The organism is Nonomuraea sp. NPDC049750 (assembly GCF_040659625.1).
Classification (GTDB): domain Bacteria; phylum Actinomycetota; class Actinomycetes; order Streptosporangiales; family Streptosporangiaceae; genus Nonomuraea.
On record NZ_JBFANB010000008.1, the window covers coordinates 56,816 to 172,158 of the forward strand.

Consider the following 115,343-nt stretch of genomic DNA (forward strand, 5'->3'; position numbering starts at 1 on the left):
GCAACCCGATCACCATCCTGGGCAGCGTCACCGAGCTGCCGCCCGAGCCGTTCGGCGCGATGGCGGGCCGGCAGACCGCGTTCATCGCGCTGCTCGTGCCGTTCATCCTGATCTTCGTCGCCGACGGGCGGCGCGGCCTGCGCCAGGCGTGGCCCGCCGCGCTCGTCGCCGGGCTCAGCTTCGGCGTCACGCAGATCCTGATGTCCCAGGTCAACTACCTGCTCACCGACATCGCGGCGGCCCTGGTCTCGGCGATCGTGCTGGTCGCGTTCGGCAAGATCTGGAAGCCGGCCGAGACGGTCGGGTTCACGCCGAGCCCGACGCCGATCGCGGGCGGCTCCGTGGACGACCCGGCGTTCGTCCGCACCCACGGCCGCCCCGGCGGCGACACCACCGGCGACAAGATCGCGGCCTTCGCTCCGTACGCGATCATCATCGCGCTGTTCTCCATCGCGCAGATCCCCGCGATCAAGACCTACCTCGCCGGCTTCACCGTCAAGCCCGCCTGGCCCGGGTTCGACATGGTGAACCCGGCGGGCAAGGCCGTGCCCGTGGTCTACGAGCTGCCGTGGGCCGCGCACCCGGGGACGCTGCTGTTCGTCTCCGGGCTGCTCACGCTCCTCGTGCTGCGGATCAGCCCGGCCTCGGCGCTGGCCACCTACGGGGCCACGATCCGGCAGTTCGGCTGGGCCATCGTCACCATCCTGTCGGTCTTCGCCCTGGCCTTCGTCATGCAGTTCTCGGGGCAGATCCAGACGCTCGGGCTGTTCCTGGCGGGCGCGGGCGCGTTCTTCGCCTTCCTGTCACCGCTCGTCGGCTGGTTCGGCGTCGCGATCACCGGCACGGACGCGGGCGCCAACGCCCTGTTCGCCAAGCTCCAGACCACCGCGGCGGGCCAGCTGAACATCCCGCCGGAGCTCTTCGGCGCGGCCAACAGCGCCGGCGGCGTCATGGGCAAGATGATCTCGCCCCAGAACCTGGCCATCGGCACGGCCGCGGTCGGCCTGGTGGGGGAGGAGGGCAACCTGTTCCGCCGGGTGATCGGCTGGAGCGCCGTGCTGCTGCTCATCCTCTGCGTGCTGGTGGTCCTGCAGTCGACGCCGGTGCTGGGGTGGATGGTGCCCTGACACCGGATGGGTCGGCTACGGCCTCGCCGGTACGTCCGGTTGCCCTTGCCCGTACGTCCGCTTGCCCGGCCGGTATGTCTACGGTCCGGCTGGTACGTCCGGTTGCTCCGTCGGCGCGGTCGGCTGACCGTCCGGGCCGACGGGGCTGTCGGGGTCGCTGGGCCCGCTGGGGCCGCTGGTTCGTCTGGACAGCAGCCAGACCGCCAGCCCGGCCACCACCAGCGCGGCGAGTCCGCCCCAGAGCCAGCCCGGGATGCCCCCGCCCTGCGCCGCAGCGGCAGGTCGGGTGCCCTCCGCCGAAGTGGCGGGTGCGGCCGAGGCGGCTTCGGTGGCGGACGCCGTCGCGCCGGCGGCGGCGCCTTTCACGGTGAAGGGGATCTCGCCCTCGATCGGGTGGCCGTCGGACGAGACCACCCGCCAGGCGATGACGTATGAGCCGCCCGCCAGCTGGGTGGGCACGGCGGTCCGCACCTTGGGGCCGTCGGCCTGCGGCTCGCCGAGCTGGATCGTCTTGCCGTCGGCGGTGCGCAGCACCACCAGCGGGAAGCGGACGCGTGACGAGTACTCCAGCTCGATCGTCTGGACACCGGAGACGGTGGCGTTCTTGGCCGGTGAGCTGCTCTTGAGGCTGTCGTGGGCGAGGGCGGCGGGCGCGGTGGCGGCGAGGAACAGCCCGCAGCCGATCACCGCCACCAGGGTTCTGCGAAGGAGCGTTGGGCGAAGGAGCGTTGGGCGAAGGAGCGTTGGGCGAAGAAGCGTTGGGCGGAAAAGCGTTGGGCGAAAAAGGAAAGGCAAGGTGGACTCCATGACGAGGGAAGTGTTGGCGATGCGGTGACTCCCCTCGTGGGAGGTCCTCTGCGTGGCTCCGCGGTCGCGATCTGGACCGTGATCGACGACCTCAGCGGCGCCCGCGCCGGCGCCCGGCGTAGCGGAGCGAGGGCGAGAACCGGGCGAAGCGGGCGCGGCACGGCGAGCCGGGGACGGCCCGCCAGGCGCAGCATGAGCCAGAACGCGCTCTCACCCCGATGCAGCCACCAGCCCGTGAGCACGGCGATCGTCAGGTGCGCCAGCGGCATGCCCACGGTCAGATGCGCGTGCCCGTCGCTGGGCGCGGTCACCCCGAACAGCTGATGCAGCACTGCCTGCGTGCCCACAGTGGCGCCGAACACCACCTCGGGTCCGCGCTCGTGCCCGCCCAGGCCGTACGCCAGGCCGAGCGCGCCCAGCCCGCCCAGGACCATGACGCCGGGCGCGACCGCCGCGCCGCCCGCGAAGGCATGCCCGGCCGCCGTCACGGCGGCACACACCACCGCGAAGACCAGAGCCCGGGCGAAGCGCATGCGCCCATCCTCGCAGCCTTCAGCCACCCACAACCTACTTGCCGGATATATGTACGGCCGGAGGGGCGGTATTTACTGTGAAGGCATGTGCGATCTGAATCAGCAGGAAAGTCGGGACCTAAGCGACACCCTGAGCAAGATCAACAGCCTGGCGGGGCAGGTGGAGACACACCGATCGAGCATCGAGCAGACCGCGTACATGGACCACGAGAACCTGGCCGCCCTCCTCTCTGACCTGGAGCGCCAGGTGGGCTCCGCCCGGGCCTGGGTGGTGGCCAAGCCCCAGGAGCACGCCGGACACTGACGCTCAGGGCGTGCCAGTGGGGGGAATGCGGATGATGCGGTCGTCCTGGGCCACCGGGGCGCCGCGCCCGTCGCGGTTGCTGGTCGTCACCCACAGCCATCCGTCCGGTCCCACCGCGGCCGCGCGCAGCCGCCCGTAGGTGCCCCGCAGCTCGGCGACCGGGGTTCCGGCCCCGCCGGCGCTCGTCAGAGGGACGGTCCACAGCCGGGTCCCGCCCAAGGCGGCGGCGAACAGCGTGCCGTTGGCGTACGCGAGCCCGCTCGGCGACGCCTCGGCCGTCGACCACGTGACGATCGGGTCGCGGAAGGACGGGTTACCACAGACGCCCTCGCAGGTGGGCCAGCCGTAGTTGCCGCCCGCGACGATCCGGTTGATCTCGTCCCGGGTGTTCTGGCCGAACTCGCTGGCGTACATCCTGCCCTGCGCGTCCCAGGCCAGGCCCTGCACGTTGCGGTGGCCGTAGCTGTAGACCCGGGAGCCGCCGAAGGGATTGTCCGCCGGGACGCCGCCGCTCGGCGTCATGCGCAGGATCTTGCCCGCCGGGGTGTTCAGGTTCTGTGCGTTGGCGGTGTTGCCGGCGTCGCCGGTGGACAGGTACAGCTGGCCGTCGGGGCCGAAGGCGATGCGGCCACCGTTGTGGATGGAGGCCCGCGGCACGCCGGAGAACAGGACGTTCTGGGTCTGCGGCGCGTTCAGCCGGAACCGGACCAGCCGGTTGTCGTTGCTCGTGGAGAAATAGGCGTAGACCCACTGGTCCTGGGCGTACGTCGGCGACACGGCGATGCCGAGCAGCCCGCCCTCGCCGGAGGCGGCGACCCCGTTGACGGTCGCCACCCGAACCGGGGTCTGTCCCGGGCGTACCTGGAGAATTCTGGCGGTGCCGCGCTCGGAGACCAGCGCGCTGCCGTCGGGCAGGAAGGCCAGCCCCCACGGCACCTGCAGGCCGGTGGCGGACACCTGCGCCCGGGAGTAGTCGAAGCCGCCGATCGCCTGCGCGGCGTTGGGGCTCGTTACCACGAGCCCCACGGCGGCCAAGAGAATCATGATCAGGGACGGGGTCGTTCGCACGCGCATGGCGGGCTCCTTGACCGATCTGTCGAGATCATCGTCAATGACGGGGACTCGTACGCTACGCAGTTTTCGACGCGTCAACAATGATCTGATCCGTCGCCTGTCGCGGCGCCGGCCCCGCGAGCTGCGCGTTCGGCCGCCTCCTACGATGTAATTTTCAACGCGCAGGCGTAGTCGGATGGCAGGTGGGTGTCGCCGGCCGGGCGACTGGCCTGGAAGCCGAAGGACGTGCTCGCGCCGGGCGCCAGCGTCCCGTTGTGCGCGGCGTTGCCCGCCGTGACGGCCTGGCCGCTCACCGTCAGGGCGGCGTTCCACGACCCGGTGATCTGATGGCCGGACGGCAAGGTGAAGGTGACGCCCCAGCCGTTCGCGGCGCTCGTGCCGGTGTTGGTCACCGCCGCCTGGATGACGTACCCGGTGCTCCACTGGCTCTGCGTCGTCGCGGTGACCGTGCAGCCGCCCGTCCCGCCGTCGGCGCGCGTGGTCACGGTGACCGTCCCCGAGCGCGGCGAGCGGTTGCCGGCGGCGTCCTTGGCGTAGACGGCGAAGGTGTGGGATGTGCTCGCGGCCAGGCCGGTGACGGTGGCCGTGGTGGTCGTGGCCGTGGCCACCGTCGTCTCGCCCGTCGGCTGCACCCGGACCACGTCGTAGCCGGCCACGCCCACGTTGTCGGACGAGGCGGACCACGACAGGCGCGTGGACGAGGAGGTGATCTCGGAGGCGACCGGCGTGCCGGGCGCGGTGGGCGGGCTGGTGTCGTCCTGCGCCTGCCCGTACGTCAGGCCGAAGCCGTACGCGAACAGCGGCGTCTTGCCGTCGCCCGTGTTGATCGGCTGCTGGGAGGCGCTGCTCATCCAGGTCACGGGCAGCTTGCCGGTGGGCTGCACCGCGCCGAACAGCACGTCGGCCACGCCCTGGCCCTCGGTGCCCGGCAGCCAGGCGGCCACGAGGGCATTCCAGTTGGGCAGCTGAGCCGCGATGTCGAGGGGGCGTCCCGAGACCAGCACGACCACGACGGGCACCCCGGCCGCGCGCAGGGTGGCGAGGGTGTTCAGGTCGGTGGTGTCCAGGCCCAGGCCGCCCGGGCGGTCGCCCTGGCCCTCGGCGTACGGCGTTTCGCCGACCACGGCGATCGCCACGCGATAGGAGCCGTCGATGCCGCTGCCGTCGCGGCTGTAGGTGACGGTCGTGGCCGAGCCCGCGCTGTTCCTGATGCCCTGCAAGATGGTGGTGCCGGGGGTGATGGCGCCGGACGAGCCCTGCCAGGAGACCGTCCAGCCGCCGCTCTGGTTGCCGATGTCGTCCGCGCTCTTGCCCGCCACGAAGATCTTGCCGCCCCGGGCGAGCGGCAGGATGTTCCCGCCGTTCTTCAGCACGACCTGCGACTTGGCCACCGCCTCGCGGGCCAGGGCACGGTGCGCCGAGTTGCCGACGGTCGCGGTGTAGGACCGGTCGGTCAGCGGTTTCTCGAACAGGCCGAGCTCGAACTTCTTCGTCAGAATGCGCCGGACCGCGTCGTCGACCCGGGCCGTGGTCACCCGGCCCGCCTGCACCTCGGCCCGCAGCAGGTCGATGAACCGCCGCCAGGCCGTGGGAACCATCACCATGTCGATGCCGGCGTTCACGGCCGTGCGCACGTCGAGCGCGGAGGTGCCGGCGGCGCCGTCGATCTGGTCGATGCCGTCCCAGTCGGAGACCACGAAGCCGGAGAAGCCCAGCTCACCCTTGAGCACGGTGGTGATCAGGTACTGGTGCCCGTGCAGCTTGGCGCCGTTCCAGCTGCTGAAGGAGATCATCACCGAGCCCACCCCGCGCTCCACCGCGGCCTTGAACGGCGGCAGGTGGATCGCCCGCAGGTCGGCCTCGGACAGCTGGGTGTCGCCCTGGTCCACGCCGCCCGTGGTGCCGCCGTCGCCGAGATAGTGCTTGGCCGTGGCCAGCACGGAGGCGGGGCCGTTCAGCGCGGTGCCCTGCAGGCCGGTCACGATCGTGGCCATCGACGAGGGCAACTCGGGCGTCTCGCCGAAGGACTCGTACGTGCGGCCCCATCGGTCGTTGCGGGCCACGCACAGGCAGGGCGCGAAATCCCAGTCCACGCCGGTGCCGGAGACCTCCTCGGCCACGGCCCGGCCGACCCGCTGCGCCAGCGCGGGGTCGCGGGTCGCGCCGAGCCCGATGTTGTGCGGGAAGATCGTGGCGCCGACGACGTTGTTGTGGCCGTGCACGGCGTCGACGCCGTACAGGATGGGGATGCCCAGCGGCGTGGCCAGGGCGGCGTTCTGGAAATTGTCGTACATGTCCGCCCAAGACGCGGCCGTGTTCGGGGACGGCCCGGAGCCGCCGCCCGACAGCACCGAGCCGAGCCGGTACGTCGTGACGTCGGCGGCGCTGACCGAGCCGCGCTCGCCCTGCGTCATCTGGCCGAGCTTCTCATCCAGCGACATCCGGCCCATCAGGTCGGCCACCCGGGTGGGCACGGGCAGGCTCGGATCCTGGTACGGGTACGCGGCCGACGCGAAAACGGCCTGCCCGGCGGCTGTGCCGGGACCCCCGGGAACGCCCAGCGCAGCGACGACCAGCACGGCGGCGACCAGCAGCGTCACGGCCGCCCGCGCCGTCCATTTCATGCTCGCGTTTCTCATGGCCCGCCATTCTTGGTCGGTGCGTCGCTTGGCCGGTGCGTCGAGGTCGATATTGGGAGCGCTCCCAATATCGACTCTAGGCCACCGCTCCGCCATTCCCTTGGCAGTCCACAGCCCCCACCCGCGCCCGCCCGCGACACCAGCGGAAACAGCCGGGATCGGGTGAAACTTTCACGTGGCACTCCCGGCGACCCGATGCGCGCTCACCTGGGTGTGCCCGCCAGGGTGCGAGGGTGTTCTGGCCTTTCAGGTTTGTCGGCAGCTCACTTTTACTCATGCGGGTTGTTTCTGCTGCTCGATGTGCTGCTTGAGCGCGGTGAGCGGCGCCCCGCCGACCGATCCGGTGTGAAAGAGGAATCAGACCAGAAATGTCCGCCCCAGAGGTAGTTGCGGATGTGTGCGCTGTATTCCTTGCGAAGCATCCGGGCCGAGACCCCCTTCAGCGAATTGACGAATTTGGGCAGGGCGACCTTGGGCGGATAGCGGGCCAGCAGGTGGACGTGGTCGTGCTCGCCGTTGAACTCGCGCAGTTCGGCCTCGAAGTCGGCGCATACCTCGCGCATGAGTTCCTCGCAGCGGATCAGCATCTCGTCGGTGAACACCCCACGCCGATCCTTTGTCACAAACGCTAAATTTGTCACGAAAACCAAATGGACCTGAAGATTATAGACGACATGTTGTCCCCTTCTCACATCGGGATTCGGATTCCATCGCGGTGACATTAACCAAACGATACGATCAGTGCGTGGAGCAGGTGGAGCGGACTCGTGCGCATGTGGCGCGCTTGGCGTTGGACAAGCGGCAGGCAGCCGTCTTGGACGCTCAGGCGCACACCGCGCGTGCCGTGTGGAACCTGCTGCATGAGTTCGCGACCTTCCGTCAGGGCCGCCTTGCGTCGCTGAAGGAGTGCGACGCGGCGATTCGGCAGGCCCGCCACGAGATCGCGTGGATGGGTAGTTGCCCGCTCAGGCCGCGCAGGCCGTGCTGAAGATCTACCGGCAGGCGTGGGCGAACTTCTTCAACCCCGATCACCCGGCCGAGCAGCCGACGTTCAAGGGCCGGTTCGGGTGCCGGATGGCGGTGGACGTCCCCCCAAGCCCGTGACTTGCAGATCACCAGGATCAATCGCAGGTGGGGCGCGGTGAACGTGCCCAAACTCGGGCGGGTGAGGTTCCGGTGGACCAAAGACCTGCCCGGCCTCACCAAGGGCGGGCCAGCAGGGAGAATCACCGGGGCTCGCCTGGTGAAAGACGCTCACGGGTGGAGCATCGCCTTCCGTACCGTACTGCTCGTCTCCGCTCCGGTGCCGCACGCCGGGCCGAAGGTGGGCATGGATCGGGGTATCGCGGTGCCGCTGGCTTTGTCCACCGGGGAGCATCTTCGGCACGGTCCGTGGCTGTCTGGCGGGCAGCGTGAGCGGCTGTTGCGGTTGGAGCGCAAGAGCGCCCGTCAGCGTGCCGCACGCGGCAAAGGCGATCCGGTCTCCAATCGGGAGCGCCGCACCTATGACCAGATCGCCCGGCTTCGCGCGACAGCCAAGCGCCGAGCCGTCGACTGGCAGCAGCAGCGCACGACCGACCTCGCGCGGCGGTTCAGCGCGATCGTGGTGGAAGACCTGAACATCCCCGCCATGATGGCCTCGGCGTCTGGGACGGTGCAGGAGCCGGGGCGGGGCGTCGCTCAGAAGTGGGGCTTGAACCGGTCGATCGCGGGTCAGGCGTGGGGCCGGACGGTGGAGTTGCTGACCTACAAGGCGGCCGACCGTGGCGGCCTGGTCGCCAGGGTCGACCCGTGCGGCACCAGCCAGGAGTGTCACCGCTGCCACACCACCACGAAAGGGTCACGCGAGAGGCAGTCGCGGTTCGCGTGCAAGGACCCGGCGTGCGGATGGATCGGCAACGCTGATACCAACGCCGCCCGAAACCTGCTTCATCGGTACAACTCTGCCGCCGCATGGGCGGTCACAGGACGTGGAGACTCCGCGATGGCGGGGCCGGTGAAGCGTCAAGCATCCTGTCCCACAGTCTCGCCCGCACCCGCGCTGCGAGCTGCTGCGTAAGCAGCACAGGAACCCTCCACAATTTATGTGGAGGAGCACATCAAACGATCTGGAAAGCCTCCCACAACAGCCTGTGGCCTCCCGGTTCATCCGCTTCTAGGAGCCCGAGTTGACGTAGTGGCGAACGAGCGGCGCCAGGTAGTCCACGCACGTGCCCTTCAGGCCTGCCACCTCGGTCGGGGATTGGACGAAAGCGATCTTCTCCAGTTCCGGATCGCGTCCCTGTGCCGTCTCGGCGGACGTCAGAGCGGCGAACCGCTCGCGCAACAGCGACGCCGGCCGATGCGGGGCCAGGAACACCACGCCCACGCTCCCGTTCTCGCCGCGCGTGACCAGCCACAGGGACAGCTCACTCGGCGCTGTGTCGAGGCCGGTCTCCTCGGCCAGTTCCCGAGCGGCGTGCCAGCGTAGGGCGGCCGTATCGAGGCCCACACCCTCGGCGGGCGGTTCGACCGCTCCACCAGGTAGCTGCCAGCGACCAGGAGTGGCCGTCGACGCCGACATCCGCCCCACCAGCAGCCTCCCATCATCAGTCGCCGGTTGCGCGACGGCGACGAAAAGGGACGGCAGCCACGAGGTGGCCCCCGGAACCCGCCCCAGAGCGCGGTGCCGGTAGGTCGTCCTCGCCCAGGTGAGCACCAAGCTGTGCGGCCCATCCCGATCCAGCTGCGCGCACGCTACCACCGGCCCATCGAAGAGACAGGGGTTGGCCTGGACCGCCTCCTCCCACAGGCGATCCATGGCCACTCGCTCAGCGGGCGGCACCCGCGGCGCGGCGTCCTCGATCAAGCGGAGCCGGCCGACTTCCAGAAGGCTGACCTCGCGAGGCTCCGGCAATGGCTCGTTCACCGACTCATGCTGGCACATCACGGCCGACAGCCGTGTTTGGCTACGCGGCTGGCGCGGCGGATTCTGTCGGTGGCGCGTGGGAGGCTCGCGGGGACACAGAAGGAGGGCTTACGTGGAAGCCCGCGCAGACGGTCCGATTGGCTGGATGGCCGAGCAGACCGAGGGAGGTCGGCGGCGGCCGCCTTTCGGGGCGGTCCAGAGACGTGTGGAGTTGCCCGTGGTCGTCGTCGAGCCGACGGGGGCCGCCGGATGACGGCCGACCGCAAGCACGGTCGGTCAGCGCCCCCGACCACCACGACGGTCCGCTCGGCCGACTGGGACGGTCGCGAGCTGACCCAGGAGACCTACCATCAGGTCTTGTTCGTCGACGTGGACATGACGGAGCTGACCAGCACCGGGTGCGTTTTCGAGGAGTGCACGTTCAGCGACGTCCGTTTCAACGTGTCCGTGCACGAGGACGCGATGTTCCTCAACTGCACGTTCTCGCGGTGCTCGTTCTTCGACACGACGTTCAAGGGTTGCAAGCTGACGGGCAGCATGTTCGACGGCTGCTCCTACGGGCTGTTGAAGGTCGAGGGCGGTGACTGGTCCTTCACCGGCCTGCCCGGCGCCGACCTGCGGGGGAGTGCCTTTCATGGGGTGCGGCTGCGTGAGGCCGACCTGTCGGGCGCCCGGCTGGAGAAGGCCGAGGTGTTACGGAGTGATCTTTCCGGGGCTTGGCTCAACGGGGCGGACCTGACGGGCTGCGATCTGCGGGGCAGCGACCTGTCCGACCTGGACCCGTCGACGGTCACACTGAAGAAGGCGATCATCGACGCCTTCCAGGCGACCGTCGTGGCCACCGCGCTGGGCTTCGACGTCCGCGCTTGACGCGCTCCTGGGATGCGTCCTGAGGTTTCTCGCCCCTGCCGCAGGGACTGCCTCGCGCACTGTCACCGACGCGGCGCTGCGCCGCGCCCACGGGCTGCTCACCAACCGCGACGACCTGCGCGAGGGATCGCATCCTGATCAACGCCACCCTCGCCGTGTGCGACACCGGGTGGTGTGGCCGGGCATGACATGGAATGTCGCTCAGGTTAAGCGGCAGTTGTCCCCGGACAGGTCCCCGTTCCACGAGAAGACGCTGGGGCAGGAGTAGGTGCCCTGGGCTTCGCCGAACCTGATGAGGACGGTGACCTGGTAGAAGCCGGAGCCGCTGCACACCCAGCCGCTCAACTTGTAGGAGTCGCCGTTCGAAGTCCGGGCGCCGGAAAAGCACTCGTGTGATCCGTCCGCGCGGGCCGGGGCAGCGAACAGGCCCACGACCAGCAGGGCGGCGCTGGCTGTGGCGGCAAGGCGTTTGAAGGGCATGCTCCGAACGTAGAAGCCACCTGCGCAGGTGGCCTAGATGCGGTTTGCCATCGTGAGGCGTGGATTCTTCACAGCGCGAGCCGTGCGGTCGCCCGACTGCTCGACCGCCGCGTTCCGGCCGTCGCACGACTGCTCGACCGCCGGAATACGGCGGTCGAGCACGGCGGCCGGACCTCGCCCAAGAGCTTCGTCGGCTGGCGCGAGCGCCGTACGCATCCTGACGACCGGCGGCCTCTCCGATTTGACGGGTGAGTGGGCGTTCACTCACTATGAGCGGGAGCTGAGGAGGCCCCATGAAGCTGACGATCTTCGGAGCTACCGGAGGTACGGGAACCGAACTGCTTCGCCAGGCGCTCGCCGCCGGGCATGAGGTGACCGCGGTGGTCCGCGATCCTCGGCGGCTGCCGGCCGATCTGCCGTCCGGCCTCGACATCGTCCAGGCCGACCTGATGAACCCGGACGCCATCGCGCCCGCCGTCAGGGATCGCGACGCCGTACTGTCCGCGATGGGTGCCGGCAGTCGGGGGCCCACCACGGTGTGCTCCGACAGCATCAGCGCCATCGCCACGGCCATGGCGCGAGGCCGTACACGGCGCGTGCTCATGACCAGCGCCAGCGGCCTGGTGGCCGACGCGGGCGACGGGGTGTTCACCCGCTATGTGCTCAAGCCGCTCCTCGTGCAGCGGCTCCTGAAGCACGCCTACGCCGACCTTCGGGAGGCCGAGCGGCGGCTACGTGCGACGGACCTCGACTGGACCATCGTGCGGCCGAGCCGCCTGACCGATCGCGGGCTGACGGGCCGTTACCGCACGGCGTGGGACACCAACATCAAGGGCGGCCTCAGTACGACCCGCGCCGACACGGCCCACTGCCTGCTCGCGCTGGCCGCGGATCCCATGTCCGTGCGCCACGCCGTTTCGGTAGCCTCTTGACGACGCATACTCTTGATGAAATCAAGAGTTGTTGGTACAAAGAGTAGAGGTAATCGCTCTTCCAGCGGGGACGGGGGCGCCGACAGCAGAGAGATCGCGTGTGGAGACTCCCGAAGACAGGTTCTTCCGCGAGCTGGGCGGTGCCTGCGGTGAGACGCGTCAGGCGTTCGCGCGGCATGTGGGCATGAGCTCATCCAGACTTCAGCTGCTGATGCGGCTGTGGAGGAACGGAGAGACCAGCCACAGCGACCTGCGTCAGGGCCTGTCCCTCGACGGGGCGAGCGTCACCCGGCTGATCAAGGAGTTCGAGGCCGAGGGACTGGTCAGCCGTCGCATCGATCCGGCGGACAACCGCTACACCCTGGCCAGCCTGACATCCACCGGCGAACGAGCGGCCGCCGACCTTGAGCGGTCTCATCAGGCATACCAGGTGCGGCTGCTCGACGGGATCAGCACGCAGGAGCGGGAGATCGTGCTGCGCGCTCTGGAGCGCCTGCGCGCCAATATGGCACGCATCGATCCGGTCGGCTGACGGCCCGTGATATCCCCAGACACCCGTGATAGCCCAGGAAAGAGCAGACAGATGACCGATGACGTGCGAGCTGTCGGGCAGCGCATGTACGAGGCGTTCAACGCCCATGACTTCGGGGCAGCCGAGACGATCTTCGCTCCGGATTTCGTCAGCCACCCGTTGGGCACGACTGGAGCCGAGAGCGTCATCTGGGCGTGGACGCGGTTCCACGAGAGGTTCCCCGATGTTCGGGTGATCATCGAGGACATGCTCGTCGACGGGGACAAGGTCGCCGTCCGCACGACCCTGCACGGGCTCCCGGCCGATGTCGTCGAGCAGCAGTCGCCGCCGACGATGCTGGAGATCTTCCGGGTGCGGGACGGCCGCATCGCCGAACTGTGGGGTCTGTCCGCGCTGAGGTGATCCCCCGCACGACGGGATACCCGCATGAGCGGGCGGTGTCGGGGCAGCAGGATGAGGTGAACCCCGCACGGTACGACCCCGCCAACCTGGAACATCTCATCCGTCAAGAGTTAACCAACGCGGGGTTCACCGTCGAACCCCCGAAGCCGCCCAGGTCGAACGGGCCGTACGGGCCATCCGGGTCGTCGGGTGAAGGTGGTCTCAGCCTCCGGCGCGAGCCCGGCCGCGGTGTGGTCGTCTCGTGGGAGGCATCTCCCGACCTCGCCAAGGCCGACATGGTGAAGTACGAGACCATCCGCACCGCCGTACAGCTCGCCCTGCGCACGATCCTGGCGCAGGCCGGATTCCAGGTGGTCGGCGACTTCGGCGACAACGAGATGCTCGTCATCGCCGACCCACTCGGTACGACGCCCGAGGACCACTGGCCGCCCGGACCGGTACCCGAGCGAAACCGGCCGAGCAAGCCGGTGCCGGGACAGAACTGACACAGCGCGCCCGGGGCCCCGCGACGGTACGAAACGGCAGCCACCAGCCGGTCACCCCGGACAGCGCCCACGCAGAGCCCCAACGGCCAGTCTCCCAAGTACCGGCCATCTCCACCCAAGGGCGCTCTGCCCGGACAGACGGGGGAAACCGTCGGTCAGTGTCTCCCCTTGGCGAGGGGGAAGGGGACCGGTGGGAGACTGCTGGTGAGAGCCGCAGTCGCGGGGCGAGCGTTACGGGAGAGGTTGGCATGACCGACGAGTTCGACGTCATAGTGATCGGCGCCGGCCCCGCCGGCGAGAACGCCGCGGCCAGAGCCGTGCGCGGTGGTCTGACCGCCGCCATCGTGGAGGACCGCCTGGCCGGTGGCGAATGCTCCTACTGGGCCTGCATCCCGAGCAAGGCGCTGCTGCGCCCGATAGACCTGGCGGCCGAGGTGGGCCGGGTGCCCGGTATGTCGCTCGGCCCGCTCGAGGTGAGCAAGGTGCTCGCCCGGCGTGACGAGGCCGTGTCGCACTACAACGACTCGGGGCAGGTCGAGTGGATCAAGAACGTGCCCATCGAGTTCGTCCGGGGCCGGGGGCGGCTCGACGGGGTCAAGCGGGTGCTGGTGACCACGCGAGACGGGCAGCAGACCACCGAACGCGTGCTGACCGCGCGGCACGCCGTCGTGCTGGCCACCGGGAGCACCGCCCTGGTCCCGCCGGTGCCGGGGCTGGCCGAGGCGAAGCCCTGGACGAGTCACGAGGTCACGGCCGCCCAGGCGGTGCCGGAACGGCTGGCCGTGATCGGTGGCGGAGTGGTCGCCTGTGAGATGGCGCAGGCCATGCACGGGCTTGGCGCACGGCAGACCACCCTCCTGGTACGCGGCGGGTCGCTGCTCCCCAAGATGGAGCCGTTCGCCGGTCAGCTGCTGGCCGAGTCGTTCGCCGATGCCGGGATCGAGGTGCGGACCCGCACGGGCGTCGCTCGCGTCGAACGTCCGGAGCCCGGCGGCAAGGTGACCGTGCACCTGCCCGAGGGGCCGCCCGTGGAGGCCGACGAACTCCTGGTGGCCACCGGCCGGGTGCCCGCCACCTCTGGGCTCGGGCTCGAGTCGGTCGGTCTGCCGGGCGGCCGCTCGATCGAGGTGGACGACAGCATGCGGGCCACGGGCGTCGAGGGCGGCTGGCTGTACGTGGTCGGCGACATCAACGGCCGCGCCCTGCTCACCCACATGGGCAAGTACCAGGCGCGGGTCTGCGGCGACGTCATCGCGGCGCGGGCCAAGGGCGGCGACGACACTCTCCCCGCGATGCGCGACATAGCGGACGGGTACGGGGCGCCGCAGGTGGTGTTCACGGACCCGCAGATCTGCGCGGTCGGTCTCACTGAGGCCGCGGCTCGCGAGGCCGGGTTCGCGGTGCGCGCGGTCGAGTACGACCTGGGCAACGTCACGGGGGCCTACCTGCTCGGCGACGGATATCACGGCCGGGCCAAGGCGGTCGTGGACGAGGAGCGGCGGGTGCTGCTGGGCGTCACGTTCGCCGGTCCCGGCTCGGCCGAGCTGCTGCACGCGGCGACCATCGCGGTCACCGGCGAGGTGCCGCTCGACCGGCTCTGGCACGCCGTCCCGTCCTTCCCCACGGTCAGCGAGATCTGGCTGCGCCTCCTGGAGGAGTACGGCCTCTGACACGCGCGGACCGCCGGGCGGCCGCGACCGAGCGGCCCGCCGGGCGGTGCGAGCGAGCACCCGGACCGCTGGCCGGGTGCGATCGAACGCCCGGCTCAGAAGGACACGTCAGGCTGGCGCGATGGTTTCGGCCGTGTGCCACAGGTCGGGTAGCGCGTCCAGTACGCGCTGCCCGCGCCGCCGCCGGTCCGCGAACGTCTCGGCATCGAGGTCCGCCAGCAACGCGCGGAACCCCTCCTCGTAGGGCCCGGTGGGCGCCCCGGCCAGCGACAGCTTCTTCAGGCACCGCGCGTACGTCGCCACCAGCCAGAACACCGCCTCCCGGTGCAGGCCGCGCGCGATGAGCTCCCGGCTGCCGTCGATCGACAGCGGCCGGGCCGCCTGGCTGATGTCCGACGAGAACGGGTACGACGCCACCTGGACGTTCTTGGCCGCGTCGAACACCCGCTCCAGCACCTCCAGGTGCCCCGCCACACGCGCCGCCCCCAGCCCGCCGCAGCCGAGCAGCTCCAGCAGCGCCTCGTGCCGGTCCAGCATCCCGTGTACGGCCAGCAGTTCCCGTACGGCCTCGTAGCGGCGGCGGACGGTGGGGTTGCGCAGCCCGGCGACGAGCAGCACATGAGTCGTGACCCCGGTGCCGAACAGCCACGACATCACCTGGTCGACCGGCGGCGCCGCCTCGTCCATACCGGCGATCCCGCGGCGCACCACGTCCATCGCCGCGCCGCATCGCCGCAGCACCCGCCGCCGGTCGGCGAACTCGCGGGCCACCACCTCGTGCAGCGCGGTCAGCCGCCCGCCCGGATCGGCCAGCACCCCGGGCAGGTGGAAGCTGCCCGCCAGGTGGTAGTCGCCCAGGACGTCCTCCGCCGACGCCAACCGCTCGCCCGACATATACGAAATTTCCAGCAAAACGCCGTCGTACCGCAGCTTGCCGGGCTTGACGGGCGGTTCCGGGACGTCCAGCACCACCATCACGTCCACATCGGAGCTGGTGGCCAGGACCGCGTCCGCCGGCGACCACAACGCCGAGCCGGTCAGGAACGCCCCGCCGAACCCGGGCAGCCCGGAGCCCACCTCGGCCACCCACCGCCGCGCGATCTCCCTGGCCTCCCGGACCCGCGTCACCACGTCACCCGGCACACCGCTCGCGTCGAGTCCTACCGGCGGGCGCGCAGCGGCGCGCCCACCTCGTGGAGGTGCTTCATCGCCTGGCCCCAGGAGGCCAGCAGCCCGCACTCCACGTACGCCACCCCCAGCGACTCACAGTGCTCCCGCACCAGCGGTTGCACCTTGCGCAGGTTGGGGGTCGGCATGCCGGGGAACAGGTGGTGCTCGATCTGGTAGTTGAGGCCGCCCAGCGCCGTGTTGACCACGTGCCCGCCGCGTACGTTCCGGGAAGTGAGCACCTGGCGGCGCAGGAAGTCCAGCTCGTCCTCGGCGGTGAGGACCGGCATGCCCTTGTGGTTGGGGGCGAACGTGCACCCGAGGTAGACACCGAAGCACGCCTGGTGCACCAGCAGGAAGACCACGGCCTTGCCCACCGGCAGGACCGCGAACACGCCACCCAGGTAGATGACGAAGTGCGCGAGCAGCAGCAGCCCTTCGGCCATCCGGCTCTTGAGAGAGTCGCGGCGCAGCGCCCGGACGCTGGAGATGTGCAGGTTGAGGCCCTCCAGCGTCAGCAGCGGGAAGAACAGGAACGCCTGATAGCGGCCGATGAGCCTGGGCAGTCCCCGGCTGGCCTCGGCCTGCTTGACCGACCAGAGCAGGACGTCGGGCGCGACGTCGGGGTCGTGGTCCTCGTGGTTGGGGTTGGCGTGGTGGCGCGTGTGCTTGTCCTGCCACCACCCGTAGCTGAGCCCGATGCCGAGGTTGCCGACGAGCAGGCCCGCGATCGCGCTGTTGCGCCGGGACGGGAACACCTGCCCGTGGGCCAGGTCGTGGGCGAGCAGGGCCACCTGGCCGAATGTCGCCGCCTGGAACACCGCGACCAGAATCTGCCGCCACGAGTCGCCGACCAGGGCGAACGCCACCCAGCCCGCCGCGAAGAGGCCCGTCACCACGCTGATCCGCGTGGCGTAGTAGACGGGTCGCCGTTCCATGAGGCCTGCCTGGGCCACCCGGCGTGACAGGCGGGCGAAGTCGCTCCCCCTCTCTTCCGATGCCGGTGCCGATGCCGAGGCCGTGGCGGCGCGAGTAGTGCTCACGTCAGTCACAGATTCTCCGATGCTCCAGACTCGATTCCCGATCGTTCACCATCAGCATTTCGGGATAACCGTGATCGCGAAGTCCTGCTGTCACCCGTCTTCGAGGTAGGGCTGTCCCTACCTCTGGGACCGGTCGAGGTCAGAGGATACGCTCCGCGGCCCTGACAGGTTCGACTCCGCGGGAGTTCGGCGAGCGTGTCGAGCCGCACCGGCGGGAATCGCGGCCGACTCAGACCGTGCACCGCCGGGAATCGCAGCCACCCCAGAGCGTGCTCCGGCGGAAGTCGCGGTCACGCGCGGATCAGCGCGAGTGCCTGACGGGCGATCTCCCATTCCTCGTCGGTGGGCACGACCAGCACCGTCACCTCCGACTCCGGCGTGGACACCCGCCGGTCGCCCGTCTCGTCGGCCTCGTTGCGCGCGGGGTCGAGGGCGATGCCGAGGCGCTCCAGCCCGGTCAGCGCGGCGGCCCGGGTGGCCGGGTCGTGCTCGCCGACGCCGCCCGTGAAGACGATCGCGTCCACCCGGCCGAGCAGCGCGTAGTAGGCCCCGACGTACTTCCTGATCCGGCGGCCGTAGATGTCCAGTGCGAGCCGCGCCCGCTCGTCGCCGTCGCGGGCCCGTCGCCGTACCTCCCGCATGTCGCCGGTGCCGGCGAGGGCGAGCAGGCCGCTGCGGTACGTCAGCTCCTTCTCCGTCCGCACGATGTCCATGCCGCCCGCGCGGGCCAGGTAGCCGGTCAGCGCCGGGTCCACGTCCCCTGAACGGGTGCCCATGACCAGTCCCTCCAGCGGCGTGAGCCCCATGGAGGTGTCGACGCTGCGGCCGCCCTCGATCGCCGTCGCGCTCGCGCCGTTGCCGAGGTGCAGCACGATCAGGTTCGTCCGCGCCGGATCGCGGTCCAGCAGCTCGGCCGCCCGCGCCGACACGTACGCGCAGGAGGTGCCGTGGAAGCCGTAGCGCCGCACGCCCAGCCGGTCGTGCCAGTCGCGGGGCACGGCGTAGGTGTACGCCTCGGGCGGCAGCGTCCGATGGAAGGCGGTGTCGAACACGGCCACCTGCGGCACACCGGGAAAGGCCTCGCGGGCCACCCGGATACCGGTGATGTTCACCGGGTTGTGCAGGGGTGCGAGCGCCGAGAGGTCCCCGATGGCGCTGATCACGTCTTCGTCCACCAGCACCGCCTCCTGGAAGCGGGTCCCGCCGTGCACCACCCGATGCCCCACCGCCACCGGCTTCAGCGCGGGCCCCGCCTCGTCGAAGGCGGCCAGCATGGCGGTCAGCCCCGCCGCGTGGTCGCCGAACCGCTCCTTCCGCTCGTACGGCGGGTCGTCCCCGGCGCGGTGGGTCAACCGCCCCTCCTTGTCGCCGATCCGCTCCACCAGCCCTCTGGCCGGCCGCTCGCGTGACTCCACGTCCACCAGTTCGTACTTGATGGAGGAGGAGCCGGTGTTCAGGACGAGAATCTGTCCGGCCATGTCCACTCTCGGATCTCGGGCGCGTCCTCGCCGTGCTCACGGGTGTGGGCGCGGGCGCGCAGGCGGGCGTCGGTCATCCGCTGACGCAGGTGAGCCTGGGAGGAACCGAGGCCCGGTGTACGGTCGATGACATCCATGACCAGGTGGTAGCGATCGATGTCGTTGAGCATGACCATATCGAAGGGCGTGGTGGTGGTGCCTTCCTCCTTGTAGCCGCGGACGTGCATGTGGGCGTGGCCGTGGCGGCGGTAGGTGAGCCGGTGGATGAGGGCGGGGTAGCCGTGGAAGTTGAAGATGACCGGTTTGTCGGTGGTGAACAGGGCGTCGTACTCGTTGTCCGGCAGGCCGTGCGGGTGCTCCGAGGGCGGTTGCAGGCGCATCAGGTCGACCACGTTGATCACGCGTACGCGTAGCTCGGGCAGGTGCTCGCGGAGCAGCGCGGTGGCCGCCAGAGTCTCCAGAGTGGGGATGTCGCCGGCGCAGGCCAGCACGACGTCGGGATCGCTTCCCTCGTCGGTGGAGGCCCACGGCAGAATGCCCAGTCCGCGGGTGCAGTGCGCGATGGCCTGGTCCATGGTGAACAGGTCGAGGATCGGCTGCTTGCCGGCCACGATGACGTTGACGTAGTCGCGCGAGCGCAGGCAGTGGTCGCCGACCGACAGCAGCGTGTTGGCGTCCGGCGGCAGGTAGACCCGCACGACGCTGGCCTTCTTGTTGACCACGACGTCCAGGAAGCCCGGATCCTGGTGGGAGAAGCCGTTGTGGTCCTGCCGCCAGACGTGCGAGGACAGCAGGTACGTGAGCGAGGCGACGGGCCGCCGCCAGGAGATCTTCTGGGAGGACTCCAGCCACTTGGCGTGCTGGTTGAACATGGCGTCGATGATGTGGATGAACGCCTCATAGCAGTTGAACAGCCCATGCCGCCCGGTCAGCAGGTAGCCCTCCAGCCAGCCCTGGCACAGGTGCTCGCTCAGCACCTCCATCACCCGGCCGCCGGGGGCCAGGTTCATGTCGGTGGGTTCGAGGCGGGCGTTCCAGGCCCGGTCGGTGACCTCGAACACGGCCGACAGCCGGTTGGAGTCGGTCTCGTCCGGGCCCATCAGCCGGAAGGCGCGCGGGTTGGCGGCGATCACGTCGCGCAGCAGGGTGCCGAGCACCCGGGTCGGCTCGCTGGACTGGGTGGCGGGCGTCTTGACCTCGACGGCGTGCTGGCGGAAGTCGGGCAGTCGCAGGGGCTGGAGCAGTTCGCCGCCGTTGGTGTGCGGGTTGGCGCTCATCCTGCGGTCGCCCGGCGGCACCGTCTCCCGGATCGAGTCCACCGGCCGGCCGTCGTCGTCGAACAGCTCCTCGGGCCGGTAGGAGCGCATCCACTCCTCCAGCATCGCCAGGTGCTCGGGGTTCTCCCGTACCTTGGCCAGCGGCACCTGATGGGCCCGCCAGGTGCCCTCCACCGGCACCCCGTCGACCTCGCGCGGCCCGGTCCAGCCCTTCGGCGTGCGCAGGATGATCATGGGGAGCCGGTCGGATCGGCGCTGTTTGTACTCGGCGATCTGGTCGAAGACGGTGTCGAGGGTGTCGGCCATCTCCTGGTGGTCGGGGCCGACGATGTGCGGCCGGTAGCCGTAGCCCTCCATGAGCGCGATCAGCGTCTCCGGGGGGATGCGGGCCAGCACGGTCGGGTTGGCGATCTTGTAGCCGTTCAGGTGGAGGATCGGCAGCACCACGCCGTCATGGGCCGGGTCGAGGAACTTGTTGGAATGCCAGCTCCCGGCCAGCGGTCCGGTCTCGGCCTCGCCGTCGCCGATGACGCAGGCCACGACCAGTTCGGGGTTGTCGAAGGCGGCGCCGTAGGCGTGCGCGAGCGAGTAGCCCAGCTCGCCGCCCTCGTGGATGGAGCCGGGCGTCTCCGGCGCGGCGTGGCTCGGGATGCCGCCGGGGAAGGAGAACTGGCGGAACAGCCGCTGCATCCCGGCCGCGTCCTGGGAGACGTTCGGATAGCGCTCGGAGTAGGTGCCCTCCAGCCAGGCGTGCGCGACCGTCGCGGGACCGCCGTGGCCGGGGCCGGCGATGTAGATCATGTCCTGGTCGCGTTCGCGGATCACCCGGTTGAGGTGGGCGAAGCAGAAGTTCAGTCCCGGTGTGGTGCCCCAATGGCCGAGTAGGCGGGGTTTGATGTGCTCTGGGGTCAATGGTGTCTTTAGTAGTGGATTGTCCAGTAGGTATATCTGGCCCACCGACAGATAGTTCGCCGCGCGCCAGTACGCATCGATTCGCTCCATGTCTCTGCTGATTCCTCCAGAAACGCCGCTCAACCTCAGGCGGCGGTCAACGTGCGCCGCGGCGTAGATTCATCTGATCCAATTTGATGCACTCTGATCCGTCCTAGCTGAACCTCATTCGGTTAGCATCCGTCATATCGGTGGGGGGCCGCAGTCACTGGAAGTGCGCACGAACGCGCATTGCCAAAAACGGGGTGCGGAGGACGCCGGTGGGTGGATCGCGGGGATTGGCCGTACACGACGACATAGAGATGTCGTTGCTGTCGGGAGAGCACGCACTGTATGGGGAAGGCAGCCTGCGGGCGGCGCGGCGCTGGTTCGAGACCGCCCATCGGGAGGCCGAACGACACGGCGACGTGGACGGGATGGCGCGGGCGGCGCTCGGGCTGGGTGGGCTGTGGGTGCACGAGCACCGCACGGCCGCCGAGGCGGCCGCGGTGCGCGCGCGCCAGCGCCAGGCTCTGGCGCTGGTCGAGCCGCGCTCCTCACTGGGGTTACGGCTGCGGGTACGGCTGGCCGGCGAGGACGACTACCGCTCTGGAGGGTACGAGGCGATCCTGGCCATGGTCGATGAGGCCAGGCAGGCCGGTGACCCCGTCACGCTGGCCGAGGCGCTGAGCCTGGCCCACCACTGCGTTCTGGGACCCGAGCACGGCGCCCTGCGCCTGGCGCTGGCCGAGGAGCTGATCGAGCAGGCGCCGCGGACCGGGCGGCGCGGCGATCTGCTGATGGGGCTGCTCTGGCGGACCGTCGACCTGGTGCTGGCCGCCGACCCCCACGCCGAGCGGGCGCTGGTGGAGCTGCGCGGCCTGCTGTCCAGGGAGGACCACCTGGCGGTCGGGTTCGTCGTGGACGCGATGGAGGTCATGCTCGGCATCAGGAGCGGCCGGCTGGCGGAGGCCGAGGCGATGGCCGGAGCCTGCGCCGACCGGGGCGCGGCGGCCGGCGACATCGACAGCGCGGGCTGGTACGCCGGCCAGCTCGCGACCCTCCGTTGGTACCAGGGACGCGCCGCCGAACTCGTCCCCATGCTGGCGGATCTGGTCAACTCGCCGGATCTCAGCGCGGTGGACAGCTCGTTGTGGGCGGTGCTCGCGGTGTCGGCGGCCACCGCGGGGGACCGGCGGCTGGCGGAGGGGGCGCTGGCCCGGCTACGCGTCCGGGACCTGGCGGCGCTGCCCCGCTCCAGCACCTGGCTCATCTCGATGTACGGCGCGGCCGAGGCGGCGTACCTGCTCGGCGACGCCGACACGGCGGCCGAGGTCCATGCCGTGCTCTCCCCGTTCGAGCGGCTGCCCGTCGTCGTCAGCCTGGGTGTCACCTGCCTCGGCTCGGTCCGCCACTCTCTCGGCGTGGCCATGCTGACCTGCGGCGAGACGGACAAGGCGATCGCCTATCTGCGGGCCGCCGTGCACGACAACCTCGCCCTGGGGCACTGGCCCGCCGTCGCGCTCTCCCGCCTGCGGCTCGGCCAGGCCCTGCGCGGGACCGAGGAGTCGCGCAGGGTCCTGGCGCTGGCCCGGCAGGAGGCCGCGTCGCTGGGCATGACGCTGCCCGACGACGGCCCGGCGGCCCCGGCGGAGGTCGTATGCGCGCGCCAGGGCCGCAAGTGGCGGATCGAGCTGGCCGGCCGGACCGTGCTCGTCGACCACATCGTGGGCATGGCCCACCTGGCGACCCTGCTGGCCAACCCCGGCCGCGAGATCCCGGCCGTGGACCTGGCCGCGGGGGCGGCGGCGAGCGAGGCGGCGGAGTCGGCCCAGCCGGTGCTGGACGAGCAGGCCAGGCAGACCTACAAGCGGCGGCTGTCCGGGCTGCAGGCCGAGATCGACGAGCTGGAGACGATGCACGACCTGCAGCGGGCCGCCACGCTGCGGGCCGAGCGCGACTGGCTGATCGACGAGCTGGCCGCCGCCACCGGGCTGGCCGGGCGGGCGCGCCAGTTCGCCGGCAGCGAGGAACGGGCCAGGATCGCCGTGGGCAAGGCCATCAGGCGGGCCCTGGTGCGCATCGGCGAGGCCGACCCGGTCATCGCGGAGCGGCTGCGGTCGGCCGTACAGATGGGGGTGCGATGCAGCTATCACCCAGTGTGACGTGGAACAGCATGGAACTGGATGGAACGCCTAAAAGGTGTATCCACCCTGGACCGTGATCTCACGCTTAGGCGGCCAGTGAGATCACGCCCCCCGGCGGCCCGTGTCCCTGTGCGGGCCGCCGGTTTCATCCCCAAAATGGCGGGATGTCAGGATGAGGGCATGCCGCTCCGCAGCTCCCGCTGGTACTCAGGTCAAGACCGCAACTCCTACATCCATCGCGCCTGGATGCGCCGCGGCCTGCCGGAGGCCGCGTTCGACGGGGACCGGCCGCACATCGCGATCGCCAACACCGCCTCCGACCTCACCCCGTGCAACTCCCATCTCGACGAGGTGGCCGACAGCGTCAAGCAGGGCGTGTGGGCGGCCGGCGGCGTCCCGCTCAACCTGCCCGTCGTCTCCCTCGGCGAGACGAACGTCCGGCCGACCGCGATGCTCTGGCGCAACCTGGCCGCCATGGCCACCGAGGAGATGCTGCGCGCCAACCCGATCGACGGCGTGGTGCTGCTCGGCGGCTGCGACAAGACCATCCCGTCGCTGCTGATGGCCGCCGCATCGGTGGACCTGCCCGCCCTGGTGGTGCCCGGCGGCCCGATGCTGACCGGCCACTTCCGCGGTGTCCCGCTCGGCTGCGGCACCGACGTGTGGCGGCTGAGCGAGGAGGTACGCGCGGGGACGCTCTCCCGCGAGGCGTTCCTCCGCTCCGAGTCGTCCATGATCCGCAGTCGTGGCCACTGCAACACGATGGGCACCGCCTCGACCATGGCCTGCATGGCCGAGGCCCTCGGCATGACCCTCCCCGGCACGGCGGGCACCCCCGCACCCGACAGCAGGCTGCTCGAACGCTCCCACGAGAGCGGCCGGCTCGCCGTCGAGCTGGTACGGCGCGAACTGCGGCCGAGCCAGGTGATGACCAGGGGATCGTTCCTCAACGCGATCGTGACGCTGGCCGCGATCGGCGGCTCCACCAACGCCGTCGTCCACCTGCTGGCCATCGCCGGGCGCCTCGGCGTGGAGCTGGGGCTGGACGACTTCGACCGGACCGGCAGGGGAGTGCCGCTGCTGGTCGACCTGCAGCCCGCGGGCCGGCACCTGATGGACGACCTGTTCAGGGCGGGCGGGCTGACGGCCGTACTGAAGGAGGTCGAGGACCTGCTCGACCCGGCGGCGGTCACCGTCAGCGGCCGGCCGCTCGTGGAACACCTCGCCGAGGCGGAGATCTGGGACGAGAGCGTCATCCGCCGGCGCGCCGACCCGCTGCTGCCCGAGGCCGGGATCGCGGTGCTGCGCGGCAACCTCGCGCCGGACGGCGCGGTGATCAAGCCCGCCGCCGCCTCACCCGAGCTGCTGAACCACCGCGGCCGGGCCGTCGTGTTCGACAGCGTCGAGGATCTCAACGCCCGGCTCGACTCGCCGGACCTGGACGTCGACGAGACCTCGGTCCTGGTGCTGCGCGGCTGCGGGCCCAAGGGCTACCCCGGCATGCCCGAGCTGGGCAACCTGCCGCTGCCCGCGAAACTGCTGGCCAAGGGCGTACGCGACATGGTCCGCATCAGCGACGCCCGGATGAGCGGCACCGCGTACGGCACGGTCGTCCTGCACACCGCGCCCGAGGCGGCGGCCGGCGGGCCGCTCGCGCGGGTGCGGACCGGCGACCCCATCGTGCTGGACGTCGCGGCCAGGCGGCTCTACGTCGACATCCCCGACGCCGAACTGGCCGCCAGGGAACCGGTCGTCAACGGGCACGCCGCCCCGCCCCGCGGCTGGGAGCGCCTGTACGTCGACCACGTCATGCAGGCCGACAAGGGGGCGGACCTGGACTTCCTCACAGGTTCGAGCGGCGATGCCGTGGGCAGGGAATCCCACTGACCTGGAGACCCGCGCGATATCTTGCCTGATACGGGACTAGTGTGATCGTTTGACGGCACGAGGAGGACGAGTGGGCGGCGACATCACCCAGAGCCAAGAGTGGGCGGCACTGGACAAGCACCACGGGGAGCTGGCGGGCAAGCAGCTGCGCGAGCTGTTCGCGGAGGATCCCGGCCGCGCCGAGCGGATGACGCTGACCGCCGGTGACCTCTACCTCGACTACGCCAAGCACCGCGCCACGGACGAGACGATCGACCTGCTCGCCCAGCTGGCCGAGCGAGCCGGGCTGCGCGACCGGATCGCCGCGATGTTCCGGGGCGAGCACATCAACGTCAGCGAGGACCGGGCCGTCCTGCACGTCGCGCTGCGTATGAGCCGGGAGGCCAAGCTGGAGGTCGACGGCCAGGACGTCATCGCCGACGTGCACGCCGTACTCGACAAGATGAGCGCCTTCGCCGACCGGGTCCGCTCCCGTGACTGGACGGGCGCCACCGGGCAGCCGATCACCACCGTGGTCAACATCGGCATCGGCGGCTCCGACCTCGGCCCGGCCATGGCCTACGAGGCGCTGCGCGACTACGCCGACGCCGGCATCGCGGCCAGGTTCGTCTCCAACATCGACCCGGCCGACATCACCGGCAACCTGGCCGGCCTGGACCCGGCGAGCACGCTGGTCGTGGTCAGCTCCAAGACGTTCACCACCTTGGAGACGCTGACCAACGCCAAGGTCGCCCGGCAGTGGCTCGTCGACGCGCTCGGCGAGGACGCCGTGTCGCAGCACTTCGTGGCCGTCTCGACCAACGCCGAGAAGGTCGCCGAGTTCGGCATCGACACCGCCAACATGTTCGGCTTCTGGGACTGGGTCGGCGGCCGCTACTCCTACGACGGCGCCATCGGCCTGTCCCTGATGATCGCGATCGGGCCCGAGCGGTTCCGCGAGATGCTGGCCGGGTTCCGCGCCATGGACCAGCACTTCCGCACCGCGCCGTTCAAGGCCAACATGCCGGTGCTGCTCGGCCTGCTCGGCGTCTGGTACAACGACTTCTTCGGCGCCCAGACCCGGGCCGTCCTGCCCTACAGCCAGCGGCTGCACCGCTTCCCCGCCTACCTGCAGCAGCTCACCATGGAGTCCAACGGCAAGTCCGTACGCGCCGACGGCACGCCCGTCACGACCGACACGGGCGAGATCTTCTGGGGCGAGCCGGGCACCAACGGCCAGCACGCCTTCTACCAGCTGCTGCACCAGGGCACCCGGCTGGTGCCCGCCGACTTCATAGGGTTCGCCGAGCCGTTCGAGGACCGCGAGGGCATGCACGACCTGCTCAACGCGAACCTGTTCGCGCAGACCTCCGCGCTGGCCTTCGGCAAGACGGCCGAGGAGATCGCCGGCGAGGGCACGCCGCCCGACATCGTGCCGCACAAGGTGATGCCCGGCAACCGGCCCACCTCCACGATCCTGGCCACCAAGCTCACCCCGTCCACGCTCGGCCAGCTCGTGGCCCTGTACGAGCACGCGACGTTCGTCGAGGGCACCATCTGGGGCATCGACTCCTTCGACCAGTGGGGCGTCGAGCTGGGCAAGAAGATGGCGCTCGACCTCGCGCCCGCGCTCACCTCGGAGGAGCCACCGACGCACTTCCCGGACGCCTCCACCGAAGGGCTCGTCCGGCGCTACCGCGAGCTGCGCGGAAGGCGGGTCTGAGGTGGGGGCGACCAAGGCCGCGGGCGCGCTCGTCCTGTTCGGCATCACCGGCGACCTCGCGCGCAAGATGGTCCTGCCCGCCCTCTACCAGCTCACCGCCAAGGGCGAGCTCGATCTGCCGATCATCGGCGTGGCCAAGACCGACCTGGACCTCGACGGGCTGCGCGAGCACGCCCGCGCGGCCTGCGGCGGGGCGCGCGACGCGGCGTTCGAGAAGCTGGCGGGCAACCTGCGGCTGGTGGCGGGCGACTACCGCGACCCCACCACCTACACCCGGCTCCGCGAGGAGCTGGAGGGCAAGGGCTTCCTGGTCCATTACCTGGCCGTGCCGCCCGCGCTGTTCTCGGTCGTGGCCGAGGGGCTGGCCGGGGAGGGCCTCAACAGGGACGCCAGGCTCGTCGTGGAGAAGCCGTTCGGCAGCGACCTGGACTCGGCCCGGGGGCTCAACGCCGAGCTGCTGAAGTATTTCGACGAGGACCACCTGCGCCGGGTCGACCACTTCCTGGGCAAGGAGCCGGTCGAGGACCTCATGGTGTTCCGGTTCGCCAACATGCTGGTCGAGCCCATCTGGAACCGCAACTACGTCCGCAGCGTGCAGATCACCATGGCCGAGGACTTCGACGTGGCCGACCGGGGCGCCTTCTACGACGCCAACGGCGCCATCCGCGACGTCGTCCAGAACCACCTGCTGCAACTCCTCGCCATCCTGGCCATGGACCCGCCGCCGTCCAAGGACGCCCGCGCCCAGCTGGACGAGAAGTGGCGGGTGCTGCGCGCCGTCGAGGCCATCAAGCCCGTCGACGTGGTCCGCGGCCAGTACGAGGGCTACCTCGACACCGAGGGCGTCAAGAAGGGTTCGACCACCGAGACGTTCGTCGCGCTGCGCGCCTACATCGAGAACTGGCGATGGGCCGGGGTGCCGTTCTGCATCCGGGCCGGCAAGGCGCTGCCGGTGACCGACCTGGAGATCGTCGCCGAGCTGCGCAAGCCGCCGATCTCGCTGTTCCCGCACGACCCGCACCTGAACCCCAACCTGATCAGGTTCCGGCTGCAGCCCGACGCCGGGGTGACCTTCGACGTGCTGGCCAAGGAGCCCGGCAAGCAACGCACCCGGCAGGTGCCGGTGAGCGTCGACTTCACCAAGGTGCTCGGGCCGATGGAGGCCGCCTACGAGCGGATCCTGGCCGATGCGGTGAGCGGCGATCCGCTGCGGTTCGCCAGGTTCGACCTGGTGGACGAGTCGTGGCGGATCGTCCAGCCGATCCTCGACCTGCCGGACCCGCCGCTGCCGTACGCGAAGGGCACCTGGGGGCCCAAGGCGGCCGAGAAGATCGCGCCCGGCGGGTGGCACGAGATCTCGACCACCTTCGACTGATCCCGCGCGGGCGGGCGGCGATGAGTGGCATTGACGGCGGGGCCGATAGGTCCGACGATCGCAGGCATGCCCCTCATCCCTGTTCCCGCCCACGCGCACACATGGGCGGCAGTCACCCGCGATACCTCCTATGTCTTCGGGGTGGAAACCGGCGACGACACTCGGATTGCGCAGTGGTACTGGGGGCCCCGGTTACCCGCCGGGGCCCTCGGCCAGGTCGCCGAGCACGACCCCGGCTGGATCGTCACCGGCTTCCTCGACCCCGACGACGCGACGGAGATGCTGCCCGTCGACGGCGGCCGCCGCTGGGGCGTGCCCTCGCTCCAGGCCGTCTACGAGGGCGGGGTCCGCTCCGTCGAACTCGGCTTCGAGGACGCCGTCCTCGGTGAGAACGAGGTGGAGGTGGTCCTGCGCGACCACGCCTACGGCCTCCGGGTGGGCCTGCATGTACGGGTCTTCGACGATTGCGACGTCATCGAGCGCTGGGTGGACGTCACCAACGAGTCGGCCGCGCCCCTGCGGCTGCGGCGGCTCGACTCGGGCAGTTGGGTGATCCCCGAACAGGCCGGTTTCCGCTACACCGGCGCCGCCGGAGGCTGGGGCCGCGAGACTCGGCTCCAAAGCGGCGAGCTGCCGGCGGGGGAGACCACCTTCGGCAGCAGGACCGGCACCACCTCGCACAAGGCCAACCCGTGGATCATGCTCGGCGACGCCACCGAGGACACCGGCGACCTCTGGACCGTCGCGCTCGCCTGGAGCGGCTCGTGGCGGATCACCACGCAGCGCCGCCCCGAGGGCGACGTCGCGGTGAGCGCCGGATTCGGCCACGAGGGCCTGACCTGGCCACTCGGTCCCGGCCAGTCGCTGCGCACCCCCTCCGCGCTCGGCCTGCACACCTCCGGCGGCTACGGCGCGGCCAGCCGGGCCTGGCACGACTACGCCCGCAAGCACGTCCTGCCCAGACCCGAAGAGGAACGGCCGGTCCTGTACAACTCGTGGGAGGCCACCGGGTTCGACGTCACCGAGGCCGGCCAGCTGGACCTGGCCCGCCGGGCGGCCGACCTCGGCGTGGAGCTGTTCGTGGTGGACGATGGCTGGTTCGGCGCCCGCACCGATGACACGCGCGGGCTCGGCGACTGGTGGCCCAACCCCGAGCGCTTTCCGCACGGCCTGCGGTCGCTCTTCCAGGGCGTACGCGACCTGGGCCTGCTCGCCGGGCTCTGGGTCGAGCCCGAGATGGTCAACCCCGACAGCGACCTGTACCGCAAGAACCCCGACTGGGTGCTGCACTACCCGGAACGCCGCCGCGACACCATGCGCAACCAGCTCGTGCTCAACTACGCCCGCGACGACGTGCGCGAGTGGGCGCTCGGCTGGCTCGACCAGCTCGTCCGCGAGTACGGCCTGGACTACCTCAAATGGGACATGAACCGCAGCTTCAGCCAGGCAGGTTGGGCCGAGGGCGGCGACCTGCTCTGGATCGAGCACACCAGGGGCGTCTACGCGATCATGGACGAGCTGCGCGGGTGCCATCCGGGGCTCCGCATCGAGTCGTGCTCGGGCGGTGGCGGCCGGGCCGATTTCGGCATGCTCCGCCGTACGGACCAGGTGTGGACCTCCGACAACACCGACGCCCGCGACCGGCAGGTGATCCAGCGGGGCTTCTCCTTCCTCTACCCGGCCGGCGCCATGTCGTGCTGGGTGACCGACAGCCCCAACCTTCTCACCAACCGGGAGGTGCCGCTGCGCTACCGCTTCCACGTGGCCATGGCGGGCACGCTCGGCGTCGGCGGCGACCTCACCCGTTGGAGCGCCGCGGAGCTCGACGAGGCCAGGCGGCTCATCGCCGACTACAAGGCGGTCCGCCCAGTGATCCAGCACGGCGCGCTGCACCGGCTGGCCGGTAGGCCCGGTGAGACCGCCTCCGCCGCCCAGTACACGCTCGGCGACCAGGTGGTCGTGCTCGCCTACAACCCGTTCGCGCTGGACAAGCAGCCGCCCCGGCGGCTCCGGCTGGCCGGGCTCGACCCGTCGGCCGTCTACGAGGGGCCCGGCGGCTCCTGGTACGGCGCCACGCTGATGCACCACGGCCTCACCCTGCCCACGTGGTTCCACTCCGGCGCCGACTACCGCAGCGAGATGGTGGTGTTGCGGCGGGTCTAGGGCCAGCATGTGGGGATGGACATCATGGAATTAGTCGAACGCGCGAAGGACTCCGCGACCGTCAAGCGGGTCTTCGGCGACCCGATCCAGCAGGACGGCGTCACGGTCATCCCCGTCGCCCGGGTCGTCCAGGGCGGCGGCGGAGGAATGGGCAGGCAGGAAGTCTCCGTGGATCCGGACGCCGCGCCCGGCGGCGAAGGCAGCGGCGGCGGATTCGGTCTCAGCGCCACTCCCGCCGGGGTGTTCGTGGTCAAGGACGGCGACGTCCGCTGGCAGCCGGCGGTCGACGTCAACCGCATCGTCATCGGCGGCCAGATCGTGGCCGTCGTGCTGCTGCTGACCATCCGATCGATCCTCAAGAAAAGCCGCAAGAGCTGATTTTTGCCTGTTTTTAGTAGCGTGAGCGTCATGACCTCTGTGACGCAAGTGCTGGCTTTCGGCGGTGTGGTGATGCTCGGGGCCATGTCCCCAGGGCCCGACTTCGCCGTCGTCGTACGGCGCTCGGCGATCTCCGGTCGCCTGTACGGCATGGCGGCGGCCCTGGGCATCTCGATCGGCGTGTTCGCCTGGGTGGTGGCCGCGGCGACCGGCGTCGCCGCGCTGCTGGCGGCCTCGGCGATGGCGTTCACCGTGGTCAAGGTCCTCGGGGCCGCCTACCTGCTGTTCCTGGGCGTCAAGGCATGGCGCGCCGCCCTGCGCAAGGGCGGCGGGCTGGAGCTGGAGTCGCTGGACCCGGGGAAGCGGAGCGCGTGGGCGGCCTTCGTCGAGGGACTGCTGACGAACGCGCTCAACCCCAAGGCGGCGCTGTTCTTCGTGGCGCTCGTGCCGCAGTTCGTCAGCGAGGGCGCGTCCCTGGGCGACACGCTAACGCTGTCGGTCATCGCGCTGGCGCTGACCGTGCTGTGGTTCCTCCTGGTGGCCAACATCGTGGGAGCGCTGCGCAAGGTCTTCGCCAGGCCGGCGGTACGGAAGGCGGTCGACGGGCTGACGGGCGCGGCCCTCATCGCCCTCGGCGTCAACCTGGCCGCCGCCAGCCGCCCATAGCCCTTCGAGACAGCCGGTCTATGGGACGGCGGCTTTATGAGGCTTTATGAGACGGTGACGCCCAGTAGGTGGCCCAGGCCGAACGTCACGGCGGCGGCCCCAGCGCCCAGCGCGAGCTGGCGCAGGCCGCCCAGCCACCACGGGCGGGCCGTCATCCGCGCCACCGCCGCACCGAACACGAACAGCGCCACCAGGCTCAGCACCAGCGCCACCGCCAGCCCCGACGCCCCGAACAGGAACGGCGCCAGCGGCACCACCGCCCCGGCCGCGAACGCGCAGAACGACGACCCGGCCGCGAGGTACGGCGACGGCAGATCGGCGGGATCGACGCCCAGCTCCTCACGCACATGCACCCGCAACGCCTGCTCGGGATCCGCCGACAGCCCGGCCGCCACCCGCGCCGCCAGGTCGGCGTCCAGGCCGCGGGCCCGGTAGATCGCGGTCAGCTCGGCCAGCTCGCCTTCGGGGTCGCGGGCCAGCTCGCGGCGCTCCACGGCGATCTCGGCCCGCATCAGCTCCGTCTGCGACTTCACGGAGGTGTACTCACCCGCCGCCATCGAGCACGCGCCTGCGATCAACCCCGCGAACCCGGCGAGCACCGCCCCACGGCCCGCCCCCGCCGCCCCGACGACTCCGGCGATCAATGCGAAATTGGACACCAGTCCATCCATCGCCCCGAACACCGCCGGCCGCAACCAGCCACCGGTCACGTCGCGATGGCTGTGGTGCCTCTCGGGAGAGTACGGTCGGTCGAGCTCGATGGTCATGAAAAATCCTCCGCCTCAATAACGCCTTAGTACGAAATTTAGGCAGATGTCACGATGATCCGCAACGAAGGGGAGGCTTCCCTGACCTGCGACGAAGCAGCAGGCTGCGAACAAGTGTGCGGGTGTCGCGGAGGGCCGGGCGGGCGTGCGAGACTCGGCCCTATGACCCGTGGGTCGAGGTGCTGGAGCTGGGAGCGGGCGGCTACGAGGTGACCGCTCGGGCTGGGGCGGGGGAGAAGGTGGCGATCTCCGATCCGTTCGCCGCGTCCTTCGACCCGGCATGCCTGCTCGACTCCTGATTCGATCCGCTGGGGAAGCGTGGCGCATCCCCAGGGGCCGGGTCAGACAGAGGTCAGATGCGGACAGGGGTGGCTGGCTCCGGGGCGGTGTGGGTGTCGATGCCGCGGATCAGGGCCTCGCAGTCCGCGATGGCGCCTGTCAGCAGGTCCCGCAGCAGGGTGTCCGGGTCCGGGATGCAGGCCTGGACGATGCCCACCACCGAGAGCTGCACCGCGTTCGGCGCCGCGTACCGGCGGAAGCCCTTCTCCGTGATCCGGGCCGCCCGGCTGAAGCGCCTGGCCTGCTCCGCCGCGTGCGGGACCAGCGCCATCGCCAGCTGGCTCTCCTCGCTCAGCGGGACCGTGCTGAACCGGCCGGACGGGACGCCGTCGAGCCTGGCCAGCATCTCCTCGGCCGCCAGCACCGACACCGCGAGTGCCAGCTGACGCTCGGCCGCCGAGACCGGCAGCGCCGTCGTCGCGCACCGCAGCGCGATCCGGGCGTCCACCCGGAGGTCGTCGGCGTTCAGGTCGATGATCGAGGGAACGAGACCCACGAGGCGGGCCCGGTTCGCGTCGCTGGTGTTGTCGTTGACCAAGCGGGCGAGCGCGGCCAGCAGTGGGTGCGTGCAGGCCGGGTGGTCGCTCCACCGCTCTCCGGCTAGGTAGGACGCCAGTTCCATGAAGCAGGCGCCGCGCTTCGGGTTGCGATGCCTGCCGCGTGACAGAACCGGCATGTGATCAAGCTGATTGTCCACGGGGTGCTCCACTGCTCCACGGGATGCTGCTCTACGGGATCGCCGTCTTTCCAGTCTGCGCTGATAACAGCAACAACGCCAGTGATGGGGGATTTTGCCTCCCCTGGAGCCTGCCCGGCGGGCGCGGGCGCACACCTGAGGTAACAGGGATGCCACCTTTGTGGATCAGTTCGACCGCCCGAAGGCTCTGAAATTATTCTTTAGTTCATCGTCAAGTCTTGAAAGTTATAACCGCGAACGATTGAGTTCGGTCGTGCAGACCCTCCGCTACGCGGCCGTCGCGGCCGCGCTCGTCTTAGGGATCGCCGCCCCCGCGCAGGCCGATCCCCAACCCCCTGTCGAAGACGCGCTGAAGGCGTCGTCCTATCCGCCGCCCTCCACGCTGCTGACCCAGGCCGTCACCGGCAAGCAGCTGGAGACGGCCAAGAAGACCCGGCCGGTGGCTCCCGGCATCTCGCTGACCTCGTTCGATCGCTACGACGAGCTCGGCTGGCTGCGGGCCGACGCCGTCACCGCCGACCTGGGCGCCGCGAAGGCCGACTACGTCTACTCCGGCGAGGTGTCCAAGACCGAGCCGCTGTCCGGGCCCGCCAAGCGCGCCCACGCCGTCGCGGCCGTCAACGGCGACTTCTTCGACATCAACAGCTCGGGCGCCGCCCTGGGCATCGGTATCCAGAACGGCTCACTCATCCAGTCGCCCGCCTCCGGCCATGACAAGGCCGTCGCGGTCAGTGGCGACGGCCTTGGGCGGGTGCTGAGGATGTACTTCGAGGGCACCGCCACCCCCGCGGGCGGCGCGCCGATCACCCTGACCCAGTTCAACCAGATCGTCCAGGCGGGCGGGGTCGGCCTGTTCACGCCGCTGTGGGGCTCCTACAACCGGGCCCGCGCCGTCGAGGGCGCCACCGCCGTGACCGAGATCGAGCTGGTCGACGGCGTGGTCTCGGCGGTACGCCAGGCGCCGGGCACCGGCCCGATCCCGGCGGGCACCACGATCCTGCTCGGCCGCGACGCCGCGGCCGCCACGCTGGCCGGGCTCAAGCAAGGCGACAAGGTCGATGTGAAGTACCAGCCGAAGTCGTCGGACGGCAACGCCGTCAAGGCGGCGGTCGGCGGCAACTACGTCCTGGTCAAGGACGGCGCCGTGCAGAGCTCCACCGACCCGGCCGCGCACCCGCGCACCGCGGTCGGCTTCTCGGCCGACGGCAGGAAGATGTACCTGCTCACCGTCGACGGCCGCCAGGCCGACAGCCGCGGCGTCACGCTCAACGAGCTGGCCGCCATGATGGTCGACCTCGGCGCCGCGAACGCGCTCAACCTCGACGGCGGCGGCTCCTCCACGATGCTCGCCCGAGAGCCGGGCTCCGCCGACGTCCAGGTCGAGAACAGCCCGTCAGACGGCGGCGAGCGTCACGTGCCGAACGGCCTGGCCCTGTTCGCCCCCGAGGGCAGCGGCAAGCTCAAGGGCTTCTGGCTGGAGACGGCCGGCGACCCCGACAAGGCGCCCGGCGCCGCACCCATCGCCGGTGGCCGCCCCGACCGGGTCTTCCCCGGCCTCACACGGCGGCTGACCGCCGCCGGATACGACGAGACGTACGGCCCGGCGGCCGGTACCCCGTCCTGGCGCGCCGAGCCGATGGTGCACGGCGTCGTCCGCGACGGCAAGTTCCACGCCCTGGTCCCCGGCCAGACGACGGTTACCGCCTCCCGTGGCGCCGCCAAGGGCACGCTCCAGCTCACCGTGCTCCAGCCGCTGAAGCGGCTCGGCGCCACCGTGGACCGGGTCGGCCTGGCCGGCGCGGACGCCACGGCCACCTTCGGCGTCGTCGGCTACGACCACAACGGCAACACCGCGCCCATCGAACCGGCCGACCTCACGCTCGACTACGACCACGACGCATTCGAGGTGACGCCCGCCGACCAGGGCTACTTCACCGTCAAGTCCAAGAAGGCGACCACGTCCGGCCTGATCACCGCCAAGGTAGGCAAGATCAGCACCGCCGTGCCCGTCACCGTGGGCTTCGAGGACAAGCCGGTCGCCGACTTCGAGAATGCGGCCCAGTGGAGCTTCGCCGCCGCCCGGGCCACCGGCTCGCTGTCGGCCGCGCCTGGCCAGAGCGGGGGCGGGCTCAAGCTGTCGTACGACTTCACCCAGTCCACCGCGACCCGCGCCGCCTACGCCAGCCCGCCGCAGCAGATCGAGGTGGCGGGGCAGCCGCAGGCGTTCGGCCTGTGGATCAACTCCACCGGCAAGGGCGAGTGGCCCAGCCTGGAGTTCTACGACGGCCAGGGGCAGTCGCAGATCCTGCGCGGCCCGTACATGACCTGGACCGGCTGGAAGTACGTCGAGTTCGCCGTGCCGCCCGGCGTCACCTACCCGCTCAAGCTGCGGCGCTTCTACGTGGCCGAGACCAAGACCGACGCGAAGTACACCAACGACATCCTCATCGACGGCCTGGTGGCCAAGGTGCCGCCGTCGGTGACGGCGCCGACCGCCCAGAAGGTCGCCGACCCGGTCGTCAAGCCCGAAGTGGCCAAGATGCCGTGGCGGTTCGCCGTCATGTCGGACGCCCAGTTCGTGGCCCGCGACCCGGACAGCGACATCGTCAAGAACGCCCGCCGCACGCTCCAGGAGATCAAGGCCGCCAAGCCCGACTTCCTGCTGATCAACGGTGACCTGGTGGACGAGGCGTCGCCCGAGGACTTCGCGCTGGCCAAGAAGATCCTCGACGAGGAGCTCGGCGGGACGCTGCCGTACCACTACATCCCCGGTAACCACGAGGTGATGGGCGGCAAGATCGACAACTTCAAGGCCGTCTTCGGCGACACGTACCAGACCTTCGACCACAAGGGCACGCGGTTCGTCACGCTGGACACCTCGCGGCTGAACCTGCGGGGCGGCGGCTTCGACCAGGTCGCGCTGCTCCGGGCCCAGCTCGACGCGGCGGCTCGGGACGCGTCCGTCGGCTCGGTGGCGGTGCTGTTCCACGTGCCGCCGCGCGACCCCACGCCCGGCAAGGGAAGTCAGCTCGGCGACCGCAAGGAGGCCGCGCTTGTCGAGGGCTGGCTGGCGGACTTCCAGCGGACCACCGGCAAGGGCGCCGCCTACATCGGGGGCCACGTCGGCACCTTCAACGCCTCGCACGTCGACGCGGTGCCGTACTTCATCAACGGCAACTCCGGCAAGAACCCGGCCACTGCGGCCGACGACGGCGGCTTCACCGGCTGGTCGCTGTGGGGCGTGGACCCGGTCACCGCGCAGGAGGCGGAGCACGTCAAGCGCAACTGGTTCGCCGACGCGCCCAGCTGGCTCGGCGCCCAGGTACGGCCGCACGTGGACGACCTCGCGCTCGCGGCCCCCGCCGCCGTGCAGGTCGGCAAGGCGGTGGCCGTGACGGCGACGGTCAAGCAGGGCACCCGGGTGGTGCCCGCCGCCTACCCGGTGTCCGTGGCGTGGTCGGGCTCGCCGAACCTGCACATCGGATCGCGGCAGAGCGCCAAGCCCTGGGACGTCGCCGTGCTCGACCCCGCGACGGGGACGTTCACCGCGCTGCGTAAGGGCCAGGTGACCGTCGCGCTGACGGTCAGCGGCGTCACCCGCCAGGCGACGATCGCGCTGACGGCCAACGCGGCCGCCTGACACAACAGGCGACTGACACACGGCGGTGGGGGTCACCACACCCGGCCCCCGCCGCCGGACACAATGGAGGTCATGACGGACCTCGTCGAGACCATCGAACGGCTCGAACTGGTCGACCACCACGTCCACGGAGCCACCGCGCACGACCTGACGCGCACCGCGTTCGAGGAGCTGATCACCGAGTCGGACCGGCCGGTGCCGCACTGGATGACCCAGTTCGACTCCCAGGTCGGCCACGCGATCCTGCGCCACTGCGCGCCCGTGCTCGGCCTCGACCCGCACCCCACGCCCGAGGAATACCTGGCCAGGAGGGCCAGGCTGGGCGCGGCCGAGGTCAACGGGCGGCTGCTGGCGGCCTCCGGCGTGGGGCACTTCCTAGTCGAGACCGGCTACCGGGGCGAGGAGATCCTCAGCCCGGCGGGCATGGCCGAGGTCAGCGGCCGGCCCGCCGACGAGATCGTCCGCCTGGAGTCGGTGGCCGAGCAGGTCGCCGAGGGTGAGGCGGCCGGGTTCGCCGACCGGTTCGGCGAGGCGCTTCATGAGCGCACCCGTACGGCCCGCGGCCTGAAGACCATCGCCGCCTACCGCCACGGCCTCGACTTCGACCCCGCGCGGCCCGGCCCGGCCGAGGTCGCCGAGGCGGCCGGCCGGTGGCAGGAGGAGGGCGGGCGGCTCCGTGACCCGGTGCTGCTGCGCCACGTCATCTGGGCCGGCATCGAGCGCGGGCTGCCCCTGCAGTTCCACACCGGGTTCGGCGACCCCGACCTCGACCTGCGCCGATGCGACCCGCTGCTGCTGCGCGGGCTGATCGAGCTGGCCGAGCCGACGGGGGTGCCGCTGCTGTTGCTGCACTGCTACCCGTACCAGCGCCATGCCGGGTTCCTCGCCCACGCCTATCCGAACGTCTACTTCGACGTGGGCCTGGGCGTCACCTACACGGGGGCGCGCGGCGCCGAAGTGGTCGCGGAGAGCCTGGAGCTGGCGCCGTTCGCCAAGATCCTCTTCTCGTCGGACGCATGGGGGCCTGCTGAGCTGCACCATCTCGGGGCCGAGCTGTGGCGGCGGGCGATGGCGCGGGTGCTCGGCGGCCTGGTGGCCGACGGCGAGTGGTCGGCCGCCCAGGCGGTGCGCGTGGCGACCATGGTCGGGGCCGAGAACGCCCGCCGCGTGTACGACCTGGGCCCGGCCGGGTGAGGACGGCGGCTAATTGGGCACCGGGGAAAGGAGGTTGACGAGAATGGAGTGACGAGAGGAGTACATGAGTGAGCCCGGGGGAACTGCTGCGCGAGGCGCTACTCGACGAACTGCCCGCCGCCGTGAAGCTCAGGCGGGAGCTGCACGCGCAGCCGTGCGTGTCCGGGGAGGAGGGGCCGACGCTCAAACGCGTGCTCGACGCGCTGTCGGGCGGCCTCGTGGAGTACGTGGCGGGCACCGGCGCCGTGATCAGGATCGGCTCTCCCGGCCCCGCGGTCGGCGTGCGCGGCGAGCTCGACGCGCTGCCGATCGCCGAGCGCACCAGCGTTCCGTGGGCCGCCACCAGCGGCGCCATGCACGCCTGCGGTCACGACGTGCATCTGGCCGCCGTCGTCGCGCTGGCCCGCGCGGTGGCCAAGGTCCGCGCCGTCGTGGACGCCGGGGTGGAGGAGGCCGGGGATCCGGGCTCGACGGGGCTGTCCGCCTGGAGCTGGGACGAGATCGCGCCGCTGGTCGTGGTGCTGCAGCCGCGCGAGGAGACCTACCCCTCCGGCGCCTTCGACGTGGTCGAGTCCGGCGTGCTCGACCGGCACCAGGTGCGCGCCATGATCGGCGCGCACGTCCAGCCCGTGCTCGCCGCCGGCGTGGTGTCCTGCACGCCGGGGGCGGTCAACGCCTCGGCCGACGAGTTCGAGCTGACCGTCAGGGGCGCCGAGGGCCACGCCGCCTACCCGCACCTGGCCCGCGACCCCGTCGTGGCCATGTCCCAGATCATCGTGGCCGCCCAGCAGATGGTCAGCCGCGCCGCCGACCCCATGGTGCCCACGGTGGTCACGTTCGGCATGGTCAACGCGGGTACGGCGCCGAACGCCATCCCCGGCGAGGCCGTGGCCAGGGGGACGCTGCGGACCATGTCCGAGTCGTGGCGCCGCGGCCTGCACGACCGGTTCACCCAGCTGGTCGAGGACGTGGCCAGGGCGCACGGTTGCCACGGCGAGGTGCGGGTCCTGCCGGGGGAGCCGGTGCTGGCCAACGACCCGGCGCTGGCCGTACAGACCGGGGAACTGCTGCGGCACCAGGGATGGACGGTCACCGAGGAGCTGCGCTCGTGCGGCGCGGACGACTTCGCGGCCTACGCGTCGGTGATGCCGTCGCTGATGATGTTCGTGGGCGTCGACACGGCCGCCGGGCTGCACAGCCCGGAGTTCCTGCCGGGGGACGACGGCGTGGCGGCCACAGCGGAGGCGCTGCTGGCCGGATATCTCACGGCGGGGGGCCGGCCGGCCCGCGCGAGATGACGCCGCTGTCCGACTGCCCCGGGACGGACAAGACGTCGGCCGACTGCACCAGGACGGACAAGACACCGGCTGGTTGCACCAGGACGGACAAGAAACTCACCAATACTCACCAATACTCATCAATGACGAAACCGCCCAGAACCTTTAGGCTCGGCGGCGATGGATCTCGAAAACTTCGCACCCGGTTCGGGCCGCCTCGAACCCAGGGCCGCACTACGTTCTGACGCCCCTTCCCTCGACCTGAACGGCGACTGGCGCTTCCGCCTCTCTCCGTCCGCTGTCCTGCCGGACGACTTCGCCGATCCCGGCTACGACGACTCCGCCTGGGACACCCTGCCGGTGCCGTCGCACTGGCAGCTGCACGGGCACGGCTCGCCCGCGTACACCAACGACCTCTACCCCTTCCCCGTCGACCCGCCGCACGTACCGAACGAGAACCCGACCGGTGACCACCGCCGCCTGTTCGACCTGCCCGAGGGCTGGACCGGCGGGCGGCTGCGGTTCGAGGGCGTGGAGTCCTTCGCCCGGGTCTGGCTGAACGGCCACGAGCTCGGCTACTCGACCGGCAGCCGCCTGCCCGTCGAGTTCGACGCCGGACCGTGGCTGGTGCCGGGCCGCAACGTGCTCGCCGTCCGCGTCCACCAGTGGTCGGCCGCCAGCTACCTGGAAGACCAGGACATGTGGTGGCTGCCCGGCATCTTCCGGGAGGTGTCACTGACCCGCTCGGCCGCCGACGTCTTCGTCCACGCCGCCTATGCCGACGGCCGTGGCACGCTGAGCTTTGACGGCCCCGGACGGCTGGCCATCGCCGAGCTAGGCATCGCCGACCTCGCGCCCGGTACGGAGATCACCGTCGACGCCGAGCCGTGGACCGCCGAGACGCCCCGCCTGTACGAGGCCGTGGTCACGCTGCCCGAGGAGACCGTACGGGTGCGTGTCGGGTTCCGCACGATCTCCATCGAGGACGGGGTGCTCCTGGCCAACGGCCGTCCGCTGCTGCTCAAGGGCGTGAACCGGCACGAGTTCCACCCCGAGCACGGCCGCGCCGTACCGTACGAGACCATGCGCGCCGACGTGCTGCTGATGAAGCGCCACAACGTCAACGCCGTCCGGACCAGCCACTACCCGCCGCACCCCGACTTCCTCGACCTCTGCGACGAGCTGGGCCTCTGGGTGATCGACGAGTGCGACCTGGAGACGCACGGCTTCGGCCATGTCGGCTGGCGCGGCAATCCCACGGACGACCCGCGCTGGGCCGAGGCGTGCCTGGACCGGATGCGCCGCACGGTCGAACGGGACAAGAACCACCCGAGCGTGATCATGTGGTCCCTCGGCAACGAGGCCGGAGTCGGCCAGAACCTGAGCCTCATGGCCGACTGGACCCGGCAGCGCGACCCGTCACGGCCGATCCACTACGAGGGCGACCGCTCGTGCGCCGACACCGACGTGTACTCGCGGATGTACGCCTCGCACGCCGAGGTGGAGGCCATCGGGCAGGGGGTGGAGGACCCGCTGGCCGACCCCGAGCTCGACGCGCGGCGCCGGGCGATGCCGTTCGTGCAGTGCGAGTACGCCCACGCGATGGGCAACGGGCCCGGCGGCCTGGCCGACTACCAGGAGCTGTTCGAGCGCTATCCACGGCTGGCCGGCGGGTTCATCTGGGAGTGGATCGATCACGGGCTGGCACACCCGGAGTTCGAGTACGCCTACGGCGGCGACTACGACGAGCCGGTGCACGACGGGAACTTCGTGATCGACGGGCTGGTCTTCCCCGACCGGACGCCCTCGCCGGGGCTGCTGGACCTGAAGAAGGTGTTCGAGCCGGTGCGGTTCGCCTTCGACGACCAGGCCCAGGTCGTGCGGGTGGCCAACCACCACGGCTATCGCGACCTGTCGCATCTGGGGTTCGTCGCGGTGGTCGAGGAGGAGGGGGTGCCGGTCGCCGAGTTCCCGCTCGACGTACCCGCGACGGGTGGCGAGGTCAAGCTGCCCGACCTGCCCGTTGGGGAGGGTGAGCGGTGGCTGACGATACGGGCGGTGCTCGCCGCCGACCAGCCGTGGGCCGCCGCCGGTCATGAGGTGGCCTGGGGCCAGACCCGCCTGTCATCCGGTGCTCAGGACGGCTTGACGTCTGGAGCTCAGGACGAGGCTCGTCCGGCGTCTGGTGGCGGGGGCGTCGGTTCTGGGGCGGACCTGGAGTTCGACCCCGGTACCGGGCGGCTCACCCGCCTGTTCGGGATCGAGGTCGAGGGGCCGCGGCTGGAGCTGTGGCGGGCGCCGATCGACAACGACACCTACGGCGGGCTGGCGGATCGCTGGCGGCAGCTCGGCCTGCACAGGCTCACCCACCGAGTGGACGCCGTGGAGACCGGCGACGTGCTGACCGTACGCGCCAGGGTCGCACCGGCGGCCACCGACCTGGGCCTGCACGTGGTCTACCGGTGGACCGCCACGGACGGCGGGCTGGAACTGACCGTGGACGTCGAGCCGGACGGGGAGTGGAGCCTGCCCCTGCCGAGGCTCGGCCTCGTCATGGCGCTGCCCGCGGCGTTCGGCGACGTCACCTGGTTCGGCAGGGGTCCGGGGGAGGCGTACCCCGACACCGGCATGGCCGCCAGGGTCGGCCGCTGGTCCGCCACCGTCGAGGACCTGCAGACGCCGTACGTCTACCCGCAGGAGAACGGGCACCGAGCGGATGTCCGCTGGGCCGAACTGACCGGCCCGTCCGGGGGTCTCCGGGTGACGGGTGGTCCGGTCTTCGGCCTCACCGCTCGTCGCTGGACCACCGCTGAGCTGGAGGCGGCTCGTCACAGGCCGGACCTGAAGCCGGGCGACCGCGTGCACGTCAACCTGGACTTCGCTCAGCACGGCGTCGGCACCGCGTCATGCGGTCCGGCCACGCTGCCGCAGTACGAACTCCACGCTCGGCCTGCCACCTTCCGTCTCCGCTTCACCCCGGCGGAAGGCGCCTGACGCCCTGCTGTTCTGACGGCCCGGGGCCTCAAGGCCTCGGGCCTGACGGCCTGATGCCGGGCGCCCAGTGCCCGCCGTGATTGCCTTTTCTCACCGCAACTCCACCCTCTCCTCCCCCCTCTGTCGCAAAGGAGTCGTCATGGATGCCAAGCAGTACATGGCCGGTGTGTTCGACCGCGCGTCCGGCACCTACGAACAGGTCGGCGTGCCGTTCTTCGGCCCGGTGGCCGCCGAGCTGGTACGGCAGGCCGCGCCGGAGCCGGGCGACCGGGTGCTGGACGTGGGATGCGGGACCGGCGCCTCACTGGTCCCGGCGGCAGGGGCGGTGGGTCCGACGGGCCGGGTGGTCGGGCTGGACCTCGCGCCGGGGATGGTCGCCGCCACCACGGCCGAGATCGAGCGGCATGGCTTGACGCACGCGACGGTCCTCCAGGGTGACGCGGAACGGGCCGAGGAGTTGCTGCCCGGAGAGCGGTTCGACGTCGTGCTGGCCGGGATGATGCTGTACTTCCTGCCTGACCCGCTGGCCGCCGTACGGTCGATGACCGGCCTTCTCCGGCCCGGCGGGCGGCTGGCGGCCAGTCTGCTTGCCCAGGCGAGCCCGGCCGAGGCCGAGCTGCTCGGCCTCGTGGCGCGGGCCCTGGCCCCGTACACCGCCGACGCGGGCACCGCCCCCTTCCACCGCACCCTCAACACGGCCGAGGAGCTGACCGAGCTGCTCGTGGCGGGTGGCCTGGAGGGGGTCCGCTGCGAGGACGTGGTGTTCGAGGTGGTCGTCGAGGCCGGACAGGTATGGGACTGGCTGTGGTCGGCCGCCCGCCGCGCCTCCCTGGAGACGATCCCCGACGCCCTGCACCCGGAGGCCAGGGCAGCCCTGGAAGACGCCCTGGCCTACGGGAGATTCGTCCTACCCCGCACGGTCCGCTTCGCGACCGGGACCCGCCCCTGACGGGACCCGGCCGCGCGACATACCGGGGCGGGCACGTCGACCGTGCCCGCCCCGGCCGCCTGGACCGTGCTCGCGACGGACGTCAAGCAGGCACGTCGTCCAGCACGTCCAGCACCGTGCCCGCGCCGACCGTCAGGCCGCCCTCGCGGATCGCGAAGCCGAGCCCCGGCTCCAGGGCGACGGCCTTGCCCAGCTCGACCCGTACCTCGATGGTGTCACCCGGCTGGGCGGGGTCGTCCAGGAGGAGCTGCCCGGGTACGTCGGTCGTGCGCAGGTAGAACTGCGGCCGGTAGCCGGACGCGATCGGCCGGCGCCGCCCGCCCTCCTCCGGCGTGAGGAGGTAGATCCGGGCGGTGAAGGACCGGCGGGCCCGCTGGCTGCCGGGCGCGGCCAGGACCATGCCCCGCCGCACCTGGTCGCGGCGGACACCGCGCAGCAGCACGGCGGCGTTGTCACCCGCCTCACCCCGCTCCATCGTCTTCCCGAACGTCTCCACCCCTGTCACTACGGCGGTGAAGCCGGACTCGAAGCCGACAATGCTCACCGAGTCGCCCACCCGGACCGCGCCACGCTCGATGGCGCCCGTGACGACCGTGCCCCGGCCGGTGACCGTGAGCACGTTCTCCACCGGCATCAGGAACGGCGCGTCCACGTACCGGACTGGCACCGGGATGTGGTCGTCGACCGCCTGGAGCAGCGCGCCGATGGACGCCGTCCACTCGGGGTCGCCCTCCAGCGCCCGAAGCCCGGAGACCCGGACCATCGGGACGTCCCGGTAGCCGTGCTCGGCGAGCAGGTCGTGCAGCTCGAGTTCGACCAGGTCGGTCAGCTCCGGGTCGGCGCCGTCGGCCTTGTTGACCGCGACGACCAGGTGCTCGACGCCGACCCGCCGGGCGAGCAGCACGTGCTCCCTGGTCTGCGGCATGATGCCGTCCTGCGCGGACACGACGAGGATCGCGCCGTCGAGCTGCGCCGCCCCCGTGATCATGTTCTTCACGTAGTCGGCGTGGCCCGGCATGTCCACGTGGGCGTAGTGCCTGGTGTCGGTCTCGTACTCGACGTGCGAGATGTTGATCGTGATGCCGCGCACGGCCTCCTCGGGCGTGCGGTCGATCCGCTCGAACGGCGTGTACGTCGCCTGGCCCCGCTGCGCGAGCACCTTGGTGATCGCGGCGGTCAGCGTGGTCTTGCCGTGGTCGACGTGGCCCATGGTGCCGATGTTGAGATGCGGCTTGTTACGGATATAGGCCTGCTTGGCCATGATTCTTTCCTCTTGAGTCCTGGATGTGCTGTGACCCGCACGGGCCGACTACCTCCCCCCGCCGGGTCACTTTCAGGACTTACGGGAAGAGGTCAGCGCTCCAGGCCGTCGCAGGCACGCTCGAACGCGCCCGCGTTGGCGGGCGTCGCGAGGTGATCGTGCCTGAACATGAGGACCATAGTGAGGCGCTCAGCGCCGCCACGCAACGCAATATTCCCGGGAGGCGGCAGGGCGGTATGCCGTAAGGCGGCATCACCTATGGTGACCAGGCAAAACACCTCATAGAGTGGGTGGGGTGAGCAGGCTGACCAGCTCTCGCCGGCCGGGCACGCGAAGGCCGACCACACCGCGGGTCGACTACGCGGCGCTGTTCGCCGTGACGCCCGCCCCATGCCTGGTGCTGGACCCGGATCTGATGATCGTCGATGTGAACTGGGCTTACCTGCGCGCGACCGGCCGCACCGCCGAGGACCTGATCGGGCAGCACATCTTCGCCGCTTTCCCCGACAACCCCGAGGATCCGCACGCCAGCGGCGTGAAGAACCTGAGCGCCTCGCTGCACCGGGTGCTGGCCTCCCGAGTGCCGGACACGATGGCGCTGCAGAAGTACGACATCCCCCTCGCCGGCTGTCCTGGCGCGTTCGAGGAGCGCTGGTGGTCCCCGATCAACACCCCCGTCCTGGCACCGGACGGGACGCTGGCGTGGATCATCCACCGGGTCGAGGACGTGACGGAGTTCGTCCGCTCCTTCGGCCCGCGACGGCCCACCACCCGCCGCTCACCGGGGCGTGCGGAGATGGAGGCCGAACTGTACGGCAGAGCACAGGAACTGCAGCGGCTGAACGAGGAACTCCGCCTGGCCCATACCCGTGAACACCATGTCGCGCTCGCCTTGCAGGAGGCCATGCTGCGCTGCCCCGACCTCGACCTGCACCCCGAGATCGAGGTGCGTTACCTGCCCGCGGTGGAGACGCTGAACGTCTGCGGCGACTGGTACGACGTCGTCGACCTGCCGGACGGCTGCTTCGCCGTCGCGGTCGGTGACGTCGTGGGGCACGGCCTGGAAGCGGCGACGTCCATGGGGATGCTGCGCAGCGCGCTCAGCGCCGCGATCCGCGCTCTGAAAGAGCCGGCCCCGGCACTGGAAGTGCTCGGCTTGTACGCCCGTTCGCTCGAAGGGGCGCTGGCCACTACGGCGGTCAAGGCCGTGATCGACACCAGGAGGCGGCGCATCGCCTACAGCAGCGCCGGCCACCCGCCACCCGTCCTGTGCCATCTGGGCAGCGCCTGCACACTCCTGGACCAGGCCACCGACCCGCCGCTCGGCGCTCGCCCCGAACATATCACCCGCCCCCAGGCCGAGCTGTCCTACGCACCCGGTGACACCCTCGTCCTGTACACCGACGGTCTCATCGAACGCCGCGACCGGGACATCGACGTCGGCTTGGCCCGGCTGACCGACGTACTCGCCCGATCCGGTGGGCTCGACCCCGGACTCCTCGCCGACGCCCTCCTGGCGGGCATGGACGTCAGCAGCGGCGCCCGCGACGACATCGCCCTGCTCGTCGTCCGCCTGTAAATGGTGCATCCCGGAAGATCTGGTTTACCCGACTGGCTCACTTGATCTGACATTTCCCGCTATGGTGCCGAAGATCCCTATCCTTGTCACAGGAGCTCCATGGCGCACGTCGAACCCCTCCGGGAGGGCGACCCCACTGCCATGGGTCCCTACCAGCTGTTCGGGCGTCTGGGCGCGGGCGGCCAAGGGGTGGTCTATCTGGGCCAGGGGCCCGACGGCAGGCCGGTCGCGGTCAAAGTGCTGCGCGAGGGACTCGCCAATGAGCGCTTCGCCAAGGAGATCGACGCGGCGCGCCGGGTGGAGCCGTTCTGCATCGCCCAGGTGCTCGACGCCTCGCTGGGCACCCGGCCGTACATCGTGACCGAGTACGTCGAGGGGCCTTCGCTCCAGCAGGCGGGCCGCCACGTCGGCGCCGATCTGCAGCGGCTCGCCGTGGCGACCGCGACCGCGCTGGCGGCCATTCATCAGGCGGGCATCGTTCATCGCGACTTCAAGCCCGCCAACGTGCTGCTCGGCCAGGGCGGCCCACGGGTGATCGACTTCGGGATCGCCCGGTCCGTCGAATCGGGGCTGACGGCTACCAGCAGCATCGTGGGGACGCCCGCGTACATGGCGCCCGAGCAGCTCGCCGGCGAGGGGATCGGGCCGGCGGTCGACGTGTTCGCGTGGGCGTCGGTGATCGTGTTCGCCGCCACCGGGGCGCCTCCGTTCGGTGAGGATTCACTGCCCGCGGTCATCAACCGGATCCTGCACAACGAGCCGCAGCTCGGCGACCTTCCGCAACCGTTGCGCGCGATCGTGCTGGGGTGCCTGGCCAAGGATCCGGCGCGTCGGCCGGCCATGCGGGACGTGCTGCTGCAGCTCCTGGGCGGGCAGGCCCCGGGGCGTCTGGACCTGGCCGACGGCCGCGGGTACGCCCCCGGGCGTCCGGACGGTGCCGACGGCGGCTGGCATGCACCCGGGCGTCCGGACGGTGCCGACGGCCGCGGTCCGGCCACGGTGCCCGGACGGCGGCACGGGACCAGGACGGTGCTCGTCGCGGGCGTCTCGGGCGTGGGGGCGCTGGTTGTCGCGGGCGCCGTCGCCTGGGGCGCCACGAGCGTCTGGGATCTCCGGGAATCGCGGCCGAGTACGCGGTCACTGGCGTTCACCGCTACCGGGACGCCCACCTCGACGAAGACGAAAACGCGTCAGCACCCGAAGACCAAGAGCCCGACGACCACGGCGAAGCCGACCGTGAAACAGACCCCGAAGCCGACGCGGACCGTGAAACCGACACAGACCGTGAAACCAACAAAGACCGCGCCCAAACCCACGACCTCGTCGTCGAAATCGTCATCGGGCAGCGGTTCCTTCCGGATCGTGTGGGTGCGAGTCATCGGTCCCAGGCACGCCGACTCCCCGGACTGCGTGTACAACCATGGCAACATCTCCGGCCTGGTCGAGGGGACCAAACTCTCCACCGACTTCCGCTACGAATGGGTCCTGAACGGGCGGGTGGTGTCGCGCTCTGAGAGCGTCATCGCCGAATCCCACACCCAGCAGGTCATCGGCCCGCTCGTGCAGACGGACGGCACTCACCGGGTCACCCTCCGCCTCACCTCCCCCCAAGCGGTGTCGAAGGCCTTCTCCTTCACCATCTGCCCGAGCGACGATTGATGACCCCGCTCCTGCCAGAAGACCCCCAGGTCGTGGGGCCGTACCGGCTGTCCGGGCGTCTGGGCGCGGGCGGTCAGGGGGTGGTCTACCTCGGCCAGGGTCCCGACGGGCGGCCGGTGGCGGTCAAGTTGCTGGCGGACGGCCTGGCCGGTGATCACCGCTTCGCCAAGGAGATCGACGCGGCGCGCCGGGTGGAGCCGTTCTGCGTCGCCCAGGTGCTCGATGCCTCGCTGGGCGGCCGGCCGTACATCGTGACCGAGTATGTCGAGGGCCCTTCGCTGCAGGAGGCCGGCCGCCACGTCGGCGCAGACCTGCAGCGGCTCGCGGTGGCGACCGCGACCGCGCTGGCGGCGATCCACCGGGCCGGGGTGGTGCATCGCGATTTCAAGCCCGCCAACGTGCTGCTCGGCAGGGACGGGCCGCGGGTCATCGACTTCGGCATCGCCCGCGCGGCCGGCCATTCGCTGACGGTGACGAGCAGCATCGTCGGCACGCCCGCCTACATGGCGCCCGAGCAGCTCGCGGGCGCCTCGCTCGGTCCCGCGGTGGACGTCTTCGCGTGGGCGTCGGTGATCGTGTTCGCCGCGACGGGAAGCCCGCCGTTCGGCAACGACTCGCTGCCCGCGGTGTTCCGCCGCATCCTCCACGACGAGCCGTATCTGGGGGACCTGCCGGGTCCGCTGCGGCCGATCGTAGTGTCCTGCCTGGCCAAGGACCCCGCCGCCCGGCCCGCCATGCAGGACGTCCTGCTCCGGCTCATCGGCGCCCCGCCCACCGGCACGGCAGGCGACCTAACAGGCCATCGAGGCGGTACGGCGGGCGACTTGACGGGCCGTCGAGGCGGTACGGCGGGCGACCTGACGGGCCATCGAACTGGTACGGCCGGTCCTCCCGTGAGCAGCCCGCGCTGGAAGGCGCTGCTGGCGGGCGCCGGGGCACTGGCGGTGTCCGGCACCTTGGTGGCCGGGGCGATCATGTTGCTGCCCGACACGACGACGCCGACGGCCGCGCCCCTCCAGTCGGCCACGGAACAGCAGGCCACCACGACCCCCAGCCCGCCGGCCAAGAAACAGGGCACCGACAAGACACCCAGCGCGCCGACCAAGAAGCCGCGCCCCACCCGGACCGGCGGCTCGAACCCCACCAGCTCCGTCTCGAGGCAGCCGACGCCCAAACCCACGGCCTCCCCGCGGAAAACCACGACCACGGCTGCGGCTGGGGGGACCGTACGCCTGGCGTCGCTGACCCTGGACGGGCAGCAGACCGGACCGAACTGCTACTCGCCCAGCCTCTTCCCCGTCGCCTTGCTCAAAGGCCCGTCGGGCAAGCAGATCGAGTACGGCTACCGCTGGGTCGTGGACGGCCAGGACGAGGGATGGAAGACGGACTGGGTGACAGGCACGACCCAGAACCGGCGCAACCCCTTCGGCGCCTTCGACCCGGGCCGGCATACGATCGTCTTCCACTTGCTGACACCTTCGAAGGCCACCAGGAGCGTGTCGTTCACGGTGTGCGAGCGGTTGTCCTAGGCGAGAGTCCCTGGGCTGGTGGTTCGTGTTACGCGGTCGTTGGTGTTTCGCACAACGGGAGCGGTGGCCTTCGTCGGATGTGCCGAAGATGCCGTGACCCGGCCGGGCCTACCGTACGGTCATGCCACGCCTCGTCCTCGACGACCTCTACCGCATCGCGGTCCCATCCGACCCGAGGCTGCGCCCCGATGGCGACGCCGTCGCGTATACGCTCACCACCGCCGACCGCGACTCCGACCAGAACCAGGCCGAGATCTGGCTCGCCGCCCCCGGATCCGCGCCGCGCCGGCTCGCCTCCGGGAGCGCGGCGCGCTGGTCGCCCGACGGCCGGCTGCTCGCCTTCCTGCGTCCTGTCGATGGGCGCGCGCAGATCCACCTGCTGCCGATGGAGGGCGGCGAGCCGCGCCCGCTCACCTCGGCGCCGCTCGGTGCCGGTGCGCCCGTGTGGTCGCCGGACGGCAGCCGGATCGCCTACAGCGGACCGTACGGAGACCTCGACCCCCACGCGCCGGTCGTGGCCGACATCCTGGAGTACAAGGCCGACGGCGCCGGGCTGCTGCGCGGCCTGACCACGCAGCTGTTCGTGGTGGACGTGGCGACGGGCGACACCATCCAGGTGACCGAGGGCGGGTTCCACGCGGGCGAGCCGTCGTGGTCGCCGGACGGACGGCGGCTGGCGTTCGCGGCGAGCATGGCGCCCGACCGTGACCTGGTGGTGGAGAGCGCGGTGTACGAGGTGGACGCCACCGGGCCGACGCCGGGCAAACCGGAGCGGCTCACCGGGCCGGACATCATCTGCACCGGCGCCTGGTGGCTCGCCGCGCCCGACCGCGACGGCACCCCCGACCCCGACCCCGGCTCCGACCGCGCTCCCGACCCCGGCTCCGACCGCGACGGCGACGGCCAGGGCCGGGGTGACCGGCTGGTGGTGGCTGGGCTGCGCGAGGTCATCGGCCACACCCGCCTGTACACGCTCGGCTCCGGCACCCTCGACGAGGTGGAGACCGGGCTCGACCGGAACGTCATGACCGGCGCCCCCGGCTACCCGGGCGCCGTCCCCGCGCTACTGGGCGACGACCTGCTGTTCTGCGCCCGCGACCAAGGCCGCACGCACCTGTACCGCCTGGCGGGCGCGCCGCCGGTCGGGGAGGCCGGGACGGAAGGGGAGGCTGGGACGGCTGGGGCCGGGACGGAAGGGGAGGCCGGGCGAACCAGGCAAGCCGTGAAGACAGGGGAGACCGGGCAAGCCGGGAAGGCCGTGAAGATCGTCGGCAACGACTTCACGGTGTCCGGCGTGTCCGTGGCCGCGGGCCGGATCGCCTGGGTCGCCTCCTCCCCGCTCAGCGCCGGTGACGTCTACCTCGACGGCGAGCCCCTCACCCACCACGCCCTCCCGGACGTCGACCTGTTCACCCCGCGCCCCCGTACCTTCACCGCCCCCGACGGCGCCACCATCGAGGGCTTCGTGCTGCGCGACGAGACCCGTACCACCCCCGGCCCGCTGCTGCTCGACGTGCACGGCGGCCCGCACAACGCGTGGTCGCCCGCCTTCGACGGCGCCCACCTCTACCACCAGCGGCTCGCCGCCGACGGCTGGACCGTCCTGCTGGTCAACCCGCGGGCCAGCGACGGGTACGGCGAGGACTTCTTCACCGCCACGGTCGGCGCCTGGGGGCTGGCCGACGAGCAGGACTTCCTCGCGGCCGTGGACGACCTGGTGGCGGAGGGCGTCGCCGATCCTGATCGGCTGGCCGTCGCCGGTTACAGCTACGGTGGCTACATGGCGTGCTGGCTGTCGACCAGGACCGACAGGTTCAAGGCGGCCATCCCCGGCGGCTGCGTCAGCGACCTCGCCAGCATGGCGGGCACGTCCGACCTCGGGTCTCTCATCAAGGCGTACGAGTGCCGGGGCGACCTCCAGGCCCAGTCACCGATCGCCCAGGTGGCCCGCGTCACCACCCCCACCCTGCTCCTGCACGGCGACAGCGACGACCGCTGTCCGGTCGGCCAGGCCGAGCAGTGGTTCGCCGCGCTGCGCGAGCAGGGGGTGCCGGTCCGGCTGGTCCGCTATCCGGACGCCTCGCACCTGTTCATTCTCAACGGGCGCCCCTCACACCGGTACGACTTCAACGAGAGGATCATCACGTGGCTGGAGCAATGGGTCACCGGCTCGCCGAGCTGATCGCCGAGCACGAGGTTCCGGGGGCCGCGCTGGCCTACCTGCACCGGGGCGAGGTACACGAGTTCGCGGCGGGGACGCTCAACAAGGACACCGGCGTCGAGGCGACCCCCGACTCGCTGTTCCAGATCGGCTCCGTCACCAAGGTGTGGACCGCGACCCTGCTCATGCGGCAGATCGAGCGCGGCCGGCTGACGCTCGACACGCCGGTGGCCGAGGTGCTGCCCGAGTTCAGGGTGGCGGACCCGGAGGTCTCCAAGACCGTCACGGTCAGGCACCTGCTCTCCCACACCAGCGGCATCGACGGCGACCTCTTCCTCGACACCGGGCGCGGCGACGACTGCGTGGAGAAGTACGTCGCGGCCTGCGCCGACCTGGCCCAGAACCACCCGCTCGGCGCCACCCAGTCCTACTGCAACTCCGGCTTCACCGTCGCCGGCCGGATCCTGGAGAAGCTCGAGGGCAAGCGCTGGGACGACGTGCTGCGTGAGCAGATCGTCGAACCGCTCGGCCTCACCCACACCTGGACCCTGCCGGAGGACGTGCTGCGCTTCCGCGCCGCCATGGGCCACGTCGACGGCGCGACCGCCCCCGTGTGGGGCCTCATGCGCTCGGCCGGGCCCGCCGGGCTCATCTGCGCCCGGCCCGCCGACGTGGTCGCGTTCGCCCGCGCCCACCTCGAAGGCGGCCTCCTGGACGACCCGCGCGCCATGTGGGAGCCGCAGGTCGACATCCCCAACCCGTACGCGCTGGGCAGGCAGTGGGGCATCGGCTGGATCCTCGACGAATGGGACGGTCACCAGGTCATCTCCCACGGCGGCAACACCATCGGCCAGCACGCCATGCTCTGGGCCGTACCGGACACCGGCACCATCGTGTGCGTCACCGCCAACGGCGGGCACAGCGGCGCGTTCACGCACGCCGTGGCCACCGAGCTGTTCGCCGAGCTGGACGGCCTGACCGTGCCGCCCAGGCTCGGGCCGCCCGAGACGCCCGTCCAGGTCGACGTCGACGGCTACGTGGGCGTCTACGAGCGGGCCGGGTTCCGCGCCACGCTGAGCGTCCGCGCCGGCGAACTGTGGATCCTCGGCGAGGCCACCGGCGCACTGGCCGCGCTCCAGCCGCCGATGGAGATGAAGCTCGTCCCCGTGGACGAGGTCACCTTCGTCTGCCGCCGGGAGGAGGACCCGGACTGGATGTCCGCCGTGTTCTACCGGCTCGAGGACGGTTCGCCGTACATCCACCTGGGAGCGCGCGCCACTCCGAAGATCAGCTGAACTGCCGGACCACGGTGAGCGGGCGGACGGCCGCCCGCTCACCCCCTCCGGACCGAACTACGGCTTCGGGCCGGACTACGGTGAGTGGATGAACGACCGCCCGCGCGCCAGCCTAGGACGGATCCTGAACGACCTCGGCAGCACCGTGATCGACGTGGCCGCCTCGCCGGGCGACCTCGACGCCGAGGTGACCGGGGTGCACATCTTCGATCCGCTCGACGAGCTGATCGTCCCGCCGGGCGGCATCCTGCTGGCGGTCGGCGTGCAGGGCCCGGCGGAGATCTGCTCGCTGCTCACGCGGGCCCCGGCGGCGGCCGGCGTGGTGGTCAAGCTGCCCGTGGACGCCGACGAGCAGGTACGCGCGACCGTGCTGGAGACCGGCGTGGCCGTGCTCGGACTCACCAGGGCCGCCTCCTGGGCCCAGGTCGCCGCCCTGCTGCGCTCCCTGCTGGCGGAGGGGGACCTGACCGAGCCGGGGGAGGAGCCGCAGGGCGACCTGTTCTCGCTGGCCAACGCGGTCTGCGCGCTGCTCGACGCGCCCGTCACGATCGAGGACAGGTCCGCGCGGGTGCTGGCCTACTCCGAACGGCAGGACGAGGCCGACCAGGGCCGGATCGCCACCGTGCTCGGCCGCCAGGTGCCCGAGCGCTACCAGCGGATGCTCGACGAGAACGGCTTCTTCAAGCTGCTCTACCAGAGCCAGGAGCCCGTCTACCTCGAACTCGACGACGGCAGCATCAAGCGGGCGGCCGTCGCCGTGCGGACGGGTGATGAGATCCTCGGCTCCATCTGGGCCGCCGTCCGCGAGCCGCTCACGCCCCAGCGGCAGCGCGCGCTCGCCGACGCGGCCAAGATCGTCGCTCTGCAGTTGCTGCGCGAGCGGGCCGGCGCCGACACCCAGCGGCGGCTCCGTAGCGACCTGCTGTCCACCGTGCTCGCGGGCGGCGCCGACGCGCCCGAGGCCGCCGCGCGGCTCGGCATCGCCACCGCCCGGCTGTGCGTGCTCGCCGCGCAGCTCGCGCACCCCGCCGCCGACGACCCGGCGCGCGCCGAGAGCGACCGGCAGCGCTTCGCCGACGCGCTCGCGCTGCACGTCGGCGCCATCCACCCCAAGGCAGCCGCCGCGCTCGTCGGCTCGGTGGCCTACGCCGTGCTGCCGCTGCAGGCGGGTGGTGAGGAGGAGGCGCGGGCCGTACGCGTGGCGGAGAGCTTCCTGGCCAGGGTCGGGCCGCGGCACTCGGCCAGCATCGGCGTCGGCCGCCTGGCCGCCAGCCTCGCCCACGTCGCCAGGTCCCGCGCGGACGCCGACCGGGCGCTGCGCGTGCTGCTCGCCCGTGGCGCGACGGGCCAGGTCGCCGGCTACACCGCCGTGCACTTCGAGTCGCTGCTGCTCCAGGTCGCCGACGTGGCGGCGGCGGAGGACCAGGCGCCGACCGGCCCCTACCAGCGGCTGCTCGACCACGACGCCGAGCACGGCAGCGACCTGGTCGCCACGCTGCGGGCCTACCTCGACGCGTTCGGCGACGTCAACGCCGCCTCGGCCAGGGTCCACGTACACGCCAACACCTTCCGGTACCGGCTCAAGCGGCTCACCGAGATCAGCGGGCTGGACCTGTCCGACGCCGACGCCCGGCTCACCGTCATGCTCCAGATGCGCATTTTCGGGCGATAGCACCACGCCTGCCGCGCTTTTCGTTACAGCGCACGAAGAACGATCTACGGTCAGCGACCAGGGTGGTGCCTCAGATCCCACTCCCCAGGAGCGCCCCACATGAGAAAACCAGCCGCGCTCGTCGCGCTGGCCCTGCTCGCCGCGGCCTGCGGCGGCACCGCGGGCACAGAAACAGGCACCGGCTCGGGGACGGGCGCGCCGGTCACCGGCGGCACGTTCTCCTTCGCCATCAGCGCCGACCCCGGCGTGCTCGACCCCGCCATGGGCGTGCTGTCGGTCACCAACCAGGTGCTCGCGTTCGCGTACGACACCCTCGTCGGCGTCGGCGCCGACGGCCGGATCGTCCCGGGACTCGCCGAGAAGTGGCAGGTCAAGCCCGACTCGGTGACCTTCACCCTGCGCAAGGACGCGACCTGTTCCGACGGCGCCAAGCTCACCCCCTCCGACGTGGCCGAGAACGTCAACCACATCGCCGACCCCGCCACCAAGTCGCCCATCTACGGCGTTCTCGTGCCCACCGGGATGAAGGCCAAGGCGGACGACGCGGCGGGCACCGTGACCCTGTCCACGCCCGAGCCCTTCAGCTTCATCCTGGAGAGCACCCAGCAGATGTTCATCGTGTGCGGCAAGGGCGTCAAGGACCGCTCGGCGCTCGCCCACGGCACCTCCGGCTCCGGCCCCTACCGGCTCACCGAGTCGGTCTCGGGCGACCACTACACCTTCAAGGTCCGCAGGGAGTACGTCTGGGGTCCCGGCGGGACCACGGCCAAGGACCTGCCCGAGACGGTCACGCTGAAGGTCGTGCCCAACGAGCAGACCGCCGCCAACCTGCTCCTCGCCGGCACGCTCAACGGGGCCACCTTCTACGGCCCCGACCGCGCCCGCGTGGCGGCCACCCCGGGAGTCGTCAAGAACGTCCTGCCCTTCGGGAACGGCCAGTTCTTCTACCACCAGGGCGACGACCGGCCCGCCCACGACCCGGCCGTACGCAAGGCGCTCACCCAGGCCGTCAACCTCAAGGAGCTGTCCGGGATCGCCGCCAGCGGCACCGGCCGGCCCGCCACCGGACTCGTCCTCGAGCCGCGGCCCTGCCAGGGCGACACGGTCACCGGGCACGTGCCCGCCAACGACCCGGCCGCGGCCGCCGCCGCCCTGGACGCGGCGGGATGGCGAGCGGGTGCCGATGGCGTCAGGGTCAAGGACGGCAAGCGGCTGACGCTGCGCTTCGTCTACCCCACCACCAGGGGATCCGGGGTACAGGCGGCGGCCGAGTACCTGGGCGCCGCCTGGAAGAAGGCCGGCGTCGAAGTGAAGCTGAACGGCATCATCGACGCCAAGCTGGCCGAGTCGCTCAACGTCACCCAGGACTGGGACGCCATCTGGCTGCCGATCGCCGTCACCCTGCCGAGCCAGCTCGTCGGCTTCCTGTCGGGACCGGCCGCGCCCAAGGGCGCCAACTTCGCCCACCTGACCAACTCCCGCTACACCTCGCTCATCACGAAAGCCTCGGGAAAGCCGGCGGCCGAAGGCTGCAAGCTGTGGCTGGAGGCCGAGTCGGCGCTGTTCGAGAACGCCGACCTGGTCCCCGTCGTGGAGAACACCGTCCTGGCCGCCGGCAAGGGCGGCACGTTCCGCATCATGGCCGGGGACCTCGTGCCGACCTCGATCCGCCTCACGCGGGGAGGGTAAGAACTGTTGTCGGCGCTTCCTATGCCAGCCGGTGGTTGCCAGAAGAACTGTGATTGGGTTTTCGGATCGACCGCGACTGAAGGTAATCAGATGGTAATGTTCAGTCACAGCCGGGTGCCTGACTGGCGCCCGGTCCCCGCCCCCATTGGTGTCCGCACCAACGGGACAGCGTCCGGCGGGGCGGCGGCCCAAGAGCCGCACTCCCTCCAGGAATGCGGAGTCAGGCCCCGACAACGCGGCTCTCAACGGTCCGTCCGGCTCGCCGGACGGACGCGGCATCGGCTTCCACCAGATCGCCTCCCGGCCTCGGCCAGCAGGCGACGAGGCTACGCTGATGTCCGTTTTACTCACGTAAACACAGAGAGCGGAAGACGCTGAGTGCGCGAGCTCCACACAACCGGGCCCGGCTCGCGTCGGGTGCGGTCACGCGGGTCGCGGTGGGTGGTGCGGCAGGTCGTGCGGTTCGCCGTCTCGCTCGCCGCGCTGCTCGTCGCGTCCTTCGCGATGATCCACCTCATTCCGGGTGATCCGGTACGGGCGTCGCTGGGGCCGGCCGCGCCGATCGAGCTCGTCCGGGCGCGTACGGCGGCGCTGGGGCTCGACCGGTCGATCCCCGAGCAGTTCCTCACGTACACAGGCCACGTGTTGACCGGAAATTTCGGGACCTCGTTCCTGTCGGGCGAGCCGGTCGTCGAGATCGTCGCCGCCCGGCTCCCCAACACCCTGGCCCTGGCCCTGCTGGCGACCGTGGTGGCGCTGCTGGTGGCGGTGCCGCTCGGCATGTGGGCGGCCGTCCGCACCGAGAACGGCCGCAATCGTGGCACCGAGTACGCTTTCACCACCGTGACGGGCACCGCCGTCGCCGTGCCCGAGTTCCTGTACTCGATCGCGCTGGTGACCGTCTTCGCCATCGGCCTCGGCGCGTTCCCGCCCGCGGGCAAGGCGGGCGCCGCCTCGTACGTGCTGCCGGTCCTCGCCCTGGCGATCGGCCCGATCGCGATGATCGCCCGCATCTCCCGCGCGGAGACGCTGCGCGAGCTGGGCACTGACTACGTGCGGCTGGCGCGCGCCAAACGCCTGCCCGCCGCCCGCCTCTACCTCAGGCACGTGCTGCCCAACACGCTCACCGCCACCCTCACCCTGGGCGGCCTGCTGCTCTCGGCGCTGATCGCGGGCAGCGTGCTGGTCGAGTACGTCTTCGCCTGGCCCGGGCTCGGCCTGAAGATCGTCGAGTCGATCACGCAGAAGGACTATCCGGTCGCCCAGGGCGTCATCCTCGTCTACGGCGCGATCGTGCTCGTCGTGAACCTCGCCGTCGACCTGGCCCTGGCCGCGCTCGACCCCACCTCCAAGATCAGGGAGGCATGAGTGAAGCCTCGCCTGCCGCGCACGCCCGCGGCGGTCGCCGGAGCCGTGCTGGTCGCGGCCATGATCGTGCTGGCCGTCGTCGGGCCGCCCATCTGGGGCGCGAGCGCCGAGCGCATCGACGCGGCGGCCATCCTCCAGGGCGCGTCCGCCGCCCATCCGCTCGGCACCGACAGCCTGGGCCGCGACCTGCTCGCCAGGGTGCTCGTGGCCGGCCGGTTCTCCCTGGCGCTGGCGCTGGCCGCCACGCTCATCGGCGGTCTGGCCGGGATCGTGCTCGGCGCCCTCCCGTCCGTGCTGCCGGGCCGGCCCGCCCGGCTGATCACCGGATTGGTCAACGCCCTGGTCGCCTTCCCCGGGTTGTTGCTGGCCATGTTCACGGCGGTCGTCTCCGGGCTGGGCGCCCGCGGCGCGGTCCTGGGCATCGGGGTGGCCATCGCGCCCGGATTCGCCCGGCTCACCCAGACGCTGGCCGCGACCGTCGCCGGGTCCGACTACGTGTCGGCCGCCCGCATGCTCGGCGTGTCCCGCCGCCGGATCCTGACCGGGCACGTGCTGCCGAACATCGCCGAGCCGCTCATCCTGCAGCTCGCCCAGGCGCTCGGTGGCGCCCTGCTCGGCCTGGCCGGGATGTCGTTCCTCGGCCTGGGGGTGCAGCCGCCGTCGTTCGACTGGGGCAGGCTGCTGTTCGACGGGTTCGCCCGCATCTATGTCACGCCCGAGGTCGCCCTCGGCCCGGCGGCGGCCATCGCGCTGGCCGGCATCGGGTTCAACCTACTGGGCGACGCCATGGCCAAGGCCGCCGCCCGTACCGCCGCGGCTGGGAAGGCGTCGGACGCGGCCGTACAGGCCGATCCCGGCGAGCCGGACCCCGGCGCGGTGCTGGAGGTCAGGGACCTGACCGTCGCGTTCCCCGGCGGTGTGACACCCGTGCGCGGGCTGTCGCTGACCATCGCCCCTGGCGAGATCGTCGGTCTGGTGGGGGAGTCGGGCAGCGGCAAGAGCTTGACCGCCGCCGCGATCGGCGGGCTCGTCCCCTACCCGGGCAGGGTCGCCTACGGGCGGCTGCTGCTCGGCGGCTGGGACATCGCCACGCTGTCGGGCAAGGAGCTCGGCACGACGCTGGCCATGGTGTTCCAGGACCCGATGGCCTCGCTCAACCCGGCGCTGCGGGTGGGCGGGCAGCTGGCCGAGGTGGCGAGGGTGCACCAGGGCGCCGGGCGGGCCGAGGCGAACCGGCGGGCCGTGGACCGGCTCGGGCACGTCCACCTGCCCGACCCGGCCGCGCGCGCCCGGCAGCACCCGCACGAGCTGTCCGGCGGCATGCGGCAGCGCGTGGTGATCGCGATGGGCCTCATGGCCACGCCGCGGCTGATCATCGCCGACGAGCCGACCACGGCGCTCGACGTGACCGTGCAACGGCAGATCCTGCGGCTGCTGCGCGAGGTCACCGAGGAGAGCGGCGCGGCCGCGCTGTTCATCACGCACGACATCGCCGTGGTGGGCGAGCTGTGCGACCGGGTCATGGTCATGTACGCGGGCCGGGTCGTCGAGGAGCTGCCCGTCCGCCGGCTGGCCGTCGAGGCCGCGCACCCGTACACGCGGGCGCTCATCGCCTCCCTGCCCGACATGGCCACCGACCGGGACAAACCGCTCGCGAGCATCCCCGGCCGCCAGCCCGCCCCCTCGGACGTGGGCCCCGGCTGCGCCTTCGCGGACCGGTGCGCCCTGGCGACCGCCCGCTGCGCCGCCGAACGTCCCCCGCTCATCCCGTACGGCGAGGCGGGCCGCGTGGCCTGCTGGGAGGTCAAATGATCATCGAAGACCTGACCGTGCGCTTCGGCGCGTTCACCGCGGTCGACCGGGTCACGCTGGAGATCCCCCCTGGCCGGATCGTCGGGCTCGTCGGCGAGTCGGGGTCGGGCAAGTCGTCGCTGGCCAGGGCGGTGAGCGGCCTGGTGCCGTACACGGGCCGGATCGACGGGGCGCGCAACGTCCAGATGGTCTTCCAGGACCCGTACGCCTCCCTGGACCCGCGCATGACGGTCGGCGAGTCGGTGGGGGAGGGGGTACGGGCGGACCGCGCTCGCCGGGCGGGGGCCGTCGCCGACGGCCGCCAGGCGGGAGCCGTCGGTGACGGATCCGACCGTGTGAGGCGGCGTGCGGGGATCTTCGCCCACGGACGCGACCGGGCGGGGCGGCGGGCCGAGGTGGAGCGGCTGCTGGGGCTCGTCTCGCTCCCCGCCGACCTGGCCGGGCGCTACCCGCGTGAGCTGTCCGGCGGCCAGCGGCAGCGGGTCGCCGTCGCCAGGGCGCTCGGCGCGGCGCCCGACCTGCTGGTCGCCGACGAGATCACCAGCGCGCTCGACGTGTCCGTCCAGGGCGCGGTGCTCAACCTGGTGCGCTCGCTCCGCGACGAGCTGGGCCTGTCGATGCTGTTCATCTCGCACAACCTGGCGGTCGTCCGGTACGTCTCCGACGTCGTCGCGGTCATGCACCAGGGCCGCGTCGTCGAGTCCGGGCCCACGGAGCGGGTGGTCGGCGAGCCCGCCCACGACTACACGCGCGCCCTCCTGGAGGCAGTGCCCCGGCTCGCTTGAGAGCTCGCCTGAGTGAGCTCATCCGAGAGCTCACTCGACAGCTCGCCTGAGAGCTCACCCGAGGGCTGACCGGAGGGCTCAGAGAGTGATCCACTCGGTGGCGGTGGTGACCTCGTCGAGCACGGCCGGAATGGGCGTGACGCCCAGCCCCGGCCCGGTCGGCACCGCCAGGTGGCCGTCGCTCAGTTCGAACGGCTCGGTGATGTCGGTGGCGAAGTAGCGGCGCGAGGCCGAGGTGTCGCCCGGCAGCGTGAACCCGGGCAGCGCGGCCAGCGCCACGTTCGCGGCCCGGCCGAGCCCGGTCTCCAGCATGCCGCCGCACCACACCGCGATCCCGTTCGCCCGGCACAGGTCGTGGATGCGGCGGGCCTCCAGGTAGCCGCCGATGCGGCCGGGCTTGACGTTGACGATCGAGCAGGAGCCCAGGGCGATCGCGGCGGCGGCGTGCTCGACCGACTCGATCGACTCGTCCAGGCAGATCGGCGTCCGCAACTGCTTGGCGAGCTTGGCGTGCTGGACGAAGTCGTCGTTGGCCAGGGGCTGCTCGATGAGCAGCAGGCCGAAGTCGTCCAGCTTGGCCAGCTGGCGGGCGTCCACGAGGGTGTAGGCGGCGTTCGCGTCGACCTGGAGGAGAACGTCGTCGCCGAACCGCTCGCGCACCGCCCTGACCGGCTCCACGTCCCAGCCGGGCTCGATCTTCAGCTTGATCCGCACGTATCCCTCGTCGAGGTAGCCCTCGACGGCGTCGAGCAGTTGCGGAATCGAGTCCATGATGCCGACGGAGACCCCGCACGGCACCCGGTCACGGGCCGCGCCGAGGAACCGGCCGAACGACTCGCCCGATGCCCTGAGCTGGGCGTCCAGTACGGCCGTCTCCAGGGCGGCCTTGGCCATCCGGTGGCCCTTGATCGGCTCCAGGGCGCGGCCGACGGCGTTCGCCTCGAGGGTGCGGGGCAGGGCGGGCAGCAGGAAGCGCCGGATCACCTCGGCGGCGCCGTCGACGTACTCGGGAGAGTAGAGCGGCTCCGACATGGCCACGCACTCGCCCCAGCCCTCGGCGTCGGGCGTCACGACCCGCACCAGCAGCACGTCACGGGCCGTCTCGGTGCCGAACGAGGTGCGGAACGGCGCCACCAGCGGCATCGCGATCCGCCGCAGCTCAACTCCGGTGATCTTCACGCTTTCTCCACTACGTAAAAGGACTTCTGATGGAACCCGGTGACGACGCGGCCTTCGGCGATCAGGCCGCCCAGGACGTCCCGCATGGCATGACGCCATGCCTTGGCCGTTCCCGGGTCGGCTCGGCGCAACCCCTCGATGTCCGCAGGCGCGGCCACCAGCACCACCGCGGCGTCCGTACGGCCCGGCACCGGCCGGCCCCCGTCGTCGGCCAGGCCCACCACCGCGTCGCCCGGCACGTGGACCGGCCACGGCTCGCGCCTGGCCAGGGCCTCGACATGCGGCGCGGACAGCTCCCAGACGGCCAGTATCCGGTCGGACTCGTCGCCCTGGTTGATCTCGTCGTCCATGATGCCGTAGAAGCCGGGCAGGTATTCGCGCGGCCGGGCGCCCAGCTTGGCCAGGTTGAAATGGGCGTTGCGGCGTACCAGCGGATCGTAGGTCCAGGTGACCCGGCCCAGCTCGCGCTCCAGCGCCCACCGGCGCTGGTGCAGCTTGATCTCGAACCCGATCCCGCGCCCGGCGGAGGCGCCGGTGATGTGGGAGTGCAGCGCGTTGCCCGCCGCGAGGAACCCGACGGACCCGCCGGCCATCCGGTCGCCGTCGAAGGCGCCCGCGACGTAGCCGCCCGCGTGCGACAGCGCCCGCATCAGCTCGACAGTGATCGGCTGCCCGCCCTGGTCGAACCGCCAGATGCCGTCGAACAGCGCGAACAGTTCCTCGAACTCCGCGATCTCGTGTAATTCCCTGACCGCGATCAACCTGCCGGTCCTCCGAGTAGTCGATGTCACCCGCGACCGTACGCCACAGTGAGGGCGGCCGATTCGTGCCGGTTCACCAAGACGGGAGGGTTCTTCGTCGCCGAGCCCTACGGCCCGGCTCGGCAGCGCGAGCCCTCCGGTGGGACTTCGCGCTGTCGGCGGCTTGAGGACGGCGGGGTGTCAGCCGCGCGATCACGACGCGTCGTAGCGCAGGCGGGAGCCGGCTACGTATGCACGGTGCTGCTCGGCCCATGCGATGAGCCCGGAGACCTGGGCCGAGAGCGTCTGCCCGACGGGGGTGAGGGCGTAGTCCACCCGGGGCGGCGAGGTGGGGGTGACGGTGCGCTCGACCAGGCCGTCGCGCTCCAGGCTGCGCAGGGTGAGGGTGAGCATCCGTTGGGAGATGCCTTCGATGGCCCGCTGCAGTTCGGAGTAGCGCTTGGGTCCGCTGCCGAGCAGGTTCATCACCAGGACGCTCCATTTGTCTCCGACGCGGTCGAGGATGTCGCGCAGCTGGCAGGTCGGGTGGTCCTCGCCGATCGTTTCGCGCACATCGGTGTGCCTTGCGGGGGTCAAAGTGCCTTCTTCCGTCATGGCGGCATTGTGGACCAGACTCGGGAAGCGCACAAGAAGTAACCAGCGCACAGAAAGTGCTGTTGTGATGAGCATCGACTTGACCGATCCCCCACCCCGATCCGGCCCTCGCCCGCAGACCACGGGCCGGGAGATCCCGCATGACCAGCTCGACCAGTTCTCCCCGCCGCGCATCAGGGCCGCTCTGGTGGCGGACGCGCAGGCGCTGGCGGGCGTGTTCACCGGCCCCAGCCAGGTGTCCGAGCCCGCCTCGCTGGCGCTGCGGCTGCATGAGCCCGCCGGGCCATGGGCGGCGTTCCTGCACCCCAGCCCCGACGAGTTCGGGCACATTCACCGCTCGGGCTTCCTCCATCTCACCGTGCCCGTGCCGCTCATCGAGCCGCTGCAGCGGGCCGGGTGGATCGAGCCGCATCCGATCAGCCGTCGTCCTGAGTGGCCGGACACGATCGTGATGCTGTACGCCCCCCGCGACGAGGCCGAACTGGCTGTCGCCCGCGCCGTCCTGCGCGCTTCCTGGCGGCAGGCCACCGCATCATCTGCTACAGAAACGGAGTGATCATTATGCGTGCCATGGCTTTCACCGACTTCGGCGCCGACCTGGCGGCCACCGACCTTCCCGTACCCGAGCCCGGTCCCGGGGAAGTGCTGGTCCGGGTGCTGGCCTCCTCGGTCAACGGCTTCGACCTGGGCGTGCTGGGCGGCTATCTCAAGGGCGTCTACGACTACGACTTCCCCGTCGTGCTCGGTAAGGACTTCGCCGGCACCGTGGCGGCCGTCGGCGACGGCGTGACCGGCCTGGCGCCGGGTGAGGACGTGTTCGGCGTGGTCATGCGTCCGACCCTGGGACAGGGCGGCTACGCCGAGTACGTGGTGGTGAGCCGGCAGTACGGCCTGGCCAAGATCCCCGACGGGCTGGACCACACCCGCGCGGGCGTGCTGGGACTGGCCGGCACCGCCGCACTCAACGCCATCGACGCCGTCGCCCCGGTACCGGGGGAAACCGTCCTGATCTCAGGTGCGACCGGCGGCGTCGGCGCGTTCGCCGTCCAACTGGCCGCCGCCCGCGGCGCCCGGGTGATCGCCACCGCCCGGCCCGGAGCCGAAGCCGCCTTCGTCACCGGCCTGGGTGCCACCTGGGCCGTCGACCACACCGACCTGCCGGCACAGGTACGCGCGATCACACCGGACGGGGTGGATGTCGCGCTGCACCTGGCGGGCGACGGCCCGGCCGTCGCCGCCCTGCTGGCCAACGGTGGGCGGCTGGCCTCCACCCTTCACTATCTGCCCGACGAGCCAGGCCGGGACATCAAGGCCACGGCGGTGATGGCCGACCCCAGCCCGGCCACCCTCGCCCGGCTCGCCGCCGACGCGGCCGAAGGACGCCTTCGGGTGCCGGTCGCCCGCACCTATCCGCTGGCCGAGACGCCGCGCGCGATCGCCGACTTCACCACCGGAACCGTCGGCAAACTCGCCGTCACCATCTGACGGAGACGCCGCCATGCGGCAGCGGACCGGGTCGGCGGGGAACTGCTCCAGCAGTGCCGGGCCGAACGGATCGAGCCGCCCTCTCCGGGGCGGGTCACTCGGATCGTACGGTCGGCACTGCACAACGCGGAGCAAACCTGGTTTCGGTTAACGGCACCCCAGGTCGCCGGCGCGCTTGGGCTCGCAGCCAGCCCCTGGTTCAAGCCGCTCGCCATCGTGGCCGCGACCGGTCTCACACTGCTGCTGATCGGCGTGGCCCTCCTGGCTGGGGTCGAGGGCGGGGGTGATCGTCTCCCACGCGGAGAGAAGATGCGCCACGCTCGGATCCGGCGGGCGCAGCAGCGAAACCAGCATCCCCGTGAATTGCGTCACCGACCAGGGCAGCCGGCGGCCCAGAGCGGTCTGCACCTGCGCCTCCCGCTGGCGGAACACCGGGTGGTCGAGCCGTACGTAGGAGACCCCTTCGGTCGGCACGTCCCGGTGCAGGTCGCCGAGATCTCCCACGAGGGCGATGCCGCCCGAGCAGCGGACGAACTCGTGCAGCGGGCCGAGCCAGTCACAGACCAGCACCGGGCGGACCGTCAGGCCCTCGATCTGCGTACCGATGTCGAAGAGCTCGCGCTGGCTGGTCCCGGGGGAGGCGAGGGCGAGGGGATACTCGCACAACTCCGCCAGCCCGACCCGATCCCGCCCGGCGAGCTCGTGCCCGAGCGGGACGACCGCGACCAGCGGGATCACGACGGCGCACTCCACCCGCACATCGTGCTGTGGTCCCATCGCGTAGGTGACGGCGACGTCGGCGATCCCCTCGGCCACCCGGCGGGTCGCCTCCTGGCGAGGGACGACGTCGAGCCGGAACGTCATGTCGGGGTGGTCGCGCCGGAAGGCCGCCATCGCCCGCGGGACGATCCGGCGTCCGAACCCCTCCGAACAGGCCACGGTGACGTTGCGGGCATCGGCTCCGCGTCCCGTCCGCAACTCGGTCACCAAAGCGGAGGACTCGGCCTCGCTGCGGCGGGCATGGGCGAGGAGCCGGGACCCGGCCTCGGTCAGGGTCATCCCACGCGGATGCCGGACGAACAGGGACACCCCGCACCCTGACTCCAGCTTGGTGATCTGCCTGCTGATCGCCGACGGCGCGACGGTCAGCGAACGGGCCGCCTCGGTCACCGACCCTGTCCGCGCGACCTCGAGGAAGTACGAGAGGCCCACGGGCAAGAGTTGCATCGGATCTCCCAGTGACGGCATGGCGGCGCAGGTTTGCCAATAATAGAACGCTGGATGCCGCAACCGGCAATGGTCGCAGCCTGGGAAACCGCCCTACGCTGCTGACAGCACGGCGCCCCCGATTGCCAGGAGAAACTGGTTGTGATCCCTGCGAACCTCATCGAACAGGCGGAGGAGTACGTCGACTCAGGCGCCTTCTTCGCCGACCTAGCCGCGATGGTCGCCTATCCCACCGTGAGCACCAAACCCGAGAGTCGTGTTGCTGTTAGGGCATACCTCGACGAGATCCTTACACCCGCGCTGGCCGACCTCGGGTGCTCCGTGACCGAGTACCCCAACCCCTGCGCCGACGACGGCCCGTTCCTGGTAGGCACCCGGGTCGAGTCTCCTTCGCTGCCGACGCTCCTCTGCTACGGCCACGCCGATGTGGTGGACGGCCACGCTGGCCGGTGGAGCGGCGGCCGTGACCCGTGGACGCTGACCGCCGACGGCGACCGCTGGTTCGGCCGCGGGTCGGCCGACAACAAGGGGCAGCACCTGATCAACCTCGCGGCGCTGCGGCTGCTGCTCGCCCAGCAGGGGTCGCTCGGGTTCAACCTGATCTTTCTGTTCGAGACCGGCGAGGAGATCGGCTCGCCCGGGCTGGCCGAGTTCGCCGCCACGCACCGCGAGGCGCTGCGGGCGGATGTGCTGATCGCCTCGGACGGCCCGCGCCTGGACGCGGCGACGCCGACGCTGTTTCTCGGGTCGCGCGGGGGTGTCCAAATCCTCTTCGACGTCGACCTGCGTCCCGGCTCGTATCACTCCGGCAACTGGGGCGGCGTCATCCGCAACCCCGCCACCACCCTCGCCGGCGCGATCGCGAGTTGCGTCAACGGGCACGGGCGCATCCAAGTGCCCGCTCTGCTGCCGCCGGAGCTCCCGGACGCGGTCCGCGAGGCGCTGGCCGGCGTCACCGTCGCGAACAGCCCCGGCGACCCGCCTCCCGACGAAGGCTGGGGTGACACCGGACTGACCGCCGCCGAGCGGCTGTACGGCTGGAACACAGTGGAGGTCCTGTCGCTCGGGTCGGCCGACATCGACAACCCCGTCAACGCGATCCCCGGCCGGGCCCGCGCGATCCTGCAGCTGCGGTACGTGGCCGGGACCGATGTGAGCGGGGTGGAGAAGGCCATCACCGAGCATCTCGCCGCCCACGGTTACCCGATGGTCGACGTCAGCATCCTGGGCGACTTCCCCGCCAGCCGTACGGCACTCGACGACCCGTGGGTGCGGTGGGCCAAGAGATCGCTGGAGCAGGCCGGCGGCAAGCCCGTCGCCGTGCTGCCGAACATCGGCGGCTCCCTGCCCAACTTCGTCTTCACCAACGCCCTCGGCCTGCCGACCCTGTGGCTGCCGCACTCGTACCCGGGCTGCCTGCAGCACGCGCCCGACGAGCACATGCTGGCCGCGATCGCCCGTGAGGGCGTCGTACTGGCCGCCACGCTGTTCCACGCTCTCGGCAACCCCACGGCCGACCACCCTCTCCCAGCCCGCCGCCAGGCCTGACGAGCGTCAGCCCGCGCACCCACCGGAAGGACCCCGATGGCCGTCGCCTCGACCGATTCACCTCAACCCGCGAACCGCCCGGCGGCACCCGCGAGGCGTGGATCATCCCCCAGACGAGCGATCGCCGCGGCGACCGTCGGTAACGCGCTCGAGTGGTTCGACCTCGCCGTCTACGCGATGATGGCGGCCTACATCGGGAAGGTGTTCTTCCCCGACGACGCCCCGGGCGTCCAGCTGGTGCAGGCCTATGCGGTGTTCGGCGTGACGTACCTGATCCGTCCCCTCGGAGGGCTGTTCATCGGCGCGTACGCCGACCGGCACGGGCGCAAGAAGGCCCTGATGCTGACCATCTGGATGATGGTCCTCGGCACTCTCCTGATCGCGGTCTTGCCCGGCTACGCGACGCTCGGGTTCGTCGCGCCACTGGGGATCGTGGTCGCGCGACTGATCCAGGGATTCGCGGCCGGCGGCGAGTTCGGTGCCGCCACCTCGTTCCTGGTCGAGCAGGACGACAGCCGCAAGGGCTTCCTCGGCAGCTTCCAGTTCGCCAGCCAGGGGCTCTCGACCTTGATGGCCGCCGGGTTCGCCGCGGGTCTGACCGCGGTGCTGTCCAATGAGCAGATGACAGCCTGGGGCTGGCGGGTGCCGTTCGTATTCGGCCTGCTGGTCGGCCCGGTCGGTCTCTACATCCGCAGGTACATCGAGGAGTCACCCGCGATCACGCTGCCGGAGAGGGCGGAGAAGAGACCTTCGCCGATCCGGTCGGTGTTCCGCCATCACTGGGGCGGCCTGCTGATCGCCGGTGGCGCGCTGGTGATCTCGACCGCGCTCAATTTCATCCTGCAGTACATGCCGACTTTCGGAATCGAAGAGCTGGGCCTGAACGATTCGCTGTCGTTCGTCTCGCTGCTCATCACCGGTGTCATCCTGACCGTCGCGACTCCGGTCGTCGGCCTGCTGGCCGACCGGTTCGGCCGGTTGAAGATCATGATCCCGGCCGCGGTGCTGATCGGCGCGAGCGTCGTCCCGCTGTTCGTCTGGCTCACCGCGGCGCCGTCGTTCCTCACCCTGACGCTCTGCATGACAATCCTCGGCCTGCTGAAGGCCGCCTACTTCGGCGCGCTGCCGTCGGTGATGGCCGACGCGTTCCCGGTGGACGCCCGCGCGACCGGCCTGTCCTTCAGCTACAACACGGCGGTCGCGGCGTTCGGTGGCTTCACTCCCACGATCGCCGCGGCGCTGATCTCGGGAACCGGGTCGCAGGTGTCGCCCGGGTACTACCTCCTGGCCGTCTCCTTCCTGAGTATCGCTGCACTGGCGTGCGGGTACCGGACCCGCGGTATCCGCTGAGGCGGGTCTCCTGCCACGGGTCGCGGCTTTCGCAGACCTACGACCGCGGCTCGCGGCCATGGCTTGGCGCGGTGCTCGGCGACGAAGCGGTTCGCCGCACTCGGGTCTGTGGTGGTCTCCGACCGGCTCAAGCCGGTGGACATTCCTTCCGACCGGCCGTGGCGTCGGACACCCCTGGGGCGCCCTCAACGCGGAAGGGACCCGACCGATGATGTCTCAACTCACGGTGGCTGGCCTCGCCATCGCCGCCGTGCTCACCGTCCTGGTCGGAGTCTACCTCTTCGCCACCGACCAGGCCCGCCGCTCCCGCGCCTGGCGCCTGCTGTTGCCTCTCGAGCCGCGCAACAGCCCGCACCTTCACATCTCAGCGACCATTCTCAGCGATCATGAGGCCCCCTGCATCCTGTTGGAGGGTATCCGGGGGCCGTAGGCCCTGGCCCGCTGGCAGCAAGCTCGCGACCCCGCCGCCCGCAGGCGCTGACGCCCGGCTGGCCGACGGTGCGGCCAGCTCACCGAGATCGCGAGAAGGGTGAGCAGGCGCCAGGAGCAGTCGTGCCGGTCGAACCGCACTGCGGGCCCTGGGGCTACGTGGTGATCCATCCATTGCCTCTCAGGCACGCTGCTCGGGCCCGTACGAGCCGCTCAGGGGCGGGGAGTGCTGTCGCCGGCCGCCGGTGGCGACTGGGCGAGGCCCGCCAGCGCCAGGAGGGCGGCGGCCGCCATGGCGGGCCTCTTCCATCGTCTGGAAGAAGTTCGCCGAGGTCTCCCGCCAAGGCGGAGAGAAACGTCTTTATCTTCCGTTCAGCGGTTAGAGCGCTTCCCCGGCCGTAGATCGCCGCATATGGTCCAGACGCGCCGCATCAGCTCGCCATTCATCGCGATGGATGTGCTCCAAGAACAGCCCCACCCCCGGCTCCGCTCAGAGCCGCGTTCCTTTCCTGCCTCGTGTCCTGTCCTCGTGGCGGCGGAGCCATGCCCGCTGCCTTCGTTCCGGAGAGGTAAGACCATGAGATTCCCCCTCAATCCAGCCGGCGGGCGACCGCTGGGCCGCGCCTCCTGGTCGGCGGCGTGCGTCGCGGTGATCGTCGCCCTGGCGACCGCGCTCGCTGGTGGCGCCGTCACGGCCCGGGCCGCCGCCACCGCTCAGGTCGCCGCCGCCGAGCTGCTGTCGCAGGGCAAACCGGCTACCGCGTCATCCACCGAGAAGGCCACCACGCCGGCCTCGGCGGCAGTGGACGGCAATGCCGCCACCCGCTGGGCCAGCGCCTTCAGCGACCCCCAAGGGTTACGGGTCGACCTCGGTGCCACCGCCACCATCACCCAGGTCGTGCTGAACTGGGAGGCCGCCTACGGCCGGGCCTTCCAGATCCAGACCTCCGCCGACGGTTCGGCCTGGACCACCGTCTACACGACCACCAGCGGCACGGGCGGGGTGCAATCTCTCACTGTGGCCGGTAGCGGCCGGTACGTACGGCTGCTCGGAACGGCGCGGGGGACCGCCTATGGCTACTCCCTGTGGGAGTTCCAGGTCTACGGCACATCGGGCGGCACCACGCCGCCGGGGGGTGGCATCCCCGATCCGACGATCCAGTCGCTGGAGGCGACCAACGGACCGTTGGCCACCGCGACGTACACGGTTCCGAACCCCAGCGGCTACAAGGCCGGCACCGTCACGTACCCGACGGCCAGTGGCTCGTATCCGGGCATCGTCCTGATGCCGGGCTACCAGGGCACGCAGGCGAACCTGAGCTGGCTCGGCCCTCGCCTGGCGTCCTGGGGCTTCGTGGTCATCAACGTCGACACCAACACCCTGAGCGACACCCCCGACCAGCGCGGCACGGAGATCAGGGCCGCCGGCACCCAGCTGCTCAACCTCGGCAACGCCACGGGCAACCCCCTTACGGGCAAGCTGAACGGCACCCTCGGCGTGTCCGGCCACTCCATGGGCGGAGGCGGCACGATGGTGGCGCTGCGTGACGACAGCCGGTTCAAGGCGGGCGTACCCCTCGCCCCCTTCCACCAGAGCCCCAACTTCGCCGCCGTCAACAAGCCGACGTTCTTCCTGACCTGCGCGAGCGATGTGGCCGCGCCCGGCAACACCTACGCCAAGCCCTGGTACAACAGCATGACCCAGGCCGAGAAGCTGTACATCGAGGTTCCCGGCGACCACCTCTGCCCGATGACCGGCAACGGCAACAAGGCCAAGCAGGGCAAGTGGATCGTGTCGTTCTTCAGCCGCTGGCTGCGTAGCGACACCCGCTTCACGCCGTTCCTGTGCGGCACCCAGCGTGACGCCGACCGGACCAACACCTCACTGGTGACCCAGTGGATGGACACCTGCCCCTTCTGACCAGCTAGCTTTCCACGGCCGGGCATGGCGACATCGGCCGCTATGCCCGGCTGTCAGGCTCTTTGCCCAGTGGTGTGGAGGTAGCCCACGGTGGCGCAGAGCAGGAACACGCCCCAGACCAGGAAGATCGGATAGGTCCCTGCGAACCCCCAGCTCCCGTCGAGGACCATGGCACCGCCGTCGGGCGCGCACGTGCGGGTGATGCCGAACGCCAGGCATTTGGTCATCATCGCCCCGTACTGACCGACCAGCAGACCCACCACCGCCGCTGGAACGACCGCCAGGCCACGCGGTACCCGGCGCCGCCCCGCGAACGGCACCCACCCCGGGACGACTTGGCCCCATCGGCTGATCAGACCCCATGTGAGCAGGGCCCCGGCGGCCGGTCCGGCGACGAGCAAACCCCAGAACACCGCCGAACTGCCCAGCTCTGTCAAGCCGGAGCGGGAGTTCGCCGCTACACCAAACGGTATGCCCAGCCCCCACAGCAGGTGCGGAACCGAGAAGCCCAGCACCGGCACGCCGGCCGCCACCCAGGTCACCACCTTGGCCCAGAGCGCGGGACGGATCGTCCCATCGGCCCGGCGCACGGGTGGGCGTGGGGCGGTACGCATGCCGTAGCGGGTGGTGGTCAGCGCGAGCAGCAGCCCCAGCGCGGCAAGCAGTACTTGCCAGACGAGCGCGGGATCGCCGAGCTTGCCGAACGCCAGCCGCATGATCAGATTTCCCGGCGCCACCAGCGTGAGCGCGGCCGCTCCTGCCCAGCCCGCGCCCAGCAGCGCCGGCCGCGTATGTGATCTCATGGCCGCCCACGGTATGGCCCACCATCCTCTGGTGATCTCCCCCTCCTGGGCGAAAAACCTCCCCCGTGCGGGGGAATTCAGGCTGGGATCCGTCAGCGGCCGGCCGCGCGGCCGTGACCTGCGGGCGTGACAGGCGTGTTTCTAGATTGTTATGAAAGGCAACAAATTAGCCCGGAAATAGGGCTAGACCCGTCTCGCCTCCCGGGATTACGTTGCCGCAGACAACATTCAACGAAATGGTGAGGCCGGGACCCGGCGTACTCGAAGCTCGATCGACGGTCGGAGGCGCTGCCCATGACCATGACCACAGCAACGATGGCAAGCCCGTCCAGGCAACCGGATCCCGCACGGTCGGTGGCCAGCCGGGTCCTCAGTGTTCTGGACGCGTTCTCCGGCGAACGCCGCCGGCTGACCCTGTCCGACATCAGCCGGCGGACCAGGATGCCGCTGACGACGGCGCACCGCCTGGTCGGCGAGCTGGTCGCGTGGGGCGCGCTCGAACGCGACCGTAACGGCCGCTACCAGATCGGCCTGCACCTGTGGGAGGTCGCGGCATTGGCACCTCGCGGCCTGGGGCTGCGCGAGGTGGCCATGCCCTACCTCGAGGACCTCTTCGTGGCGACCCGTCAGCACGTCCAGCTCGCCGTCCTCGACGGGCTGGACGTCGTGTACATCGAGCGGATCTCCAGCCACGACGCCGTCGGCGTGCACAGCCGGGTCGGCGGACGATGGCCCGCGCACGCCACCGGTGTCGGGCTGGTGCTGCTCGCGTACGCGCCCCGGGCCTTCCAGGAGCGCTACCTGGGCAGGCCACTGGCGGCCTTCACCAACAAGACCATCGTGGACCCGGACGCCCTGCGGCGCGTACTGGCGGAGGTGCGGCGCACCGGCTTCGCCGTCAGCGACCGGCAGGTCACCCTCGACGCGGTGTCGGTGGCCGCGCCCGTGAGCGACGCGGCCGACGAGGTGGTGGCCGCGCTCTCCGTCGTCGTCCGCGCCGACGATCCGCTGCCGGGCTTGCCCATGCCCGGCGTGGTACCCCCGGTGCTGGCCGCCGCCCGCGGCATCAGCCTGCAACTCCTCCGGCATCCCGAAACACGGTAGCGGCGGAAAGTCCCCCTAGTCGTTCTTGGTCACGGTGCCGGTCTTGGCGTCGATCTTGAGCCCCTGCCAGGTGCCGTTCGGGCTGACGACATCGACATCCCAGACGAGAAGGTCGTTGTTGTACTTGTCCAGGCTCATGTGGGTGATCTTGCCGTGCGACACCGAGGACGACACCTTCTCCAGCGCGTCCTTGAAGGTCACCTTGGCGTCCTTGATCAGCCCCATGACCCTGGCCTTCTCATATTTGCCGGTGTCCTTGGACCTGGCCTCCGAGACCACCTTTCCCGAGGCGTCCACTTCCAGCAGCCGCTCGGTGCCGTCGGGTCCGGCCAGTTGGACCTCCCAGATCTTGCCGTCGTTCTCTGACTGGACCGAGAGGACATGGGAGCCCTCGGCGGAGCTCGTGGCCGCGGTGGCCGCCTTCTCGAGGCTCGCCATGTCGCCGGGTTCCAGCTGGGGACCGCCCGGCGTCGACATGGGCAGGGGGATGACGCCGCGCGCGGGCTCCGCCTTGATGGTGCCGGACTGAGTGTGGGCGCCTGCGCAGGCCCCGGCCGCGAGCAGGGCCGAGCCGGCGAAGATGGTGCCTATGATGGTCTTTGACCGGTTTCTCCCATTCATGCTGAAGACGCTGCCCGGAACTCCATAAAGGCACGCCCAGGCGCTGGGCAACACGCTCCAGCGCTAGATCACTTCGCGGAGCACGTCGTCGACCGGGGTGGCACTCACGCCGAGGATCTTCTCGGTTTCGGCGTAGTCGACGACGAACGGGTGGCCGGGCTTGGTGAGCACTTCGTGCATTTCCCCCCAGAATGGTTCGGTGTACGCGAGCAGGGTCAGGTCGCGTTCGGTCATCTCCTCCATCCGTGGTTCCGGTGCCCCCGCGAGTTCGGCGAGCCGCCCGGCCAGTTCTCGTACCGACAGGGTCGAGGTGGGCGCGTGCCACGCCCTGCCGTACGCCTGATCGTCGCGGCTCGCGGCGACCAGCGTGCGCGCGGCGTCGCCGATCGCCGTGTAACTGTGCGGCACGTCGAGCTCCTGCGGCACCAGGACGAGCCTGCCCTCCAGTACGTGCCGCTGCACCATGAGGCTGAACACCGAGAAGGCTCCGGCGCCGTAGAACTGGCCGGCCCGCACCTCGGTGACCTTCACCCCTGAGGAGGCGGCCTCCTCCCATACCCGCGCCCTGGCCCGCCCCTTGGGCCCGGCCGCGGCCAGCGGGAAGTCCGGGGTGATCGGCCCGTCCACCGGGCCGTAGGCGTAGAGATTGCCGAGCATGACGTAGGCGGGCCCGGTCCGCTGCACCGCGGTGAGCAGCGACGCCGACAGGATCGGGAACTGCTCGGGCCAGGTGTGGTACGGCGGCGCGGCGGTGGTGAACAGCGTGTCCGCCCCCTCGGTCAGCTCGGTGAGCCGATCGGTGTCGGTCGCGTCCGCGGCGACCCTGTCGATGAGCGGGTGCTCGGGCCCGCCGCCGGTGCGGCTGATCATCCGTACCCGCTCGCCGTCCCCGGCCAGCAGCAGAGCGGTCTTCGACGCGGTAGCCCCACGACCCACGATCACATGAAATGTCATGACCACTACGGTGCCGACCCGCGGCCTCCTGGCATAGTGGCCGGAATGCCAACTATCCGGAGGATCTGGCCATGCACCGCGTCGCCGCAGTCGTCGTGCCTCCCGTGCTGAGTTTCGACATCTCGATCCCTTTCATGGTCTTCAACAGCGTCCCGCACTATGACGTGCGCGTCTGTACGGCGCGGCCCGGCCCGCTGCCGACCGTTGGGGGTCCCGATGTCGTAGTGGCGGACGGTCTGGACGCGCTGGACGGCGCGGACACGGTGCTCGCCGTCGGCAGCGGCGGCGAGCAGGCACCCCCGGAGGTTCTCGACGCCTTGAGGAGAGCCGCGGCCGGCGGCGCCCGGATCGCCTCGCTGTGCACGGGCGCGTTCGTGCTGGCCCAGGCCGGCCTGCTGGATGGGCGCCGCGCCACCACGCACTGGGGGCTGGCCGACGACCTCGCCACCCGCTTCCCGTCGATCGAGGTACGGCCCGACGTCCTCTTCGTCGAGGACGGCGGCATCTTCACCTCGGCGGGCGCCGCGGCCGCCATCGACCTGTGCCTGCATCTGGTCAGGCTCGACTATGGCGCGGCGGTGGCCAACGCGGCCGCGCGGCTCGCGGTCGTCTCTCCCGTACGGCCAGGCGGCCAGTCCCAGTTCATCGAGACACCGCTGCCTCCCGAGCGCGGCACCTCGCTCGCTCCCACCCGGGCCTGGGCGCTGGAGCACCTCGATCGCCCGCTCACCCTGGCCGACCTGGCCGGACACGCCAAGATCAGCGTGCGTACGCTGACCAGGCGCTTCCACGCGGAGACCGGGCTGAGCCCACTCCAGTGGCTGCTGCACCGGCGCGTCGACCGGGCCAGGGAGCTTCTGGAGACCACCGAACTGCCCATGGATCAGGTGGCCGGGAAGAGCGGTCTGGGCAGCGCGGACTCCCTCCGCAAGCACCTGTCGAACCGGGCCGGGCTCACTCCCACGGCCTATCGCGCGAGCTTCACCCGAAGAGGGTGAAACCGCACCAAACGGCCGGATGGTCGAAGCGGGTGTCGGAGCGGAGTACGGTGCGGGCCGTGGCGAAGGCGCGTCCGGGTGGGACGCCGCGGCTCAGCTCGGCGAGGTAGCGGGAGGTGAGCAGGGCGCCTGCTTCCAGGGTCACCGGCCACAGGGAGGCGACGACCGCCTCGACACCGGAGGCCAGCAGCGAGACGGCCAAGCCCTCGACCTCCATGTGGGAGAGGTCCTGGTCGATGTGGGCCGACCAGCAGCCCAGCAGGACGACCGTGCGCGGTTGCGTGGTGAAATCGTGCAGCGCGTGGGTGAGGCCGCGGCCGCGGCGGCCGTGACCCAGGAGCACGAGGGCGTCGGCCGAGCTCACCCGGTGGAGATCCGCCTGGAGGCAGATCCCGACGTCGGCTTCGTCCGAGGGCTGTTCCGAGTAGATCAGCTCGGCCAGGTCGCCGCCCGCCTCCAGCAGTTGCGCGTTCGCGCGCTCCGACCGGTCGTCCTGAACGGCGACGACGATCGCCGGAGTCGGCTCGGCCGGCCGCTGAGGCCGTCCGACCAGCGCTGTGGTCGCCACGACCCGCACCACGGTCGCTTCTCCCGCCGAAAGCAGAGCGGCCGCCGACCACGGTAGCTGGAGCGCGTAACCCTCGGTGCTGAGGTGCAGTTCGCCGAAGCGTCCGGCACCTGCCCCCAGTGCCTGCCAGAGCGTGGCGAGGCGCTCGTGGACGTCGGCGGCCGGGACGAGCCGTTCGAGGATGCCGGCGTACTCCTCCATGGTGGCGATCCGTGCCTCGCGTACCGCCTGTGCCGCCTCCTGCATCCGGTCGGAGAACCAGAGGTGGGCCTCGAAGAGCAGCTCGGGCGGGATGGCCTCCTCCGCCCACCCGCCGGCTTCGTCGGCGGTCAGGCTCCCCGCCGACGAAGCCGGCGGGTCGGCGGGGAGCCCGACCGCCATCCACCGGCCCTCGACGCGAACCGTGTGGGGATGCAGGCCGACGCAGATGACAGCGTGCCCGTCCGGCAGCGTGGCAGCGGCCGACGTGAGCGGCGAGACCAGCCACTGGGTAGGCTCCGTCCCGGTCAGGACGATGCCCCGCTGCCGGAGCTCCCGCGCGCGATGCCGTTCGAGCGCGTCGCCCGCTAGGAGGGCGTCCTGGAAGTCTCCACCGGCCAGGTAGCGGGCGAAAAGGCAGCGCGAGAGCCGGGTGTAGGGCGGGGTCATCGTGGCCTGGGCCCAGAGCGTGAGCATCCGGTTGAGGAAGACCGAACGCCGCTTCTCGGCGCGGGGTATCAGCTCCTGGTAGAGGTCGATGGCCTGGTCGAGCTCTTCCGCGGTCTCCAGGGCCAGCGCGTAGCCGGTGAGGACCGCCTCGGTCAACCATCCGTGTGCGGTCATGGTGTTGCGGCGCCGTTCGTCCAGGATGCGGTCGAGCGCGTAGGCCACCTTGCCGGTGAGCAGCGCCGACCCCCACAGCCGGACCGACAGGTCGCCTGTCGGGCCGCCACGGGCGAAGATCTCATCCGCCCGCAGCGCCTCGATGACCGCCACCTGACAGGCCAGCGCGAAGGCGAGGGCGATGTCCGTCACCAGGCTCTGCGGCGGATCGTCTCCCGCGGCCTGGAGCGCCAATACCCCGAGCTGGTGCACGCTCCGGATCAGGCTGCCGTTGACCGTTTCCCGTGGCGCGCGGCCGCCGGCCAGGAAGCCGGCCTCCGCCTGAAGGATCGCCAGGAGCAGCCGTAGCCGGTCAGCGGGATCCTCCGCGTCGACCAGCGCCCGGACCAGCTCGTTCAGGCAGTGATTCCCGACGATCAGCGTGCCGGCCTCGGCGGGAGCGTCGGGGCTGCGGAACTCCACCACGGCCATCGACTTGGCCCCGCCCAGGTCGATGGCGCCGATCTCCCCGGTGCCCAGATCACAGACGATCTCCAGTCCGGGGTTCACAGCGGAGGCCAGGGCGCCGAACATCTCCGCGAGCAGCGCGCGGGGCATCCTGTGCCCGATCTCCTCCGTGTCCAGCAGGTCGGCGATCTCGAACGCCTCGCCTTGGCGGCCGAACGCCACCAGGGAGACGACGAGGGCAGGGCCGACTTCGGACAGCCAGCCCCAGTCCTCGAGACTCAGATAGAGGTCGAACGCGCTGAGCTGATGGTTGAGGGCCCACTGGAACTCCCCGATCGACCTCTCCACCTCGCCGACCACGCGCTGGACATGCGCCAGCCCGGTCAGCTCGTTCAGCTCCACCCGGCCGGTGCGCTGGATGTCGGTGATCGTCGCCTCGATCGCGTCCCAGGCCATGCCGCGTCCATAGGGCCGGCCGCACTCCAAGGTCAACATCGCGGTGTAGAGCGCGCACAGCCGCCTCTGGTCGGGCCGGCAGGAACGCTCCACCAGCAGCGTCCGCTCCAATGCCTCCTCGTACCGTCCGGCCTCGTACGCGGCGACGGCCTCTTCAAGCCCGTCGGGCGGGTCGATGACGTCGGTGTCGGTCCAGGCGAAGGGCTGCCACTCTCCTCCGCCGAGGGTGCGCATGACCTGGCGTACCCCGCGGTTCTCAGGGGCGGCCGGAGACTCTTCTGCCGGCTCCCCGGCGAGCTGTTCGAGCAGGTCCGGCAGCCCGTTCAGGAGCGCGTCCCACCCGATCGCGGCCTCGCCGAAGCGCTCGGCCTCCACGGGGGTCAGAGAGATGTCCCTGTCCAGGAGGACGCCGACGGCCCGCTCCGCCCCGATGAGCTCGCCGATATCGTCGATCTCGCCCGTGATGACCTGCCTGGCCTCGGCGAGCGCGGTGTGGAACCACTCCAGCGCGGACGGCGGCAGTCTCTTCACCTTCGACCCGGGGGACAACGTCTCATCGTCCGGGTCGAGCGCGCCGTCGAGCACCTCACGGACGCTCCGCGCCTCGTCCCCGCACCAGAGCTCGGCGCGTCCGAGCAGCTCGGCGGAGCGTTCGTAGTCGCTGATGAAGAAGATCGGGGAGGTTCGGATGTCCCGGCAGATCGCCTCGACCCTGGCCTGTCCGAAGATGCCCATCCGAGCCTCGCGCAGCCGGATCCCCTCCAGCGCGAGGGCGAACCACTCGTCGTCGAGCTCCCGGAAGTCGTTCAGCTCACGGAAGTTGCGTACGGACAGAGAGTTGACGCGCAGCGCGCCCACGTCGAACCCGCCCTGCTCCTCCAGCAGCGCGAAGATCTCCGCCCGGACCGCCGACTCCTCGCGGGAGGCGGTGAAGGTGTCGTAGACGAGAATGCTCCGGTCATCGTCGGCCCACAGCACAGGGGCGCTGAGGTCGCCCAGGTCGCCGCAGACGGCGCACTCCACCAGGTTCAGGCGGCCCTCGTCGACCAGTTCGAGCAGTTCGGGGGCGCTGTCCGGGGTCAGCACCATCCAGTAGACGACCTCGGGCAGGAGCTCTCCACAACGCGGGCAGACCAGGTCCCCGAAGGCTCCCGGCGCGTAGGGGATGGCCACCGTCGTCAGACCTGGGTGCCCGAGGCGAGGTAGACGGCCAGGGTCGTCTTCTTCTGTTCCTCGTCGAAGCCGGGATCCTGGAGGACCGTGAGGAGCCAGGCGAGCCGGGTCTTCCTCTCCTCCGGCGTGAGCAACGCGTCCAGATTGATGTCCAGCCGGACCTTGTTGCCCAGCGCCTTCAGGTCGTTGTCGTCGATCAGCCGCTGCGCCCGCTGTGCCCGGTTGGCCTTGATCTCCTCGTTGATCCTCTTGAAGACGAACTGCCGTCCCGACTCATAGAAGGTGTCCAGCCCGATGGGGATCTCGGAGTTCTGGTAGGACACGGTGGCGAACTTCAACCGGACGAAGGCCAGGTAGGTCACACCGATGCCGGCGGCGAACAGCCAGGAGTTCCAGCCCTGGAAGGCCGTCAGCGCGCGCAACCCGAAGAAGACCGCCACGGCCGTCACACTGTTGACGACGATGAACCCCCACCACCATACGGATCGGTAGACCCGGTAGCCCGACACGTCGCCGGCGATGAACGTCTGGTCCATGTCGAAGAGCGTCACCCCGCCGGCGATGGCCGCCGACAGCACGGAGAACCACGCGGAATGCTGCATCGTCTGCCGCCCTACTGGTCGGGTACGTCGTCGCCGGCGCCCAGCGCGTCGTCCAGCGCGCTGTTGAGCTCGTCCTCCGAGGTGCCGCTCGCCGCTTCCTCGGCCTCGTCGTCAAGGAGGAAGACGCCGCTCACCCGGTCGCGTGGGCTGCCTGGGGTGGCGTTCAGGCTGGTCTTGACCCCGTAGTCGGTCAGCGCGTACCGGCCCGGACCGCTCTCGACGACCAGACCCCGGCGCTGCAATGCGGGGAGCGCGTTGCGCACGTCCTCGGGCGACAGCCCTGAGTAGGCCACCAGCGCTTCGACCGAGCTGTCGCCATGGTCCCGCAGGGCCGGCAACAGCAACGACTCCACCGGCCGGACAAAGAATGGCATGGACACCTCCTGCCGTCGATTATGGCGACGCGTCTGGAGAAAATCGCTAGGGATGTGCCGTCTTCAGACGTCTTGGGCGTCTCGCGCGACGACGGCATAGGTGACGTTGTGGAAGACGTCCAGGAAGTCGTGAATCGTCAGCCTGAACCGCCCGGTGTCCTGCTCGAAGGTGAGCGCCTTGTCCAGGTCAGGCGAGTTTCGATGGTGTGGATTGCGCAGGGTGATGGTGGACGCCTGGGTGTCGAGGGTTGCCAGCACCGCGGACAGCGACGCCATGTCCCTCGGCGGGGCGCCGTGTTTCGCGTCGTAGTCAGGCTCGGGCCGATCTGCGGTGAACCGCAGATCGGCGCCGCAGATCGCGTACGCGTGGCTGGCGAAGACGTGGTGCCGTTGCCCGGGCGAGGACACCGGCGGAGCCAGTACCGCGATCAGCTTGACGACCCTGTCAGCCCAGGGAAGCTCATTCCTCAGGGGCCAGAGGGTGTCAATCACCTCCTCACAGGGGGTCCTGAATTCGTTGGCGTACTCCAAGGCCGCGCGCCTCGCCATTCGCTTGTCCTTCTGATCGTCCGTCTCGCTTCCCGGCGGGTCCGGCGGCAGCACGGACGCCAGCAGCGCGCTTATCCTGCCGCCCTGGTCGGGGAGACCGGCCTTCACCAGATCAGCCTGGTGCTCCTTGAGCTTCGGCAGCAGCTCCTGGCCGGAGTCCACCCAGGACACACCGGCGGTGGGTACGACGATGTACGGTGACTGGCCCGCGGCCTGCTTCTCCAGCATGATCAGTACGTTCAGCAGTAGAGCGGCGTGCGTGGAGGGCGCCTCGCTGGTCTGGGCCGCTCGGCGCAGCTGCTGCACGCTCACCGAGTACGCGTGGCGCAGCTGATGGCCGTACAGGCAGTCGAACAGCGACACCGAGGAGAACAGGCCCTGGCCGATCTGCTTGTAGCCGTCGTCGGGCGTCGTGTCCGGGGAGGGGGAGGCCGTCCCGTACTCGCCGTACGATGCCGCGAAGGCGGCGAACGCCCGTTCCATCAGCGGGACCCACATGACCGCCGTCACCGGGATCGCCGTCTCCGCGTAGACCTTGCCGTCGGCGGTCATGCGGCGTCTGACCACCCTCTGCCCGCAGATGGCCCTTGGCCGGGCGGATATCAGGGTGAGCGTGCCGTCTGGCTGCGCGAGGTGCGGGAAACGCGGCTCGACCACGATCCGCTGCGGCATGCGGCAGGTCCGCTCCTGGACGGTGGCCGTCCGGAAGAAGGTGACGTCGAAGGAGCTTCCGTCGGTGCTCGGCTTGACCATCCGCCTGATCTGGGCGGGATCGTGGTCGGCGATCGAGGCGAGCGTGGACAGCAGGACGCAGGTGCCCAGCTCGCCCTGGGCCACGTCGTCACCGCTCGGACCGTCCAGGGAGAACACGGTCTGGTGCTCCAGCATCAGTCGTTTCACCGGGGGGTCGGCGGGTTGGGTCGCCCCGTCGAGGTAACGGTCGCCGGCGGGATCGATGATCGTGCCGGGGACGAACGGGGTCGACAGGGAGACCATCGACTGGTCGTGGGTGGAGAACAGGTTCTGAGCGTGCGGATAGATCGGCGCGTACGTCACCGGGTACTCCTGAGAGGACCTTTCGTTCGCCGCGAGAATGCCGTCACATGCCTGCAGGGATTGGCGGACGATCGACGACAAACGGGCGCCGTCGTACGGTTCGTTGAGCATCTGGTCGAACGCGGTGGTGACCAGCTTCGGCAGGAAGTTGTACGGCCCCTTGCGGGTGTTCGCCGGCTTAAAGGCGCAGAGGCGCAAAATCGCCGGCCATGGCCCTGGCTCCTGCTCGACGGCCCAATACATGACGGCTTTCTCGGTCACCGACCGCAGGGCCAGAGGCCGCCACAGGTTGACCCGGAAATCGGTGAGGTGCGTCTCCAGTTGCTTCTTCACCATCGAGTGGTTGTCGATGGTCTCGGGCAGTCCGTCGATGGCGGCCCGCACGCGCTCGCAGTGGGCGACGAACCCGGATACGCTGGCGACCTGCTGGATCTCCTCCCGCTTTCCGGCGATGAACAACCCCGTCTCGCCGTTCTCGGCGATCACCGCCGTGGTGTCCGCCCAGCCCGGCTGCCCATCGATCTCGATCCGGACCCTTTCGCCGACGATCAGCGGCGGATCGTCGGTGAAGGCGAAGTCGGTGCCTCCGGGAAGCTCTCTGGGATTGCCCCCTTCTGGGTGGAAATGGGATTTGATCAGGAATTTGCCGCGCATGTGCCCTCTCCCCCTCCTGTGCCACCCCCGAGCCAGCGAATTGTTACACCTTCCGAAAAGCGGGTCAATAACGGCGAACGCGCGAGAGTGGGCTCTATCAGATCGCCGACCGGAGCACAATTGCCGCATAAGCCAGAGAAAAACAATTTCAGCCGCTCACTCGCGGAGACCGGCGGGGGCCCATCAGTTGGCGCGGCTCGCCGGCGGTAACGCAGCCGGGGCTGGAAGCCCGACGACCAGTTCGCCGGTGTCCTATTTTCCGCACGGTATTCCGCTGGACGCTCGCCGGAGGTGTCGCCCCTGACTACGCTGTCGGCACGTGGACCCGATCTTCCAGCTTCCGACCGATTCCCCGCTGGCCGCGGCTGTCTCCGAGGACTGGGGTCTGCTCCCGCTGCGCGTCCCAGCCGGTTGGAACGTCATCTACAACGCCCTGGAGGCTCGACGCCTGCCGGACGGAAGGGTCGAGACCAACGACTCCGAGGACCTGTATTGGGCCCGTACCGCACCATCGCCGTGGCTGACCGCGCAGGAGGTGGCCGAGAAGGGTGGCCTGCGGGCTCGGGAGATCAACATAGACGCCGGCTGGTACGGCGGCTGCGGCTTCCGCGTCGTCGTCCTCGACCCCGACTGGGACCATGAGCGGGCCTCCTACACCACTTCCGACCTCGGTGAGTTCGTCGCCAGCCTGGAGGGATGGATGCGGATGATCGCCCAGCGAGGGGAACTCCCCAAGCCGTGAGGCTCTCCGGGTTATCACGCCGACCTGAGCGGGGCCGGGGGCGCGGGCACAGCGGAGGCCGCTCATCGTCCAGGGATCTCTCTTCGCAAGATCTCCTCAAGTACGGGTAGCGCGCCGCTGAGCACCTCGCGTTCCTCGGCCGTGAGCTTGCCCATTGCGGCAGCGAGAGGTGCGGTGCGGCGTGCGTGGCCGTCGTGGATGGTGGCGCGTCCGATGGGGGTGGCCGACAGGATGGCGCTGCGGCCGTCTTGAGTCGACGCGATGCGCTGAATCATGGACAGCTTCTCGAGTTGTGACACGTTGCGCGCCATCGTCGGCCGCGCCACCTCCTCCAAGGCGGCCAGCTGGGACGGCGTGATCTCTCCCGCGTGCACGATGACCGCCAAGGCGGAGGCTTGAGCCCCGGTGAGCACCGGATTCGGATCCGCCGCCCGCAACCAGCGGACCAGTGTGGCAGCAGCCATCGTCCAGCGTTGAGCCTCGTCATGGACCTTGTGACCACTCATTTGATTAGCATAGGCTAACTATATGCCCGACGCAGCCTTAACCACCGGACCAGCCGTCCCGCGTCTCGCCGCGGCCGCCGCCCCAGCAGCGGCGGCCATGTTCCTGGGCAGTCTCGCGGTGTTCGCCTCGTTGCGCGATGACGGCTATTCGCACGCCCACAAGGCGGTCAGCGAATTGGGCGCCTCAGGGGCACCGCACGCGTTCGCGTTCAACGCACTGGGCTTCGTCGCCCCCGGATTGCTGGTGATCGCGTTCGCGACGGGGTTCGCCCCGCTGATCCGGGCCGGCGGCTCCGCGGTCGGGCCGGCGCTGCTGGCGCTGTCCGGGGCGTCTCTGGTGATCGCCGGTGTCTTTCCCGTGGACATGGCGGCACGCGACTCCGGCACGTCCCTCGCGCATCTGGCCGGCGCCACCGCCTCGGGGATCTTCTGGGCCGCCTCCCTGTTCTGGATGGGCCGGCTGTTGACGCGCCTGCCCTCCGTCGCGCGCTTGGCGCGGATCACGCCGTGGTTTGTGCTGTTCCTGGTGGCGAATCTGGCCTGGCAGGCGATGTGGCAGGCCACGGGGTGGCCGCCGCCCGGATGGGGCCAACGCATCGCCTTCGTCGGCTACTTCCTCTGGATCGCACTTACCGGCGTGATGCTGTTGCGCGGGTCAAGCCCGGCCAATGGTCGGCCGGTGCGTGGCGCAGGTCCTCCGTCTTCCCCTCACAACGGTGTCATCGGTCCGTGATCCACGTACGGATCAGGCCGCCTGGGGAAAGCGGCGCTGGTCGGCCTCGGCCTGGTCGCGGTGGTCTCCGCCATCGCCCTGCGGGTCACCGAGCACCGCCGAACGCGGCGAAAAGCGGCGAAGAGCCGTTGAACGCAGAAGCCCCGCTCGCCCGGCTGAGGTTCCTGATCTTAGGGTGCCGCCGAGGAACCCCTGCAGCCCCGACGCGGCGGGTCGGTGAAAGCCGGATGCGGTGCGCGAGCGGCAGGCTGGCCAGCAACCTGCTGTGCTGAAAAAGGGGCGTACCTTCATGTCTGCTTTCGTGATCGCCGTGGTGGCGATCTTCTTCCTCGGGATGGGCGTCTACGGACTTGTCGCGCCTGCCGCGCTGATCAGGCCGTTCCGGATCGTGGCCGACTCGGCCGAGGCGCGGACCGAGATCCGCGCTGTGTACGGCGGTTTCGGCGTGGCAGTCGGGGGCCTGTTGCTGGCAGCGGCGGCCGACGCGGGCGGGATGCGGACGGGCATGGCCGTTACCGTCGCGGTGTCCCTGCTGGGCATGGCCGTTGGACGGCTGGTGGCGCGGCTGGTCGAGCGGCCGTCGGCGTTCTATCCCTCCTGGCTGTACTTCTGGGTGGAGGCCGTTGGCGGTGGCACGCTGCTGGCCGCCATCACCTGGTGAACCGTCCCGTCACACGACGGGATCCAGGCACCGGATCGTGAGATGCCCGGAGAGCAGCGCGCTCGGGGGAAGGCCGAACATCGCGTGAAACGCGGTGCTGAAGTGGGACGGACTGGCGAAGTAGCCGTCGGCCGCGGCACGGGTGAGGTTCGCGCCCGCGGCCAGCGCACGGCCGGCCCGGTGCATCTGCGCCCACAGCCGGAACCTCCGGTACGAGGTGCCCGTACGTTCCCGGAACAGCCGCAGGAAGCGTGACTCCGACAGCCCGAGCTCGGCGGCCAGCAGCGCGGCGGGCAACGGCTCGTCCGCGCTGATCAGACGGCGCAGGGCGGCGGCGATCCGGGGGTCGGTCAACGATGCCGCCTCATGGCCGGTGACCTCGTCCGCCCAGGCGGCGATCTGCCGGTCCGGGCTGTGCGCGCGGATGGCCGCCGCCCGGACCAGAAGGTCGGCCTCGGCTTCGTGCCCGGTCATGACGCCGTGCTCACCGGCGGTGAACCTGGCCCGGCATGCCCGGTCCTCGGCCGACCCGGGGTCGAGGTAGAGGAAGACCATGCGGTCGCCGCCCGCCGTGAGCTGGTGCCTGACCCGCGGCGGGATGAGAGCGGTCCGCGCCCGCAGCTCGCCGCCGGGTGCGCTCCGTACGGTGAAGGGCGCGTCCACGCCGACGGCCACGCACGCCACCGAGCCGGAGTGCGGGCCTAGCCGCAGGGACGGCCCGGCGTACAAAGCGCGGCCCGGCCACAGCCACACAGCCGCTTCCCCGCCCGTGGCTTCCCGCGCCTGGGGTGAGGCTATACCGCGACGGGTCCGTGAAAGCGCTGACATCGACGTCTCCCGCAGGCTTACCGGAGTCGGAACGTTCCTTGGGACGATGAGGATACGGTGCGCTCGTCCACCCGTGGCCGCCGTCTTCATTCGCTACGCGAGGCGACCTGCGCCGAGACGATCGACGATTACCGACGTAAGCAAGGAAAGGCCGCCATGCCTCGCGGTTTCGCTGGCTAATGCTCCGCCCGCCATGGCCACGGACAGCCCACATGTCCGACAAGAAGTCAAACCGTGCTCGCGCCTCTCTCTAGCTCCCTGGAGCCGCGATGAACGCCACGGACGTGCAGAACTTGGAGAGACCGCTGCACTGCGGCTACCCGACGAACGAACCTGGATCTCGGCGGCGGTGCCGGTCATCAGTGCATGCTCCGGGCGTCGAGTTGTCGTAGTACCCGGGTGACCACCTCGGGGTCGGCGGTTGAGTCGCGGCGTGCGTCGATTACTGCCTGGCGGGCGGCGGACATCATTTCCGATTCGACGCGTCGGACCGTCCGTATCCGCTCGGCCCGTTTCTCGTAGGCCGCGCGCCGTTCCTCGTCGGCGGCCTCAGCGCTGATGCGCATGCCGATGTCCGTCATTCGTTTGGCGAGTAGTTCGACCACCTCTTCGGGTAGGTCCTCGGCTTCGTCGATTTCCTTGAGCCGCTTCCTGGCGGCCTTGGCGGCGCTGATGGCCAGGCGGCGTTCCAGGTCTCGTTCGGCTGCGGTGTCGGTTTTGACGCCCAGCTTGGTCACCAGCCAGGGCAGGGTCAGGCCTTGGAGGACCAGCGTGACCAGGATGACGGCGAACGCGATGAACACCAGCACGGCCCGTTCCGGGAACGGCGACCCGTCCTCCGTCTTCAGCGGGAGGGCCAGGGCGAGTGCCACCGAGGCGACGCCGCGCATGCCCGCCCACCACATCACGACCGTCTCGCGCCAGGTCAGCGGTACCTCGGAGTCGTCGTCGCCGGCCCGGCGGGTCTTCCTGGCCAACCAGGCGGCAGGTAGCAGCCAGACCAGCCGTACCACTACCACGACGGCCACCACGGCGGCGCTCCAGCCGAGCACCTCGGTCAGCCGGCCGCCGACCGTACCGAACAGGCTGTGCAGCTCCAGCCCGATCAGGCCGAACGCCACGCCCGTCACGACGATCTGCCAGAACGTCGCGGACGCGAACCTGCCGTGTACGTCGTCGGCGTCCGACATACGGTCGCTCAGGTAGAACGCGCTGGTCAGTACGGCCAGCACCCCCGAGCCGTGCCACTTGTCGGCCACCGCGTAGCTGACGAACGGCACCAGCAGCGACAGCCCCACCTGCAGCGTGGCATCGCCCAGCAGGGCCATCAACCGGCCGGCGAGCCAGCCGAGCCCGAGTCCCACCGCGACCGCCACCACCGCCGACAGCACGAACTCGCCCAGCGCGCCCGGCCACCAGAAGACGCCGGTGACCGCCGCCGTGATCGCCACCTTGTACAGCACGATCGCGGTGACGTCGTTGAACAGGCCCTCGCCCTCCAGCAGCGACACCAGCCGCCTGGGCAGCCCCAGCCGGCCCGCCACCGCCGTGGCCGCCACCGGGTCGGGCGGCGCCACCAGCGCGCCGAGCGCCGCCGCGGCCGCGATCGGCAGGCCGGGGATGAGCGCGTGCGCCGTCACCGCGACGGCCGCCGTCGTCACGAACACCAGCGCCACGGCGAGCAGGAAGATCGGTCGCCAGTTCGCCGCGAACTGGCGCCATGACGTGCGGCGTACCGCCGCGTACAGCAGGGGAGGGAGGAGGAGCGGTAGGACGATATCGGGGGGTACGTCCACGTTTGGTACGAACGGCAGCAGGGCCAGGACGATGCCGAGCAGGGTCATCAGGACGGGTGGCGGAAGCCCGAGCCGGTCGCCGAGCGGCACCGTGATCAGGGCGCCCAGCAGGATGAGCATGAGCAGCACGAACTGGTCCAAGACGCCCTCCGATGATCGTCTCAATCAGCCTAGACGGGTCGTTTGCCGACGCCACGGAGGGGCGACCCTTGGAGATGCGATCCGGGGTTACGGAGGGGCGGCCCCGGAGGTGTGATCCGGGGTTACGGAGGGGCGGCCCCGGAGGTGTGATCCGGGGTTACGGAGGGGCGGCCCCGGAGGTGTGATCCGGGGCCGCGGGGGCGGGCCTGGGCTCCGGAGGTGCATCCGTGTGGTGTGCGGCGTCAGTGGTCGAGGACCTGCAGGGTGTGGTGGGCGGAGCCGAGGGGGGTCGGGCCCGACGCCGTGATGGCGACCACGTCGGCCACCCGGGCGCCGAACAGGTCCGGCACGTAGATCGCGGGCTCCAGGCACAGGGTCATCCCCGGTTCCAGTGGCGTGCCGTCGCCGGGCTGTACGCGCGGGCCCTCGTCGTGGCCCAGCCCGACGCCCCGGCCGAAGTGGGCGGCGGCGTAACGGCCGTACCCGCTGCCGTCGATCACGTCCCCGACCGCCTTGGCCACGCTCTCGGCGTCGGCCGACGGCCGGGCCGCCGAGTGGAGGGCGGCGGCCCGTGCGGCGAGTACGACCGAGTACATGGCCTCGAAGTCCTCCGGCGGCTCGGCGACGGCGAACACCCGTGCCACCTCCGCGCAGTAGCCGTCCCACCGGCCGCAGAGCGACACCAGCAGCGCGTCGCCTGGGTTGATCACCCGGCTGCCGGGGAGGTGCGCGGGTCGTGCGGTGTGCTCGCCCGCGGCGACCCGCAGCGACAGGACCTCCTCGCAGCCGGTCTCCAGCAGCAGTAACCGCAGCCGGGCCGCCATCGCGCGCTCGGTGGCGCCGAACCAGGACAGCTCGCGGGCCTGGCCGAGCACCGATTCCGCGGCCACGACGGCGCGCTGGACCGCCTCGATCTCGTGCGGCCGCTTGCGCAGCCGCAGCGGCGCCAGCACGGCCGTGGCGGGCACCAGCTCGGCCTCGATCGCGAGGCCGAACAGCTCGCGGACCCGCATCTCCGGGTCCACGCCGACGCGCCGCGCGGCCCGGGGTACGAGCGGGACCGGGTCGGCGGTCTCGGCAGCCGTGTCCAGGGTGACGACGAGAAACCCGTCGCCCTGCCCGCCCAGGAACCTGAAGTCGGGCGATGGCCGTAACACCAGGGCGTCGACCTCTGCCTCGGCCATCGCCCCCCGCACGGCCGTCAGGATGGACTCCGGGCTGGGCTGCTCCAGGATGGGAACTGCGATGGGATCCGTGGTGGGCTCCAGGGCAGGGTCCGTGGTGGGTTTCAGGGTCGGTTCCGGGGTGGGTTCCAGGACCGGTCCCTGGGTGGGTTCCGTTACGTCGGGGTCCGTCACGTCGGGTCCGTCACTTGGGCTCGTGCAGCCAGCAGGCGACCGGTCCGAAATCGGGCTCCTTGTCCCGGCACACGTCCATGACCTGCGGGCAGCGCGGATTGAACCGGCACCCCGCCGGCGGGTCGGCCGGGTCAGGCACGTCGCCGGGCAGTTCGGCGGGCAGCACGCCCATCCCGTCGGGCTTGGGAATCGCGCGCAGGAGCGCCTGCGTGTACGGGTGCCGGGGGTTGGCCCACACCTCGGCCGTGTTCCCGACCTCGACGATCCGGCCGAGGTACATGACCGCGATCCGGTCGGCGATCAGCCGCACCACCGACAGGTCGTGGCTGATGAACAGTAGCCCCGCCCCCGAGTCCACGGCCAGGTCGCGCATCAGGGTGGCGACCTGCGACTGGGCCGAGGCGTCCAGCGCCGAGATGGGCTCGTCGCCGATCAGCAGCCGGGGCCGGGCCGCCAGCGCCCTGGCGATCGCGATGCGCTGCCGCTGGCCGCCCGAGAACTCGTGCGGGTGTCGGCTGACGAAGTCGCGCGGTAGCCCGACGCGTTCCAGCAGGTCGGCGGGCGCGGTGGCGGTGTCGCCGGAGGTACGGAGTCCGTCGGCGATCTGGTCGCCCACGCGGCGGCGCGGGTTCAGCGACGCGTACGGGTCCTGGAACACCATCTGGATGCCCGTCAGCTTGCGCCGCCGCAGCCCGAGCGGCGTGACCGGCTGCCCGTCGAACGTGATCGAGCCCTCGGTGACGGGGTTCAGCCCGCAGACGGCGCGGGCCAGCGTCGACTTGCCGCAGCCGGACTCGCCGACCAGGCCGACGACCTCGCCGGGCCCGACGGACAGGCTCGCCCCGGCGACCGCCCTGACGATCGGGCGCCCGGGCGAGCGGTGCTCGACGACCAGGTCGTCGATCGCCAGCAGGGTCATGAATCCTCCGAACGGGGAGCGGGGTCGGACCCGGCGTCGGGTAGCGAGTCGAGCAGGGAGCGGGTGTACGGGTGGGCAGGTTCGCGCAGCACCTGGCCGCGCGGCCCCGTCTCCACCACCAGGCCGTCCTTCATCACGCTCACCTCGTCCGCCACCGCCGACATGACGCCCAGGTCGTGGGTGACGAGCAGCACGGCCAGCCCCAGCTCGTCGCAGAGCCCCCGCAACAGCCGCAGGACCCCCGCCTGCACGGTCACGTCCAGCGCGGTCGTCGGCTCGTCGGCGATCAGCACCTTGGGGGAGCAGGCCAGCGCGATGGCGATCGCGACGCGCTGCCGCATGCCGCCCGAGAACTGGTGCGGGAAGCGCCCGTACGCCTCCTCGGCGCCGGGGATGCGTACCTTGCCGAGCAGTTCGACGGCCCGCCGCCGGGCCTCCCGCTTGTCGACGCCGAGGTGGTGGCGCATGTGCTCGGTGAGCTGCTTGCCGATCGTGAGCATCGGGTGCAGGCTCGTGGCCGGGTCCTGGAAGACCATGGCCACTTCGCCGCCGCGTACCCGGTTCAGCTCCTTCGGCGGCAGCGTGAGCAGTTCGCGGTCGCCGAGCGCGATGCTGCCGGTGGTCCGCGAGCCGTGCGGCAGCAGCCCGAGTACGGCCAGGCCGGTCATCGTCTTGCCGGACCCGCTTTCGCCCGCCAGCCCGTGCACCCTGCCCTCCTGGAGCGACAGGTCCACGCCGCGCAGGATCTCCTTGCCGCCGATGGTGACCTTCAGGTCGGTGATGTCCAGGGTCACAGCGCACGCTCCTTGATGGCGCGGGCCGTACGGGGGTCGAGGGCGTCCCGCAGCGTGTCGCCGAGGAAGTTGAAGGCCAGCACCACGGTCAGGATCGCCAGGCCGGGGAAGGTCGCCACCCACCAGCTGTCGAAGACCTCCACGCCGGAGGCCACCATCGCGCCCCACTCCGGAGACGGCGGCTTGGCCCCGAGGCCGAGGAACGACAATCCGGACAGCAGCAGCAGCGCGGTGCCGATGTCGAGCGTGGCCAGGACGAGCACCGGGCCCGTCACGTTCGGCAGCACGTCCACTCGCAGCGAGCGCCAGGCCGAGAAGCCCAGCAGCCGCCCGCTCAGTACGAACTCCCGCTCCCGCACGCCCAGCACCAGCCCGCGCGTCACGCGGGCGTAGGCGGGCCAGGCCACGACGAGTACGGCCAGCACCGCGTTGGTCAGGCTGGCCCCGAGCGCCGCGGCCACCACCATGGCCAGGATGACCGTCGGGAACGCGAACACCAGGTCCGCCACCCGCATGATCGTCTCATCCACCCATCGGCCGAAATATCCGGCGCAGGCGCCGAGCAGGCCGCCGATCAGGACCGACAGTGCCACCAGCATCAGCGTCAGCGGGATCGACACCCGCGCGCCGTGCATGACCCGGCTGAGGATGTCCCGGCCGAGCTGGTCCGTACCGAACCAATGGCCTGGTCCGGGGGCTGCCAGGCGCGGCAGGTCCTGGGCCAGCGGGTCGTGCGGCGCGAGCACCGGCGCGGCCAGCGCGATCACGAGCCAGGCGATCGCGATCACGCCGCCGACGATGGCCAGCGGTTGCCGCCAGGCATGGGGGAGCCGCCCGGTCAGGCCCTTGCGGGCCAGGGGATCCCGATTCACTGAAGCCTCACTCGGGGATCGATGACGCCGTACAGCACGTCCACGATCAGGTTGATGACGAGGTAGACGACGCCGACCACCAGCCCGACGCCCATGACGGCGGGCAGGTCGAGGGTGGTGGCGCTCTTGTAGGCGTACTGGCCGACGCCCGGCCAGGCGAAGATCGCCTCGACCAGTACCGTGCCGGACAGCAGGCTGCCGAACGCCAGGCCCGCGACGGTGATGATCGGCACCAGCGCCGAGCGCAGCACGTACCGGAACAGGATCGTCCGGCCAGGCAGGCCCTTGGCGCGGGCGGCCCGCACGTAATCCTGGCCGAGCACCTCCAGCACGGCCGAGCGGGTGAAGCGGGTCAGCAGCCCGATCGTGTACAGGGCCAGCACGAGGGCGGGCGTGATCAGGTGGCCGACGGCCGAGCCGAAGATGTCCCACCGGCCGGCGAGCAGCGCGTCCACCGTCTGCAGGCCGGTGACGGCCGGGGCGGTGCCCAGCGCCGCGTCGACCCTGCCGCTGCCCGGGGTGATCTGCAGCCGGTAGAAGAACACGTAGAAGGCCACCAGCGCCAGCCAGAATGTCGGCACCGAGATGCCGATCAGGCTCAGCACCCGCAGCGCGTGGTCCGACAGCCGGTCCCTGCGCAGCGCGGCGATCACACCGAACGCCACGCCGAGCACGAGGGAGACCAGGATCGCCGCCCCGGCCAGCTCCAGCGTCGCCGGGACGAACTCGGCCAGGTCCTGGCTCACCGGCCGGTGACTCTGCTGGCTGGTGCCGAGGTCGCCGTGGACGACGCCCTGCAGGTGCAGCAGGTACTGCTCCCACAGCGGCTTGTCCAGGCCGTGCTCGGTGCGCCACTGCGCCACGATGGCCGGGTCGCCCAGGGCCCGCTGGCCCAGGTTCGCGGCCACGGGGTCGCCGGGCACCAGATTCGTCAGCACGAACGTCACCAGCGTGATGCCCCAGGCCAGCAGGAGCGCCATGAGGATCCGCCGGATCAGGAACCGGGCGAGGGGATGCGCCCCGCGCCGCCTGGACGGGCGGGGCGGGGCGGGGGTGGCGGGCATGCCTACTTCGCGCCGAGGTCGGCGACGTCGACGGTCCAGACCGGGTGATACTCCAGGCCGGTCACCGAGGCGGCCGTCACGATGTTCTGGCTCGGCTGGATCAGCGGGATGAACGGGCCCGAGGCGTTCAGCTTCGTCTGCACGTCGGCGTACGCCTGCTTGCGCGCATCGTCGCCGATCGCGACCGCGGCCTTCTCACCCGCGGCCTCGATCTCCTTGGCCGCGCCGGCCTTCCAGCCCGCCCGCAGGCCCACCGTCTTGCCCGGCAGGAAGGCCAGGTAGTCGCTGGGGTCCGGGTAGTCAGGGCCCCAGTACCACAGGCCCATCTCCTCCTTGCCGTTGCGGTAGTTGTCCAGCGCGGTGGTGACCGGCGCGGGCTGCAGGTCCACCGTGATGCCGACCTCCTTGAGGTTGGCCTGGATCCGCTCGGCCAGCGGCTGGAACGACAGGCCGTTCACGGTCAGCTCGCTCGGGTACTCCAGCTTCACCGTGGGGTTGGCCACGCCGCTGGCGGCCAGGGCCGCCTTGGCGCCCTCGACGTCGCGCTTGGCCGCCTGGTCGGCGGGCAGCGCGCCCAGCAGCTGCGACGGGATGACGCCGGGCGCCTGCGTGGAGCCCTCACCGGCCAGTTCGAGCAGGCCCGCATAGTCGACGCCCTTGCGCACGGCCTCGACGAACTTGGCGTTCGGCGTCGTCTTGCTGACCTTGTCGTCCTGGTTGGCCAGCAGGAAGATCACGTTGGCCGAGGCGGTCTTCTTGACCTGCAGCGTCGCCGGCATGCCGGTCACCTGGTCGCCCGACAGGTTGAGCGCCACCTGGCTGTCGCCGCGCTGGACGTTCAGCTTCTGCGTGGCGGACTCGACGTTGCGGATGACGACCTTGTCGTAGGCGGGCTTGGCGCCGTAGTACTTCGGGTTCGCCTTCAGCACGACCTGGCTGCTCACGTTGAACGACTCGATCGTGTACGGGCCCGAGCCGGCGGAGGAGGCGTTCAGGTACTGCTCGGCCTTGTCCTGCGCGTCCGCGGTCGCGCCGTGCTGCTTGGCGAGCTTGCTGTTGATGATGCCGAGCGCCGGGTTCGGCAGGATGAACGGCAGCGCCGGGTTGGCCGCCTTGGAGGTCAGCGTGATCGTCGAGTCGCCCTCCTTGGCCACCTCGACACCGTCGAGCAGGAACGACGGGGTCCCCTTCATGTCCCGCACCCGGTTCAGGGAGAACACCACGTCGTCCGCGGTGACGGGGGAGCCGTCGGCGAACGTCGCGCCCTGCTTGAGCTTGAGCGTGAGCACCTTGCCGTCCTTGGACAGCTCGTACGACTCGGCCAGCGCCGGCACCGGCTTGGTCACGTCGGCGCCGTCGAAGGTGAGGAGCGTCTCGTAGATCGCCTTCTCGACGGTCAGGCCGGTCGGCTCGTACGTGCGCCCGGGGTCGGCCGTCTTGAGGTCGAAGGACGTGTCGATCACCAGGGTCTTGCCGCCGCCGCTCTGGGCGGCGGGGGTCTGGGAACCGCCGCTTCCGCAGGCGGCGAGGGCGAGTGCACCGGCGAGCAGCACAGCCGCCGTCTGCGAGCGGGTCGCCATTGAGTCCTCCAGTTGGACGGTTGGCCGAAAGATGTCGAGGATTGTCGGGCAGAACGTCCAGGCACTGTGCGGTCGCTGAGACGTATATAAATGGGCTGGGGGTAACTATGAGTGAAATTTCCAGGAATGGTGCCAGCGGTAGCGGTCAGCCTGGACGGATCGGCATCGGCCTGGAGCTCGACGCCGTCCACCTGAAGATCCTCGAGGTCCTGCGGGAGAACGGCAGGATCTCGGTCTCGTCACTGGCCGAGCGGGTGGGTATCTCCCGGGCCAACGCCTACACCCGCTTCGAGGCGCTGCGCGCCGACGGCGCGATCAAGCGGTTCACCGCCGAGATCGACCACGTCAGGACGGGGCTCGGCATCACCGCGCTGATCTTCGTGACCGTCCGGCAGCAGATGTGGAAGCAGTTCAGGGCCGAGCTGGCCAGGATGCCCGAGGTCGAGTACTGCGCGATCACCACCGGCCAGCACGACGCGATGATCCAGGTACGGATGTCGGACGTGGCCGAGGTCCACGCCATGGTGACCGATCGGCTGGCCAACATCCCGGCCGTGAAGGCGACCGAGACGGTCTTCATCCTGGACGAGGTGCTCAGGCGGCCGTACGTGCTGCCCAGCGACCGTGACAAGGCCCGTCCCGCACGGCGGGCGGCCCAGGAGGCCCCTGGCGACGTGCCGCTCGGCAAGATGCGCTTCGTCGGCGCCGCGGAGGGAAGGGCCGCCCTGCGCAAGGACGGGTAGGTCAGGCGGAAGGATGGTCAGGTCAGCCGGTGCTGAGGGGCCGGAGGATCAGCCGGTGACGACCTCGGTGCACACGCTGACGTGCCGGGTGTCGTCGCCCTCGAACTGGAACTCCTCCACCAGGCGCAGCCGTCCGTCGGCCTCGGTCTCGATGCGGCTGTTGCTCTGGCCGCCCGCCTTGCCCCCGGCCTTGAGCGCGTGCGCGTAGGCGATGGAGACCAGGTCGCCGTCCCTGGTGCCGACGAAACGGCCGTGGGTGACGGTGTCACCCGTGTAGCTGCCCCACACCACCCCGTCGGCCTCCCAGTAGTCGAACGCGGTGGGCCGCTCCTGGTCCACCACGCTCGCCGTCGAACTCACCATCACGAATCTGCGGCCGTTGAGAAGGTTCACGCCGCCCATGCTCCCGATGTTTCCTGACACGGAGCGTCAGGCTGGACGTTTCTCGCCGAACGCCGAGATCTCCTCGGCGATCCGTCCAGCCGCCGGGCCCGCGAAGCGGGCCTTGTCAGGAATCCGACTCTGCCGGCCGAGGTTTACCAGGGGTCGGACAAATGGTCAAAGCGTCTGGTGGAACGATGGACTTGTGACGGCCGCGCCGAAGGTCGCCGCGTTCCATGAGACGAAAAGGAGACGCCATGTCTTCTTCGGCCACACACCGTTCCATGCAGGTCGGCGAGCCTGGCGGGGACCTGTCCCTCGTCCGGGCGGACACCCGGGAGCCGGGCCCGGGCCAGGTGCGGATCACCGTCGAGGCGTGCGGGGTGTGCCACTCCGACGCGTTGATCACCTCCGGCCACATCCCGGGCACCACGTTCCCCGTCACAGCGGGGCACGAGATCGCGGGACGCGTCGACGCGGTCGGCGACCACGTCACCGGCTGGTCCGTCGGTGATCGGGTGGCGGTCGGCTGGTACGGAGGCAGCTGCGGCCACTGCGACGCCTGCAGGCAGGGAGACGGCATCCTGTGCCCCGAGCTGCAGGTGCCGGGTGCCGCGTACGCGGGCGGGTTCGCCGACTCCGTCGTGGTGCCGGCCGTCGCCCTGGCCGCGATCCCGGACGAGCTGACGGCGGTGGAGGCCGGGCCCCTGGCCTGTGCCGGCGTGACCGTGTACAACGCGCTGCGCCACAGCTCCGCGCGTCCGGGCGACACCGTGGCGATCCTCGGGGTAGGCGGCCTGGGGCACCTGGGCGTCCAGTTCGCCGCGAAGATGGGCTTCAACACCATCGCGCTGGCCCGCGGTCCCGACAAGGCGCCGCTGGCGCACAAGCTCGGCGCCGCCCACTACGTCGACAGCGCCACCGCGCCGGTGGCCGACGCGCTACAGGCGTGCGGAGGAGCGAAGGTGGTGCTGGCCACGGTGACCAACGCCGAGGCGATGTCCGCGACCATCGACGGCCTGGGGCCCCGCGGTGAGCTCATCGTCGTCGGCGTCGACATGGAACCGCTGCGGGTCACGCCCCTGCAGCTGGTGGCGGCGGCCAGGCGGGTGTACGGGCACGCTTCCGGCAACGCCGTCGACATCCAGGACACCATGAGGTTCGCCGCCCAGAGCGGTGTCCGGGCGTGGACCGAGGAGGTCCCGCTGGAGGAGGCCCGGGCGGCGTTCCAGAAAATGCTCTCCGGCCAGGCCCGCTTCCGCATGGTCCTGACCACCGGGAACTGATCGACCATCGCAGCGGAAACTCCGCCCGACCGTTACCGATCGGTTACGTACCGTACCGCAATCTATCCCCTGAGTAGTCATGCGGTCTGTGATAGTAATGTCACGCTCGGTGTTCGGTGGGGATTGGGGAGATCCTTATGCTGCAATACGTAATCGCGGCCGTGGCCGCGGTGGGTGTGGTGGCGCTGGCGGCCACCCTGTTCAGGCTCACGAAGAAGGGCAGCGACGACAACGACGCCGGCGGACCGTCGGCCGGCCACGCGGGCGCGATGCTGTCCGCCCTGTTCCTCCTGGTCTTCGCCATCGCGATCATCGTGCCGTGGACCACCGCCGACTCCGCAAGCCAGAACACCCACACCGAGAGCCAGGCCGCCGTCGAGGCCTACTGGTCGGCGTCCGGCCTGCCGGGCACCGCCCCCGACGTGGTGCGCGCCGGGCTGCGCGACTACATCACGTTCGTCGTCCGGGACGAGTGGCCCGTCATGCAGCGCGGCTCGATGGATCCCGTCGGCACGGAGCGGCTCGACGCGCTCCGGGCCCGCGTCGCCGCGCTGCAGGTGACCGCCGACCAGAAGGAGGCCAAGACCGCGGTGCTCGACCACCTCGCGGCGATCGCCTCCGCCCGTTCCCAGCGCACCGCCGACGCCGCCGCGACGCCGCCCGACGGGCTGCTGGCCCTGACGATCCTCACCGGCCTGCTGGTCGTCCTGTTCCCGTTCCTGGCCGGAGCGCGGCCGACCGGGCTGGCGGTCCTGCCGCTGCTGGCGATGGCCGCGATGCTCGGCTTCGGCGTCTACCTCACCTGGGACATCTCCCACGCCTTCGACGGACCGCTGGCCGTGGGGCCGGAGGCGTACAAGGGCGCGCTGCAGGAGTTCGCCCGGATAGCCGGAGGCGTGTGACCGTGGGGGCCTGGCGCATGCCGCTGCTCCTGGCGGGCACGCTGTTGGCGCTGTCCGCGAGCGCTCCCGCCGCGGCCGATCCGGATCCGGGCGACGTGACGGTGAAGGTCGGCGTCGAGGCGACCGTGTGTGTGGACGTGCCGCTGGTGAGCGTACACATCGGGAAATGCGCGGCGCCGGCGGCGCAGCCGCCGACCGTGGTGAAGCCGCCGACCGTGGTGATCGTGAAGCCGCGCCCCGTCGTCACTCCGAAACCGCAGCCCGTGGCCACCCCGAAGGTGACGCCCAGGGTGCGGGTGGTGATCACTCCCCGCCCCGCGAAACCCAAGCCGACTCAGCGGCCGACACCCAACCGGGTGCGGGTGCCCCACATCGCACCCCAGCCGGTCCGCGTCAAGCCGGCCAAGCCGACGCCGAAACCCACACCGACCCTCAAGCCGACGCCCAAGCCCCCGGTCGCCTTTGTACGCGCCCATCGCGCCCCGCCACCGCGCCCGCGGAAGAACCCGCTGGGCACCGTGCTCCTGATGGTGGTCCTCACGACGGCCATCGCGTCCACCACGGCCGTGGCGTTCGCCTCCGTGCGATAAATGACCGTCTGGCGACGCCGGAGGCGGAACCGAAACCGGTTCCGCCTTCTTGGCTTTCAGCGTGCGGTGGTGAACAGGAACGCGCAGTCCTGTACGGCCTCCACGCGGTGGCGGCGTTCAGGCATGACCAGCAGATCGCCGGGCATCCCGTCCCAGGACTGGCCGCTGTCCGCCTCGCGGGCAAGCGTGAGCTGATCGCGAACGAGGGCAGTCAACGAGACCTTGGTCATGACTGTGGGGCGCGACGGTCTCGCCGAGCTTCCAGCTCTTCCGGGCTGACCGGGATCAGCATCGGCTGTCCAGGCGCGCAGAACATCGTCACCACGAACTGCGACTCCTCGTCGGTGAGGTGGTTGCCGTCCTGGTAGTGGATCACGTCTCCACCGGGCTCCCAGAACGCGTCACCAGGCCGGAGAACCCGCACAGGTTCGCCTTCGAGCTCGAAGTTGACGGCGCCCTTGATCACGTAGCCGTACGCGGGCCCGGAGTGCCGGTGAGGCGGCGCACCCGGGCTGTTCGGCGGCAGCGTGACCCGGAGCGTCATCGCTTCGGCCCCCTCCGGCGCGGCCGGCGCCCCCGGTACGGTGCCGACGACGTCGATCTGCGGCGGTGGCCCGCTCTTGTCGGGGTTCTCCAGGTGGTGGGCTTGAGCGTGATCGGTGCTCATCATGATTCCTTCCCGGAAGTGGCCGGCTCGATCCGGCCGTTCACCAGCTCAGACAAGACAGCGCCCCGATCTGTGACAACGCTCCGAACAGTGCGTCTGTCTCATCCGCGCAGTTCAAGAGGCACGTTGGTATTTGCCGGGGGCCCGGCCAGCCGACGCGGCGCAAGCCCGGCGCGGCGGATGGCGCGCGTAGCTCGGCGGCCAGCGTCCAAGAAGCGCAAACACCTGGTCCGTTGTCCGTCAACTTCGCGTACGACCGGCCTTGCCGGGTACCGGGGGCGCCAGAGAGGGGGAGCCATGACATTGGACGCCATCAGCATGATCAAGTCAGACCATCGCGACGTGGAGCGGCTTTTCGGTCGGCTCAAGAAGGACACCGAGGATCGTCCGGCCCTGCTAGCCGAACTGGCCGCCAAATTCGTCGCTCACTCCAGGGGGGAGGAGGAACTGGTCTACCCGGAGATCGCCAAGGCCGTACCCAGTGAGAAGGACCAGGTCCGAGAGGGAGCGGAGGAACACCACCAGGCCGAGCGGATGCTGCTCCAACTCCTGGACGTCGACACCGACACGGAGCGGTTCGACAAGCTGCTGGACGAGCTCGTTCTGGCAGTCGCGCACCACGTTCAGGAGGAGGAGAGCGAGATCCTCCCAGCGCTCAAGAAGGCGGTTTCCCGCGAGCGCCTGGAGGAGCTCGGCCGAGCCTTCAGCGAACGCAAGGCACAGGAGATCCAGCACGGTCTTCCGGTGGGGAGCGGTAACAAATCGAGGAAGCAGAGCCGAGGATCCAAGGAACCGAGCAAGGAGGATCTGTACCACCGAGCTCAGGAGGCCAAAGTCCCCGGCCGCTCGTCCATGACCAAGGAAGAGCTCACCCGGGCGCTGCAGAAGAGCGGTAAGGCCTGATCAGCGCGTGGGCCGCCTCGCGAGATTGGGACCTTTGACCCTGCCAGGCGCAGCGAGGGCGCCGAATAATGGCAGGTGGGAGGTGACTTCGATGAAAGAAAGTCATGAGCTCCGCTGGGGTGGAGTGGCAGGCGTCGTGGCCATAGTGGTCGCGATCATCGGGCGCCTGATAATGGGGAACGCGCCGCAGATCACGGAATCCGCGATGACGATCTCGGGGTATCTGGTCGAGCGCCGGGCCCAGGTTCTGGCGGCGGCACTGCTGTACGCCATCGCGACCGCGCTGTTCCTGTGGTTCGGCGTGGCGCTGGCCACTGCCTTCCGCCGTTCGGACGAGACCAGTGACGCGCCCGCGATGGTGCTCGCGGGGTACATAGTTCTCGCCGCCACCGGATTCATCGGCATATCCGTGTTCGCCGGGATGACCTACGCGGTCACCACGCATCGGCCGCTGCTGGCCATCGCCGCGGCGCCGTACATCTCGCTGACCGTGATGGACGCCATCATGGGAATCGCGCTGGCCGTGCCGTTCGCGGCCTCGGCCGCCGCCATCATGCGCACGCACGTATTTCCGCAGTGGATGGCCTGGTGCGCCATCATCGTCGCCGTGGTCAGCGTCCTGGGCGCGTTCACGGTCGCGATCACCGGCGGTCCGCTGGCGCCGGGCGGCGCGTTGGTGGCGTTCGTGCCCGGAGTGCTCACCGCGCTGTGGGTGCTGGCCGCGAGCTGGCTGCTCATCCGCGAGCATCTGCCGATCCCGAGCGCCGGGGTGAGGCCGGTGATGGGCCACTAGCCACTGGCCACACGCCACTGGCCACCGCCACCAGCCACCACGCCGGGTGCCTGACCATGCTGGATCTGATCATCCGGCATGGTCAGGCACCCGGCGAGCGGCGATGGAGCTTTGGGCGAGCTCGCTCAGTCTCCGTGCAGGCCGTCGGGGTCGCAGTAGTCGACCTCGTCCGTGGGCCTGAAGTTGGACACGATGATCTCGCGTTTGAACCGGCCGCCCTTTGGTACGTCCTCGGCCGACACCTCGTACGTGAACTGCTGCATCGTACGAAGCCGGGTGCCAGCGATGACGATCGGGCGCCGGACCAGGTAGATGGCCGCCCACGGGCAGCAGTAGTAGCTGCCGTACGGCTTGCCCCCGGCGTCGGTGGCGTAGGTGATGGCGCCACTGGTGAACGCGGCGTCGATCTCGGCCTGGATGCGCAGGGTGTGGGCCGCGTCGGGGTCGTACTCCCACATCTCCTTGATCGCTTGCCGGGCGCGGGGATCCGCCTGCCAAACGCCGCGCTTCTGCGGGTCGGTCAGGCACCAGGGGTCGAAACCGCGGGGGTTCACCGGCGGCGTCGCGACGGGAGGCACGGCCCGTCTCGCGTCCGCCCCTTTGTAGTCGGCGATGAGCTGCGGCATCGCGGTCAGCTGGCCGAGGTGGTAGTAGATCTCCAGCGCCCGCTGCAGCCGCTGCTCGATCGCCTCGTGCATCCGCGGGTTCGGGTCGGTGTCCAGCAGTCCCTCGGCGTAGTCGGCGGCGGTCGCGGCCTCGGCGACGAGCTGCCTGAGCCGCCGCAGGGCGTCCATGTGCCGGTCGGCGTCGGCGACCGTCTTCTCGAAGACGCCGAGCGCGACCTCGGCGTGCTGGCGGATCGCGCGGGAGGCGGCCAGCATGCCGTGCAGGTGCGGCAGCGGACACGGATCGGCCTCGGCCCACTCCGGCAGGTCGGCCGGGAGGAGTAATTCCTGCTCCCCCAGGTAGCCGGGATTGCCCGCCGCCTGCCGCGCCCGCGATACCCACCCTTCGACCTGTGCGAAGCACGCGCCCACCTGCCGGGCGGTCACCGGCGGCACGAATCCGGAGGTGCGAGGGTCGGCGGTGTAGTCGGCGTCCAGCAGGTGCTCGCCGATGGCCTGGAGGACGAACGCGTTCCACACGCACAGCAGTTGCCCGGCGGCCCCCTGCGGGCCGTGCCACAGGTTCACCCCCTCCAGGGCCAACCGGCCCCGGAGGCTTTCGGCCTGCTCCAGCTCGGTGTACACGATCCCGCCTGCCCGCCGGTACGCCTCGAGCTCGTCGGCCCGGACCTCTCCCTTCAAGGCAGCGGCCATCCGTGTCATCAATGTCGCCATGCGATCCCCCATCCCCATCCCCGTGCGCCGTCCGTCGTAGCGTAAGTCGGATATGGGGGATGATCCCCGGGTAGCAGGAACATTTTGATCACGACTCGGCTCCTGGGATCGACGCGTGCGCGCCGGTCCCAGGAGCGCCGTGCGGGTCAGCTGCCGGGGCCGACGCGCATCATCTGCTCGTTCATGATCAAGAAGGCGCCCAGCCCGTGGAAGTCGTTCACCGGCCGCCCCCGGTTGAAGTAGTAGCTGAGCGAGTCGCTGGCGTTGGTGCCCTCGCTGACGTCCACGAGGTTCGTCCGCCCGTCCTGGCCGAGTGAGATCTTGTTCAGCACCCCCTGGTAGCCCCGGTCGGCGTTGGCGCGGTAGGAGGCGTCCACGTACCCGCGCTCGACCGCCTTCGAGATCGTGTACGTGTACATCGCCGAGCAGGACGTCTCGGTCCAGTTGGCGGAGTTCGTCGTCTCGGTGACCACCTGGAACCACCGTCCGGTCGCCGGGTCCTGCCAGCGGGCGTAGGCGGGCACCAGGTCACGGATGATGTTGATCAACGCGGTCCGGCGCGGGTGGTCGGCCGGGATGAGGTCGAGGATGTCGATCGTGGCCATGCCGAACCAGCCCATGGCCCGGCACCACGAGATCCCGTTCGTGTTGCCCAGGGACGGCTTCACCCAGGAGGCGGTCAGGCCACCGGGCTCGTCGTAGGCGTGGTAGAGCAGCCCGGCCGCCGTGCCCGAGGTGCGGCGCAGATGGCTGTGATAGACCTCGATCTGCTTGGCCGGCTCGGCGCTGGTGAAGGTGTCGCCCGCGACCCAGGCGCCGTAGCGGGCCAGGAACGGATCGGCCATGTAGACACCGTCGCCCCAGAGCTGGCCCTGCCGCGAGTCGGAGGTGGAGTGCCACCAGCCGCCGTCGGAGGTGCGCGGGTAGGTGTTCAGCCGGGTCCGGATCTTGGTGGCGGCGGTGCGGTAGCGGGCCTGGCCCGTCTCTTTGAACAGGGCCAGCAGGACGTTACCCGCCTGCATGCTGTCGAGGTTGCCGAAACTGTTGGAGATGTTGCCCGAACTGTCGACGAACCGGTCCGTCCAGTCCTTGATGTACTGCAGGTAGCGGGCGTCACCGGTGCGCTGCCAGACGAGATACTGCCCCCACAGGTATAAGCCCTGCGGGTAGCTCCAGCCACCCAGCGAGCTGGGGGTGAAGCGGGCCATCGTGGAGTCGACGACGGCCTTGGACCAGTCGGTCCCGCCGCCCGTGGTGCCGTCGTCGACGGTGAGCGAGTCGACGTTCGGGCCGCCGTTCGCGGTCGTCGCGGTGGCCCGTACGGTGTTCGGGCCGGCGACCAGCGAGGCCTGTACGGTCACCGTCCGCCAGGTGGTCCAAGCCCCGGTGCCGGGGAAGGACAGGCCGGTCGCGATGGTCGTGCCGTTGAGGGAGATGCTCATCGGCCGGTCCACCGTGGTGCCGTTGGCGTACCGCAGGATCAGCCGCACCTGGCGCGCCTGCGGTGAGTCGGTCGCCCATTCGACCGACGAGCCGGTCACGTTGTCGTAGTTGACGAAACCGGTGCCGGTGAACCCGGCGTGGTTGGATTCCACGACGCCTTGCGAGATGGTGGCGTTCTCGGCTTCGTGGAGCGTGGCCGCGGCGACGGCCGCGGGCACGGGCTGGATCAGCAGGGCACCGAGGGCCACCACGGCCACCACTCGATGTCGGATTCTGAGGGGCAAGGGACTCTCCTCACGCTGGTGAGCGTCACAGGTAAGACATCCTAGGTCTCACCTGTGATCTTCTGACCTGTGATGTCTCTCGGCTGTCCTGAGTGCGGTGAAGTGCCTGGCGCGCCTTCGAGTGCGTCGAGAGACAGATCCAACCTTTCGCCTGTCGCATAGCCAAACATCCTGGCTCTCTCCGTGTCCAGGCGTCAGGACATCCGATCTCTGCTCCGGATGACCATAAGTAGGGTTAGGAAAGTTTCCTAAAGATTGGATCGTTCCAAGATCTAGAATCTGTTGACGGTTGTGACTATTTGTGGGAACACGATGAAAAGCTCCAATCTCTCGCCGAGATACCACCCCCCGCAGGAGTGATCGAATGAACTTACGCAGGTACCGCGTCCTCGCCGGTGTCCTCGCGCTCTTCGCCGGGGCGCTGACGGTCGTGGCCCCTCCGGCCGCCGCGGCGCCCACCCGATACGAGGCGGAGAGCGCCACGATCTCGCAAGGTGTCGTGGAGTCGAACCACACCGGTTACTCCGGCACCGGCTTCGTCAACGGTGACAACGTCGCCGGATCCTCGGTCGAATGGACCATCAACGCGCCCAGCGCGGGCACCGCCACGCTGGCCTTCCGCTATGCCAACGGCACCAGCGCCAACCGGCCGAGCGACATCGCCGTCAACGGCACCGTCGTCGCCGCGGCGCGGGCGTTCAACGCCACCACGAACTGGGACACCTGGGCGACGGTCACGCTGACCGCGCCGGTCGTCGCCGGCACCAACACGATCAAGGCCACCGCCACCACCGCGGGCGGCAATCCGAACTGGGACTACCTGGAGGCCGAGGTCGCCTCGGGCTCGAACTTCACCGACTACCAGGCGGAGAGCGGCACGATCTCGCAAGGCGTCGTCGAGTCCAACCACGCCGGTTACACCGGCTCCGGCTTCGTGAACTACGACAACGTGGCCGGCTCCTACGTCGAGTTCGCGGTGAGCGCCGCGACCGCCGGGCCGCAGACCCTGACCTTCCGCTTCGCCAACGGCACCACCGTGGACCGGCCGATGAGCGTCACGGTCAACGGTACGACCGTCGCGGCCAGCCAGTCCTTCCCCAGCACCGGCGTGTGGACCACGTGGCAGGAGATCAGCGTCAACGCCACGCTGAACGCCGGCAATAACACGATCAGAGCCACCGGCACCACCGCCAACGGCGGCCCGAACCTCGACCGGCTGCGCGTCAGCGGCCCCGGCGACACCGAGAAGCCGACCGCCCCGGGTCAGCCGGTCTGCAGTGACATCACCTACAACAGCATCCGGCTGGACTGGCCGACGTCGAGCGACAACGTCGGCGTCGTGGCCTACGACATCTTCCACCAGGGCACCCAGATCGCCACCGCGCCCGCGCCGCCGTACACGGTGACGGGGCTGAATTCCGACTTCCCGTACCAGATCTCGGTGTTCGCCCGGGACGCGTCCGGGAACGTGTCGCTGAGCAGCCCGGAGGCGAACTGTCGCACGCTGCCCGCGCCCGCGGACAACCCCCCGTCGCAGCCCGGCCAGCCCACCGTGACCGGCGTGCAGCCCACCTCGGCCACCGCGACCTGGACCGCCTCGACCGACGACAACGGCGTCCGCGCCTACCTGATCCGCGACCACGCCACCGGCACCGTGCTGCAGACGGTCACCGGCACGCCGCCCGCGACCAGCGCCAGCGTGCCGCTGGAGTGCGCGCACACCTACACGCTCGACGTCGTCGCTCGTGACAGCGCCAACCAGCTGTCCACTCCGAGCGCGGCCTCCGCGTCGTTCACGACCGGTAGCTGCGGCACCGTGCCGCAGACGCCGACCACGATCGCCGGCGGCTGGGACATCCCGTGGGACATCTCCTGGGCGCCCGACGGCTCGTACGCGCTGGTCACCGAGCGGGACTCGTTCAAGGTATTCAAGATCACCCCGTCCGGCACCAAGACGCAGGTCGGCACCGTGCCCAACGTGGTGACCACCGATGGCGAGGGCGGCCTGATGGGCCTGGACTTCTCGCCCACCTGGAACGGCACGACCGACCAGGAGGTGTTCTTCATGCACACCGCCTCCGAGGGCAACCGGGTCGCGAAGATGAACTTCAACGGCACCACGCTCAGTGGCTACAGCGCGATCCTGCAGGGCATGATCGACAAGAACCGCTATCACAACGGCGGCCGCATCAGGTTCGGTCCCGACGGCTACCTGTACGTCACCACCGGTGACGCGCAGAGCAGCAGCAACGCGCCCGACCTCGACTCGCTCAACGGCAAGATCCTGCGCATCACCAAGACGGGCGCGGCCGCTCCCGGTAACCCGTTCGGCACCCGCGTCTACAGCTACGGCCACCGCAACCCGCAGGGCCTGGCGTGGGACTCGGCCGGGCGGCTGTGGGAGTCGGAGCTGGGCAACTCCTCCAGGGACGAGCTCAACCTGATCCAGCCGGGCAAGAACTACGGCTGGCCCACCTGCGAGGGCACCTGCAGCACCACCGGCATGACCAACCCCAAGTACACGTGGAGCGTCTCCGAGGCCTCGCCCAGCGGCATCGCCATCGTGAACAACACGGTGTTCATGGCGGCGCTGCGCGGCCAGCGGCTGTGGCGGATCGTGCTCAACGGCGAGAACGTCTCGACGGTCAACTCCTACTTCAACAGCACCTACGGCCGGCTCCGCGCGGTGGAGAAGGTGCCGAACGCCAGTGCCATCTGGTTCGGCTCCACCAACTCCGACAACAACGGCAACGGTGACGCCGACGTGATCAGGCGCTCCAACATCCAGTGACGCACGCTCCCTCACCAGGCGGCCGCGCTTCGGCGCGGCCGCCTGCCACCCCCTGCGGGAGCAGCTCCCGAAGCACCCCGAGTAACTGGAGAACCTCGCGTGATGGAACCTGACGACAGTGAGAGTAAGCCGACGCGCCGGGTGGTGCTGGGCGGCGCCTTCGGCACCCTGGCCGCGGCCGCGCTGACCGGCACTACCGCCGTCCCCGCCCATGCCGAGGCGTCGGCGGCGCCCTGGGCGCTCGACGTCCGGATGACCTCGGACGCCCAGTGGGCCGCGTTCCTGAGGGAGCAGGACCTGCTGTGGGCCAAGCTGCCCACACTCTGGCACGAGGGCCCGTTCCTGGGCGACGGCCTGCTCGGCAGCATGATCTACAAGGAGCCGGACGCCAACAAGATCCGCTTCACCACCCAGCACGGGCGGGTCCAGGACCACCGGCCGGAGTTCGGCAGCGGGTTCGGCACCTGCCGGCTGCCCGTGGGCCATCTCACGCTCGACCCCGTCGGCACCATCACCGCCGTCGACTGGCGGCTGAGCCTGTGGGACGCCGAACTGACCGGCACCGTCACCACCTCGTCGGGGAAGATCACGTTCACCGCGTTCATCCATGACGAGACGTTCGTGGCCAGCGCCTCGGTAACGGGCGGTGAGCAGGTCCGGTGGACCTTCCACCCGGAGGTGGCCGACAGTCCCAGGCAGGCTTCGGAGGACCCGCCGTCCGGCTACACGCACAACCCGGCCTACACCACCAAGACCACCGGCGACGTCAAGCAGGTGCTCCAAGGGCTGGCCGGGGGAGGGCAGACCGCCACCGCCTACCGGCAGAGCGGCAACCTGCTGCTGCTGTCGGTCGCCCACAGCTTCCCGTCCAACACCGCGGCCGAGACGACCTCGCTCGGCCGGATCCAGAACGCGGGCACCTACGACACGTTGCGGGCGGCGCACCGGACCTGGTGGCACGCCTTCTACCGCAAGAGCTTCGCGTCCTTCCCGGACCAGCGGCTGCAGAGCTTCCACTGGATCCAGCTCTACAAGGTGGCCTCCGCCACCCGCGCGGGCGCGCCGGTGATGGCGACGACCGGCCCGTGGCTGGAGCCCACCCCGTGGCCCGGCGTGTGGTGGAACCTCAACGTGCAACTGGAGTACTGGCTCATCCACGGCTCCAACCACCTGGAGCTCGACTCGGTCACCAGCACGCTCGACCAGAACCGGGCGCAGCTGACCGCCAACGTGGGCAGCGCGTACCGCAGCGACTCCTCGGGCGTGGGCCGCAGCTCGGACATGTTCGCCAACCGGAGCGTCGGTACGCCCGGCAGCGGCGCCGAGGTCGGCGACCTGACCTGGGCGCTGCACAACGTGTGGCTGTCCTACCGGCACACGATGGACGACGCGCTGCTCAGGGACACGTTGTTCCCGCTGCTGCGCCGGGCGATCAACTACTACCTGCACTTCCTGGCCAGTGGCAGTGACGGCAAGCTGCACTTGCCGAGCACGCTGTCGCCCGAGTACCCGACCGTCCCGCCGCAGGACACCAACTACGACCTGGCCCTGATCAGGTGGGGCTGTCAGACGCTGCTCGACTCGGCGGCCCGCCTGGGCGTCGACGACCCGCTGAAGACCAAGTGGCAGCAGGTGCTCAGCACGCTCGTGTCGTACCCGACGGACACGAACGGCTACATGATCGGCGGCAGCACGCCGTACGCGCAGTCCCACCGCCACTACTCCCACCTTTTGATGATTTATCCCCTCTACCTGGTCAACTGGGATCAGACGGGCAACCGCTCGCTGATCGAGAAGTCGATCGTCCGGTGGCACGCTCTGACCGGCGCCCACCGGGGCTACAGCTACACCGGCGCCGCCTCCATGTACGCCATGATGCGGCGGGGCGACACGGCGCTGTCCTACCTGCTGAAGTTCTTCGACCCCTCGACGTCCTATCCGTGCCGGGCCAACACCCACTACACCGAGGCCGGGCCGGTCATCGAGACGCCGCTGTCGGCCTCGCAGTCGATCCACGACCTGCTCTGCCAGAGCTGGGGCGGCGTCGTCCGCGTCTTCCCCGCGATCCCGGGCTCGTGGCCCGACGTCACGCTGCACGACTTCCGTACGCAGGGCGCCTTCCTCGTCTCCGCCGTACGGCAGGCGGGCGCGACCCGCTTCGTCCGGGTCAGGAGCCTGGCGGGTGAGCCGCTCAAGCTCGACCACGGCCTGACCGGCACTGTCACCGCCGTGCTCGACGACGGCACTCCCGCCACGGTCTCGGACCTGGGCGGCGGCGTCCTGGGCATCACCCTGCCCAAGAACCGTGAGGTGCTCCTCTACGCGGGCGCGGTCCCGGACCTGGTCATCGCGCCGGTGCCGATCGCCAAGCCGGGCGCCGCCTGGGGTCTGCCGGGCGCGAGCACACCGCCGCCGCCGGGCCGCTACGAGGCGGAGGACGCGACGATCTCGCAGGGCATCTTCGAGAACTCCCACACCGGTTTCAGCGGCACGGGCTACGTCAACGGCGACAACGCGGCGGGCGCCTTCATCGAGTGGGCCATCCAGGCGGCAGCGGCCGGCACGGCGACGATCAAGCTCCGGTACGCCAACGGCACCACGACCAACCGGCCGTCGGCGATCGCCGTCAACGGTACGACGGTGTTCGCCACGCGTGACTACGCGAGCACCGGCACCTGGGACACCTGGGCCACCGACACCTTCACCGTGCCGGTCAACGCCGGGGCCAACACGTTGCGCGCCACCGCGACCACGGCCAACGGCAACCCGAACATCGACTACATCGAGGTGGCGACCGCCTCGGGGGGCGGCACCGACCACCAGGCCGAGGACGCCACGATCTCCCAGGGCGTCGTGGAGTCCAACCACACCGGCTTCACCGGCACCGGCTTCGTCAACCTCGACAACGTCACCGGTTCGTACGTCGAGTTCACCGTCACCGCCGCGGCCGCGGGGCCCGCCACGCTGACGATCCGCTACGCCAACGGCACCACGGTCAACCGGCCGATGGCCATCGCGGTCAACGGCGGCACGGCCGTGAACCGCGACTTCGCCGGCACCGGGAACTGGGACACCTGGCAGACCGCCACGCTCACCGTCCAGCTCACGGCGGGGGCCAACACGATCAGGACGACCGCCACGACGGCCAACGGGGGCCCCAACCTCGACAAGATCACAATCGGATAGGAAGCCATGGACATCACCCGACGCCAGCTGGGGACCCTCGTAGGCGCCGCGCTCCTCACCCCGTACCTGCCCGCCCGCCCGGCCGCGGCGGCGCTCGCCTGGCAGCTCATGTGGGCGCCGGAGGCGTCGTCGGTCGGGCTCGGCGCGTTCGAGACGATCGAGGACGACCGCGCCGACTCCCACCCCGCCGGCCAGCCGCACATCTTCGCCGAAGGGAACAACTTCCGCTTCAACATGCACACGGTCGACCGCGACACGATGACCGACCGGCAGCGGCAGGAGGTGACCGGTACCCGTAACCCCAGCGGCTACCTGCAGTGGCTGAAGGGGGAGACGTGGCGGGTCACGTACTCGATGTTCATCCCGAGCTCGCTGAAGGCGACCACGACCTTCACCCACATCAGCCAGACGAAGATGCCGGGTACCGGCGGGCTGCCGATCACGACCACCTCGCTGCGCCGGGTGAACGGCGTGCAGACCATCGAGCACACGATCTACGAGCAGGGCATCCTGGTCGGCCGGACCAACCTGGAGCCGCTGCAGGACAAGTGGATCGACGCCGAGTACGAGATCAAGATCGGCGACGGCAGCGCGGGCTCGGTCCGCTGGGTGCTGCGCGACGGGAGCACCACGCTGGTCGACGCCACCAAGACCGGCGACACGTTCCTGGGCGACCGGGTCCGCCCCAAGTGGGGCATCTACCGCTCGCTCGGCGACACCTCGGGCTCGCTGCAGAACTGCTACATGCTGCTCACCAACATGCGGGCCTACAAGCAGGTGCAGGTCACCGCGACCCGCCTGGAGGCGGAGAACGCGACGATCTCCCAAGGCGTGGTCGAGTCCAACCACGCCGGATACTCCGGCACCGGCTTCGTCAACTCCGACAACGTGGCGGGCGCGTACACCCAGTGGGGCTTCCAGCAGGGCACCGCGGGCCCCGCGACCCTCACCATCCGGTACGCCAACGGCACCTCCGCGAACCGGCCCATGGACGTCACGGTCAACGGCACCGTCGTCGCCTCGGGCCTGAGCTTCGCGGGCACCGGCGCCTGGACCACGTGGGCGAGCAAGACCGTCAACGCCACCCTGGTCGCCGGCGCGAACACGGTCAGGCTCACCGCCACCACCGCCAACGGCTGCCCGAACCTCGACTACCTCGACATCACCGGACCCTAGGAGCACGCATATGTCCCGTGTGTCGCGTACGGCGGTCCTCGCCGTACTCGCCCTCCTGCTCGGCCTGCTCACCGCACTGCCCGCCCGGGCCGATCTGCAACACCCGCGCCAGGCGTTCCTGCGCAACTCGATCGCCGGCCTCTTCCTGCACTGGGGCGAGCGCACCTCGCCGCAGCACACCAGCTGCAGCGGCTGGGAGGCCGACGTGACCAACGGCGGCTGGAGCGCCTCCTACTGGGTCAACGAGGCCAAGAAGCTGCACGCCCAGTACATCGTCCTGGCCACCTTCCACAGCAGGCTCGGCTACGCCCGGCCCTACCCGTCGTCGATCCCCGGCTCGTGCCGCACCACGCGGGACTTCCTGGGCGAGCTGATCGACGCCGCCGACGCGCAGGGGCTGAAGGTCATCAACTACATGACCGACGACCCGCAGTGGCACAACGAGGGGCTCAGCTCCGGCGACTGGCTCAACTCCTCGGCCTTCTCCAGCTACGTGGGCCACAACGTGGACCTGACCACCCGTGACGGATTCGGGGAGTTCAGCTACCTGCAGTTCTTCGAGCAGATGCAGCGCTATCCGAAGCTGGCCGGGTTCTGGATCGACAACGACAACGCCTACTGGGAGAGCAACAACCTCTACGCCAAGATCTACCAGCAGCGCCCGGACATGACGATCTCGAACAACAACGAAGACACGCCGATCATGGACATGATCAGCAACGAGCAGAAGACCGGCATGTCGCCCTCCTACGACTACCCGCAGGCGGTCTACACGGCGCTGCCGAGGCTGATCGAGGCCGACTTCAAGCTGCCGACCGGCGGCCCCTGGTGGTACGGCGGGTCGGACGAGGCGGTCGACCGCAAGCTCACGCTGGGCCGGCTCATCACCAACGCCGGATCGTCGGTGAAGGCGCTGATGGCCGAGACCGCGATGGTCAACGGCAAGTTCCCCGCCCAGCAGGTGAGCTTCAACAACTTCGCCAACACCTATCTGGAGGAGATCTGGGAGTCGCTCGGCGGCACCGAGGGCGGCGGTTACATGTTCGGCGGCCTCAAACCGGGCTTCTGGAACAACGGCGCCCACGGCGTGACGACGATCTCCAAGACCGATCCCAACCGGCACTACATCCACGTCGTCACGCCGCCGTCCGGCAGCACGCTGTCGGTGCGTGACAACGGCTACCGGATCAGCTCGGTGACGAACCTGCGCACCGGCTCGCCGGTGACGTTCACGCAGGCCAACGGGACGCTGACGCTGAGCGGCATCTCCTCCTGGGACCAGTACGACACGGTCTTCAAGGTGATCTCCAGCGGCCGCGAGGGCATCTACAGCGGCGTCTCGCTGTCGGCGAGCTCCTCCACCAGCGGTCACGGCGCCTCGGCGGCGGGTGACGGCGACTACCTCACCTACTGGGACAGCAACGCCGCCGAGCCCGCGTCGCTGACCTTCGACCTGGGTTCGGCCAAGCGGATCCAGTACCTGGCGTTCAACCAGCGGGAGGACTCGACGGTCTATCCGTCGTCCGGGTCGGCCCGCGTCTCCGGCTACCAGGTGTACGTCAGCAACGACGGGTCGAGCTGGGGGAGCGCGGTCAAGACCGGCACCGTGCCGAACGCGCGCGGCGTGCAGTTCATCGACCTGACCGCCACCACCGCCCGCTACGTCAGGCTCACCAAGACCGGCCACCACGGCGTCTCCCGCTGGCGGGTGGACGAGGCGTGGGTCGGCGGCCAGTACGCGGCCGGCGGCGGCACGACACCTCCGCCGGGCCGCTATGAGGCGGAGGACGCGACGATCTCGCAGGGCATCTTCGAGAACTCCCACACCGGTTACAGCGGCACGGGCTACGTCAACGGCGACAACGCCGCCGGGTCCTATCTGCAGTGGTCCATCACCGCCGCCGCCGCGGGCACGGCGACGATCAAGTTCCGGTACGCCAACGGCACGACGACCAACCGGCCGTCGGCGATAGCGGTCAACGGCACGACGGTGTTCGCCACCCGTGATTACGCGAGCACCGGCACCTGGGACACCTGGGCCACCGACACCTTCACGGTCCCGGTCAACGCCGGGGCCAACACGATCCGGGCCACCGCGACCACGGCCAACGGCAACCCGAACATCGACTACATCGACGTGGACGTGACACCGGGCGGCGGCGGAACCACCACCGACTACCAGGCCGAGGACGCCACGATCTCCCAGGGCATCGCGGAGTCCAACCACACCGGCTTCACCGGGACCGGCTTCGTCAACTACGACAACCTCGTCGGCTCCTACGTCGAGTTCACGGCGAACGCCGAGTCGGCCGGGAACGCCACGCTGACGCTGAGGTTCGCCAACGGCACCGCGGCCAACCGGCCGATGGACGTCACGGTCAACGGCACCCTCGTCTCCGACGAGCTCGCCTTCGACCCGACGGCGAACTGGGACACCTGGACGACCAAGTCGATCACCGTCCCGCTGAACGCGGGCGCCAACACCATCCGCGCCACCGCCACCACGGCCGGCGGCGGTCCGAACCTCGATCGCGTCACGATCGGTTGAGCCCCGGCCGCCGTGCGGGCGTGGACGCTTCGCACGGCGGCCGGCACCAACGGCAGCCATGGCCCAGAAGGCGCACGTAGCGGCGGCGCGCCGGCTCCACCGGAGGAGCGTTCCCCTGGACAGTCCCCGGCCCCGTACGGCGCTTGGCGCTCACCGGGCCGGCCGTACGAGCAAAGGAGAGAATCCCGTGAGAGGGAGAGGGATAGTCACGGCGATGGCGGTGCTCTTAGCGGGCCTGTTCGCAGGCCTTCAGCCCGCGGCCGCGTCCGACAACGGCCTGTCGATCAGGCCCGCCATGGGGTGGAGCAGCTGGAGCTTCGTGCGGCGCTGGCCCGATGAGACCAAGATGAAGGCCCAGGCCGACGCGCTGGTCAGCAGCAGCCTGGCCGCGCACGGCTACGTCTACGTCAACCTCGACGACTTCTACCAGAAGTGCGACTCCAACGGCTTCCAGGTCGACGGCTTCGGGCGGTGGGCCGTCGACACCGCCAAGTTCCCCGGCGGGATCAAGGCGCTGGCCGACTACGTGCACGCCAAGGGGCTGAAGTTCGGCTTCTACGTCACGCCCGGCATCGCCAAGAACGCCGTCACCGCCAACAAGCCCGTCGAAGGCACCTCGTACCACGCGCAGGACATCGCCGACACCTCCCAGACGCACAAGAACTACAACTGCAAGAACATGTACCGGCTGAACTACTCCCACCCCGGCGCGCAGCTGTTCATCAATTCGTGGGCGAATCAGATGGCCTCGTGGGGCGTCGACTACCTGAAGATCGACGGCGTGGACGCGACGACGGTCGCCGACGTCGAAGCCTGGGACAAGGCGCTGCGCCAGACCGGCCGGCCGATCAACTTCGCGTTGTCCAACAACCTGCCCATCGCCCAGGCCACCACGTGGAAGCGGCTGGCCAACAGCTGGCGCACCCAGGGCGACGTCGAGTGCTACTGCGGTCCCGGCGCGAACGGGAGCGGGTTCCCCCTCACCGACTGGTCGCACGTCTCCAGCCGGTTCACCTCGGCCGCCAGCTGGCAGCAGTACGCCGGTCCCGGCGGCTGGAACGACTACGACTCCCTGGAGGTCGGCAACGGCGACCAGGTCGGTCTCACCGCCGACCAGCGGCGTACGCACATGACGCACTGGGCCATGATCTCCAGCCCGCTGCTGCTCGGCACCGACCTGACCGCGCTCACCTCGACCGACCTGGCCATGCTGACCAACGACCGGCTCATCGCCGTCGACCAGGACGGCGTCGCCGCCAGTCGGGTTGTGAACAGTGGTGTCAACCAGGTGTGGCGTAAACGGGAGTCGAACGGCGACTACATCGTGGCGCTCTACAACACCGGAACCTCCGGCAACTCCACCGTCAGCGTCACCTGGTCGCAAGTGGGCTTCACCGGGCCCGCCGAGGTCACGAACCTGTGGTCCGGCGCCTCGGAAGGCACCGTCGCCTCCTCCTACAGCGCCACCCTGCGCCCCGGCGAGACCCGCCTCATCCGCGCCCGGCCCACCACTGTGACCCCGCACTACGAGGCGGAGAACGCGACGATCTCGCAGGGCGTCGTCGAGTCCAACCACGCGGGCTACTCGGGCACCGGCTTCGTCAACTACGACAACGTCGTCGGCTCGTACGTCGAGTACACCGTCAACGCCACCGCGGCCGGCAACGCCAACGTCACCCTCAGGTACGCCAACGGCACCACGGTCAACCGCCCGATGACCATCACCGCCAACGGCACCACGCTGACCCGCGACTTCCCCAGTACCGGCGACTGGGACACCTGGGCGACGGCCACGTTCACACTGCCGCTGACCGCCGGGGCCAACACCATCCGCGCGACGGCCACCACCGCGAACGGCGGCCCGAACGCGGACTACATCGACGTGTCGGCGGCCACCCAGCCCGGCACCGAATATCAGGCGGAGAGCGCGACGATCTCGCAGGGCGTGGCGGAGTCCAACCACACCGGCTTCACCGGGACCGGCTTCGTCAACTACGACAACCTCGTGGGCTCCTACGTCGAGTTCGCCGTTAACGCCACCGCCGCGGGCACCACGCCCCTGACGATCCGGTACGCCAACGGGACGGCGGTGGACCGGCCGATGGAGGTCGCGGTGAACGGCACGGCGGTGACCACCCGGTCCTTCCCCGCCACCACGAACTGGGACACCTGGGCCGACGGCACGGTCACGGTAGACCTCCAGGCGGGGGCCAACACGATCCGCCTCACGGCCACGACCGAGGGCGGCGGCCCCAACCTGGACCGGGTCACGCTGGGCTGACATCGACCCCGACCGCGGGCGGCGGCCCCCCGGCCCGGATCACGTCATGCTCGGCTTGACCCGACCACGGGCGCACGCACACCGGCCTGGCGGTGTGCGTGCGCCCTACCCCCTTTATGCGGCTTTCGACCAGATGGCGAGGCCCAGGCACATCTCGTCGCTGGTTCCCTCGCCCCAGACCACGTAGCGCGGCTGCAGCTTGCGCAGCTGCGGCAGTCGCGCGCGCAGCCCGGCGTCATGCGTGCAGGTCACCCGTAGCATGTCGCCCTTCTTGAGGGTGACCGGCTTGGCCAGCACGCGGAGCGCCTGGTCGTCGAAGTCGTAGTTCGGGACGTTCAGCAGCGTCTGCGCCTTGGGCGTGCCGGGGTTGAGCTCGACCTTGATGGAGCGCCCGAGCAGGTGCATGTGCCCGGCCATCGCGTGCAGCGTGATGGGCCCCGGGACGGGCCGGTCGCAGTGCTGCGTCGGCCCCGGCTTGAGCGGCCCGCACATCTTGGCCAGCTGGTCGGCCTGCTCCTCGGACCCCGGCCCGAACCTGCGCGCCACGTCCTTGACGGCGGCGGCCCGGTCGCACAGCGCGCCGGACTCCTGCGGCGTGCACGGCAGCTCCACCGGCCCCGGGAGCAGCGCGGTCTCCAACGGCTCCAGGGTCTTGTCGGTGAGCCGCAGCCGGATGCCCGACTTGTCGGATCCGGGGGTGCCTTCCACGTTCAGCGT

Annotated in this window: 94 protein-coding genes and 1 pseudogene (2 of these 95 running past the window's edge); 55 read left to right on the forward strand and 40 right to left on the reverse strand. The window is 70.4% G+C overall.

Annotated elements, in window-relative coordinates:
- Positions 1 to 1,127, forward strand: the 3' portion of a protein-coding gene (locus AB0J16_RS22385; RefSeq protein ID WP_358542411.1) for an L-lactate permease. It extends 520 nt beyond the left edge of the window; the window shows 1,127 of its 1,647 coding nt (coding positions 521-1,647); its start codon lies beyond the left edge, outside the window; its stop codon occupies positions 1,125 to 1,127.
- Positions 1,128 to 1,205: 78 nt separating this feature from the next.
- Here AB0J16_RS22385 and AB0J16_RS22390 read toward each other — a convergent pair whose 3' ends face one another.
- Positions 1,206 to 1,820: a copper resistance CopC family protein gene (locus AB0J16_RS22390; RefSeq protein ID WP_358542413.1), complete on the reverse strand. Its 615-nt coding sequence runs from the start codon at positions 1,818 to 1,820 to the stop codon at positions 1,206 to 1,208.
- A complete protein-coding gene (locus AB0J16_RS22395; RefSeq protein WP_358542415.1) occupies positions 1,811 to 2,467 on the reverse strand; it encodes a hypothetical protein in 657 nt (218 codons plus the stop codon). Before AB0J16_RS22395 ends, AB0J16_RS22390 begins: the two co-directional genes overlap by 10 nt.
- Positions 2,468 to 2,552: 85 nt before the next feature.
- Here AB0J16_RS22395 and AB0J16_RS22400 point away from each other — a divergent pair, with 85 nt between their 5' ends.
- A complete protein-coding gene (locus AB0J16_RS22400) occupies positions 2,553 to 2,771 on the forward strand; it encodes a hypothetical protein (RefSeq protein WP_358542417.1) in 219 nt (72 codons plus the stop codon).
- Between the two features lie 3 nt (positions 2,772 to 2,774).
- Here AB0J16_RS22400 and AB0J16_RS22405 read toward each other — a convergent pair whose 3' ends face one another.
- The 3 genes and pseudogenes from AB0J16_RS22405 to tnpA form a co-directional block, all read right to left on the reverse strand.
- Positions 2,775 to 3,845, reverse strand: coding sequence for a PQQ-dependent sugar dehydrogenase (locus tag AB0J16_RS22405; RefSeq protein WP_358542419.1), 1,071 nt, complete (start codon positions 3,843 to 3,845; stop codon positions 2,775 to 2,777).
- A 140-nt stretch (positions 3,846 to 3,985) separates the two neighbouring features.
- Complete coding sequence (locus tag AB0J16_RS22410) at positions 3,986 to 6,484, reverse strand: glycoside hydrolase family 3 N-terminal domain-containing protein (protein ID WP_358542421.1); 2,499 nt, start codon at positions 6,482 to 6,484, stop codon at positions 3,986 to 3,988.
- Positions 6,485 to 6,757: 273 nt separating this feature from the next.
- Positions 6,758 to 7,206: pseudogene (gene tnpA, locus AB0J16_RS22415) on the reverse strand (IS200/IS605 family transposase).
- A 235-nt stretch (positions 7,207 to 7,441) separates the two neighbouring features.
- Here tnpA and AB0J16_RS22420 point away from each other — a divergent pair.
- Both AB0J16_RS22420 and AB0J16_RS22425 read left to right on the forward strand, forming a co-directional pair.
- A complete protein-coding gene (locus AB0J16_RS22420; protein ID WP_358542424.1) occupies positions 7,442 to 7,588 on the forward strand; it encodes a hypothetical protein in 147 nt (48 codons plus the stop codon).
- 1 nt (position 7,589) lies between these two features.
- Positions 7,590 to 8,543 carry a transposase gene (locus tag AB0J16_RS22425; protein ID WP_358542427.1) on the forward strand — a complete coding sequence of 318 codons (954 nt, stop codon included), beginning with the start codon at positions 7,590 to 7,592 and terminating at the stop codon, positions 8,541 to 8,543.
- Positions 8,544 to 8,639: 96 nt separating this feature from the next.
- Here the strand turns inward: AB0J16_RS22425 and AB0J16_RS22430 are convergent, their stop codons facing one another.
- Positions 8,640 to 9,392 carry an NUDIX domain-containing protein gene (locus AB0J16_RS22430; protein WP_358542429.1) on the reverse strand — a complete coding sequence of 251 codons (753 nt, stop codon included), beginning with the start codon at positions 9,390 to 9,392 and terminating at the stop codon, positions 8,640 to 8,642.
- 249 nt (positions 9,393 to 9,641) lie between these two features.
- Between AB0J16_RS22430 and AB0J16_RS22435 the strand changes: the two genes are divergently transcribed.
- The gene (locus AB0J16_RS22435; RefSeq protein ID WP_358542432.1) at positions 9,642 to 10,262 is read left to right on the forward strand and encodes a pentapeptide repeat-containing protein; all 621 of its coding nucleotides are present in this window, start codon (positions 9,642 to 9,644) and stop codon (positions 10,260 to 10,262) included.
- A gap of 201 nt (positions 10,263 to 10,463) precedes the next feature.
- On the opposite strand, the gene AB0J16_RS22440 is transcribed toward AB0J16_RS22435, so the two are convergent.
- Positions 10,464 to 10,742, reverse strand: a complete 279-nt coding sequence (locus AB0J16_RS22440) for a hypothetical protein (RefSeq protein WP_358542434.1) — start codon at positions 10,740 to 10,742, stop codon at positions 10,464 to 10,466.
- Between the two features lie 293 nt (positions 10,743 to 11,035).
- On the opposite strand from AB0J16_RS22440, the gene AB0J16_RS22445 reads away from it, so the two are divergent.
- The 5 genes from AB0J16_RS22445 to AB0J16_RS22465 all read left to right on the forward strand — a co-directional run bounded on the left by AB0J16_RS22445 (position 11,036) and on the right by AB0J16_RS22465 (position 14,763).
- Complete coding sequence (locus tag AB0J16_RS22445) at positions 11,036 to 11,674, forward strand: SDR family oxidoreductase (RefSeq protein ID WP_358542437.1); 639 nt, start codon at positions 11,036 to 11,038, stop codon at positions 11,672 to 11,674.
- 100 nt (positions 11,675 to 11,774) lie between these two features.
- Complete coding sequence (locus AB0J16_RS22450) at positions 11,775 to 12,206, forward strand: MarR family winged helix-turn-helix transcriptional regulator (protein ID WP_358542440.1); 432 nt, start codon at positions 11,775 to 11,777, stop codon at positions 12,204 to 12,206.
- A 51-nt stretch (positions 12,207 to 12,257) separates the two neighbouring features.
- Positions 12,258 to 12,608 carry a nuclear transport factor 2 family protein gene (locus tag AB0J16_RS22455; RefSeq protein WP_358542443.1) on the forward strand — a complete coding sequence of 117 codons (351 nt, stop codon included), beginning with the start codon at positions 12,258 to 12,260 and terminating at the stop codon, positions 12,606 to 12,608.
- Between the two features lie 56 nt (positions 12,609 to 12,664).
- Positions 12,665 to 13,093, forward strand: a complete 429-nt coding sequence (locus AB0J16_RS22460; protein ID WP_358542447.1) for a hypothetical protein — start codon at positions 12,665 to 12,667, stop codon at positions 13,091 to 13,093.
- Positions 13,094 to 13,341: 248 nt separating this feature from the next.
- Positions 13,342 to 14,763 carry an NAD(P)/FAD-dependent oxidoreductase gene (locus tag AB0J16_RS22465; RefSeq protein WP_358542449.1) on the forward strand — a complete coding sequence of 474 codons (1,422 nt, stop codon included), beginning with the start codon at positions 13,342 to 13,344 and terminating at the stop codon, positions 14,761 to 14,763.
- Between the two features lie 108 nt (positions 14,764 to 14,871).
- On the opposite strand, the gene AB0J16_RS22470 is transcribed toward AB0J16_RS22465, so the two are convergent.
- The 4 genes from AB0J16_RS22470 to AB0J16_RS22485 form a co-directional block, all read right to left on the reverse strand.
- On the reverse strand, positions 14,872 to 15,891 hold the full coding sequence (locus tag AB0J16_RS22470) for a hypothetical protein (protein ID WP_358542451.1): 1,020 nt from the start codon (positions 15,889 to 15,891) through the stop codon (positions 14,872 to 14,874).
- Positions 15,892 to 15,923: 32 nt separating this feature from the next.
- Positions 15,924 to 16,868, reverse strand: a complete 945-nt coding sequence (locus tag AB0J16_RS22475) for an acyl-CoA desaturase (RefSeq protein WP_358542454.1) — start codon at positions 16,866 to 16,868, stop codon at positions 15,924 to 15,926.
- Between the two features lie 395 nt (positions 16,869 to 17,263).
- Entirely contained in the window at positions 17,264 to 18,451 is a 1,188-nt protein-coding gene (locus tag AB0J16_RS22480; RefSeq protein WP_358542456.1) for an acetate kinase, read from the reverse strand.
- Positions 18,427 to 20,730: a phosphoketolase family protein gene (locus AB0J16_RS22485; protein WP_358542458.1), complete on the reverse strand. Its 2,304-nt coding sequence runs from the start codon at positions 20,728 to 20,730 to the stop codon at positions 18,427 to 18,429. The genes AB0J16_RS22480 and AB0J16_RS22485 overlap by 25 nt, the downstream gene beginning before the upstream one ends.
- Before the next feature lie 209 nt (positions 20,731 to 20,939).
- Between AB0J16_RS22485 and AB0J16_RS22490 the strand changes: the two genes are divergently transcribed.
- The 7 genes from AB0J16_RS22490 to AB0J16_RS22520 all read left to right on the forward strand — a co-directional run bounded on the left by AB0J16_RS22490 (position 20,940) and on the right by AB0J16_RS22520 (position 30,976).
- On the forward strand, positions 20,940 to 22,823 hold the full coding sequence (locus AB0J16_RS22490; RefSeq protein WP_358542461.1) for a hypothetical protein: 1,884 nt from the start codon (positions 20,940 to 20,942) through the stop codon (positions 22,821 to 22,823).
- Positions 22,824 to 22,985: 162 nt separating this feature from the next.
- Positions 22,986 to 24,692 (forward strand): IlvD/Edd family dehydratase, encoded by a 1,707-nt coding sequence (locus AB0J16_RS22495; protein ID WP_358542463.1) that lies wholly within the window; start codon positions 22,986 to 22,988, stop codon positions 24,690 to 24,692.
- Positions 24,693 to 24,762: 70 nt separating this feature from the next.
- Entirely contained in the window at positions 24,763 to 26,394 is a 1,632-nt protein-coding gene (pgi, locus tag AB0J16_RS22500) for a glucose-6-phosphate isomerase (RefSeq protein WP_358542466.1), read from the forward strand.
- A gap of 1 nt (position 26,395) precedes the next feature.
- Complete coding sequence (zwf, locus tag AB0J16_RS22505) at positions 26,396 to 27,769, forward strand: glucose-6-phosphate dehydrogenase (protein WP_358542469.1); 1,374 nt, start codon at positions 26,396 to 26,398, stop codon at positions 27,767 to 27,769.
- Between the two features lie 66 nt (positions 27,770 to 27,835).
- On the forward strand, positions 27,836 to 29,932 hold the full coding sequence (locus AB0J16_RS22510) for an alpha-galactosidase (protein ID WP_358542472.1): 2,097 nt from the start codon (positions 27,836 to 27,838) through the stop codon (positions 29,930 to 29,932).
- 24 nt (positions 29,933 to 29,956) lie between these two features.
- Positions 29,957 to 30,310, forward strand: a complete 354-nt coding sequence (locus AB0J16_RS22515; protein WP_358542474.1) for a spore germination protein GerW family protein — start codon at positions 29,957 to 29,959, stop codon at positions 30,308 to 30,310.
- A 30-nt stretch (positions 30,311 to 30,340) separates the two neighbouring features.
- A complete protein-coding gene (locus tag AB0J16_RS22520; protein WP_358542476.1) occupies positions 30,341 to 30,976 on the forward strand; it encodes a LysE family translocator in 636 nt (211 codons plus the stop codon).
- A 44-nt stretch (positions 30,977 to 31,020) separates the two neighbouring features.
- Here AB0J16_RS22520 and AB0J16_RS22525 read toward each other — a convergent pair whose 3' ends face one another.
- Entirely contained in the window at positions 31,021 to 31,743 is a 723-nt protein-coding gene (locus tag AB0J16_RS22525) for a VIT1/CCC1 transporter family protein (protein ID WP_358542478.1), read from the reverse strand.
- Positions 31,744 to 31,859: 116 nt separating this feature from the next.
- Here AB0J16_RS22525 and AB0J16_RS22530 point away from each other — a divergent pair, with 116 nt between their 5' ends.
- Positions 31,860 to 32,042 (forward strand): hypothetical protein, encoded by a 183-nt coding sequence (locus AB0J16_RS22530; RefSeq protein ID WP_358542481.1) that lies wholly within the window; start codon positions 31,860 to 31,862, stop codon positions 32,040 to 32,042.
- A 53-nt stretch (positions 32,043 to 32,095) separates the two neighbouring features.
- Here the strand turns inward: AB0J16_RS22530 and AB0J16_RS22535 are convergent, their stop codons facing one another.
- Entirely contained in the window at positions 32,096 to 32,758 is a 663-nt protein-coding gene (locus tag AB0J16_RS22535) for a hypothetical protein (RefSeq protein WP_358542484.1), read from the reverse strand.
- A gap of 274 nt (positions 32,759 to 33,032) precedes the next feature.
- On the opposite strand from AB0J16_RS22535, the gene AB0J16_RS22540 reads away from it, so the two are divergent.
- From AB0J16_RS22540 to AB0J16_RS22560, 5 genes are all read left to right on the forward strand, one after another.
- Positions 33,033 to 36,419: a phosphodiester glycosidase family protein gene (locus AB0J16_RS22540; protein WP_358542486.1), complete on the forward strand. Its 3,387-nt coding sequence runs from the start codon at positions 33,033 to 33,035 to the stop codon at positions 36,417 to 36,419.
- A 72-nt stretch (positions 36,420 to 36,491) separates the two neighbouring features.
- Positions 36,492 to 37,613, forward strand: coding sequence for an amidohydrolase family protein (locus tag AB0J16_RS22545; RefSeq protein ID WP_358542489.1), 1,122 nt, complete (start codon positions 36,492 to 36,494; stop codon positions 37,611 to 37,613).
- Between the two features lie 68 nt (positions 37,614 to 37,681).
- Complete coding sequence (locus AB0J16_RS22550) at positions 37,682 to 38,911, forward strand: M20 family metallopeptidase (protein WP_358542492.1); 1,230 nt, start codon at positions 37,682 to 37,684, stop codon at positions 38,909 to 38,911.
- A gap of 159 nt (positions 38,912 to 39,070) precedes the next feature.
- Positions 39,071 to 41,884 (forward strand): glycoside hydrolase family 2 TIM barrel-domain containing protein, encoded by a 2,814-nt coding sequence (locus AB0J16_RS22555; protein ID WP_358542495.1) that lies wholly within the window; start codon positions 39,071 to 39,073, stop codon positions 41,882 to 41,884.
- 139 nt (positions 41,885 to 42,023) lie between these two features.
- On the forward strand, positions 42,024 to 42,833 hold the full coding sequence (locus AB0J16_RS22560) for a methyltransferase domain-containing protein (RefSeq protein WP_358542498.1): 810 nt from the start codon (positions 42,024 to 42,026) through the stop codon (positions 42,831 to 42,833).
- A gap of 82 nt (positions 42,834 to 42,915) precedes the next feature.
- On the opposite strand, the gene tuf is transcribed toward AB0J16_RS22560, so the two are convergent.
- Positions 42,916 to 44,094 (reverse strand): elongation factor Tu, encoded by a 1,179-nt coding sequence (gene tuf / locus AB0J16_RS22565; protein ID WP_358542500.1) that lies wholly within the window; start codon positions 44,092 to 44,094, stop codon positions 42,916 to 42,918.
- Between the two features lie 295 nt (positions 44,095 to 44,389).
- Here tuf and AB0J16_RS22570 point away from each other — a divergent pair, with 295 nt between their 5' ends.
- The 10 genes from AB0J16_RS22570 (at position 44,390) to AB0J16_RS22615 (ending at position 59,643) form a co-directional block, all read left to right on the forward strand.
- Positions 44,390 to 45,673, forward strand: a complete 1,284-nt coding sequence (locus AB0J16_RS22570) for a SpoIIE family protein phosphatase (RefSeq protein ID WP_358542502.1) — start codon at positions 44,390 to 44,392, stop codon at positions 45,671 to 45,673.
- A 99-nt stretch (positions 45,674 to 45,772) separates the two neighbouring features.
- Positions 45,773 to 47,332, forward strand: coding sequence for a protein kinase (locus AB0J16_RS22575; RefSeq protein ID WP_358542505.1), 1,560 nt, complete (start codon positions 45,773 to 45,775; stop codon positions 47,330 to 47,332).
- The gene (locus AB0J16_RS22580) at positions 47,332 to 48,861 is read left to right on the forward strand and encodes a protein kinase (RefSeq protein WP_358542507.1); all 1,530 of its coding nucleotides are present in this window, start codon (positions 47,332 to 47,334) and stop codon (positions 48,859 to 48,861) included. Before AB0J16_RS22575 ends, AB0J16_RS22580 begins: the two co-directional genes overlap by 1 nt.
- A 121-nt stretch (positions 48,862 to 48,982) precedes the next feature.
- On the forward strand, positions 48,983 to 51,043 hold the full coding sequence (locus tag AB0J16_RS22585) for a S9 family peptidase (protein ID WP_358542510.1): 2,061 nt from the start codon (positions 48,983 to 48,985) through the stop codon (positions 51,041 to 51,043).
- Positions 51,007 to 52,317, forward strand: a complete 1,311-nt coding sequence (locus tag AB0J16_RS22590) for a serine hydrolase domain-containing protein (protein WP_358542512.1) — start codon at positions 51,007 to 51,009, stop codon at positions 52,315 to 52,317. Before AB0J16_RS22585 ends, AB0J16_RS22590 begins: the two co-directional genes overlap by 37 nt.
- Before the next feature lie 88 nt (positions 52,318 to 52,405).
- The gene (locus AB0J16_RS22595) at positions 52,406 to 53,989 is read left to right on the forward strand and encodes a helix-turn-helix domain-containing protein (RefSeq protein WP_358542514.1); all 1,584 of its coding nucleotides are present in this window, start codon (positions 52,406 to 52,408) and stop codon (positions 53,987 to 53,989) included.
- 99 nt (positions 53,990 to 54,088) lie between these two features.
- Entirely contained in the window at positions 54,089 to 55,678 is a 1,590-nt protein-coding gene (locus AB0J16_RS22600) for an ABC transporter substrate-binding protein (RefSeq protein WP_358542517.1), read from the forward strand.
- Positions 55,679 to 56,122: 444 nt separating this feature from the next.
- Entirely contained in the window at positions 56,123 to 57,046 is a 924-nt protein-coding gene (locus AB0J16_RS22605; RefSeq protein WP_358542519.1) for an ABC transporter permease, read from the forward strand.
- Entirely contained in the window at positions 57,047 to 58,858 is a 1,812-nt protein-coding gene (locus AB0J16_RS22610; RefSeq protein WP_358542522.1) for a dipeptide/oligopeptide/nickel ABC transporter permease/ATP-binding protein, read from the forward strand. It abuts the gene before it with no gap.
- A complete protein-coding gene (locus tag AB0J16_RS22615) occupies positions 58,855 to 59,643 on the forward strand; it encodes an ATP-binding cassette domain-containing protein (RefSeq protein WP_358542524.1) in 789 nt (262 codons plus the stop codon). The genes AB0J16_RS22610 and AB0J16_RS22615 overlap by 4 nt, the downstream gene beginning before the upstream one ends.
- A 78-nt stretch (positions 59,644 to 59,721) precedes the next feature.
- On the opposite strand, the gene menC is transcribed toward AB0J16_RS22615, so the two are convergent.
- From menC to AB0J16_RS22630, 3 genes are all read right to left on the reverse strand, one after another.
- Positions 59,722 to 60,822: an o-succinylbenzoate synthase gene (menC, locus tag AB0J16_RS22620; RefSeq protein ID WP_358542527.1), complete on the reverse strand. Its 1,101-nt coding sequence runs from the start codon at positions 60,820 to 60,822 to the stop codon at positions 59,722 to 59,724.
- Positions 60,819 to 61,583, reverse strand: coding sequence for a GNAT family N-acetyltransferase (locus tag AB0J16_RS22625; protein ID WP_358542529.1), 765 nt, complete (start codon positions 61,581 to 61,583; stop codon positions 60,819 to 60,821). Before AB0J16_RS22625 ends, menC begins: the two co-directional genes overlap by 4 nt.
- 192 nt (positions 61,584 to 61,775) lie before the next feature.
- Positions 61,776 to 62,177 (reverse strand): helix-turn-helix domain-containing protein, encoded by a 402-nt coding sequence (locus AB0J16_RS22630; RefSeq protein ID WP_358542531.1) that lies wholly within the window; start codon positions 62,175 to 62,177, stop codon positions 61,776 to 61,778.
- Between the two features lie 67 nt (positions 62,178 to 62,244).
- Between AB0J16_RS22630 and AB0J16_RS22635 the strand changes: the two genes are divergently transcribed.
- Positions 62,245 to 62,733 carry a luciferase family protein gene (locus AB0J16_RS22635; protein WP_358542534.1) on the forward strand — a complete coding sequence of 163 codons (489 nt, stop codon included), beginning with the start codon at positions 62,245 to 62,247 and terminating at the stop codon, positions 62,731 to 62,733.
- Between the two features lie 14 nt (positions 62,734 to 62,747).
- Complete coding sequence (locus AB0J16_RS22640) at positions 62,748 to 63,662, forward strand: NADP-dependent oxidoreductase (protein WP_358542537.1); 915 nt, start codon at positions 62,748 to 62,750, stop codon at positions 63,660 to 63,662.
- 147 nt (positions 63,663 to 63,809) lie between these two features.
- On the opposite strand, the gene AB0J16_RS22645 is transcribed toward AB0J16_RS22640, so the two are convergent.
- Complete coding sequence (locus AB0J16_RS22645) at positions 63,810 to 64,889, reverse strand: LysR family transcriptional regulator (protein ID WP_358542539.1); 1,080 nt, start codon at positions 64,887 to 64,889, stop codon at positions 63,810 to 63,812.
- Between the two features lie 141 nt (positions 64,890 to 65,030).
- Here AB0J16_RS22645 and AB0J16_RS22650 point away from each other — a divergent pair, with 141 nt between their 5' ends.
- The 4 genes from AB0J16_RS22650 (at position 65,031) to AB0J16_RS22665 (ending at position 70,137) form a co-directional block, all read left to right on the forward strand.
- Positions 65,031 to 66,437, forward strand: coding sequence for a M20 family metallopeptidase (locus AB0J16_RS22650; protein WP_358542542.1), 1,407 nt, complete (start codon positions 65,031 to 65,033; stop codon positions 66,435 to 66,437).
- A 36-nt stretch (positions 66,438 to 66,473) separates the two neighbouring features.
- Positions 66,474 to 67,787 carry an MFS transporter gene (locus AB0J16_RS22655; protein WP_358542545.1) on the forward strand — a complete coding sequence of 438 codons (1,314 nt, stop codon included), beginning with the start codon at positions 66,474 to 66,476 and terminating at the stop codon, positions 67,785 to 67,787.
- A gap of 208 nt (positions 67,788 to 67,995) precedes the next feature.
- Complete coding sequence (locus AB0J16_RS22660; RefSeq protein ID WP_358542548.1) at positions 67,996 to 68,217, forward strand: hypothetical protein; 222 nt, start codon at positions 67,996 to 67,998, stop codon at positions 68,215 to 68,217.
- 576 nt (positions 68,218 to 68,793) lie between these two features.
- On the forward strand, positions 68,794 to 70,137 hold the full coding sequence (locus tag AB0J16_RS22665; RefSeq protein WP_358542551.1) for a discoidin domain-containing protein: 1,344 nt from the start codon (positions 68,794 to 68,796) through the stop codon (positions 70,135 to 70,137).
- A gap of 53 nt (positions 70,138 to 70,190) precedes the next feature.
- On the opposite strand, the gene AB0J16_RS22670 is transcribed toward AB0J16_RS22665, so the two are convergent.
- Positions 70,191 to 70,940 carry a hypothetical protein gene (locus AB0J16_RS22670; RefSeq protein WP_358542554.1) on the reverse strand — a complete coding sequence of 250 codons (750 nt, stop codon included), beginning with the start codon at positions 70,938 to 70,940 and terminating at the stop codon, positions 70,191 to 70,193.
- A gap of 294 nt (positions 70,941 to 71,234) precedes the next feature.
- On the opposite strand from AB0J16_RS22670, the gene AB0J16_RS22675 reads away from it, so the two are divergent.
- Positions 71,235 to 72,044, forward strand: coding sequence for an IclR family transcriptional regulator (locus AB0J16_RS22675; RefSeq protein ID WP_358542557.1), 810 nt, complete (start codon positions 71,235 to 71,237; stop codon positions 72,042 to 72,044).
- A 15-nt stretch (positions 72,045 to 72,059) separates the two neighbouring features.
- Here the strand turns inward: AB0J16_RS22675 and AB0J16_RS22680 are convergent, their stop codons facing one another.
- Positions 72,060 to 72,665 carry a PepSY domain-containing protein gene (locus AB0J16_RS22680; protein WP_358542560.1) on the reverse strand — a complete coding sequence of 202 codons (606 nt, stop codon included), beginning with the start codon at positions 72,663 to 72,665 and terminating at the stop codon, positions 72,060 to 72,062.
- Between the two features lie 63 nt (positions 72,666 to 72,728).
- The gene (locus tag AB0J16_RS22685; protein WP_358542563.1) at positions 72,729 to 73,619 is read right to left on the reverse strand and encodes an NAD-dependent epimerase/dehydratase family protein; all 891 of its coding nucleotides are present in this window, start codon (positions 73,617 to 73,619) and stop codon (positions 72,729 to 72,731) included.
- A 71-nt stretch (positions 73,620 to 73,690) separates the two neighbouring features.
- On the opposite strand from AB0J16_RS22685, the gene AB0J16_RS22690 reads away from it, so the two are divergent.
- Positions 73,691 to 74,617 (forward strand): helix-turn-helix domain-containing protein, encoded by a 927-nt coding sequence (locus AB0J16_RS22690; RefSeq protein ID WP_358182391.1) that lies wholly within the window; start codon positions 73,691 to 73,693, stop codon positions 74,615 to 74,617.
- Here AB0J16_RS22690 and AB0J16_RS22695 read toward each other — a convergent pair.
- From AB0J16_RS22695 to AB0J16_RS22710, 4 genes are all read right to left on the reverse strand, one after another.
- Positions 74,601 to 78,083 (reverse strand): CHAT domain-containing protein, encoded by a 3,483-nt coding sequence (locus AB0J16_RS22695; RefSeq protein ID WP_358542566.1) that lies wholly within the window; start codon positions 78,081 to 78,083, stop codon positions 74,601 to 74,603. The two genes, AB0J16_RS22690 and AB0J16_RS22695, sit on opposite strands and share 17 nt — an antisense overlap.
- Before the next feature lie 5 nt (positions 78,084 to 78,088).
- Complete coding sequence (locus AB0J16_RS22700; protein ID WP_357953377.1) at positions 78,089 to 78,685, reverse strand: hypothetical protein; 597 nt, start codon at positions 78,683 to 78,685, stop codon at positions 78,089 to 78,091.
- Between the two features lie 11 nt (positions 78,686 to 78,696).
- Positions 78,697 to 79,059: a hypothetical protein gene (locus tag AB0J16_RS22705; RefSeq protein ID WP_358542568.1), complete on the reverse strand. Its 363-nt coding sequence runs from the start codon at positions 79,057 to 79,059 to the stop codon at positions 78,697 to 78,699.
- 63 nt (positions 79,060 to 79,122) lie between these two features.
- A complete protein-coding gene (locus tag AB0J16_RS22710) occupies positions 79,123 to 81,318 on the reverse strand; it encodes a hypothetical protein (protein ID WP_358542571.1) in 2,196 nt (731 codons plus the stop codon).
- Between the two features lie 319 nt (positions 81,319 to 81,637).
- On the opposite strand from AB0J16_RS22710, the gene AB0J16_RS22715 reads away from it, so the two are divergent.
- Entirely contained in the window at positions 81,638 to 82,060 is a 423-nt protein-coding gene (locus AB0J16_RS22715; RefSeq protein WP_358542574.1) for a hypothetical protein, read from the forward strand.
- 62 nt (positions 82,061 to 82,122) lie between these two features.
- Here the strand turns inward: AB0J16_RS22715 and AB0J16_RS22720 are convergent, their stop codons facing one another.
- Positions 82,123 to 82,566: a MarR family transcriptional regulator gene (locus tag AB0J16_RS22720; RefSeq protein ID WP_358542577.1), complete on the reverse strand. Its 444-nt coding sequence runs from the start codon at positions 82,564 to 82,566 to the stop codon at positions 82,123 to 82,125.
- A 22-nt stretch (positions 82,567 to 82,588) separates the two neighbouring features.
- Here AB0J16_RS22720 and AB0J16_RS22725 point away from each other — a divergent pair, with 22 nt between their 5' ends.
- Positions 82,589 to 83,299, forward strand: coding sequence for a DUF998 domain-containing protein (locus AB0J16_RS22725; RefSeq protein WP_358542580.1), 711 nt, complete (start codon positions 82,589 to 82,591; stop codon positions 83,297 to 83,299).
- Between the two features lie 289 nt (positions 83,300 to 83,588).
- The gene (locus AB0J16_RS22730; protein ID WP_358542582.1) at positions 83,589 to 83,960 is read left to right on the forward strand and encodes a DUF4345 family protein; all 372 of its coding nucleotides are present in this window, start codon (positions 83,589 to 83,591) and stop codon (positions 83,958 to 83,960) included.
- 9 nt (positions 83,961 to 83,969) lie between these two features.
- Here AB0J16_RS22730 and AB0J16_RS22735 read toward each other — a convergent pair whose 3' ends face one another.
- From AB0J16_RS22735 to AB0J16_RS22770, 8 genes are all read right to left on the reverse strand, one after another.
- On the reverse strand, positions 83,970 to 84,713 hold the full coding sequence (locus AB0J16_RS22735; RefSeq protein ID WP_358542585.1) for a helix-turn-helix domain-containing protein: 744 nt from the start codon (positions 84,711 to 84,713) through the stop codon (positions 83,970 to 83,972).
- 434 nt (positions 84,714 to 85,147) lie between these two features.
- Entirely contained in the window at positions 85,148 to 86,725 is a 1,578-nt protein-coding gene (locus AB0J16_RS22740; RefSeq protein WP_358542588.1) for a Na+/H+ antiporter, read from the reverse strand.
- Positions 86,726 to 86,967: 242 nt separating this feature from the next.
- A complete protein-coding gene (locus AB0J16_RS22745) occupies positions 86,968 to 88,083 on the reverse strand; it encodes a M24 family metallopeptidase (protein ID WP_358542591.1) in 1,116 nt (371 codons plus the stop codon).
- Positions 88,084 to 88,093: 10 nt separating this feature from the next.
- Positions 88,094 to 89,002, reverse strand: a complete 909-nt coding sequence (locus tag AB0J16_RS22750) for an ABC transporter ATP-binding protein (RefSeq protein WP_225301149.1) — start codon at positions 89,000 to 89,002, stop codon at positions 88,094 to 88,096.
- Positions 88,999 to 89,796, reverse strand: coding sequence for an ABC transporter ATP-binding protein (locus tag AB0J16_RS22755; RefSeq protein WP_358542594.1), 798 nt, complete (start codon positions 89,794 to 89,796; stop codon positions 88,999 to 89,001). The genes AB0J16_RS22750 and AB0J16_RS22755 overlap by 4 nt, the downstream gene beginning before the upstream one ends.
- Positions 89,793 to 90,668 carry an ABC transporter permease gene (locus AB0J16_RS22760; protein WP_358542597.1) on the reverse strand — a complete coding sequence of 292 codons (876 nt, stop codon included), beginning with the start codon at positions 90,666 to 90,668 and terminating at the stop codon, positions 89,793 to 89,795. The genes AB0J16_RS22755 and AB0J16_RS22760 overlap by 4 nt, the downstream gene beginning before the upstream one ends.
- Entirely contained in the window at positions 90,665 to 91,732 is a 1,068-nt protein-coding gene (locus AB0J16_RS22765) for an ABC transporter permease (protein WP_358542600.1), read from the reverse strand. The genes AB0J16_RS22760 and AB0J16_RS22765 overlap by 4 nt, the downstream gene beginning before the upstream one ends.
- A 2-nt stretch (positions 91,733 to 91,734) precedes the next feature.
- Positions 91,735 to 93,312: an ABC transporter substrate-binding protein gene (locus AB0J16_RS22770; RefSeq protein WP_358542602.1), complete on the reverse strand. Its 1,578-nt coding sequence runs from the start codon at positions 93,310 to 93,312 to the stop codon at positions 91,735 to 91,737.
- A gap of 107 nt (positions 93,313 to 93,419) precedes the next feature.
- On the opposite strand from AB0J16_RS22770, the gene AB0J16_RS22775 reads away from it, so the two are divergent.
- Positions 93,420 to 94,055 carry an Lrp/AsnC family transcriptional regulator gene (locus tag AB0J16_RS22775; RefSeq protein ID WP_357953344.1) on the forward strand — a complete coding sequence of 212 codons (636 nt, stop codon included), beginning with the start codon at positions 93,420 to 93,422 and terminating at the stop codon, positions 94,053 to 94,055.
- Positions 94,056 to 94,103: 48 nt separating this feature from the next.
- Here AB0J16_RS22775 and AB0J16_RS22780 read toward each other — a convergent pair whose 3' ends face one another.
- A complete protein-coding gene (locus AB0J16_RS22780) occupies positions 94,104 to 94,448 on the reverse strand; it encodes a hypothetical protein (protein ID WP_357645519.1) in 345 nt (114 codons plus the stop codon).
- A 245-nt stretch (positions 94,449 to 94,693) separates the two neighbouring features.
- Between AB0J16_RS22780 and AB0J16_RS22785 the strand changes: the two genes are divergently transcribed.
- The 3 genes from AB0J16_RS22785 to AB0J16_RS22795 all read left to right on the forward strand — a co-directional run bounded on the left by AB0J16_RS22785 (position 94,694) and on the right by AB0J16_RS22795 (position 97,214).
- Complete coding sequence (locus tag AB0J16_RS22785) at positions 94,694 to 95,722, forward strand: alcohol dehydrogenase catalytic domain-containing protein (protein ID WP_358542606.1); 1,029 nt, start codon at positions 94,694 to 94,696, stop codon at positions 95,720 to 95,722.
- Between the two features lie 137 nt (positions 95,723 to 95,859).
- Positions 95,860 to 96,624 (forward strand): hypothetical protein, encoded by a 765-nt coding sequence (locus AB0J16_RS22790; protein ID WP_358542609.1) that lies wholly within the window; start codon positions 95,860 to 95,862, stop codon positions 96,622 to 96,624.
- On the forward strand, positions 96,621 to 97,214 hold the full coding sequence (locus tag AB0J16_RS22795) for a hypothetical protein (RefSeq protein ID WP_358542611.1): 594 nt from the start codon (positions 96,621 to 96,623) through the stop codon (positions 97,212 to 97,214). Before AB0J16_RS22790 ends, AB0J16_RS22795 begins: the two co-directional genes overlap by 4 nt.
- A 56-nt stretch (positions 97,215 to 97,270) precedes the next feature.
- Here AB0J16_RS22795 and AB0J16_RS22800 read toward each other — a convergent pair whose 3' ends face one another.
- Both AB0J16_RS22800 and AB0J16_RS22805 read right to left on the reverse strand, forming a co-directional pair.
- Positions 97,271 to 97,429 carry a hypothetical protein gene (locus tag AB0J16_RS22800; protein ID WP_358542614.1) on the reverse strand — a complete coding sequence of 53 codons (159 nt, stop codon included), beginning with the start codon at positions 97,427 to 97,429 and terminating at the stop codon, positions 97,271 to 97,273.
- A gap of 11 nt (positions 97,430 to 97,440) precedes the next feature.
- Positions 97,441 to 97,884, reverse strand: a complete 444-nt coding sequence (locus tag AB0J16_RS22805; RefSeq protein ID WP_358542617.1) for a cupin domain-containing protein — start codon at positions 97,882 to 97,884, stop codon at positions 97,441 to 97,443.
- A gap of 294 nt (positions 97,885 to 98,178) precedes the next feature.
- Here AB0J16_RS22805 and AB0J16_RS22810 point away from each other — a divergent pair, with 294 nt between their 5' ends.
- Both AB0J16_RS22810 and AB0J16_RS22815 read left to right on the forward strand, forming a co-directional pair.
- The gene (locus tag AB0J16_RS22810; protein WP_358542620.1) at positions 98,179 to 98,784 is read left to right on the forward strand and encodes a hemerythrin domain-containing protein; all 606 of its coding nucleotides are present in this window, start codon (positions 98,179 to 98,181) and stop codon (positions 98,782 to 98,784) included.
- A 91-nt stretch (positions 98,785 to 98,875) separates the two neighbouring features.
- Positions 98,876 to 99,577 (forward strand): hypothetical protein, encoded by a 702-nt coding sequence (locus tag AB0J16_RS22815; RefSeq protein WP_358542623.1) that lies wholly within the window; start codon positions 98,876 to 98,878, stop codon positions 99,575 to 99,577.
- A gap of 125 nt (positions 99,578 to 99,702) precedes the next feature.
- On the opposite strand, the gene AB0J16_RS22820 is transcribed toward AB0J16_RS22815, so the two are convergent.
- Both AB0J16_RS22820 and AB0J16_RS22825 read right to left on the reverse strand, forming a co-directional pair.
- Positions 99,703 to 100,917, reverse strand: a complete 1,215-nt coding sequence (locus AB0J16_RS22820) for a hypothetical protein (RefSeq protein ID WP_358542626.1) — start codon at positions 100,915 to 100,917, stop codon at positions 99,703 to 99,705.
- 146 nt (positions 100,918 to 101,063) lie between these two features.
- Positions 101,064 to 102,644 (reverse strand): glycoside hydrolase family 88 protein, encoded by a 1,581-nt coding sequence (locus AB0J16_RS22825; RefSeq protein WP_358542629.1) that lies wholly within the window; start codon positions 102,642 to 102,644, stop codon positions 101,064 to 101,066.
- 364 nt (positions 102,645 to 103,008) lie between these two features.
- On the opposite strand from AB0J16_RS22825, the gene AB0J16_RS22830 reads away from it, so the two are divergent.
- The 5 genes from AB0J16_RS22830 to AB0J16_RS22850 all read left to right on the forward strand — a co-directional run bounded on the left by AB0J16_RS22830 (position 103,009) and on the right by AB0J16_RS22850 (position 114,626).
- Positions 103,009 to 105,435, forward strand: a complete 2,427-nt coding sequence (locus AB0J16_RS22830) for a PQQ-dependent sugar dehydrogenase (RefSeq protein ID WP_358542631.1) — start codon at positions 103,009 to 103,011, stop codon at positions 105,433 to 105,435.
- Positions 105,436 to 105,537: 102 nt separating this feature from the next.
- Complete coding sequence (locus AB0J16_RS22835; RefSeq protein ID WP_358542633.1) at positions 105,538 to 108,621, forward strand: carbohydrate-binding protein; 3,084 nt, start codon at positions 105,538 to 105,540, stop codon at positions 108,619 to 108,621.
- Between the two features lie 6 nt (positions 108,622 to 108,627).
- Complete coding sequence (locus tag AB0J16_RS22840) at positions 108,628 to 109,797, forward strand: carbohydrate-binding protein (protein ID WP_358439627.1); 1,170 nt, start codon at positions 108,628 to 108,630, stop codon at positions 109,795 to 109,797.
- Positions 109,798 to 109,807: 10 nt separating this feature from the next.
- A complete protein-coding gene (locus AB0J16_RS22845; RefSeq protein WP_358542635.1) occupies positions 109,808 to 112,345 on the forward strand; it encodes a carbohydrate-binding protein in 2,538 nt (845 codons plus the stop codon).
- 214 nt (positions 112,346 to 112,559) lie between these two features.
- Positions 112,560 to 114,626, forward strand: a complete 2,067-nt coding sequence (locus tag AB0J16_RS22850; RefSeq protein ID WP_358542637.1) for a CBM35 domain-containing protein — start codon at positions 112,560 to 112,562, stop codon at positions 114,624 to 114,626.
- 114 nt (positions 114,627 to 114,740) lie between these two features.
- Here AB0J16_RS22850 and AB0J16_RS22855 read toward each other — a convergent pair whose 3' ends face one another.
- Positions 114,741 to 115,343, reverse strand: partial view of a monooxygenase gene (locus AB0J16_RS22855; protein WP_358542639.1) — the 3' portion only. Its footprint extends 537 nt past the window's final position; only the last 603 of its 1,140 coding nucleotides appear in the window; the start codon falls outside the window, past its right edge; the stop codon is at positions 114,741 to 114,743.

Bases quoted from the DNA above. Each gene is read 5' to 3' on its own strand.
- AB0J16_RS22445 (WP_358542437.1), top strand. From the start codon at position 11,036: ATGAAGCTGACGATCTTCGGAGCTACCGGAGGTACGGGAACCGAACTG.
- AB0J16_RS22690 (WP_358182391.1), top strand. From the start codon at position 73,691: ATGCACCGCGTCGCCGCAGTCGTCGTGCCTCCCGTGCTGAGTTTCGAC.
- AB0J16_RS22635 (WP_358542534.1), top strand. From the start codon at position 62,245: ATGAGCATCGACTTGACCGATCCCCCACCCCGATCCGGCCCTCGCCCG.
- AB0J16_RS22830 (WP_358542631.1), top strand. From the start codon at position 103,009: ATGAACTTACGCAGGTACCGCGTCCTCGCCGGTGTCCTCGCGCTCTTC.
- AB0J16_RS22845 (WP_358542635.1), top strand. From the start codon at position 109,808: ATGTCCCGTGTGTCGCGTACGGCGGTCCTCGCCGTACTCGCCCTCCTG.
- AB0J16_RS22495 (WP_358542463.1), top strand. From the start codon at position 22,986: ATGCCGCTCCGCAGCTCCCGCTGGTACTCAGGTCAAGACCGCAACTCC.
- AB0J16_RS22435 (WP_358542432.1), top strand. From the start codon at position 9,642: ATGACGGCCGACCGCAAGCACGGTCGGTCAGCGCCCCCGACCACCACG.
- AB0J16_RS22720 (WP_358542577.1), bottom strand. From the start codon at position 82,566: ATGAGTGGTCACAAGGTCCATGACGAGGCTCAACGCTGGACGATGGCT.
- AB0J16_RS22670 (WP_358542554.1), bottom strand. From the start codon at position 70,940: ATGAGATCACATACGCGGCCGGCGCTGCTGGGCGCGGGCTGGGCAGGA.
- AB0J16_RS22675 (WP_358542557.1), top strand. From the start codon at position 71,235: ATGACCATGACCACAGCAACGATGGCAAGCCCGTCCAGGCAACCGGAT.
- AB0J16_RS22535 (WP_358542484.1), bottom strand. From the start codon at position 32,758: ATGCCGGTTCTGTCACGCGGCAGGCATCGCAACCCGAAGCGCGGCGCC.
- AB0J16_RS22665 (WP_358542551.1), top strand. From the start codon at position 68,794: ATGAGATTCCCCCTCAATCCAGCCGGCGGGCGACCGCTGGGCCGCGCC.
- AB0J16_RS22575 (WP_358542505.1), top strand. From the start codon at position 45,773: ATGGCGCACGTCGAACCCCTCCGGGAGGGCGACCCCACTGCCATGGGT.
- AB0J16_RS22475 (WP_358542454.1), bottom strand. From the start codon at position 16,868: ATGGAACGGCGACCCGTCTACTACGCCACGCGGATCAGCGTGGTGACG.
- AB0J16_RS22810 (WP_358542620.1), top strand. From the start codon at position 98,179: ATGACATTGGACGCCATCAGCATGATCAAGTCAGACCATCGCGACGTG.
- AB0J16_RS22455 (WP_358542443.1), top strand. From the start codon at position 12,258: ATGACCGATGACGTGCGAGCTGTCGGGCAGCGCATGTACGAGGCGTTC.
- AB0J16_RS22660 (WP_358542548.1), top strand. From the start codon at position 67,996: ATGATGTCTCAACTCACGGTGGCTGGCCTCGCCATCGCCGCCGTGCTC.
- AB0J16_RS22835 (WP_358542633.1), top strand. From the start codon at position 105,538: ATGGAACCTGACGACAGTGAGAGTAAGCCGACGCGCCGGGTGGTGCTG.
- AB0J16_RS22465 (WP_358542449.1), top strand. From the start codon at position 13,342: ATGACCGACGAGTTCGACGTCATAGTGATCGGCGCCGGCCCCGCCGGC.
- AB0J16_RS22655 (WP_358542545.1), top strand. From the start codon at position 66,474: ATGGCCGTCGCCTCGACCGATTCACCTCAACCCGCGAACCGCCCGGCG.
- AB0J16_RS22820 (WP_358542626.1), bottom strand. From the start codon at position 100,917: ATGGCGACATTGATGACACGGATGGCCGCTGCCTTGAAGGGAGAGGTC.
- AB0J16_RS22560 (WP_358542498.1), top strand. From the start codon at position 42,024: ATGGATGCCAAGCAGTACATGGCCGGTGTGTTCGACCGCGCGTCCGGC.
- AB0J16_RS22405 (WP_358542419.1), bottom strand. From the start codon at position 3,845: ATGCGCGTGCGAACGACCCCGTCCCTGATCATGATTCTCTTGGCCGCC.
- AB0J16_RS22585 (WP_358542510.1), top strand. From the start codon at position 48,983: ATGCCACGCCTCGTCCTCGACGACCTCTACCGCATCGCGGTCCCATCC.
- AB0J16_RS22580 (WP_358542507.1), top strand. From the start codon at position 47,332: ATGACCCCGCTCCTGCCAGAAGACCCCCAGGTCGTGGGGCCGTACCGG.
- AB0J16_RS22680 (WP_358542560.1), bottom strand. From the start codon at position 72,665: ATGAATGGGAGAAACCGGTCAAAGACCATCATAGGCACCATCTTCGCC.
- AB0J16_RS22840 (WP_358439627.1), top strand. From the start codon at position 108,628: ATGGACATCACCCGACGCCAGCTGGGGACCCTCGTAGGCGCCGCGCTC.
- AB0J16_RS22705 (WP_358542568.1), bottom strand. From the start codon at position 79,059: ATGCCATTCTTTGTCCGGCCGGTGGAGTCGTTGCTGTTGCCGGCCCTG.
- AB0J16_RS22850 (WP_358542637.1), top strand. From the start codon at position 112,560: ATGGCGGTGCTCTTAGCGGGCCTGTTCGCAGGCCTTCAGCCCGCGGCC.
- AB0J16_RS22555 (WP_358542495.1), top strand. From the start codon at position 39,071: ATGGATCTCGAAAACTTCGCACCCGGTTCGGGCCGCCTCGAACCCAGG.
- AB0J16_RS22595 (WP_358542514.1), top strand. From the start codon at position 52,406: ATGAACGACCGCCCGCGCGCCAGCCTAGGACGGATCCTGAACGACCTC.
- AB0J16_RS22515 (WP_358542474.1), top strand. From the start codon at position 29,957: ATGGAATTAGTCGAACGCGCGAAGGACTCCGCGACCGTCAAGCGGGTC.
- AB0J16_RS22710 (WP_358542571.1), bottom strand. From the start codon at position 81,318: ATGCGCGGCAAATTCCTGATCAAATCCCATTTCCACCCAGAAGGGGGC.
- AB0J16_RS22725 (WP_358542580.1), top strand. From the start codon at position 82,589: ATGCCCGACGCAGCCTTAACCACCGGACCAGCCGTCCCGCGTCTCGCC.
- AB0J16_RS22770 (WP_358542602.1), bottom strand. From the start codon at position 93,312: ATGGCGACCCGCTCGCAGACGGCGGCTGTGCTGCTCGCCGGTGCACTC.
- AB0J16_RS22485 (WP_358542458.1), bottom strand. From the start codon at position 20,730: ATGGAGCGAATCGATGCGTACTGGCGCGCGGCGAACTATCTGTCGGTG.
- AB0J16_RS22480 (WP_358542456.1), bottom strand. From the start codon at position 18,451: ATGGCCGGACAGATTCTCGTCCTGAACACCGGCTCCTCCTCCATCAAG.
- AB0J16_RS22525 (WP_358542478.1), bottom strand. From the start codon at position 31,743: ATGACCATCGAGCTCGACCGACCGTACTCTCCCGAGAGGCACCACAGC.
- AB0J16_RS22400 (WP_358542417.1), top strand. From the start codon at position 2,553: ATGTGCGATCTGAATCAGCAGGAAAGTCGGGACCTAAGCGACACCCTG.
- AB0J16_RS22685 (WP_358542563.1), bottom strand. From the start codon at position 73,619: ATGACATTTCATGTGATCGTGGGTCGTGGGGCTACCGCGTCGAAGACC.
- AB0J16_RS22510 (WP_358542472.1), top strand. From the start codon at position 27,836: ATGCCCCTCATCCCTGTTCCCGCCCACGCGCACACATGGGCGGCAGTC.
- AB0J16_RS22630 (WP_358542531.1), bottom strand. From the start codon at position 62,177: ATGACGGAAGAAGGCACTTTGACCCCCGCAAGGCACACCGATGTGCGC.
- AB0J16_RS22805 (WP_358542617.1), bottom strand. From the start codon at position 97,884: ATGATGAGCACCGATCACGCTCAAGCCCACCACCTGGAGAACCCCGAC.
- AB0J16_RS22410 (WP_358542421.1), bottom strand. From the start codon at position 6,484: ATGAGAAACGCGAGCATGAAATGGACGGCGCGGGCGGCCGTGACGCTG.
- AB0J16_RS22790 (WP_358542609.1), top strand. From the start codon at position 95,860: ATGCTGCAATACGTAATCGCGGCCGTGGCCGCGGTGGGTGTGGTGGCG.
- AB0J16_RS22545 (WP_358542489.1), top strand. From the start codon at position 36,492: ATGACGGACCTCGTCGAGACCATCGAACGGCTCGAACTGGTCGACCAC.
- AB0J16_RS22645 (WP_358542539.1), bottom strand. From the start codon at position 64,889: ATGCAACTCTTGCCCGTGGGCCTCTCGTACTTCCTCGAGGTCGCGCGG.
- AB0J16_RS22785 (WP_358542606.1), top strand. From the start codon at position 94,694: ATGTCTTCTTCGGCCACACACCGTTCCATGCAGGTCGGCGAGCCTGGC.
- AB0J16_RS22750 (WP_225301149.1), bottom strand. From the start codon at position 89,002: ATGACCCTGCTGGCGATCGACGACCTGGTCGTCGAGCACCGCTCGCCC.
- AB0J16_RS22395 (WP_358542415.1), bottom strand. From the start codon at position 2,467: ATGCGCTTCGCCCGGGCTCTGGTCTTCGCGGTGGTGTGTGCCGCCGTG.
- AB0J16_RS22775 (WP_357953344.1), top strand. From the start codon at position 93,420: ATGAGTGAAATTTCCAGGAATGGTGCCAGCGGTAGCGGTCAGCCTGGA.
- tuf (WP_358542500.1), bottom strand. From the start codon at position 44,094: ATGGCCAAGCAGGCCTATATCCGTAACAAGCCGCATCTCAACATCGGC.
- AB0J16_RS22615 (WP_358542524.1), top strand. From the start codon at position 58,855: ATGATCATCGAAGACCTGACCGTGCGCTTCGGCGCGTTCACCGCGGTC.
- AB0J16_RS22600 (WP_358542517.1), top strand. From the start codon at position 54,089: ATGAGAAAACCAGCCGCGCTCGTCGCGCTGGCCCTGCTCGCCGCGGCC.
- AB0J16_RS22815 (WP_358542623.1), top strand. From the start codon at position 98,876: ATGAAAGAAAGTCATGAGCTCCGCTGGGGTGGAGTGGCAGGCGTCGTG.
- AB0J16_RS22440 (WP_358542434.1), bottom strand. From the start codon at position 10,742: ATGCCCTTCAAACGCCTTGCCGCCACAGCCAGCGCCGCCCTGCTGGTC.
- AB0J16_RS22765 (WP_358542600.1), bottom strand. From the start codon at position 91,732: ATGCCCGCCACCCCCGCCCCGCCCCGCCCGTCCAGGCGGCGCGGGGCG.
- AB0J16_RS22640 (WP_358542537.1), top strand. From the start codon at position 62,748: ATGGCTTTCACCGACTTCGGCGCCGACCTGGCGGCCACCGACCTTCCC.
- AB0J16_RS22520 (WP_358542476.1), top strand. From the start codon at position 30,341: ATGACCTCTGTGACGCAAGTGCTGGCTTTCGGCGGTGTGGTGATGCTC.
- AB0J16_RS22700 (WP_357953377.1), bottom strand. From the start codon at position 78,685: ATGCAGCATTCCGCGTGGTTCTCCGTGCTGTCGGCGGCCATCGCCGGC.
- AB0J16_RS22730 (WP_358542582.1), top strand. From the start codon at position 83,589: ATGTCTGCTTTCGTGATCGCCGTGGTGGCGATCTTCTTCCTCGGGATG.